Origin of the sequence: Streptomyces sp. NPDC000404 (assembly GCF_040300365.1) — a bacterium.
In the GTDB taxonomy this organism is placed as follows: domain Bacteria; phylum Actinomycetota; class Actinomycetes; order Streptomycetales; family Streptomycetaceae; genus Streptomyces; species Streptomyces ramulosus.
This window is the reverse complement of record NZ_JBEPDN010000013.1, coordinates 1-115,343: the sequence shown is the minus strand read 5'-3', so window position 1 is coordinate 115,343 and position 115,343 is coordinate 1. Positions and strand designations below refer to the sequence as shown.

At 71.6% G+C, this 115,343-nt stretch carries 96 protein-coding genes, 1 pseudogene and 1 riboswitch (1 of these 98 running past the window's edge); of the genes and pseudogenes, 64 read left to right on the top strand and 33 right to left on the bottom strand.

Annotated features, from left to right (window positions below; translation table 11 throughout):
- From carA to metK, 9 genes are all read left to right on the top strand, one after another.
- Positions 1-561, top strand: the 3' portion of a protein-coding gene (gene carA / locus ABT345_RS24745) for a glutamine-hydrolyzing carbamoyl-phosphate synthase small subunit (protein WP_345091784.1). The gene continues 579 nt to the left of window position 1, outside the view; 561 of the gene's 1,140 nt are visible here — the last part of the coding sequence; the start codon falls outside the window, past its left edge; it ends in the stop codon at positions 559-561.
- Positions 554-3,862 carry a carbamoyl-phosphate synthase large subunit gene (gene carB / locus ABT345_RS24740; RefSeq protein WP_345091781.1) on the top strand — a complete coding sequence of 1,103 codons (3,309 nt, stop codon included), beginning with the start codon at positions 554-556 and terminating at the stop codon, positions 3,860-3,862. The genes carA and carB overlap by 8 nt, the downstream gene beginning before the upstream one ends.
- Positions 3,863-3,947: 85 nt before the next feature.
- Entirely contained in the window at positions 3,948-5,054 is a 1,107-nt protein-coding gene (locus ABT345_RS24735; protein ID WP_345092216.1) for a quinone-dependent dihydroorotate dehydrogenase, read from the top strand.
- Positions 5,051-5,911: an orotidine-5'-phosphate decarboxylase gene (gene pyrF / locus ABT345_RS24730; RefSeq protein WP_345091778.1), complete on the top strand. Its 861-nt coding sequence runs from the start codon at positions 5,051-5,053 to the stop codon at positions 5,909-5,911. The genes ABT345_RS24735 and pyrF overlap by 4 nt, the downstream gene beginning before the upstream one ends.
- Positions 5,912-6,109: 198 nt before the next feature.
- The gene (gene mihF / locus ABT345_RS24725; RefSeq protein WP_345091776.1) at positions 6,110-6,433 is read left to right on the top strand and encodes an integration host factor, actinobacterial type; all 324 of its coding nucleotides are present in this window, start codon (positions 6,110-6,112) and stop codon (positions 6,431-6,433) included.
- Positions 6,434-6,471: 38 nt separating this feature from the next.
- Positions 6,472-7,089 (top strand): guanylate kinase, encoded by a 618-nt coding sequence (gene gmk / locus ABT345_RS24720; RefSeq protein ID WP_345091774.1) that lies wholly within the window; start codon positions 6,472-6,474, stop codon positions 7,087-7,089.
- A 74-nt stretch (positions 7,090-7,163) separates the two neighbouring features.
- Positions 7,164-7,436 (top strand): DNA-directed RNA polymerase subunit omega, encoded by a 273-nt coding sequence (gene rpoZ, locus ABT345_RS24715; protein ID WP_005319902.1) that lies wholly within the window; start codon positions 7,164-7,166, stop codon positions 7,434-7,436.
- A gap of 138 nt (positions 7,437-7,574) precedes the next feature.
- Positions 7,575-8,816, top strand: coding sequence for a bifunctional phosphopantothenoylcysteine decarboxylase/phosphopantothenate--cysteine ligase CoaBC (gene coaBC / locus ABT345_RS24710; protein ID WP_345091771.1), 1,242 nt, complete (start codon positions 7,575-7,577; stop codon positions 8,814-8,816).
- Positions 8,817-9,063: 247 nt separating this feature from the next.
- Entirely contained in the window at positions 9,064-10,272 is a 1,209-nt protein-coding gene (gene metK, locus ABT345_RS24705; protein ID WP_345091769.1) for a methionine adenosyltransferase, read from the top strand.
- 85 nt (positions 10,273-10,357) lie between these two features.
- On the opposite strand, the gene ABT345_RS24700 is transcribed toward metK, so the two are convergent.
- From ABT345_RS24700 to ABT345_RS24655, 10 genes are all read right to left on the bottom strand, one after another.
- Positions 10,358-11,818 (bottom strand): FAD/NAD(P)-binding protein, encoded by a 1,461-nt coding sequence (locus tag ABT345_RS24700; protein WP_345091767.1) that lies wholly within the window; start codon positions 11,816-11,818, stop codon positions 10,358-10,360.
- A 25-nt stretch (positions 11,819-11,843) separates the two neighbouring features.
- Complete coding sequence (locus ABT345_RS24695; RefSeq protein WP_345092213.1) at positions 11,844-12,293, bottom strand: PPC domain-containing DNA-binding protein; 450 nt, start codon at positions 12,291-12,293, stop codon at positions 11,844-11,846.
- Positions 12,294-12,298: 5 nt separating this feature from the next.
- A complete protein-coding gene (locus ABT345_RS24690; protein ID WP_345091764.1) occupies positions 12,299-13,249 on the bottom strand; it encodes an EamA family transporter in 951 nt (316 codons plus the stop codon).
- A gap of 54 nt (positions 13,250-13,303) precedes the next feature.
- Positions 13,304-14,056 (bottom strand): PIG-L deacetylase family protein, encoded by a 753-nt coding sequence (locus ABT345_RS24685; RefSeq protein ID WP_345091761.1) that lies wholly within the window; start codon positions 14,054-14,056, stop codon positions 13,304-13,306.
- Complete coding sequence (locus tag ABT345_RS24680; protein ID WP_345091758.1) at positions 14,053-14,904, bottom strand: SAM-dependent methyltransferase; 852 nt, start codon at positions 14,902-14,904, stop codon at positions 14,053-14,055. The genes ABT345_RS24685 and ABT345_RS24680 overlap by 4 nt, the downstream gene beginning before the upstream one ends.
- Positions 14,905-14,971: 67 nt before the next feature.
- Positions 14,972-15,433: a MaoC family dehydratase gene (locus ABT345_RS24675; RefSeq protein WP_345091755.1), complete on the bottom strand. Its 462-nt coding sequence runs from the start codon at positions 15,431-15,433 to the stop codon at positions 14,972-14,974.
- A 7-nt stretch (positions 15,434-15,440) separates the two neighbouring features.
- Complete coding sequence (locus ABT345_RS24670; protein WP_345091752.1) at positions 15,441-16,088, bottom strand: maleylpyruvate isomerase family mycothiol-dependent enzyme; 648 nt, start codon at positions 16,086-16,088, stop codon at positions 15,441-15,443.
- Positions 16,085-16,327 (bottom strand): acyl carrier protein, encoded by a 243-nt coding sequence (locus ABT345_RS24665; RefSeq protein ID WP_345091749.1) that lies wholly within the window; start codon positions 16,325-16,327, stop codon positions 16,085-16,087. Before ABT345_RS24665 ends, ABT345_RS24670 begins: the two co-directional genes overlap by 4 nt.
- Positions 16,328-16,397: 70 nt before the next feature.
- A complete protein-coding gene (locus ABT345_RS24660) occupies positions 16,398-17,213 on the bottom strand; it encodes an aminoacyl--tRNA ligase-related protein (protein WP_345091746.1) in 816 nt (271 codons plus the stop codon).
- Between the two features lie 18 nt (positions 17,214-17,231).
- Entirely contained in the window at positions 17,232-18,131 is a 900-nt protein-coding gene (locus ABT345_RS24655; RefSeq protein WP_345091743.1) for a diiron oxygenase, read from the bottom strand.
- 601 nt (positions 18,132-18,732) lie between these two features.
- Here ABT345_RS24655 and ABT345_RS24650 point away from each other — a divergent pair.
- The gene (locus tag ABT345_RS24650) at positions 18,733-20,868 is read left to right on the top strand and encodes a primosomal protein N' (protein WP_345091740.1); all 2,136 of its coding nucleotides are present in this window, start codon (positions 18,733-18,735) and stop codon (positions 20,866-20,868) included.
- 163 nt (positions 20,869-21,031) lie between these two features.
- Here ABT345_RS24650 and ABT345_RS24645 read toward each other — a convergent pair whose 3' ends face one another.
- Positions 21,032-21,574 carry a hypothetical protein gene (locus tag ABT345_RS24645; protein ID WP_345091737.1) on the bottom strand — a complete coding sequence of 181 codons (543 nt, stop codon included), beginning with the start codon at positions 21,572-21,574 and terminating at the stop codon, positions 21,032-21,034.
- A gap of 348 nt (positions 21,575-21,922) precedes the next feature.
- Here ABT345_RS24645 and fmt point away from each other — a divergent pair, with 348 nt between their 5' ends.
- Entirely contained in the window at positions 21,923-22,861 is a 939-nt protein-coding gene (gene fmt, locus ABT345_RS24640) for a methionyl-tRNA formyltransferase (protein WP_345091734.1), read from the top strand.
- A 112-nt stretch (positions 22,862-22,973) separates the two neighbouring features.
- Positions 22,974-24,407 (top strand): RsmB/NOP family class I SAM-dependent RNA methyltransferase, encoded by a 1,434-nt coding sequence (locus tag ABT345_RS24635; RefSeq protein WP_345091731.1) that lies wholly within the window; start codon positions 22,974-22,976, stop codon positions 24,405-24,407.
- A 120-nt stretch (positions 24,408-24,527) separates the two neighbouring features.
- Here ABT345_RS24635 and ABT345_RS24630 read toward each other — a convergent pair whose 3' ends face one another.
- Complete coding sequence (locus ABT345_RS24630; RefSeq protein WP_345091728.1) at positions 24,528-25,973, bottom strand: glyceraldehyde-3-phosphate dehydrogenase; 1,446 nt, start codon at positions 25,971-25,973, stop codon at positions 24,528-24,530.
- A 195-nt stretch (positions 25,974-26,168) separates the two neighbouring features.
- On the opposite strand from ABT345_RS24630, the gene rpe reads away from it, so the two are divergent.
- The 9 genes from rpe to ABT345_RS24585 all read left to right on the top strand — a co-directional run bounded on the left by rpe (position 26,169) and on the right by ABT345_RS24585 (position 35,629).
- On the top strand, positions 26,169-26,849 hold the full coding sequence (rpe, locus tag ABT345_RS24625) for a ribulose-phosphate 3-epimerase (RefSeq protein ID WP_345091725.1): 681 nt from the start codon (positions 26,169-26,171) through the stop codon (positions 26,847-26,849).
- A gap of 204 nt (positions 26,850-27,053) precedes the next feature.
- A complete protein-coding gene (locus ABT345_RS24620) occupies positions 27,054-28,043 on the top strand; it encodes a sugar-binding transcriptional regulator (RefSeq protein WP_345092210.1) in 990 nt (329 codons plus the stop codon).
- 111 nt (positions 28,044-28,154) lie between these two features.
- Positions 28,155-28,610 carry a guanyl-specific ribonuclease gene (locus ABT345_RS24615; RefSeq protein ID WP_345091722.1) on the top strand — a complete coding sequence of 152 codons (456 nt, stop codon included), beginning with the start codon at positions 28,155-28,157 and terminating at the stop codon, positions 28,608-28,610.
- Positions 28,607-29,047, top strand: coding sequence for a barstar family protein (locus ABT345_RS24610; RefSeq protein ID WP_345091720.1), 441 nt, complete (start codon positions 28,607-28,609; stop codon positions 29,045-29,047). Before ABT345_RS24615 ends, ABT345_RS24610 begins: the two co-directional genes overlap by 4 nt.
- 98 nt (positions 29,048-29,145) lie before the next feature.
- Positions 29,146-30,609, top strand: coding sequence for a GuaB1 family IMP dehydrogenase-related protein (locus ABT345_RS24605; protein WP_345091716.1), 1,464 nt, complete (start codon positions 29,146-29,148; stop codon positions 30,607-30,609).
- A gap of 344 nt (positions 30,610-30,953) precedes the next feature.
- Positions 30,954-32,420: an amino acid permease gene (locus ABT345_RS24600; protein WP_386459816.1), complete on the top strand. Its 1,467-nt coding sequence runs from the start codon at positions 30,954-30,956 to the stop codon at positions 32,418-32,420.
- Positions 32,421-32,430: 10 nt separating this feature from the next.
- On the top strand, positions 32,431-32,886 hold the full coding sequence (locus tag ABT345_RS24595; protein WP_030278633.1) for an Lrp/AsnC family transcriptional regulator: 456 nt from the start codon (positions 32,431-32,433) through the stop codon (positions 32,884-32,886).
- Positions 32,887-33,055: 169 nt separating this feature from the next.
- On the top strand, positions 33,056-33,859 hold the full coding sequence (locus tag ABT345_RS24590; protein ID WP_345091711.1) for a carbon-nitrogen hydrolase family protein: 804 nt from the start codon (positions 33,056-33,058) through the stop codon (positions 33,857-33,859).
- A 78-nt stretch (positions 33,860-33,937) separates the two neighbouring features.
- Positions 33,938-35,629 carry a flavin monoamine oxidase family protein gene (locus tag ABT345_RS24585; RefSeq protein ID WP_345091708.1) on the top strand — a complete coding sequence of 564 codons (1,692 nt, stop codon included), beginning with the start codon at positions 33,938-33,940 and terminating at the stop codon, positions 35,627-35,629.
- Positions 35,630-35,778: 149 nt separating this feature from the next.
- Here ABT345_RS24585 and ABT345_RS24580 read toward each other — a convergent pair whose 3' ends face one another.
- Positions 35,779-36,510 (bottom strand): DUF5995 family protein, encoded by a 732-nt coding sequence (locus ABT345_RS24580; protein ID WP_345091705.1) that lies wholly within the window; start codon positions 36,508-36,510, stop codon positions 35,779-35,781.
- 195 nt (positions 36,511-36,705) lie between these two features.
- Between ABT345_RS24580 and ABT345_RS24575 the strand changes: the two genes are divergently transcribed.
- The 6 genes from ABT345_RS24575 to ABT345_RS24550 all read left to right on the top strand — a co-directional run bounded on the left by ABT345_RS24575 (position 36,706) and on the right by ABT345_RS24550 (position 46,250).
- On the top strand, positions 36,706-37,161 hold the full coding sequence (locus tag ABT345_RS24575; protein WP_345091702.1) for a phospholipase: 456 nt from the start codon (positions 36,706-36,708) through the stop codon (positions 37,159-37,161).
- Between the two features lie 155 nt (positions 37,162-37,316).
- The gene (locus tag ABT345_RS24570; RefSeq protein WP_345091699.1) at positions 37,317-38,705 is read left to right on the top strand and encodes a uracil-xanthine permease family protein; all 1,389 of its coding nucleotides are present in this window, start codon (positions 37,317-37,319) and stop codon (positions 38,703-38,705) included.
- A gap of 317 nt (positions 38,706-39,022) precedes the next feature.
- A complete protein-coding gene (locus tag ABT345_RS24565) occupies positions 39,023-43,147 on the top strand; it encodes a Pls/PosA family non-ribosomal peptide synthetase (protein WP_345091697.1) in 4,125 nt (1,374 codons plus the stop codon).
- The gene (locus ABT345_RS24560) at positions 43,144-44,553 is read left to right on the top strand and encodes an aspartate aminotransferase family protein (RefSeq protein ID WP_345091696.1); all 1,410 of its coding nucleotides are present in this window, start codon (positions 43,144-43,146) and stop codon (positions 44,551-44,553) included. The genes ABT345_RS24565 and ABT345_RS24560 overlap by 4 nt, the downstream gene beginning before the upstream one ends.
- Positions 44,554-44,574: 21 nt before the next feature.
- Positions 44,575-45,501 (top strand): aspartate kinase, encoded by a 927-nt coding sequence (locus tag ABT345_RS24555; RefSeq protein WP_345091693.1) that lies wholly within the window; start codon positions 44,575-44,577, stop codon positions 45,499-45,501.
- Positions 45,498-46,250 carry a 4'-phosphopantetheinyl transferase family protein gene (locus ABT345_RS24550; protein WP_345091690.1) on the top strand — a complete coding sequence of 251 codons (753 nt, stop codon included), beginning with the start codon at positions 45,498-45,500 and terminating at the stop codon, positions 46,248-46,250. The genes ABT345_RS24555 and ABT345_RS24550 overlap by 4 nt, the downstream gene beginning before the upstream one ends.
- Here the strand turns inward: ABT345_RS24550 and ABT345_RS24545 are convergent.
- The 5 genes from ABT345_RS24545 to ABT345_RS24525 form a co-directional block, all read right to left on the bottom strand.
- Positions 46,219-47,121: a serine hydrolase gene (locus tag ABT345_RS24545; RefSeq protein ID WP_345091687.1), complete on the bottom strand. Its 903-nt coding sequence runs from the start codon at positions 47,119-47,121 to the stop codon at positions 46,219-46,221. The two genes, ABT345_RS24550 and ABT345_RS24545, sit on opposite strands and share 32 nt — an antisense overlap.
- 530 nt (positions 47,122-47,651) lie before the next feature.
- Positions 47,652-48,974 carry a HAMP domain-containing sensor histidine kinase gene (locus ABT345_RS24540; RefSeq protein ID WP_345091683.1) on the bottom strand — a complete coding sequence of 441 codons (1,323 nt, stop codon included), beginning with the start codon at positions 48,972-48,974 and terminating at the stop codon, positions 47,652-47,654.
- Between the two features lie 2 nt (positions 48,975-48,976).
- Positions 48,977-49,660 carry a response regulator transcription factor gene (locus ABT345_RS24535; protein ID WP_345091680.1) on the bottom strand — a complete coding sequence of 228 codons (684 nt, stop codon included), beginning with the start codon at positions 49,658-49,660 and terminating at the stop codon, positions 48,977-48,979.
- Positions 49,661-49,769: 109 nt separating this feature from the next.
- A complete protein-coding gene (locus tag ABT345_RS24530; RefSeq protein ID WP_345091677.1) occupies positions 49,770-50,120 on the bottom strand; it encodes a hypothetical protein in 351 nt (116 codons plus the stop codon).
- A 41-nt stretch (positions 50,121-50,161) separates the two neighbouring features.
- Positions 50,162-50,893: a hypothetical protein gene (locus ABT345_RS24525; RefSeq protein ID WP_345091674.1), complete on the bottom strand. Its 732-nt coding sequence runs from the start codon at positions 50,891-50,893 to the stop codon at positions 50,162-50,164.
- Between the two features lie 527 nt (positions 50,894-51,420).
- Between ABT345_RS24525 and ABT345_RS24520 the strand changes: the two genes are divergently transcribed.
- Positions 51,421-51,912 (top strand): acyl-CoA thioesterase, encoded by a 492-nt coding sequence (locus tag ABT345_RS24520; protein ID WP_345091672.1) that lies wholly within the window; start codon positions 51,421-51,423, stop codon positions 51,910-51,912.
- A gap of 121 nt (positions 51,913-52,033) precedes the next feature.
- On the opposite strand, the gene ABT345_RS24515 is transcribed toward ABT345_RS24520, so the two are convergent.
- Complete coding sequence (locus tag ABT345_RS24515; RefSeq protein ID WP_345091669.1) at positions 52,034-53,296, bottom strand: MFS transporter; 1,263 nt, start codon at positions 53,294-53,296, stop codon at positions 52,034-52,036.
- 306 nt (positions 53,297-53,602) lie between these two features.
- On the opposite strand from ABT345_RS24515, the gene ABT345_RS24510 reads away from it, so the two are divergent.
- On the top strand, positions 53,603-54,952 hold the full coding sequence (locus ABT345_RS24510; protein ID WP_345091666.1) for an ROK family transcriptional regulator: 1,350 nt from the start codon (positions 53,603-53,605) through the stop codon (positions 54,950-54,952).
- A gap of 86 nt (positions 54,953-55,038) precedes the next feature.
- Here ABT345_RS24510 and ABT345_RS24505 read toward each other — a convergent pair whose 3' ends face one another.
- Positions 55,039-55,812 (bottom strand): SDR family oxidoreductase, encoded by a 774-nt coding sequence (locus ABT345_RS24505; RefSeq protein ID WP_345091663.1) that lies wholly within the window; start codon positions 55,810-55,812, stop codon positions 55,039-55,041.
- Positions 55,813-56,007: 195 nt separating this feature from the next.
- Positions 56,008-56,138, top strand: a riboswitch (FMN riboswitch).
- 185 nt (positions 56,139-56,323) lie between these two features.
- On the opposite strand from ABT345_RS24505, the gene ribD reads away from it, so the two are divergent.
- From ribD to ABT345_RS24455, 10 genes are all read left to right on the top strand, one after another.
- Positions 56,324-57,418: a bifunctional diaminohydroxyphosphoribosylaminopyrimidine deaminase/5-amino-6-(5-phosphoribosylamino)uracil reductase RibD gene (gene ribD, locus ABT345_RS24500; RefSeq protein ID WP_386459901.1), complete on the top strand. Its 1,095-nt coding sequence runs from the start codon at positions 56,324-56,326 to the stop codon at positions 57,416-57,418.
- A gap of 1 nt (position 57,419) precedes the next feature.
- Positions 57,420-58,046 carry a riboflavin synthase gene (locus ABT345_RS24495; RefSeq protein WP_345091658.1) on the top strand — a complete coding sequence of 209 codons (627 nt, stop codon included), beginning with the start codon at positions 57,420-57,422 and terminating at the stop codon, positions 58,044-58,046.
- The gene (locus ABT345_RS24490; protein ID WP_345091655.1) at positions 58,043-58,696 is read left to right on the top strand and encodes a nicotinamide mononucleotide transporter family protein; all 654 of its coding nucleotides are present in this window, start codon (positions 58,043-58,045) and stop codon (positions 58,694-58,696) included. The genes ABT345_RS24495 and ABT345_RS24490 overlap by 4 nt, the downstream gene beginning before the upstream one ends.
- Complete coding sequence (locus tag ABT345_RS24485) at positions 58,693-59,979, top strand: bifunctional 3,4-dihydroxy-2-butanone-4-phosphate synthase/GTP cyclohydrolase II (protein ID WP_345091652.1); 1,287 nt, start codon at positions 58,693-58,695, stop codon at positions 59,977-59,979. Before ABT345_RS24490 ends, ABT345_RS24485 begins: the two co-directional genes overlap by 4 nt.
- 50 nt (positions 59,980-60,029) lie before the next feature.
- A complete protein-coding gene (gene ribH, locus ABT345_RS24480; RefSeq protein ID WP_345091650.1) occupies positions 60,030-60,515 on the top strand; it encodes a 6,7-dimethyl-8-ribityllumazine synthase in 486 nt (161 codons plus the stop codon).
- Positions 60,516-60,655: 140 nt separating this feature from the next.
- Positions 60,656-60,928 carry a phosphoribosyl-ATP diphosphatase gene (locus ABT345_RS24475; protein ID WP_345091646.1) on the top strand — a complete coding sequence of 91 codons (273 nt, stop codon included), beginning with the start codon at positions 60,656-60,658 and terminating at the stop codon, positions 60,926-60,928.
- A gap of 51 nt (positions 60,929-60,979) precedes the next feature.
- Positions 60,980-61,828 carry an ATP phosphoribosyltransferase gene (gene hisG, locus ABT345_RS24470; protein WP_345091643.1) on the top strand — a complete coding sequence of 283 codons (849 nt, stop codon included), beginning with the start codon at positions 60,980-60,982 and terminating at the stop codon, positions 61,826-61,828.
- A gap of 46 nt (positions 61,829-61,874) precedes the next feature.
- Positions 61,875-62,327: a PH domain-containing protein gene (locus tag ABT345_RS24465; RefSeq protein ID WP_345091640.1), complete on the top strand. Its 453-nt coding sequence runs from the start codon at positions 61,875-61,877 to the stop codon at positions 62,325-62,327.
- A 189-nt stretch (positions 62,328-62,516) separates the two neighbouring features.
- On the top strand, positions 62,517-63,872 hold the full coding sequence (locus tag ABT345_RS24460) for a hemolysin family protein (protein WP_345091637.1): 1,356 nt from the start codon (positions 62,517-62,519) through the stop codon (positions 63,870-63,872).
- A complete protein-coding gene (locus tag ABT345_RS24455) occupies positions 63,869-65,023 on the top strand; it encodes a hemolysin family protein (protein ID WP_345091635.1) in 1,155 nt (384 codons plus the stop codon). The genes ABT345_RS24460 and ABT345_RS24455 overlap by 4 nt, the downstream gene beginning before the upstream one ends.
- 49 nt (positions 65,024-65,072) lie before the next feature.
- Here ABT345_RS24455 and ABT345_RS24450 read toward each other — a convergent pair whose 3' ends face one another.
- Together ABT345_RS24450 and ABT345_RS24445 are read right to left on the bottom strand one after the other, a co-directional pair.
- Positions 65,073-66,950, bottom strand: a complete 1,878-nt coding sequence (locus ABT345_RS24450) for an AAA family ATPase (RefSeq protein WP_345091632.1) — start codon at positions 66,948-66,950, stop codon at positions 65,073-65,075.
- A 481-nt stretch (positions 66,951-67,431) separates the two neighbouring features.
- A complete protein-coding gene (locus ABT345_RS24445) occupies positions 67,432-68,016 on the bottom strand; it encodes an AAA family ATPase (RefSeq protein ID WP_345091629.1) in 585 nt (194 codons plus the stop codon).
- A 244-nt stretch (positions 68,017-68,260) separates the two neighbouring features.
- Here ABT345_RS24445 and ABT345_RS24440 point away from each other — a divergent pair, with 244 nt between their 5' ends.
- Positions 68,261-69,637: a C39 family peptidase gene (locus ABT345_RS24440; protein ID WP_345091626.1), complete on the top strand. Its 1,377-nt coding sequence runs from the start codon at positions 68,261-68,263 to the stop codon at positions 69,635-69,637.
- Between the two features lie 3 nt (positions 69,638-69,640).
- Here the strand turns inward: ABT345_RS24440 and ABT345_RS24435 are convergent, their stop codons facing one another.
- The 11 genes from ABT345_RS24435 to ABT345_RS24385 all read right to left on the bottom strand — a co-directional run bounded on the left by ABT345_RS24435 (position 69,641) and on the right by ABT345_RS24385 (position 83,620).
- The gene (locus tag ABT345_RS24435) at positions 69,641-69,946 is read right to left on the bottom strand and encodes a tyrosine-type recombinase/integrase (protein ID WP_345091623.1); all 306 of its coding nucleotides are present in this window, start codon (positions 69,944-69,946) and stop codon (positions 69,641-69,643) included.
- A 393-nt stretch (positions 69,947-70,339) separates the two neighbouring features.
- On the bottom strand, positions 70,340-70,984 hold the full coding sequence (locus tag ABT345_RS24430; protein WP_345091619.1) for a hypothetical protein: 645 nt from the start codon (positions 70,982-70,984) through the stop codon (positions 70,340-70,342).
- A gap of 13 nt (positions 70,985-70,997) precedes the next feature.
- Positions 70,998-73,520, bottom strand: coding sequence for a hypothetical protein (locus ABT345_RS24425; RefSeq protein WP_345091616.1), 2,523 nt, complete (start codon positions 73,518-73,520; stop codon positions 70,998-71,000).
- Positions 73,517-73,969, bottom strand: coding sequence for a DUF6507 family protein (locus ABT345_RS24420; RefSeq protein WP_345091614.1), 453 nt, complete (start codon positions 73,967-73,969; stop codon positions 73,517-73,519). The genes ABT345_RS24425 and ABT345_RS24420 overlap by 4 nt, the downstream gene beginning before the upstream one ends.
- Before the next feature lie 142 nt (positions 73,970-74,111).
- Positions 74,112-74,423: a pore-forming ESAT-6 family protein gene (locus ABT345_RS24415; protein WP_345091611.1), complete on the bottom strand. Its 312-nt coding sequence runs from the start codon at positions 74,421-74,423 to the stop codon at positions 74,112-74,114.
- Between the two features lie 46 nt (positions 74,424-74,469).
- Positions 74,470-74,802: a hypothetical protein gene (locus ABT345_RS24410; protein WP_345091608.1), complete on the bottom strand. Its 333-nt coding sequence runs from the start codon at positions 74,800-74,802 to the stop codon at positions 74,470-74,472.
- 197 nt (positions 74,803-74,999) lie between these two features.
- Positions 75,000-76,418 carry a DUF6177 family protein gene (locus ABT345_RS24405; RefSeq protein WP_345091605.1) on the bottom strand — a complete coding sequence of 473 codons (1,419 nt, stop codon included), beginning with the start codon at positions 76,416-76,418 and terminating at the stop codon, positions 75,000-75,002.
- 154 nt (positions 76,419-76,572) lie between these two features.
- On the bottom strand, positions 76,573-80,547 hold the full coding sequence (eccCa, locus tag ABT345_RS24400) for a type VII secretion protein EccCa (RefSeq protein ID WP_345091602.1): 3,975 nt from the start codon (positions 80,545-80,547) through the stop codon (positions 76,573-76,575).
- 57 nt (positions 80,548-80,604) lie between these two features.
- On the bottom strand, positions 80,605-81,816 hold the full coding sequence (locus ABT345_RS24395; protein ID WP_345091599.1) for a nucleotide-binding protein: 1,212 nt from the start codon (positions 81,814-81,816) through the stop codon (positions 80,605-80,607).
- A gap of 49 nt (positions 81,817-81,865) precedes the next feature.
- Positions 81,866-83,221 (bottom strand): type VII secretion integral membrane protein EccD, encoded by a 1,356-nt coding sequence (gene eccD / locus ABT345_RS24390; protein WP_345091596.1) that lies wholly within the window; start codon positions 83,219-83,221, stop codon positions 81,866-81,868.
- A 120-nt stretch (positions 83,222-83,341) separates the two neighbouring features.
- On the bottom strand, positions 83,342-83,620 hold the full coding sequence (locus ABT345_RS24385; protein WP_345092204.1) for a hypothetical protein: 279 nt from the start codon (positions 83,618-83,620) through the stop codon (positions 83,342-83,344).
- Positions 83,621-83,846: 226 nt separating this feature from the next.
- Between ABT345_RS24385 and ABT345_RS24380 the strand changes: the two are divergent.
- From ABT345_RS24380 to ABT345_RS24265, 24 genes and pseudogenes are all read left to right on the top strand, one after another.
- Positions 83,847-83,978: pseudogene (locus ABT345_RS24380) on the top strand (haloacid dehalogenase); the annotation flags it as partial.
- A gap of 186 nt (positions 83,979-84,164) precedes the next feature.
- A complete protein-coding gene (locus ABT345_RS24375) occupies positions 84,165-84,947 on the top strand; it encodes an aminotransferase class IV family protein (protein WP_345091594.1) in 783 nt (260 codons plus the stop codon).
- 520 nt (positions 84,948-85,467) lie between these two features.
- Entirely contained in the window at positions 85,468-86,547 is a 1,080-nt protein-coding gene (locus ABT345_RS24370) for a DegT/DnrJ/EryC1/StrS family aminotransferase (protein WP_345091591.1), read from the top strand.
- Positions 86,544-87,899 carry an NDP-hexose 2,3-dehydratase family protein gene (locus ABT345_RS24365; protein WP_345091588.1) on the top strand — a complete coding sequence of 452 codons (1,356 nt, stop codon included), beginning with the start codon at positions 86,544-86,546 and terminating at the stop codon, positions 87,897-87,899. The genes ABT345_RS24370 and ABT345_RS24365 overlap by 4 nt, the downstream gene beginning before the upstream one ends.
- Positions 87,896-88,864 carry a Gfo/Idh/MocA family protein gene (locus ABT345_RS24360; protein ID WP_345091585.1) on the top strand — a complete coding sequence of 323 codons (969 nt, stop codon included), beginning with the start codon at positions 87,896-87,898 and terminating at the stop codon, positions 88,862-88,864. The genes ABT345_RS24365 and ABT345_RS24360 overlap by 4 nt, the downstream gene beginning before the upstream one ends.
- Positions 88,865-88,933: 69 nt before the next feature.
- Complete coding sequence (locus tag ABT345_RS24355) at positions 88,934-89,698, top strand: sugar phosphate nucleotidyltransferase (protein WP_345091582.1); 765 nt, start codon at positions 88,934-88,936, stop codon at positions 89,696-89,698.
- A 25-nt stretch (positions 89,699-89,723) separates the two neighbouring features.
- Positions 89,724-91,136 carry a GNAT family N-acetyltransferase gene (locus ABT345_RS24350; protein ID WP_345091579.1) on the top strand — a complete coding sequence of 471 codons (1,413 nt, stop codon included), beginning with the start codon at positions 89,724-89,726 and terminating at the stop codon, positions 91,134-91,136.
- A 72-nt stretch (positions 91,137-91,208) separates the two neighbouring features.
- Positions 91,209-92,660, top strand: coding sequence for a glycosyltransferase family 4 protein (locus ABT345_RS24345; protein WP_345091576.1), 1,452 nt, complete (start codon positions 91,209-91,211; stop codon positions 92,658-92,660).
- Between the two features lie 7 nt (positions 92,661-92,667).
- Positions 92,668-93,417 carry a class I SAM-dependent methyltransferase gene (locus tag ABT345_RS24340; RefSeq protein ID WP_345091573.1) on the top strand — a complete coding sequence of 250 codons (750 nt, stop codon included), beginning with the start codon at positions 92,668-92,670 and terminating at the stop codon, positions 93,415-93,417.
- Positions 93,414-93,962: a nucleoside 2-deoxyribosyltransferase gene (locus ABT345_RS24335; protein ID WP_345091570.1), complete on the top strand. Its 549-nt coding sequence runs from the start codon at positions 93,414-93,416 to the stop codon at positions 93,960-93,962. The genes ABT345_RS24340 and ABT345_RS24335 overlap by 4 nt, the downstream gene beginning before the upstream one ends.
- Positions 93,959-95,185, top strand: coding sequence for a hypothetical protein (locus ABT345_RS24330; RefSeq protein WP_345091567.1), 1,227 nt, complete (start codon positions 93,959-93,961; stop codon positions 95,183-95,185). The genes ABT345_RS24335 and ABT345_RS24330 overlap by 4 nt, the downstream gene beginning before the upstream one ends.
- Positions 95,182-96,132 (top strand): NAD-dependent epimerase/dehydratase family protein, encoded by a 951-nt coding sequence (locus tag ABT345_RS24325; protein ID WP_345091564.1) that lies wholly within the window; start codon positions 95,182-95,184, stop codon positions 96,130-96,132. Before ABT345_RS24330 ends, ABT345_RS24325 begins: the two co-directional genes overlap by 4 nt.
- 42 nt (positions 96,133-96,174) lie before the next feature.
- Complete coding sequence (locus ABT345_RS24320; RefSeq protein WP_345091561.1) at positions 96,175-97,671, top strand: class I adenylate-forming enzyme family protein; 1,497 nt, start codon at positions 96,175-96,177, stop codon at positions 97,669-97,671.
- Positions 97,668-99,701 (top strand): aminodeoxychorismate synthase component I, encoded by a 2,034-nt coding sequence (pabB, locus tag ABT345_RS24315; RefSeq protein WP_345091558.1) that lies wholly within the window; start codon positions 97,668-97,670, stop codon positions 99,699-99,701. The genes ABT345_RS24320 and pabB overlap by 4 nt, the downstream gene beginning before the upstream one ends.
- Before the next feature lie 202 nt (positions 99,702-99,903).
- A complete protein-coding gene (locus ABT345_RS24310; protein WP_345091555.1) occupies positions 99,904-101,583 on the top strand; it encodes an ATP-binding cassette domain-containing protein in 1,680 nt (559 codons plus the stop codon).
- Between the two features lie 239 nt (positions 101,584-101,822).
- Positions 101,823-102,449 carry a TetR/AcrR family transcriptional regulator gene (locus ABT345_RS24305; protein WP_345091552.1) on the top strand — a complete coding sequence of 209 codons (627 nt, stop codon included), beginning with the start codon at positions 101,823-101,825 and terminating at the stop codon, positions 102,447-102,449.
- Positions 102,450-102,498: 49 nt separating this feature from the next.
- Positions 102,499-103,692, top strand: a complete 1,194-nt coding sequence (locus tag ABT345_RS24300; RefSeq protein ID WP_345091549.1) for an MFS transporter — start codon at positions 102,499-102,501, stop codon at positions 103,690-103,692.
- A 62-nt stretch (positions 103,693-103,754) separates the two neighbouring features.
- Complete coding sequence (locus ABT345_RS24295; protein ID WP_345091545.1) at positions 103,755-104,654, top strand: hypothetical protein; 900 nt, start codon at positions 103,755-103,757, stop codon at positions 104,652-104,654.
- Positions 104,655-104,823: 169 nt separating this feature from the next.
- Positions 104,824-106,182, top strand: a complete 1,359-nt coding sequence (gene glyA, locus ABT345_RS24290) for a serine hydroxymethyltransferase (protein ID WP_345091542.1) — start codon at positions 104,824-104,826, stop codon at positions 106,180-106,182.
- A 32-nt stretch (positions 106,183-106,214) separates the two neighbouring features.
- Positions 106,215-108,659, top strand: a complete 2,445-nt coding sequence (locus ABT345_RS24285; protein WP_345091539.1) for a non-ribosomal peptide synthetase — start codon at positions 106,215-106,217, stop codon at positions 108,657-108,659.
- 45 nt (positions 108,660-108,704) lie between these two features.
- Positions 108,705-109,799: a dTDP-glucose 4,6-dehydratase gene (locus ABT345_RS24280; RefSeq protein ID WP_345091536.1), complete on the top strand. Its 1,095-nt coding sequence runs from the start codon at positions 108,705-108,707 to the stop codon at positions 109,797-109,799.
- Between the two features lie 344 nt (positions 109,800-110,143).
- The gene (locus tag ABT345_RS24275) at positions 110,144-111,346 is read left to right on the top strand and encodes a 3-deoxy-7-phosphoheptulonate synthase (RefSeq protein ID WP_345091533.1); all 1,203 of its coding nucleotides are present in this window, start codon (positions 110,144-110,146) and stop codon (positions 111,344-111,346) included.
- Positions 111,347-111,686: 340 nt separating this feature from the next.
- Positions 111,687-113,825 (top strand): ATP-binding protein, encoded by a 2,139-nt coding sequence (locus tag ABT345_RS24270; RefSeq protein ID WP_345091530.1) that lies wholly within the window; start codon positions 111,687-111,689, stop codon positions 113,823-113,825.
- Positions 113,826-113,980: 155 nt separating this feature from the next.
- Positions 113,981-115,297, top strand: coding sequence for an SUKH-4 family immunity protein (locus ABT345_RS24265; RefSeq protein WP_345091528.1), 1,317 nt, complete (start codon positions 113,981-113,983; stop codon positions 115,295-115,297).
- Positions 115,298-115,343 lie beyond the last annotated feature (46 nt).

Below are 115,343 nucleotides of genomic sequence, written 5' to 3'. Positions count from 1 at the left end.
GGCATCAAGGGCATGACCCCGCAGCGGATGGCCGAGCGCGGCATCGAGGTGCACGTGCTGCCCGCCACCGCCACCGCCGAGGACGTGTACGCGGTGAACCCCGACGGCGTGTTCTTCTCCAACGGCCCGGGCGACCCGGCCACCGCCGACGGCCCCGTCGCCGTCATGCGGGAGGTCCTGAAGCGGAAGACGCCGCTGTTCGGCATCTGCTTCGGCAACCAGATCCTCGGCCGCGCCCTCGGCTTCGGCACCTTCAAGCTGAAGTACGGCCACCGCGGCATCAACCAGCCCGTCCAGGACCGCACGACGGGCAAGGTCGAGGTCACCGCGCACAACCACGGCTTCGCCGTCGACGCGCCGCTCGACAAGGTCTCCGACACGCCCTACGGCCGCGCCGAGGTCACCCACGTCTGCCTGAACGACAACGTCGTGGAGGGCCTGCACCTCCTCGACCAGCCGGCGTTCTCCGTCCAGTACCACCCCGAAGCCGCCGCGGGCCCGCACGACGCGGCGTACCTGTTCGACCGCTTCGTCTCGCTCATGGAGGGCCAGCGTGCCTAAGCGCACCGATATCCAGTCCGTCCTGGTCATCGGCTCCGGCCCGATCGTGATCGGTCAGGCAGCCGAGTTCGACTACTCCGGCACCCAGGCGTGCCGGGTCCTCAAGTCCGAGGGCCTGCGCGTCATCCTCGTCAACTCCAACCCCGCCACGATCATGACGGACCCGGAGATCGCCGACGCCACCTACGTCGAGCCGATCACCCCGGAGTTCGTCGAGAAGATCATCGCGAAGGAGCGCCCGGACGCGCTGCTGCCGACGCTCGGCGGGCAGACGGCCCTCAACACCGCGATCTCCCTCCACGAGGCCGGCACGCTCGACAAGTACAACGTCGAGCTGATCGGCGCCAACGTCGAGGCGATCAACAAGGGCGAGGACCGCGACCTCTTCAAGGAGGTCGTCGAGGCGGTCAACCGCAAGATCGGCCACGGCGAGTCCGCGCGCTCGTACATCTGCCACTCCATGGACGACGTCCTGGCGGGCGTCGACGAGCTGGGCGGCTACCCCGTCGTCGTCCGCCCCTCCTTCACCATGGGCGGCGCCGGCTCCGGCTTCGCCCACGACGAGGAGGAGCTGCGCCGCATCGCCGGTCAGGGCCTCACGCTCTCCCCGACCACCGAGGTGCTCCTGGAGGAGTCCATCCTCGGCTGGAAGGAGTACGAGCTGGAGCTGATGCGCGACAAGAACGACAACGTCGTGGTCGTCTGCTCCATCGAGAACTTCGACCCGATGGGCGTGCACACCGGCGACTCGATCACCGTCGCCCCGGCGATGACGCTGACCGACCGCGAATACCAGATCCTGCGCGACATCGGCATCGCCGTGATCCGCGAGGTCGGCGTGGACACCGGCGGCTGCAACATCCAGTTCGCGGTCAACCCCGAGGACGGCCGGGTCATCGTCATCGAGATGAACCCGCGCGTCTCGCGCTCCTCGGCGCTAGCCTCCAAGGCCACCGGCTTCCCGATCGCGAAGATCGCCGCGCGCCTGGCCGTCGGCTACACGCTGGACGAGATCCCCAACGACATCACCGAGGAGACCCCGGCGTCCTTCGAGCCCACGCTCGACTACGTCGTCGTCAAGGTCCCCCGCTTCGCGTTCGAGAAGTTCCCCGCCGCGGACGCCACCCTCACCACCACCATGAAGTCGGTGGGCGAGGCGATGGCGCTGGGCCGCAACTTCACCGAGGCGCTGCAGAAGGCGCTGCGCTCGCTGGAGAAGAAGGGCAGCCAGTTCGCCTTCACCGGTGAGCCGGGCGACAAGGCCGAGCTGCTGGTCAAGGCCCAGGTCCCGACCGACGGCCGGATCAACACCGTCATGCAGGCGATCCGCGCGGGCGCCACGCCCGAGGAGGTCTTCGACGCCACCAAGATCGACCCGTGGTTCGTCGACCAGCTCTTCCTGCTCAAGGAGGTGGCGGACGAGATCGCCGCCGCCGACCAGCTGGACGCCGGGACACTGACCGAGGCAAAGCGCCACGGCTTCTCCGACGCCCAGATCGCCGGCATCCGCGACCTGCGCGAGGACGTCGTCCGCGAGGTCCGCCACGCCCTCGGCATCCGCCCGGTCTACAAGACGGTCGACACCTGCGCCGCCGAGTTCGCCGCGAAGACCCCGTACTTCTACTCCTCCTACGACGAGGAGAGCGAGGTCGCCCCGCGCGAGAAGCCCGCGGTGATCATCCTGGGCTCCGGCCCCAACCGCATCGGCCAGGGCATCGAGTTCGACTACTCCTGCGTCCACGCCTCCTTCGCGCTCAGCGACGCGGGCTACGAGACCGTGATGGTCAACTGCAACCCGGAGACCGTCTCCACCGACTACGACACCTCCGACCGGCTCTACTTCGAGCCGCTGACGCTGGAGGACGTGCTGGAGATCGTCCACGCCGAGCAGCAGGCCGGACCGGTCGCCGGCGTCATCGTCCAGCTCGGCGGCCAGACCCCGCTGGGCCTGGCGCAGGCGCTCAAGGACAACGGCGTGCCGATCGTCGGCACCTCCCCGGAGGCCATCGACCTCGCGGAGGAGCGCGGCGCGTTCGGCCGGGTCCTGACCGAGGCGGGGCTGCCCGCCCCCAAGTACGGCACCGCCTTCTCCTTCGACCAGGCGAAGACCATCGCCGCGGAGATCGGCTACCCGGTCATGGTCCGCCCCTCCTACGTGCTGGGCGGCCGCGGCATGGAGATCGTCTACGACGAGCCGTCGCTCGGCGAGTACCTCACCCGCCACGCCGGTCTCATCGACCGCCACCCGGTCCTCATCGACCGGTTCCTGGACGACGCCATCGAGATCGACGTCGACGCCCTCTACGACGGCACCGAGCTGTACCTCGGCGGCGTCATGGAGCACATCGAGGAGGCCGGTATCCACTCCGGCGACTCCGCCTGCGCCCTGCCGCCCATCACCCTCGGCGGCCACGACATCAAGCGGCTGCGCGCCTCCACCGAGGCCATCGCCAAGGGCGTCGGGGTCCGCGGACTGATCAACATCCAGTTCGCGATGGCCGGCGACATCCTCTACGTCCTGGAGGCCAACCCCCGCGCCTCGCGCACCGTGCCCTTCACCTCGAAGGCCACCGCGGTGCCGCTGGCGAAGGCCGCCGCCCGGATCTCGCTCGGCGCCACCGTCGCCGAGCTGCGGGCCGAGGGCATGCTGCCCAAGACCGGCGACGGCGGCACGCTGCCGCTCGACTCGCCGATCTCCGTCAAGGAAGCCGTCATGCCCTGGTCCCGCTTCCGGGACGCCTCCGGGCGCGGCGTGGACACCGTCCTCGGCCCGGAGATGCGCTCCACCGGCGAGGTCATGGGCATCGACTCGGTCTTCGGCACCGCCTACGCCAAGTCGCAGTCCGGTGCGTACGGCGCGCTGCCCACCAAGGGCCGGGCGTTCGTCTCCGTCGCCAACCGGGACAAGCGGTCGATGATCTTCCCCGCCCGGGAGCTGGTCGCCCACGGCTTCGAGCTGCTCGCCACCTCCGGCACCGCCGAGGTGCTGCGCCGCAACGGCATCGGCGCCACCGTGGTCCGCAAGCACTCCGAGGGCGAGGGCCCGAACGGCGAGAAGACGATCGTCCAGCTGATCCACGACGGCGACGTCGACCTCATCGTCAACACCCCCTACGGGACCGGCGGCCGCCTCGACGGCTACGACATCCGCACCGCGGCGGTCTCCCGGGGCGTGCCGTGCCTGACCACCGTCCAGGCGCTCGCCGCCGCCGTCCAGGGCATCGAGGCGATGTCCCGCGGCGACGTCGGGGTCCGCTCCCTCCAGGAGCACGCGGAGCACCTGACCGCCGCCCGCGACTGACGAGGGGCCCACGAGGGGGACACCGCACACCGGTGTCCCCCTCGTCATGACCGCCGCCGCTCCGGAGCCCCACGAGGACACCACCATGTACCGCACGTTCTTCCACCTGATCTTCAAGCGCATGGATCCCGAGAAGGCCCACCACCTGGCCTTCGGCTGGATCCGGGCCGCCGCCCGCACGCCCGTCCTGCGGACCTTCGTCGCGGCGGCGCTCGCGCCCCGCCACAAGGAGCTGCGCACCGAGGCGCTCGGCCGCCGGATGCACGGGCCGTTCGGCCTCGCCGCCGGCTTCGACAAGAACGCCACCGCCATCGACGGCATGGCGATGCTCGGCTTCGACCACGTCGAGATCGGCACCGTCACCGCGCAGCCGCAGCCCGGCAACCCCAGGAAGCGCCTCTTCCGGCTCGTCCCGGACCGCGCGCTGATCAACCGCATGGGCTTCAACAACGACGGCTCGGCCGCCGTCGCGGACCGCCTCGCCGCCCGCACCCCGGTCTTCCCGACCACCCTCGGCGTCAACATCGGCAAGACCAAGGTGGTCCCCGAGGAGGAGGCGGTCGGCGACTACGTCACCTCCACCGAGCGCCTCGCCGCCCACGCCGACTACCTCGTCGTCAACGTCTCGTCCCCGAACACGCCGGGGCTGCGCAACCTCCAGGCGGTCGACCACCTCCGCCCGCTGCTGACCGCCGTCCGCGAGGCCGCCGACCGCACGGTCACCGACCGCCGCGTCCCGCTGCTGGTCAAGATCGCCCCGGACCTCGCCGACGCGGACATCGACGCCGTCGCCGACCTCGCCCTCGAACTGGGCCTGGACGGCATCATCGCCACCAACACCACCATCGCCCGCGACCCGGCCCTCAAGTCCGACCCGGCGCTGATCAACGAGGCCGGCGGCCTGTCCGGCGCGCCGGTGAAGGACCGCTCCCTGGAGGTGCTGCGCCGCCTCTACGCCCGCGTCGGCGACCGCATCACCCTCGTCGGCGTCGGCGGCATCACCACCGCCGAGGACGCCTGGCAGCGCATCCTCGCCGGCGCCACCCTGATCCAGGGCTACAGCGCCTTCATCTACGAGGGCCCCTTCTGGTGCCGCGCGCTCCACAAGGGGCTCGCCGCCCGGCTGCGCGACAGCCCCTACGCCACCCTCGCCGACGCGGTCGGCGCCGAGCACAAGCAGGTGACCGCATGACCCAGGACACCCTCCCCTTCGGCGCGCGCCTGCGCCGCGCCATGGACGAGCGCGGCCCGCTCTGCGTCGGGATCGACCCGCACGCCTCCCTCCTCGCCGACTGGGGCCTGAACGACGACGTCGCAGGTCTCGCCCGCTTCACCCGCACCGTCGTCGAGGCGCTCGGCGACCGCGTCGCGGTCCTCAAGCCGCAGTCCGCGTTCTTCGAGCGCTTCGGCTCGCGCGGCCTCGCCGTCCTGGAGACCGCCGTCACCGAGGCGCGCGAGCGCGGCGCGCTCGTCCTGATGGACGCCAAGCGCGGCGACATCGGTTCCACCATGGCCGCCTACGCCGCCACCTACCTCGACCCGGCCTCGCCGCTCTTCTCGGACGCGGTCACGGTCAGCCCGTACCTCGGCTACGGCTCGCTGCGCCCGGCCCTCGACCTCGCCGCCACCCACGGCTGCGGCGTCTTCGCCCTGGCGCTGACCTCCAACCCGGAGGGCGCGGAGTTCCAGCGGGCGGTGCGGGAGGACGGCCGGAGCGTCGCCGCCACCGTCCTGGGCCACCTCGCCGAGGAGAACGCCACGGCCGAGGGCCTGGGCTCGTACGGCGCGGTCGTCGGCGCGACCCTCGGCGATCTCTCCGCCTTCGATCTGGCGATCAACGGCCCGCTGCTGGCGCCCGGCATCGGCGCCCAGGGGGCGACCCCCGCCGACCTGCCCACCGTCTTCGGGGACGCGGTCCGCAACGTGCTGCCGAGCGTCAGCCGGGGCGTGCTGCGGCACGGTCCGGACGCCGGCGCGCTGCGGGCTGCGGCGGCCCGGTGCGCCGACGAGGTGCGGGCCGCAATCGATCAGCAGGAGGCCCGGCAGTAGGTTTAGTCCCGATTTGTCCTGGTCAGCAGAGTCTGACCAGGACTTTTCGTCTGTTCTCGCTGACTCCAGCGCTGTCGGCCGCTAGTCTCCGACGAGAGCACCGCACGTAAGAGCGTTGCTCGTTGCTCCGCCCGTGCGGGGCGACTAGGTTCCACACCGGTCCGTATCCGACAGTTCTACATCCGAGGTGACGTAGGCGTGGCTCTTCCGCCCCTTACCCCTGAACAGCGCGCAGCTGCGCTTGAGAAGGCCGCCGCGGCTCGCCGGGAGCGCGCAGAGGTCAAGAATCGGCTCAAAAACTCCGGCGTCACCCTCCACGAGGTCATCAAGCAGGGCCAGGAGAACGAGGTCATCGGCAAGATGAAGGTCTCCGCACTCCTCGAATCGCTGCCCGGCGTGGGCAAGGTCCGCGCCAAGCAGCTCATGGAGCGCCTGGGTATTTCCGAGAGCCGCCGCGTGCGCGGCCTGGGGTCCAACCAGATCGCCGCTCTGGAGCGGGAGTTCAGCCCCTCGGCTTCCTGAGTTTTCCGGCACAGCCCGGAAGCTGGAATAATCGCTGCATGGCTGCAACATCCCGGGGGACGACCCCCGTGCCCCCGGACGCTCGTCCGCGACTGACCGTGCTCTCCGGCCCCTCGGGGGTCGGCAAGAGCACGGTCGTCGCCCATCTGCGCAAGGTGCACCCCGAGGTCTGGCTCTCGGTTTCCGCGACGACCCGTAAGCCCCGGCCCGGAGAACAGCACGGCGTTCAGTACTTCTTCGTCGACGACGAGGAATTCGACAAGATGATCGCCAACGGTGAACTCCTGGAATGGGCGGAATTCGCGGGCAATCGCTACGGAACCCCGCGCCGCGCGGTGCTCGACCGGCTGGAGTCCGGTGAGCCCGTTCTGCTGGAAATCGATCTCCAGGGCGCCCGCCAGGTGCGCGAATCGATGGCGGAGGCACAGCTCGTCTTTCTCGCCCCGCCGAGCTGGGACGAGCTGGTCCGCCGCCTCACCGGCCGCGGTACCGAGGCTCCCGACGTGATCGAACGCCGGCTGGACGCCGCGCGTATCGAGCTGGCCGCGGAGAAGGAATTCGATGTGACGCTCGTCAACACCTCCGTCGAGGGCGTCAGTCGTGAGCTGCTAGCCTTGATGCTGCGGCGTAATGGGGACGGAAAGACCGCAGGCTGACACCGCGGATCTCCCCGGCCCCCGCCAGAGTTTTTGCTTCACCACCGGCTTCACACCCCTTCGGAAGGCAGAGAGTGTCCTCTTCCATCACCGCGCCCGAGGGCATCATCAACCCGCCGATTGATGAGCTCCTTGAGGCCACCGACTCGAAGTACAGCCTCGTGATCTACGCGGCGAAGCGTGCGCGCCAGATCAACGCGTACTACTCGCAGCTCGGCGAGGGCCTGCTCGAGTACGTCGGCCCGCTCGTCGACACCCACGTCCACGAGAAGCCCCTGTCGATCGCGCTCCGCGAGATCAACGCGGGCCTGCTGACCTCCGAGGCCATCGAGGGCCCCGCACAGTAAGCACCGCACCACCACGAAGGGCCCGGCAGCGCGACTGCCGGGCCCTTGGTGTGTCATAGGGGCACACCCGCCGCGGGCGGACGGCATCCGGCCGCCGCCACGGGGCGATCCGGACCTAGCTCGGGGAGCAGCGAAGCGATGGACAAGCAGGAGCGTGCGACGCCCAAGGTCGTGCTGGGGGTCAGCGGTGGCATCGCCGCGTACAAGGCCTGTGAGCTGCTGCGGCGGCTGACCGAGTCGGGCCACGACGTGCGGGTCGTGCCGACCGCCGCCAGCCTGCACTTCATCGGCGAGGCCACCTGGTCGGCGCTGTCCGGCAACCCGGCCACCACCGAGGTCTGGGAGTCCGTCCACGAGGTCCCGCACGTCCGCATCGGGCAGGGCGCCGATCTCGTGGTGGTCGCGCCCGCCACCGCCGACATGCTGGCCAAGGCGGCCCACGGCATCGCCGACGACCTGCTGACCAACACCCTGCTCACCGCGCGCTGCCCGGTGGTCTTCGCGCCCGCGATGCACACCGAGATGTGGGAGAACCCCGCGACCCAGGAGAACGTCGCCACGCTGCGGCGCCGCGGTGCGCTCGTCATCGAGCCCGCCGTCGGGCGCCTCACCGGCGTCGACACCGGCAAGGGCCGCTTCCCCGACCCGGTGGAGATCTTCGAGCTGTGCCGCCGGGTGCTGGCCCGGGGCCCGCGCGCGGCCACCGCGGATCTGGCCGGGCGGCATGTCGTCGTCACCGCGGGCGGCACCCGCGAGCCGCTGGACCCGGTCCGCTATCTGGGCAACCGCTCCTCGGGGCGGCAGGGCTACGCGCTCGCCGCGACGGCCGCCGCGCGCGGTGCGCGGGTCACGCTGGTCGCGGGCAACACCGAGCTGCCGGACCCGGCGGGGGTGGACGTCGTCCGGATCGGCACCGCCGTACAGCTCCGGGAGGCCGTGCTGGCGGCGGCACGGGACGCCGACGCGGTGGTAATGGCCGCGGCAGTGGCCGATTTCCGGCCGGCCGCGTACGCCACCGGCAAGATCAAGAAGAAGGACGGACAGGAGCCGGAACCGGTCACCCTGGTCCGCAATCCGGACATCCTCGCCGAGCTGTCCGCCGACCGGCCCAACCCCGGCCAGATCGTTGTCGGATTCGCCGCCGAGACCGACGACGTCCTCGCCAACGGCCGCGCCAAACTCGCCCGCAAGGGCTGTGACCTGCTGGTCGTCAATGAAGTGGGGGAGCACAAGACCTTCGGGTCGGCGGAGAACGAAGCCGTGATCCTCGCCACGGACGGTTCCGAGACGCCGGTGCCGCACGGACCGAAGGAAGCGCTGGCAGACACGGTGTGGGACCTCGTCGCGGGCCGGTTCCCGGCCGCCGCCGACGGCGTCTGAGACGCCCGCCGCACCGGCCCCGCGGGCCCGCGCCACCGCGCCGGGCCCTCTTGACCAGCGGGGCCGTACGGCTGATCGTCCCTCTGTGAGCCGTGGTGTGCCAGGTCACCACGGATCCACAAAACGAGACTGAGTGTCCGAACCTCGCACACGACCGATAAACTGGCCAGCGGATCGGGCCGAGCGCAGCTCTCGAGCCCCTCCGCCAAATGATCAGCCAGCAGCCGCTGCAACCCCAGGGAGCGATGTGTCCCGCCGCCTCTTCACCTCGGAGTCCGTCACCGAGGGCCACCCCGACAAGATCGCTGACCAGATCAGCGACACGATTCTCGACGCCCTCCTCAAGGAGGACCCCACCTCCCGGGTCGCCGTCGAGACGTTGATCACCACCGGCCTGGTCCATGTGGCCGGCGAGGTGACGACGAAGGCGTACGCCGACATCCCCAGCCTTGTGCGCAACAAGATCCTCGACATCGGCTACGACTCGTCGAAGAAGGGCTTCGACGGCGCCTCCTGCGGCGTCTCGGTCTCCATCGGCGCGCAGTCCCCGGACATCGCGCAGGGCGTCGACACCGCGTACGAGACCCGGGTCGAAGGCGATGAGGACGAGCTGGACAAGCAGGGCGCGGGCGACCAGGGCCTGATGTTCGGCTTCGCCTGCGACGAGACGCCGGAGCTGCTCCCGCTGCCGATCTTCCTCGCGCACCGGCTCTCCCGCCGCCTGTCCGAGGTCCGCAAGAACGGCACGATCCCCTACCTGCGCCCCGACGGAAAGACCCAGGTCACCATCGAGTACGACGGCCACAAGGCCGTCCGCCTCGACACCGTCGTGGTCTCCTCGCAGCACGCCAGCGACATCGACCTCGACTCGCTGCTCGCGCCCGACATCCGTGAGTTCGTCGTGGAGCACGTGCTCAAGGAGCTGGTCGAGGACGGCATCAAGCTGGACACCGATGGCTACCGTCTGCTGGTGAACCCGACCGGCCGTTTCGAGATCGGCGGCCCGATGGGTGACGCCGGGCTGACCGGCCGCAAGATCATCATCGACACGTACGGCGGTATGGCCCGCCACGGCGGCGGCGCCTTCTCCGGCAAGGACCCGTCGAAGGTGGACCGCTCCGCGGCGTACGCGATGCGCTGGGTGGCCAAGAACGTCGTCGCGGCGGGTCTCGCCTCCCGTTGCGAGGTTCAGGTGGCGTACGCCATCGGCAAGGCCGAGCCGGTCGGTCTCTTCGTCGAGACCTTCGGTACCGCCGCCGTCGACACCGACAAGATCGAGCAGGCCATCGGCGAGGTCTTCGACCTCCGCCCCGCCGCGATCATCCGCGACCTGGACCTGCTCCGCCCGATCTACGCGGAGACCGCGGCGTACGGCCACTTCGGCCGCGCGGACGCCGACTTCACCTGGGAGCGCACCGACCGCGTCGACGCGCTCCGCAAGGCGGCGGGTCTCTAGAACCTCCCGTCCGGTCCGCCCGGACAACCGAACGGCCCCGCACCGGATGCTCCCGGTGCGGGGCCGTTCGGCGTCCGCGGGGCGCTCAGACCGCGGCGGCGACCAGTTCGCGGGCGATCAGCTCCGCCCGGACGTTGATCATGTACATGGAGCCGGCGTAGAAGAGGTCGCCGGAGGTGAGGTCGCCCAGCGCGTACAGCCGGCCCGGGGCCTGCCCGGCGGCCGGGCGCAGCGCGTTCGTCGCCGGGTCGATCAGCAGCCCGCCGTGCGGATTGCGGACCACCAGGCCCGCCTGTGCCAGCGAGCGCAGCAGCGGCGCGGAGCGCGGGCCGGTGGTGGCGAGCCCGGTGCGGGTGGCGTCCACCACGACATCGGCGCGTCCGGCCCGTCCCTCGTGCACCACCTCGAAGCCGCCGCCCGCCCGCGTACGGACCCCGGCCGTGCCGTCGCGGACCGTCAGCTGGCCGCTGTCCATCGCGGCCAGCAGCCGCCGGGCGGTCGGCGGCGGCATCGGGTTGTAGAGCGGTTTGGCGAGCGGGTGGAAGCGGCGCAGGAACACCCGCTTCTCACGGTCGCCCCACGCCGTCCACACGCTCTCGCGGACGTCGCGCAGCGCGGTCGTGGCGATCGTCTGGTACGGATTGCCGTCCAGCCGGGCCAGCTCGGAGCGGAGCCGGTCGTGCGCCGGGCGGGGCGCGGTCTCGGCGGCCAGATCCGTGCCCGCGGCGGCCAGTTCGGCCCGGAGCAGCGCGAAGGTCTCGCGCAGCCCGAGGGAGCCGGAGCGCGCCAGCCGGCCGGATATCGCCTCCGGCGTCAGATGCGTCAGGGTGAACGGGCGGTGCCGGGCGCGGACGCCGGGCAGCAGACCGTGCCGTGAGGTCATCGTGATCCGGCCGCGGTGCCCTCGGTGCAGCAGCCCCAGCGCGACGTCCACCCCGGACAGCCCGGTGCCGAGGACCATGACGTGGGCGTCCTCGGCGATCTGCGGCAGTACCGCGGAGAGCGGGTACGGGTCGGGGTGGAAGCCGGGGGCGCCGGCCAGCCCGTAGGGGTCGGCCGGCGGGCCGCTGCCCGGGCAGAGCACCACCCGGTCGGCGTGGGTGAGGGAGGCGGCGCCGCGGATCATGATCTCCGTGGCGGACGCCTTGGCGACGGTGGCGAACTCCGGGACCACCGTCACCGTCCAGCCCCGCCGCCGGGCGCTTTGCAGACACGTCGCCCAGTGGTCCACCAGATATTCGCCGTAGATCCGCCGCGGGACGTACGCGTCGGCCGGCAACGTCGCGAACGGCGTTGCCGCGTACCGGGGTTGGCGGTGCAGCCAGCGCAGGAAGTGATCCCGCTCGGCGCACCGCACCGACATGAATCCGGCCTCGCGGTTGACCAGTGCGCAGTCCAGGTCGGGGCGGTAGGCGCGGCCGGTGGCCAGTTGCCGCGCCCCTTCGTGGACCGTGATGTCGAACGCGGCGTCTCTCCCGGCGTGGCGCAGCATGCTGTCGAGCAGGCTGACCGCCGCGGCGCCGCCGCCTATGACCGCCAGGCGCATGAGCGGGCTCCTCCCGGGGCCGGTGCTATCCGGCCGTGTCGGGTTCGATGACGGGCAGGCCCAGCGTGGTGTCGAGCCGCCGGGTGAGCGCGGTGGGGTACGCGGTGACGAACACCTCCAGCGCCGGGTGGGCGACGGCCTGTTGGAGATGGCCGCCGACCGTCGTGCCGTCGCGGCGGCCCAGCACCACATGGGCGTGGACGTGCGGCCGGCCGTCCTTGAGCGCGATGTTGCCGGTCAGGCCCAGCACCTCGGTGTGTTCGGTCACCGGGATCGGGACGTGGGCCTTGACGACCGGGTCGAAGAGGGACAGCGCGGCGGAGCCGAACGCGCCGATCGCGGTGAGGGAGCCCGCGGCCACCTGCTGTTCGGCGGCGAACTTCTCCAGCGCGGGCACCACCTCGTCGCCCGCCTCCAGAACGACGGCGAACTGGCGGGGCGCCCTGGCGTCGTCGTGCAGCAACCGGATGTGCATCGGTGTCAACTCGCTTTCGTGGCATCGGCGGGCTCGTCGCCGCCGGGGACTGCGCTCGGCACGGGCCCGGGGTGCCGCAGGGCCCACCGGGCGCGCACCTTGCCGATCACATCGAACTGGTTGAGGACCAGCCCGAGGATCACCAGTGTGATGGCCGTGGCCTTCATGGCGCCCAGGGGCTCACCGAGGAGCAGCATCGACGAGGCCATGCCGAAGATCGGCACCAGCAGCGTCAACGGCGCGACCCGGGAGGTCCGGTAGGTGCGCATGAGGTGGCCCCAGAGCGCGAAGCCGAAGAGGATCGTCGGGTAGACCATGTAGAGCAGCGAGCCGAGACCGGTCCAGCCCATGGTGGTGAAGGAGTGCTCGACGGTGCCCCAGCCGCCGAGCCCCAGCGACAGCAGGAACATCGGGATCGGCGGCACCAGGCTCGCCCAGACCGTGAACGCCAGCGCGTTCTCCGGCCTGGCCTTCTTGATGATCAGGTTGGCGACGGCCCAGGACAGCGACGCGCCGACGACCATGACCGTACCGGCCGCGGTGACCGAACCGTCGGTGACCGCGGCGACCAGCCCCATGCCGATCGCCGCCACCACGAACCCCACCAGGTAGCGGGGGCTGACGCGTTCGCCCATCAGCCCCGCCGCCAGGCCGATCGTCCAGAACGCCTGGAGCTGCATGACGACCGAGGCCAGACCCGCCGAGAAGCCCAGGTCCATCCCGGCGAAGAGCAGCCCGAACTGGCCGATGCCGAAGAACGCCCCGTACAGCAGGAGATAGCGCCACGGCACGTTCGGCCGCTTGAAGAAGAAGACCGCGGGGACGGCCGCGAGCAGGAAGCGGAGCGACGCCAGGAGGTAGGGGTCGAACGAGCGCAGCCCGATGTCGATGATGGCGAAGTTCACTCCCCAGATGACCATCACCAGGACGGCACCCAGGAATTTGGACAGTGGCAAGAACGCTCCTCTTTCAGCGGGTGAGGCGGCTTTCAGGGGGTGAGGCGGCCGTTTTCAGGGGCGTGTTCCGGGCGGGGCCGCGTCGGTGCGGATGACCTGGAACGCCTCGGCCAGCCGGCCGGCGGCGAGCCGGCCGAGGGCCGCCTGCCCGGCCAGCTTGGCGTGTACGTCCTCGCGGAGCCGGTCGCGGTGGGCGGTCTGCGAGACATGGGCGCGCAGCGCGGCGAGCTTCTGCTCGAACGTCTCCGTCACATCGATCCGGGTGTCCGGGCGCGGCCCGGTCGTCACCCAGATCTCCGGGACGCTCCAGGGGGCCAGGCCCTCCTCCAGCAGCAGTTCGGGGAAGGCCCGCGGATTGCGCGCGTCCGGGTAGAGCGCGGCCAGCGACGCCTCGCCGGCCGCGCGGTGATCCGGGTGGAGATCGGGCAGGAACGCCCAGTTGATCTCCGGGCTCTGGATCACCGCGCGGTGCGGCCGGGTCTGCCGGATCACCCGGACGATCTGCCGGCGCAGCGCGGCATCGGGTGTCAGCATCCCGTCCTGGTGGCCCAGGAACAGGACGTCCTTGACCCCGAGGACGGCGGCGGCGTCCCGCTGCTCCCGCTCCCGCCGCGCCGCGAGTTCGGCGCGGGGCACGGCCGGGTCCTCGCCGCCGCCCGAACCGTCCGTCAGGACCAGATACGTCACCTCGGCGCCCTCGCGCGTCCAGGACGCGACGGTGCCGCCGGCGGTGAAGTCCGTGTCGTCGGGGTGGGCGGCGACGGCCAGCACCCGCAGCGCCCCGTCCGGGGAATCCGTACCGCTCACGCCGTGCGCACCTCGGCGGTGAAGAGGAACGACCGGGGCACGCCGGTCATCGTGCGGGGCGGCACCGGGTGCGGCCAGCGCCCGAAGTCGGCGCCGTCCTCGCCCGGTTGCCGCAGATCCGTCACCGACCAGCCGCAGTCGGGCAGGAACTCCTCGGGGGTGTCGGTGCCGAAGAGCCAGGGATTGCCGTCCTCGGCCAGGATGCTGAGGAAGCCGCGGGCGAGCGGGTTGGTGAGCGTGGTGCGGCTCGTCATGTCGCCGAGGAGGACGGAGCCGGGCGCGGACAGCTCCCGCAGCGTGCCCAGCAGCCGCCGTACGACGTCCTCGGGGAGGAAGAAGAAGAGGCCCTCGGCCACCCATAAGGTGGGCTGCTCCGGGTCGAACCCGGCGGCGTGCAGCTCGCCTTGCCACTGCTCGGCGAGGTCCACCGCCACGGCGCGGCGGTGCGGCCCGCCGGAGGTGTCGACGCCGTGCCGGGCGAGGAGTTCGGCCTTGGCGTCGAGCAGCGCCGGGCGGTCGAGTTCGTAGAGGGTGACGCCGTCGGGCCAGGTCAGCCGGGCGGAGCGCATGTCCATCCCGGCGGCCACGGAGACCACCTGGCGCAGCCCGCGCTCGCGCAGGGCGCGGACGAGGGCGTCGTCGAGGTAGCGGGTGCGGACCAGGACGAAGGGGGCGACGGCGGAGCCGCGGTAGCGCTCCAGCAGCTCGAAGCCGGTGTCCCCGGCGACGGCGCGGGCCAACGGGTCGTCGAAGATGCGGTCCGGGCGCTCGGACTCCAGGGCGCGTGCGGCGGCCGTCCACTGTGCCGTCCGGGACACCGGCTCCATCTGCATTTCCGCACTCGTCATGAGCGGTTACTCCTCTCGGGGCGACGGCTGACCGGCGCGGGGTGCCCGCCGGTGCCGGAGGTCCGGTTCATGTGTCCTGCCCGGCGGGTCTGCGGCGGAAGATGCTGTGCAGCACCATGCTGAAGACCACCGTGCCCTCCTCGTCGAGGAGTTCGCACCGCGGGCGCAGTATTCCGGATTGCTTGCTGTGCAGTACGGGAGCCACGCCCAGCACCGTCAGGCGTGCCCGCAGCACGTCGCCGGGGCGGACCGGCCGGTGGAAGCGCAGCTCGTCCACGCCGGGCGAGCCCTCACCCGCCGAGTCGAGGAGGATCTCCTCGACGTAGCGGCGCATGAAGAGCGAGGCGGTCAGCCAGCCGCTGGCGACGAGGCCGCCGAACTGCGAATCGCGGGCGAGTTCGGGGTCGGTGTGGAACCTCTGCGGGTCGTAGGCGCGCCCGAAGGACAGCACCTCTTCCTCTGTCACCTTCACCTCGCCGAGGTCGTAGACCTCACCGACGGGGAAGTCCTCCAGGTACCGGATGCTCACGGCCGCCTCACCATTCCGCGCTGACGAGTTCTTCGGGCGTGGCGCCGGACAGCCGGTAGCGGTCCGGGTCCACCGGGCGCCCGGTGTAGAGCCGCAGGACGTCCGGGACGTCCGCGGTCAGCTGCGCCGTGGGCCGCCCGGGCACGGCGGTGCCCAGGGTGAGCCGGCGGGTGGGCAGCTGGATCTCCACCAGGGGCGTGCGCACCACGCGCTCACAGCGGCCGAGCAGCGTGAGCGCCGCCTGGTGGCCACGGCTGTGGTACGGGTCGTCCAGGCCGATCGCCTCGCGGACGTCGCCGCCGTGGATCCAGGTGCCGAGCGCCGCCAGGTCCTTGGCGCCGCCGGCCGCCAGGATCGCCGGGCCCGCGTCCGCCAGGCCCCGGTCGAACTCGTCGATGACCTGCTTGAGCGGCCAGGACCGGCGTTCCTCGACGTCCCGTTGGTTCTGCTCGTGGCTCGCGCGGTACGCGGGCCCCGCGGCGAGGCCGGTGAGCGCGGCGCCGCAGTGCGCGACGATGTCGCGGACCGTCCAGGCGGAGCAGACCGTGGGCCGCTTCAGATCGGCTTCGGGCAGGGTGCGCAGCCGCGGGACGAGGGTGTCGCGTTCGGCGCGCAGCACCACATCGGTGGGCGCGGGGTGCTGCGGGCCCGTCATCGCACCCCCGCCCCGAAGTAGCGCGCCTCGATGCGGCGCAGGGTGCGGAAGTCGTCGATGTCGATGCTCTCCATGCCGATGTCCTCACCGCTGAGGCGGGAGACCAGGACCATGAACTCGACGAACGCGAGCGAGTCGATCAGCCGGCTCTCCAGCAGGTCGAAGTCGGGCTCGATGTCGCTGACCTCGGCGTGCCGGTCGAGTATCCACTGTTTGATCTGGTCGGTGGCGGACTGCATGGCGGACTCCTTCGAAGGGTGGGGCGGGGAAGGGAGGAGCGGACGCGGCGGGCGGGGCCCGCGCGGCGGATCAGGCCACGGAGGCCTTGTCGAGGGCCGTGGCGACGGCCGCCCAGTCGCCGTGCTTCTCGTGCAGCACGGCGAGCCAGCGCTCCAGGCCGAAGGCGACACAGCTGGTGAACACCGGGCGGCCGGTGCCGGCGACGCGGATGTCGCAGCGCTCGCCGAAGAAGTTGCGGTGCTTGTTCACGGACGCGATGGCGAGGTCGCCGACGAGGAATTCGTACTTCACCGGCGACAGCATCTGGAGCTTGGCGCGCGGCCCCTCGCCGTCGAAGAACGGGTCGGACGCGGGCTCCTTGCGCATCTCCAGGCCCAGCGCCTCGGCGAAGGCGAGGATGCGCTGCGTGGAGCGCTCCAGATGGTCCTCGACGAACTCCTGGCTGCCCAGCGCGACGATCTCGCGCATGTGGAAGCCGAGCAGCCGGCGCAGCCCGGTGTAGTGCTCCTCGCGGCGGAAGCACCGTCCGACGAGGGTGATCAGGGTGTCCCGCTCCAGCGTCGTGCCCTCCAGGCCGAGGTAGACGGCGTAGCAGGTGGCGGGCGGCGGGGCGACCTCGGCGGGCAGGAGTTCGCCGGGCGGGAAGGCGGTGGCCGCCGGCTCGCCGCGGGGGCGCCGCTCCAGATCCAGGCCGCTGACGGTGAGCGCCTGGTGCGGGAAGTTCTGGTAGTAGTCGAGCTTGGCCAGACCGGCGACCGGGAGCAGGGCCGGCCCGACGACGGGCTCGGCGCCGCGGGCGGTGCCCCATTCGGCGAAGGTGCGGTCGAGGCGGTGGAGCGCGGCGGCTTCGTCGGCGCGCAGGAACAGCAGACCGTTGGGTTCCACGGAAGTCCTCCCGCCCGCTCAGATGCCGGGCAGGACGTCGTCGGCGAAGATGCCGGTCTTGCACATGAACGCCAGCGGCTTGCGCACGGCACGGCGCTCGGCATCCCGTCGCGAGGGCTCGGCGAGGAGCCGTTCCCGGAATCCGAGCGGGTCGGGAATTCCGGCGTCGCGGTAGATCTGCGGATTGTAGAAGGACCGCAGACTGAAGGCGATGTAGCGCTTGAGGTACTGCTCGATCTCCTCGCGCTGCCCGGGGGTGAGATCTCCGACGAGATCGGCGTGGAGCAGCGAGACCAGCTCCCGGCCGAAGGCGATGTGCCGGGACTCGTCCTCATGGTGCACGCGGTTGACCTGGCGGATCGTCTCGTGGAGCGAGGCGTCGCCGGCCATGCGCATGTTGTAGTGGTCGACGATCTCCTCGAAGAGGAGCACCCGGCAGAACACCAGGAGATTCTCGACGCGGGGGTCCTCGTGGGCGATGGAGTTCAGCTTCGGGCCCGAGTAGATCTTCCCGCCGTAGCGCAGACAGAATTCGGCGAAGAACCACATGTGTTCGTTCTCTTCGCCGACGAAGTGGTGGAAGAAGTCCGACGGGATCTCGAACCCGCGGGTGTGGATGCGGCGCACCACCTCCACCAGGAGTTCTCGAATGCCTTCGACGTTCAGGCTGTAGAAATTGATGCTCTCCCAGCGCGAGAGTTGCTGCCGCTGCGCCTCGGTGAGTTCGTTCACGATTTCCGTGCCGTAGGTGGAGGTGAGGTCCTCACTCATCCACATCATTTCGGACGGCAACGTCTCGGGCCAGTCGAACTCGCGATACGGGTTGTAGTACTCGTCGACCGACTTGTCGACGAGCCGCTGGAGTATCTCGACGAAACGCTGTTCCCGCTCCGGTCTGGGCGTGGTGGTCGACAGCATTCAATTCCCTTTCGGCGATCGGGGGAAAGCAGGACCGCGGCGGACAGGGAGCCGCACGGCGTGATCGGTCGGCGCAAAGGCCGTTATGGGGAAGTGGGGATGGGAATGCGTACGGAGAAGTGACGGCGGTCGGGCGATGGGGAGTCAGTGGCGTCGAATGCCCGCCGGAGACTTTAGCGCTTTGCCTTGCCAGGGGGCCAGATCCCCTGGTGAAAAGAAGGGGAAGTGCGTCTTCCGTTTGTGACGATGCTGCTGAGGGAGTTACCTCCTGACAAGCCGCCCCGAATATTGCAGCAGTATTTCGGCAGTATGAAGCGGCTGTCTGTGCGGTAAGTCTCCCCAGGGGTGCGTTGCGTCCTTTCCGGCCGACTTCGCGCAGCCGCCGCACGGCTTCGGCCTGGTGATTTCGATGTGCCGGGGGCGGCCAGCTCGTGTTTCCGGCGTCCGGGGAACGACTCGAATTCGCTCCTGTGTGTGAACCGCTGCCACGGGCGCCCGGGCGGGGGCCCGCGCGCGAGGGCCCCCGGGGCGCCGCCCGGCCCCCTCCGGGCAGCGCGCACGCACCCGCCGTTGTCGGTGCCGTCTGCTAAGACTGGATGCCGTGAGCAGGGAAGACGGGCGCCAGGGGGCAGGGGCGGATGCGGGCGAGCAGCTGGCCCTCATCCGGGCGAGCGTGCGGGAGACGAAGGCGACCCGCGCCAAGCCGCGCACCTGGCGCGGCGCCGAGCCCGCCGCCGAGCTGCCCGTCGCCCGCGTCCTCGTGGACAAGGGCCTCGTCCACCTCGACCGCTACTTCGACTACGTCGTCCCCGCCGCCATGGACGCCGAGGCGCGCCCCGGGGTGCGGGTGCGCGTCCGCTTCGGGGCGGGCGAGAAGGGCGGGCGGCGCGAGGGCGGCAAGCTGGTCAGCGGCTTCATCGTCGACCGCGTCGCAGAGAGCGACTTCCGCGGCGTCCTCGCCCCGCTCGCCCAGGTCCTCTCCCCGGAGCCGGTGCTCACCCCCGGACTGCTCGCCCTGTGCCGCGCCGTCGCCGACCGCTACGCCGGCAGCCTCGCCGACGTCGTCCAGCTCGCCGTCCCGCCCCGCCGCGCCCGCGCCGAGGCCAAGGAGTCCCCGCCCCCGCTGCCGCCCAACGCCCCGCCCGAGCCCGGGAGCTGGCAGCGGTACGCGGCCGGGCCCGGCTTCCTCACCGCGCTGGCCCGGGGGGACGCACCGCGCGCGGTGTGGACGGCGCTGCCCGGCGCCACCTGGCCCGACGAGCTGGCGCGCGCCGCCGCCGCCGCGCTCGCCGCCGGCCGCGGCGCCCTGATCGTGGTGCCCGACGGCCGCGCCGCCGCCCGGGTGGACGCCGCGCTCACCGCCCTCGTCGGCGCCGGCCGCCACGTCCAGCTCACCGCCGACGCCGGGCCCGAGGAGCGCTACCGCCGCTGGCTCGCCGTCAGCCGCGGCTCGGTGCGCGCCGTGATCGGCACCCGCGCCGCGATGTTCGCCCCCGTCGACCGCCTCGGCCTGGTCGCCCTCTGGGACGACGGCGACGCCGCGCTCAGCGACCCGCACGCCCCGCAGCCGCACGCCCGCGAGGTGCTGATCCAGCGCGCCGTGGGGGAGCGGGCCGGATTCCTGCTCGGCGGCGTGAGCTGCACGGTCGAGGCGGCGCAGCTGGTCGAGACGGGCTGGGCGCGTCCGCTGACCGCCGACCGCGAGCGGGTCCGCGCCACCGCCCCCCGCATCCGTACGGTCGGCGAGGGCGACGAGGCGCGCGACGAGGCGGCCCGCGCGGCCCGGTTGCCGACGATGGCCTGGCAGGTGGTGCGCGAGGGGCTCAGGCACGGCCCGGTCCTTGTCCAGGTCCCCCGGCGCGGCTACGCCCCCCGGCTGGCCTGCGCCCGCTGCCGCACCCCGGCCCGCTGCCGCGCCTGCGCGGGCCCGCTGGAGTCGCCCGGCGCCGACGACCTGGTGTGCGCCTGGTGCGGACGGGCGGAGGCGGACTGGCACTGCGCGGAGTGCGGCGGCGCCCGGCTGCGCGCCCAGGTGGTGGGCGCCCGGCGCACGGCCGAGGAGCTGGGCCGGGCGTTCCCCGCCGTACCCGTGCGCACCTCGGGCCGCGACCATGTGCTGGCGACGGTGCCGGACACCCCCGCGCTGGTGGTCTCCACCCCGGGCGCCGAGCCGGTCGCGGAGGGCCCCGGCTACGCCGCCGGGCTGCTGCTGGACGGCTGGGCGCTGCTCGGCCGCCCCGATCTGCGCGCCGGCGAGGAGGCGCTGCGCCGCTGGCTGACGGCCGCCTCGCTGGTGCGCGGTCAGGAGGCGGGCGGCACGGTCGCGGTGATAGCGGAGCCGACGCTGCGGCCGGTGCAGGCGCTGGTGCGCTGGGATCCGGTGGGCCACGCCGTCCGCGAGCTGGCGGAGCGGGCCGAGCTGGGCTTCCCGCCGGTCTCCCGGATGGCGGCGGTCGCCGGCCGCCCCGAGGACGTCGCCGCGCTGCTGCGGTTGGCCGAACTCCCGCCGGGGGCCGAGGTGCTGGGCCCGGTGCCGCTGCCGGTCGCCGACCCCGGGCGGCCGCGCCGTCCCGGCGATCCGCCGCCGGGCGAGAGCTGGGAGCGGGTGCTGGTCCGTGTACGGCCCGGTCAGGGCGCGGCGCTGGCGGCGGCCCTGAAGGCGGCCCGCGCGGCCCGTCTGGTCAAGCGGGAGGGGGAGGCGGTCCGGGTCCGGATCGACCCGCCCGACCTGGGGTGATCGCGGGCCGTGGGCCCGGTCGGGGCCGTCGCCTCCGGCCCGCGGACGCACGGCGCTCCGCCGTGGGCGGCAGGTCGGCCGGCGCCTCGTGCGGGCGCCCCGGCCCGCGGGCGCGGGGCACTTCGGGACGCGCCGGGCGCCCGGCGGCCGGGCAGGCGGGCCGTCAGCCGTTGCGCGGCGCGGGGAACGCGCCGGTCCGCGGCTCCTCGCGGGGGGCGGCGGCGGGCTGGCCCGGCATCTGGCGGGCCGCGGGCACCGACGGCGTCCCGGACAGGCCCGCGGCGACGGCCACCGCGCGGGAGGTGGTCGCCTCGGGGGAGCGGTGCGCGGTGTCGGCGCCCTCCGCGGAGTGCTGCGCGGCCCGGCGGCCGCCGTAACGCCGGTGCACCGCCTGCTTGGTGACGCCGAGCGCGGAGCCCACCGCGTCCCAGGAGAAGCCCAGCGAACGGTCGAAGTCGACGGCGGCCGTGACGAGCGTTTCGACGCTGTCCCGCAGCTCCTGGGCGAGGCGGACCGTGGGGGCGGGCGCGCGTCCGTAGACGACGAATCCGGCGGAGGGGCCGGTGCGGCGCGGCCGGTAGACGTTGCCGAGCTGAGCGGTCAGGGTGCGCAACGCGTCCACCTGCCGGCGTACCCGCTCGATGTCGCGTACCAGGAGATGCAGGCTGGCGCGCGCCTGGGCGTCGTGGGTTGCGTGGTCGGCCATGTGAAAGCCTCTCGAACCGGCGTGGAAAGGGAAGATGACAGGGGTGGGCCGCGCCTGCGGCCCGGGTGGGGATGGTCAATGCTGTTTGACCAACGCGGCAGCGGCGCCTGGGGTCACGGTGTGGGGGCGTAACGGCTCGTCAGGACGGCGCGGCGCACCCCGCACGCCCCCGGCCCGGCGGCTCCGGCACCGTCCCGCCGCCCCGCCGGCGCCGGGCCGACGCCGCGGCCACGGGGGCGTACGCCACCGGGCGGACGGCCGGCCCGGGCCCCGTGCACCCGGCGGGGGCGGCGCCCGGCCGTAGACTGGTGCGCCGTTCCGCAGCGTGTGAGAGGTAGTGCGCCACCCATGAGGCTCGTCTTCGCCGGTACCCCCGAGGTCGCCGTACCTGCCCTGGATGCCCTGATCGCCTCGGACCAGCATGAGGTGGTGGCCGTGGTGACCCGGCCGGACGCCCCGGCCGGCCGCGGCCGGCGGCTGGTCGCGAGCCCCGTCGCCGAGCGGGCCGAGGAGGCGGGCATCGAGGTGCTCAAGCCCGCGAAGCCCGGCGACCCCGAATTCCTGGCGCGGCTGCGGGAGATCGCCCCCGACTGCTGCCCGGTCGTCGCCTACGGCGCGCTGCTGCCGCAGTCCGCGCTGGACGTCCCGGCCAAGGGCTGGGTCAACCTCCACTTCTCGCTGCTGCCGGCCTGGCGCGGCGCCGCCCCCGTGCAGCACGCGGTGCTCGCCGGGGACGAGGTCACCGGCGCCTCCACCTTCCAGATCGAGAAGGGGCTCGACTCCGGCCCGGTCTTCGGCGTGCTCACCGAGGAGATCCGCCCCACCGACACCGCCGGTGACCTGCTGACCCGGCTCGCCTTCGCCGGCGCCGGGCTGCTCGCCGCGACGATGGACGGCATCCAGGACGGCACCCTGCACGCCGTCCCGCAGCCCGCCGAGGGTGTCTCGCTCGCCCCGAAGATCGAGGTCGAGGACGCCCGGGTGGACTGGGCGGCGCCCGCGCTGCGGGTGGAGCGGGTGGTGCGCGGCTGCGCGCCCGCGCCCGGCGCCTGGACGCTGTTCCGCGGCGAGCGCCTGAAGCTGATGGCCACGGCATCCGTCGGTCAGGACGCCGGTCTGCACCTCGCCCCCGGGGAACTGGCCGTCACCAAGAAGGCGGTGTACGTCGGCACCGGCAGCCACGCCGTCGAGCTGCTGTGGGTCCAGCCGCAGGGCAAGAAGCCGATGAAGGGCGCCGACTGGGCGCGCGGCGTCCGCATCGAGGCGGGCGAGGTGATCGGGGAGTAGCCACCGGGCGGGCTCCGGGACGGCGGCCCGCCGAAGGCCGCCGCCGCCGGGCTCCGCGGCCCGCGCGTACGCTGGTCACACATCCTTTTTCTCGTACCCGGAGCACCTTTTCGTGAGCCAGCAGCCGCGTCGCCGTCCCAGCAAGCCCTACCGCCGCCCGCAGAAGGACCCGGTCCGGATCCTCGCGTTCGAGGCGCTGCGGGCCGTCGACGAGCGGGACGCCTACGCCAACCTCGTCCTGCCGCCGCTGCTGCGCAAGGCACGCGAGAGCCCGGACTTCGACAGCCGGGACGCGGCGCTCGCCACCGAGCTGGTCTACGGCACGCTGCGCCGCCAGGGCACCTACGACGCGATCGTCGCGCAGTGCGTGGACCGCCCGCTGCGCGAGGTCGACCCGCCGGTCCTCGACGTCCTCACCCTCGGCGCCCACCAGCTGCTCGGCACCCGTATCCCCACCCACGCGGCGGTCAGCGCCAGCGTGGAACTGGCCCGGGTGGTGCTCGGCGACGGCCGCGCGAAGTTCGTCAACGCGGTGCTGCGCAAGGTCGCGGCGCACGGCATGGACGACTGGCTGGAGCGGATCGCCCCCGCGTACGACGAGGACGCCGAGGAGCACCTCGGCCTGGTCCACGCCCACCCCCGCTGGATCGTCTCCGCGCTGTGGGATGCGCTCGGCGGCGGCCGCGCGGGCATCGAGGACCTGCTGGAGGCCGACAACGAACGGCCCGAGGTCACGCTGGTCGCCCGCCCCGGCCGCTCCACCGCCGAGGAGCTGCTGACCGCCGCCGGCGAGGACCGCGCGCTGCCCGGCCGCTGGTCGCCGTACGCGGTCCGGCTGGCCGAGGGCGGTGAGCCCGGGGCGCTGGACGCGGTGCGCGAGGGCCGCGCCGGGGTGCAGGACGAGGGCAGCCAGCTGGTCGCGCTGGCGCTGGCGGGCGCGCCCGTCGAGGGCGAGGACCGGCGCTGGCTGGACGCCTGCGCCGGTCCCGGCGGCAAGGCCGCGCTGCTGGCCGCGCTGGCGGCGGAGCGCGGGGCGGCGCTGGTGGCGTCCGAGAAGCAGCCGCACCGCGCCGGTCTGGTGGCCCGCGCCCTGGCCGGCAACCCCGGCCCGTACACCGTGATCGCCGCCGACGGCACCCGCCCCGCGTGGCGGCCCGGCGCCTTCGACCGGGTGCTGGTCGACGTGCCGTGCACCGGTCTGGGCGCGCTGCGCCGCCGCCCCGAGGCCCGCTGGCGCCGCCGCCCGGAGGATCTGGACGGCTTCGCGCCGCTCCAGCGGGAACTGCTGCGCCAGGCGCTGGCCGCCGTCCGGGTCGGCGGCGTCGTCGGCTACGCGACCTGCTCCCCGCACCTCGCCGAGACCCGCGCCGTCGTCGACGACGTCCTCAAGGGCCGCGGCGGCCACCCCGTCGCCGCCGAGTGGATCGACGCCCGCCCGCTGATGCCCGGCGTCCCGGCGCTGGGCGACGGCCCCGACGTCCAGCTCTGGCCGCATCTGCACGGCACGGACGCGATGTATCTGGCGCTGCTGCGGCGCACCGCCTGAGCGGGCGGCGCCCGGAACGCCCGCGGCCGGCGGCCGCCGTGGCCGGTGCCCGACCCGTAGGGGTCAGGCGCCGGCCACGGCAGCTCGCCGGCCGCTTCGCCGTTGGCGGGTGCCGTGTGCTCAGACCGCCGGAGCCGGGTACGTCGGGTACTCGACGCCGGAGACGTACTGCACGACGCGGATGACCTGGCAGGAGTAGCCGAACTCGTTGTCGTACCAGAGGTAGAGGATGGCGTTGTCGCCCTCGACCTTGGTGGCGCCGGCGTCGACGATCGAGGCGTGGCGCGAGCCGATGAAGTCGTTCGAGACGGCGTCGGGGGCGCTGGTGAAGTCGATCTGACGCTTCAGCGGGGAGGTCAGCGAGACCTCGCGGAGGTGGTCGAGGACCTCCTCGCGGGTGGTCTCGCGGGCCAGCTGGAGGTTGAGGATCGCGATGGAGACGTCCGGCACGGGCACCCGGATCGAGCTGCCGGTGATCTTTGCCTTCAGATCGGGCAGCGCCTTGGCGACGGCGGAGGCGGCGCCCGTCTCCGTGATCACCATGTTGAGCGGCGCCGAGCGGCCGCGCCGCTCCGACTTGTGGTAGTTGTCCAGCAGGTTCTGGTCGTTGGTGAACGAGTGGACGGTCTCGACGTGGCCGCGCACGACGCCGTACTCGTCCTCCATCGCCTTCAGCGGCGGGACGATCGCGTTGGTGGTGCAGGAGGCGCAGGAGAGGATCTGCTCGTCCGGCTTGATCATGTCGTGGTTGACGCCGTGGACGATGTTCGGGACATCGCCCTTGCCCGGGGCGGTCAGGACGACCTTGTCGACACCGGGGCGCAGGTGCTTGGAGAGCCCCTCGCGGTCGCGCCACTTGCCGGTGTTGTCGATGAGGATGGCGTCGTTGATGCCGTACGCGGTGTAGTCGATCTCGGAGGGATCGTTCGCGTAGATCACCTTGATCTCGTTGCCGTTGGCGACGATGGTGCTGTTCGCCTCGTCCACGGTGATCGTGCCCTGGAACTGACCGTGGATGGAGTCGCGCCGCAGCAGCGAGGCGCGCTTGACCAGGTCGTCGGCGCCGCCGCCGCGCACGACGATGGCGCGCAGCCGCAGACCGTTGCCGGAGCCGGCCTTCTCGATGAGCAGCCGGGCCACGAGGCGGCCGATGCGGCCGAAGCCGTACAGGACGACGTCCCGGCCCCGGCGGCACTCGATCTTGTTGGCGCCGGTGGCGCCGGCGACCGCCTCGGCGGTGAACTCCTCGACGCTCAGGCCGCGCTCGTCGGCCTGGTACGTCGCGGCGAGCAGCGCGAGGTCGATCTGGGAGGGGCCGAGGTCGAGCGTGGTGAGCGCCTGGAGGAACGGCAGGGTGTCGGTGACCGACAGCTCCTCACCGGCGATCTGCCGGGCGAAGCGGTGGGTCTTGAGGATGCTGACCACCGACTTGTTCACCAAGGAGCGGCTGTGCAGCAGGACGGTCACGTCCCGCTCGCGGTGCAGCTTCCCGATGATCGGGATCATCGACTCCGCGATCTCCTCGCGGTTCTTCCAGTTGGTGAACGAGTCGTCGTTGACAGTCACAGGCTTATCTCTCGATCGAGCTAGGCGGTGCTCATATGCTAACCCGACGCAAATTCGATACTCCGGCCGGTGTCCGAGGGGGAGCGCGGCGGGCGGGGCCGGTCCGCGGGCCCGCGGCCGTCGTCCGCGGCCCGTCCCGGGCCTTCGCGGGGCCACCCCGCGAAGGCCCCGCGAGGGGCAGGCCATACTGGTCACATGGCCTTGATCAACCCCAGCATCCTGTCCGCGGACTTCTCCCGGCTCGCCGAGGAAGCGCGTGCCGTCGAGGGCGCCGACTGGCTCCATGTCGACGTGATGGACAACCACTTCGTGCCCAATCTCACGCTCGGGGTGCCGGTCGTCGAGTCGCTGAGCCGGGCGACGGACACCCCGCTCGACCTCCATCTGATGATCGAGGACCCGGACCGGTGGGCGCCGCGGTACGTCGAGGCGGGCGCGGGCTCGGTGACCTTCCACGCGGAGGCGGCGGCCGCCCCCGTCCGGCTGGCGCGGGAGATCCGGGCGCAGGGCGCCCGGGCGTCCATGGCCCTCAAGCCGGCCACCCCGATCGAGCCGTACGAGGACCTGCTGCCCGAGCTGGACATGGTGCTGATCATGACCGTGGAGCCGGGCTTCGGCGGGCAGGCGTTCCTCGACATCATGCTGCCGAAGATCCGCCGCACCCGTGAGCTGATCTCCCGGCACGGGCTCCAGATGTGGCTCCAGGTGGACGGCGGGGTGTCGGCGTCCACCATCGAGCGGTGCGCCGAGGCCGGTGCCGACGTCTTCGTCGCCGGGTCCGCCGTCTACGGTGCCGACGATCCGGCGAAGGCAGTCCGTGAGCTGCGGGAACAGGCCGTGGCCGCGACGGCGGCGGGCTGGGGCTGCGCCCACTGATCCCGGGTGGCGGGGCGAACCGCGCCCCGCCGCCGCTCCTTTCATCCCCGCCCCGCCCGCGGTTGTCCGCGCCGCCACCGGCCGTTCACGGCCCCGGGGTGGCCGTGGTCCCCGTCCGCCGCGGGTTTCTGCAAGGATGAGCAAAGACCCGATCAGATGCGCACAGGGGAGAATTTCGTGGTAGCCAGCCGCCCGCAGTCCGGTATGGGCCCCGCCGAGCTGGTGCAGGCCGCGGCCATGGCCCGCCGTTTCTATCTGGAGGGCAAGTCCAAAATCCAGATCGCCGAGGAGTTCGGCGTCAGCCGCTTCAAGGTCGCCCGGGTGCTGGAGACGGCGCTGGAGCGGGATCTCGTACGGATCGAGATCCGGGTGCCGTCCGAGCTGGACGCCGAACGCTCCGACGCGCTGCGCGCCCGCTACGGCCTGCGGCACGCCGTCGTCGTCGAGTCCCCGGCCGACGCCTCCGAGGAGGCCGCCGACCCGGAGAACCTCGGTGAGGTCGCCGCCGATCTCCTCGGCGAGCTGGTCACCGAGGGCGATGTGCTCGGCCTCGCCTGGGGCCGCTCCACCATCCACATGGCGGCGGCGCTGCACCGCCTCCCGCCGTGCACCGTCGTCCAGCTGACCGGCGTCTACGACGCGGGGACCGCCGACCGCGGCTCCGTCGAGGCCGTCCGCCGGGCCGCCGAGGTCTCCGGCGGCGAGGCGCACCCGATCTACGCGCCGATGCTGTTGCCGGATCCGGCGACCGCCGCCGCGCTGCGCGGTCAGACCGGTATCGCCCGCGCCTTCGACCACTTCGACAAGGTCACCGTCGCCTGCGTCTCCATCGGCTCCTGGGAGCCCGGCGTCTCGACCGTCTACGACATGCTGAGCGACGACGAGCGCGCGCACTACGCCTCGCTGGGCGCCGCCGCCGAGATGTCCGCGCACCTCTTCGACACCGAGGGCCGCCGCATCGGCCGGGATCTGGGCGAGCGGTGCATCACCGTCGAGGCGGACCGGCTGCGCCGGATCCCCGAGGTCGTGGCCATCGCGGGCGGCCGCCGCAAGGCCGCCGCGATCGGCGCGGTGCTCCGCTCCGGCCTGGTCACCAGCCTGGTCACGGACACCGCCGCCGCCGACCACCTGCTGCTGGAGACGGGCCCGGGCCCGCGCCCGGCGCTGGAGCGCACGGACCCGGACGGCGCCTGAGCGACGGCGCCTGAGCGACGGCGCCCGGTGGCGGGGCTCCGGGCGCCGTCGCCCCACCGCAGCGGCGGAACCGGCGCGGCGGCCCGGCCCCCGCTGTGACAGCATCGGCGCATGAAGATCCGCTTCTCCGCCCGCCCGGCCGTCACCGTCCTCGCGGCGCTGCTCGCCGGGCTGCTGCTGGCCTTGACCGGCTGCGGTCCGAGCCACGGCTCCGCCGCCTCCCCGGGCCCGTCCGCCACCCGCACCGCCGCCTCCCGTACGGCCGGTGTCCCCGGCTGGGCGCAGGGGATGGCGACGGTGCCGGAGCGGGAGCTGCCGCGGGAGGCCCGCGAGACGCTGCGGCTGATCGACGCCGGCGGCCCGTTCCCGTACCCCCGCAAGGACGGGAGCGTCTTCGGCAACTACGAGAAGCGGCTGCCGGGGCAGGCGCGCGGCTACTACCACGAGTTCACCGTGCCCACGCCGGGCTCCCGGGACCGCGGCGCGCGCCGGCTGATCACCGGTGAGCACCACGAGACCTACTACACCGCCGACCACTACCGGACCTTCGAGGCGGTGCTGCGATGACCGCGCCCGTGCCCCGGCCGCTGGCGAACGTGCTCGGCGGCACCACCCCGCCCGGCGTGCTGTCCTGGCCCGCCGGGCGCCCGGTGGGCGATGCGCTCGCCGCGGCCGCCGCCGCCGGCTGGCAGGGCGCCGGCCTCGATCTCACCGACGTCCACGACAAGGCCGCCTTCCTCGACCGCTGCGCCCGTGCGCTGCGCTTTCCCGACTGGTTCGGGCACAACTGGGACGCGCTGGCCGACTGTCTGACCGATCTGTCGTGGTGCCCGGCCGCCCGCGGGCGGCTGCTGGTGATCACCGGCTGGCAGGAGTTCGCCGCCGCCGCGCCCGAGGACTGGCACGTCGTCGAGAACGTCATCGCCGACGCGGTCGGCTACTGGCGCGACACGGACACCGGCCTCGCCGTGATCCTCGCCCGGGGCCCGGCCCGGCCCGCCTGAGCGGCCCGCCACGCGCCGTTCGTCGCTTCGCACAGCCCGCCGTGGCCCTTCGTCGGATGATCGCATCACCGCAGGTGGCGGCCCGTATCCTGGCGGGTATGCGATTCCTGAACCCGAAGAACGGCGCCCTCGAAGAGTGTTCTTCGGTGCCGTACGACCTGACGTACGACGACGTGTTCATGGTGCCCGGCCGCTCGGCCGTCGGCTCCCGGCAGGGCGTGGACCTCGCCTCGCCGGACGGCAGCGGCACCACGATCCCGCTGGTCGTCGCCAACATGACCGCCATCGCCGGGCGCCGGATGGCCGAGACCGTCGCCCGCCGCGGCGGCCTCGTCGTCATCCCGCAGGACATCCCGATCGAGATCGTCACCGACGTCGTCACCTGGATAAAGCGCCGCCACCTGGTGCTGGACACCCCGATCGTGCTGTCGCCCGTCGCGACCGTCGCCGATGCGCTGGCGCTGCTGCCCAAGCGGGCGCACGGCGCGGGCATCGTCGTCGAGGGCGGCCGGCCGCTCGGTGTGGTGACCGAGCACGACCTCGCCGGCGTCGACCGCTTCACGCAGGTCTCCGAGGTCATGTCCAAGGACCTGCTGGTCCTGGACGCCGACATCGACCCGCGCGAGGCGTTCAACCGCCTGGACGCCGCCAACCGCAAGCTGGCGCCCGCGGTCGACGAGGACGGCATGCTGGTCGGCATCCTCACCCGCAAGGGCGCGCTCCGCGCCACCCTCTACACCCCCGCCACCGACGCCGAGGGACGGCTGCGGATCGCCGCCGCCGTCGGCATCAACGGCGATGTGGCCGGCAAGGCGAAGGCGCTGCTCGACGCCGGGGTCGACACCCTCGTCGTGGACACCGCGCACGGCCACCAGGAATCCATGATCAGCGCGGTCAAGGCGGTCCGGGCGCTGGATCCGCGGGTCCCGATCGTGGCCGGCAACATCGTCGCCGCCGCGGGCGTCCGCGATCTGATCGAGGCCGGGGCGGACATCATCAAGGTCGGCGTCGGACCGGGCGCGATGTGTACCACCCGGATGATGACCGGCGTGGGCCGCCCGCAGTTCTCCGCGGTCCTGGAGTGCGCCGCCGAGGCGAAGAAGTACGGCAAGCACGTCTGGGCCGACGGCGGGGTGCGCCATCCCCGTGACGTGGCGATGGCGCTGGCCGCCGGCGCCTCCAACGTCATGATCGGCTCGTGGTTCGCCGGCACCCTGGAGTCGCCCGGCGACCTCCAGCACACCGCCGACGGCCGTCCGTACAAGGAGAGCTTCGGCATGGCCTCGGCCCGCGCGGTGCGCAACCGCACCAGCGAGGAGTCGGCCTACGACCGGGCCCGCAAGGCGCTCTTCGAGGAGGGCATCTCCACCTCGCGGATGTTCGTCGACCCGGCGCGCCCCGGCGTCGAGGACCTCATCGACTCGATCATCGCGGGCGTCCGCAGCTCCTGCACCTACGCGGGCGCCGCCTCGCTCGCCGAGTTCGCCGAGAAGGCCGTGGTCGGTGTGCAGAGCGCCGCCGGCTACGCCGAGGGCAAGCCGCTGCACGACAGCTGGAGCTGACCCTCCGACCACCCGCAGGGGCCCGCGCCGAACCGCTTCGGCGCGCGGCCCCTGCGGCGTTTTCGCAGCTCCGGCCGGTGCGCGGCGCCCGTACGATCGGGTGGTGGGCGCGCAACGAACGACCGGGGCCCGCCGCGGTGCGCAACGTTCCGCCGCGGTTGCGCAAGGAACCTGCATTACGGCAGGTCAAGGCCGGGCCGTAAGGTCAAGCGCTGTACGTGGAGTGGCGGGGACCGTCTGCTCGGCGGTCTCCTGCTGCGGGTGCGTTCCGCCTGCCCGCACGCCGACCGCCGCCGGTCACCGTCCCCCGTTCCCCGACCGGCAGCGATGAAGGAGCCACCCCAGTGTTGGAGCACGGCGCGTCCCCCGGGGGCAGCGATCCCCGGCCCCCGTTCGCGGGTGGCCTCGGTACCCGGCTGATGCGGCGCAAGCCCGTCGAACGGCTCGTCGCCGAGGGGGGCAAGGGCGAGGGCGGCTCGCTGCGCCGCTCGATGGGCATGTGGCAGCTGACGATGATCAGCATCGGCGCCACCCTGGGCACCGGCATCTTCGTCGTCCTCGGCGAGGCGGTGCCCGACGCCGGACCGGCCGTCATCCTCTCCTTCGTCATCGCGGGCATCACCGCCCTCTTCTCGGCCCTCTCCTACGCGGAGCTGGCCGGCACCATCCCGGTCTCCGGCTCGTCCTACTCCTACGCCTACGCCACCCTCGGCGAGCTGATCGCCTGGGTCTGCGGCTGGTGTCTGATCCTGGAGTACGGCGTCTCCGTCGCGGCGGTCGCGGTCGGCTGGGGGCAGTACCTCAACGAGCTGCTGTCCGGGACGATCGGCGTCACCATCCCCGACGCGCTCTCCCAGCCGCCCGGCAGCGGCGGGATCTTCAACCTTCCGGCGCTGCTGGTCGTGATGCTCGCCATGGTCTTCCTGCTGGGCGGCGCCAAGGAGAGCGCCCGCGCCAACACGATCATGGTGGCCGTCAAGATCGTCGCGCTGCTGCTCTTCTGCGGCGTCGCGCTCCAGGGCGTGAAGTCCGGCAACTACGCGAACTTCATGCCGATGGGCATGGCGGGTGTCAGCGCCGCCGGAGCCACCCTCTTCTTCTCCTACATCGGCTTCGACGCCGCCTCCACCGCGGGCGAGGAGGCCCGCAACCCGCAGCGCGACCTGCCGCGCGCGATCATGCTGTCGCTGCTCATCGTCACCACGCTCTACTGCCTGGTCGCCGCCGTCGCGGTGGGCGCGCTGCCCTGGCAGCGGTTCAAGGGGTCGGAGGCGGCGCTCGCCGGGATCCTCAAGGAGGTCACCGGCCAGGACGTCTGGGCCGTGCTGCTGGCCGCCGGCGCCGTCGTCGCCATCGCCAGCGTCGTGCTGACCGTGCTCTACGGCCAGACCCGCATCCTCTTCGCGATGTCCCGCGACGGGCTGGTGCCCCGGGTGTTCTCCAAGGTGCACCCGAAGTCCGGTGCGCCGCGCGCCAACACCGTGATCGTCTCGCTCTTCTGCGGGGTGCTCGCCGCCGCCGTACCGCTCGGCCAGCTGGCGGACGCCACCAGCATCGGCACGCTCTTCGCCTTCGCCCTGGTCAATGTCGCGGTGATCGTGCTGCGCCGGACCCGCCCCGACATGCCCCGCTCGTTCCGCACCCCGCTCTCGCCGCTCTTCCCGGCGGTCGGCTTCCTGCTGTGCGTCTACATGATGGGCAGCCTCTCGCCGGTGACCTGGGCGGTCTTCGGAATCTGGATGGTTGTCGGCCTTGTGGTCTACTTCGGGTACGGCATGCGCCGCTCCCGGCTGGCCCCGTCAGAGAAGTGATCCACCCGCAGTGCGACTGAACGACCTCGACGAACGCATCGTCCACGCCCTCGCCGAGGACGCCCGGCGCAGCTACGCCGACATCGGCCAGGAGGTCGGGCTCTCCGCCCCGGCCGTCAAACGCCGGGTGGACCGGCTGCGCGCCGAGGGAGCCATCACCGGCTTCACGGTGCGCGTCGACCCGGCGGCGCTGGGCTGGGAGACCGAGGGCTACATCGAGCTGTACTGCAGCCGCAACACCTCGCCCGAGGCGATCCACCGCGGTCTGTCGCGCTATCCGGAAGTGGCGTCCGCCTCCACCGTCACCGGTGAGGCGGACGCCCTGGTCCAGGTCTTCGCCGCCGACATGCGCCACTTCGAGCGGGTCCTGGAGCGCATCGCGGGCGAACCGTTCGTGGAACGCACCAAGTCCGTCCTCGTCCTCTCCCCGCTGCTGCGCCGCTTCAGCTCGGGCTCGCCGGGCTGAGGACGGAGGCCCCGAAAACCCCGGAATCCGCCCCCGCAACGAATCGCCGCGGCGCCCCCGATACGCGCAACAAATCGCTCATCGAGACGCAACGGAGGCGCCTTGTCGCAGGTCAGCGCGGGCCCGTACGGTCATTGCGTCCACCGCGAACCGTCCGCCGAGGGGTCCCATGTCGTCGCTGCGCACCGCCCTGTTCCAGAGTTCGGGCAGGCCCGGCGACCCGGCGCACAACCTGGCGCTCCTGGAGACGGCCGCCCGTGACGCGGCCGCCGCGGGCGCCGGACTGCTGGTCACCTCCGAGCTGTTCCTGACCGGCTACGCCATCGGCGACGACCTCCACCGCCTCGCCGAGACCGCCCACGGGCCCGCCGCCCGCCGGGTCTCCGAGATCGCCGCGGCACACCGCATCGCCATCGCCCACGGCTTCCCCGAGCGCGCCCCCGAGAGCCCCGAGGTGTACAACTCCGTGCAGCTCACCGGCCCCGACGGCACCCGGCTCGCCACCTACCGCAAGACCCACCTCTTCGGCGACTTCGAGCACCGGCACTTCACGCCGGGCAGCGAACCCGTCGTCCAGGCGGAGCTGGACGGTGTCCGGATCGGCCTGCTGATCTGCTACGACGTGGAGTTCCCGGAGAACGTCCGGGCGCATGCGCTGGCCGGCACCGATCTGCTGCTGGTGCCCACCGCGCAGATGCACCCCTTCCAGTTCGTCGCCGAATCCGTCATCCCGGTGCGCGCCTTCGAGAGCCAGCTCTACGTCGCGTACGTCAACCGCACCGGCCCCGAGGGCGCGTTCGAGTTCGTCGGGCTGAGCTGCCTGGCCGGGCCCGACGGCATCGTCCGCGCCCGCGCCGGACGCGGCGAGCAGCTGGTCACCGCCGAGGTGGACACGGTCTTCCTGCGGGCGTCGAGGGAGGGCAACCCCTACCTCGCCGACCGGCGCCCGCAGCTCTACGGCGCCCTCGGCTGACACCAGCCCCACCCGCACCGGGCGCCCGCGCCCGCCCCTTCCCCACCCCTCGTTCCGCCCTGCAAGGAGCCGTACCCGATGACGTCCACGGTGCCCACCGCCGCCCACCACGCGGACGCCCAGCCGCCGATCACCATGTTCGGCCCGGACTTCCCGTACGCGTACGACGACTTCCTCGCGCACCCGGCCGGCCTCGGCCAGGTCCCGGCGACCGAGCACGGCAAGGAGGTCGCCGTCATCGGCGGCGGTCTCTCCGGCATCGTCACCGCCTACGAACTGATGAAGATGGGCCTCAAGCCCGTCGTCTACGAGGCGGACGAGATCGGCGGGCGGCTGCGGACCGTCGGCTTCGAGGGCTGCGACCCCTCGCTGACCGCCGAGATGGGCGCGATGCGGTTCCCGCCGTCGTCCACCGCGCTCCAGCACTACATCGACCTGGTGGGCCTGGAAACCCGGCCGTTCCCCAACCCGCTGGCGCCGGACACCCCCTCGACCGTCGTCGACCTCAAGGGCGAGTCGCACTACGCCCGCACCGTCGAGGACCTGCCCGAGGTCTACCACCAGGTCATGGACGCCTGGAACGCCTGCCTGGAGGAGGGCGCGGACTTCTCCGACATGAACCGCGCGCTGCGCGAGCGGGACGTGCCGCGCATCCGGGAGATCTGGTCCCGCCTCGTCGCCAAGCTCGACAACCAGACCTTCTACGGCTTCCTCTGCGACTCCGAGGCGTTCACGTCCTTCCGCCACCGGGAGATCTTCGGCCAGGTCGGCTTCGGCACCGGCGGCTGGGACACCGACTTCCCCAACTCCATCCTGGAGATCCTCCGCGTCGTCTACACCGAGGCGGACGACCACCACCGCGGCATCGTCGGCGGCAGCCAGCAGCTCCCGCTGCGCCTGTGGGAGCGCGAGCCCGGCAAGATCCTCCACTGGGCGCCGGGCACCTCGCTCGCCTCGCTGCACGGCGGCGCGCCCCGCCCGGCCGTGACCCGGCTGCACCGCACCGCCGGCAACCGCATCACCGTCACCGACGCCACCGGCGACATCCGCACGTACGAGGCGGCGGTCTTCACCGCGCAGTCCTGGATGCTGCTGTCGAAGATCACGTGCGATGACGCGCTGCTGCCCATCGACCACTGGACGGCGGTGGAGCGCACCCACTACATGGAGTCGTCCAAGCTGTTCGTCCCGGTGGACCGGCCGTTCTGGCTGGACAAGGACGAGGACACCGGCCGGGACGTCATGTCGATGACGCTCACCGACCGGATGACCCGCGGCACCTACCTCCTCGACGACGGACCGGACCGGCCCGCCGTCATCTGCCTCTCGTACACCTGGTGCGACGACAGCCTGAAGTGGCTGCCGCTGGACGCGGGCGAGCGGATGGAGGTCATGCTGAAGTCGCTGGCCGAGATCTATCCGAAGGTCGACATCCGCAAGCACATCATCGGCAACCCGGTCACCGTCTCCTGGGAGAACGAGCCCTACTTCATGGGCGCGTTCAAGGCCAACCTGCCCGGCCACTACCGCTACCAGCGGCGCCTGTTCACCCACTTCATGCAGGACCGCCTGCCCGAGGACAAGCGCGGGCTCTTCCTCGCCGGCGACGACATCTCCTGGACCGCGGGCTGGGCCGAGGGCGCCGTGCAGACCGCGCTGAACGCGGTGTGGGGCGTCATGCACCACTTCGGCGGCGCCACCGACGCCACCAACCCCGGCCCCGGCGACCTCTACGACACGATCGCGCCGGTGGAACTCCCGGAGGACTGACCGCCCGGTCCGCGGCGCCGACGGCGCCGCGGAACGTCCAGGACCCCTCCCGATCACACCCCGGGAACCCCCTGATCCGCCCCGCCCGGACCGTCTGCCCAGCGGTCCGGGCGGTGGCGCGTCCGCCCGGCGTCGCAGGCCGCGGTGGGTCAGCGGGCGGCGGCGGACGACAGCGGTGTCAGCAGGCAGCGGCCCACCAGACCGGTGCCCGCATCGAGCCGCTCGGCGCACTCCCGCGCGAACTCCGGGGCCCGCCGCGCGGCCCACAGCGTCCGCGCCGCGGCCCAGGCGCCCTCCCGCGCCCGCTCCAGACTCCACGCCCCGGCCAGATGCGCCAGCGGATCGGTGACGTCCAGCGCCTCGGGGCCGGGCGCGAGGCTTTCGCGGAGGTGTTCCTCCAGCCCGGTGAGGGCCGCGCCCAGCCGGTCGAAGTCGCCCTCCAGCCGGGCCGGTTCGCAGCCCAGCGCCCGGCAGGCGTCGACCACCGCCAGCACCAGATCGTGCCCGACCTGCGCGTTCATCCCGGCCAGCGCGAACTGCAGCGGACGGATGCCCGGATGGCGGCGCAGCTGGAACAGCGGCCGCCAGCAGGCCGGGACCGGCAGCCCGACGGCCGCCGCGTCCACCGCCGCCGCATACCGGCGGGCCAGCCGCAGCTCCAGCTCGCCGGCGCCGGCCGCGCCCGGGAACAGCCCGCGGCCCGCCGCGCCCGCCGTCTCCGCCTGCCGCGCCGCCGTCAGACAGGCGCGGGTGAAGACGGCCACGCCGTCGCCGTCCGGCAGTGTCTCGGCCGACGCCCGCAGCCGCGCCCGGACGGCCGTCGGACCGTGGGACGCGCGCGCGGACGAGGCGGCCGGGGCGCGGTGCTGAGGGGTCGTCATCGGCTCAGCGTGGCACCGTCCGGGGGAACTATGGGCAATCCTGTGTGGCTTTGACCGGAACGGGGTAATTACCGGCGCGCCCTCTTGTGGCCGCAGTCGCTGCGGCAGGGAGGGCAACGGCCCTTGAGAACCGCACACTTCCGGCGCGCGCGGCCGCACCCCGTGCCAACGCGGCGCCGGACACCGGAGGTTGGCATGTTCCGACGGCGCACCGCCGCCCTGACCGCCCCGCTTCTGGCCCTGGCCGCGACGATGGTCGCGGCGGCCCCCGCACAGGCCGTACCGGCCGACAAACCGCAGGTCCTCACCCGCTGGACGCAGACCGCGCCGGCGAGCTACACGCAGTGGGCCGACGCCCGCGCGCACCGGACGAAGTGGTCCGCGTACGGCTTCGACTGGTCCACCGACTACTGCACCTCCTCGCCCGACAACCCCCTGGGCTTCCCGTTCCGGATGTCCTGCGCCCACCACGACTTCGGCTACCGCAACTACAAGGCCGCCGGCACCTTCGCGGCGAACAAGCCACGGCTCGACTCCATGTTCCACGCCGACCTCCGCCGGGCGTGCACGCGCTACACCGGCACCAAGAAGAAGTCCTGCGATGCGCTCGCGTGGACGTACTACCAGGCCGTGAAGCGGTTCGGGCACTGAGCGCCACGGGCGGTCCGGGAGCGCCCGGGCCGCCCGCCGTACCACCCGGTGGGCGCCCGGACACTTTCCGCGTTCAGTTTGTCCAGAAGCGATCGTTCGACTATGAATCACCTCGGCTCTGTGACGTGCAGGGCGTCGCAGAGTGGAGAGTGATCATGGCTGGTTTCGGGTGGAAGCTGCACGGAGACGGGCGTCACCTGGAGCCGGGGGAGGTGGTCAAACCCGGGGAGCGGCTGACCTGGGGGCGGACGATCGGGCTCGGCGCCCAGCACGTCGTGTCGATGATCGGCGCGTGCTTCGTCGCACCGGTGCTCATGGGCCTGGACCCGGGGCTCGCGCTCATGGCGTCCGGCGTGGCCACCATGCTCTTCATGCTCATGACGCGTGGCCGGATTCCGAGCTACCTGGGCTCCTCCCTCTCCTTCGTCGGCGTCTCCGCGGTCATCGCGGGCCAGGGCGGTGACGCGGGCACCCTCACCGGCGCGATGCTGGTGGTCGGCGCGTGCCTGGCCGGATGCGGTATCGCCATCCACATCCTGGGCGCCCGGGTCATCCACGCGGTGCTGCCGCCGCCGGTGACCGGCGCGGTCGTCATGCTCATCGGCTTCAACCTCGCGCCCGTCACCGCGCAGACCTACTGGCCGCAGGACCAGTGGACGGCGCTCGCCACGATGCTCTTCACCGGCCTCGCGCTGGTGGTGCTCCGCGGTTTCTGGTCGCGGATCGCGATCTTCCTCGGACTGCTCTTCGGCTACGTCCTCTCCTGGGTCCTGGACCGCACCGCCGGCCAGATCCACTCCGCCGACGGCTCCGGCAAGATCACCGACCACTTCCGCATCGACTTCTCCGGCGTCGCCCAGGCCGACTGGATCGGCCTGCCGACCTTCCACGCCCCGAACTTCTCCGCCTCCGCGATCCTCGTCGCGCTGCCCGTCCTGGTGGCGCTGGTCGCCGAGAACGCCGGGCACGTCAAGGCGGTCGGGGAGATGACCGGCGACCCGCTGGACGACAAGATGGGCATGGCGATCGTCGCCGACGGCACCGCCACCGTCCTGTCCACCGCGGTCGGCGGCCCGGCCACCACCACGTACGCGGAGAACATCGGCGTGATGGCCGCGACCCGCGTCTACTCGACCGCCGCGTACACGGCGGCGGCGGTGTTCGCCCTGCTCTTCGGCCTGTGCCCGAAGTTCGGCGCGGTGGTCGCGGCGATCCCCGGCGGCGTCCTCGGCGGTATCACCGTCATCCTCTACGGCATGATCGGCCTGCTCGGCGCGCAGATCTGGATCCGCAACAAGGTGGACTTCACGGTGCCGCTGAACCTCATCCCGGCAGCCGCGGGCATCGTCATCGCCATCGGCGGCGTCACCCTGAAGATCAGCGACAACTTCGAGCTGGGCGGCATCGCCCTTGGCACGCTCATCGTCCTCACCGGCTACCACAGCCTGCGCTGGCTCTCCCGCGCGGCGGGCCGGCGCGGTGCACCGCTCCTCGACGCGGGGACCACGGGGTACGACGACGGGGCCGCGGGGAAGGGCGACTGACGGAGCGGACCTCCGTGGACGGCGGGCGGGGCGGGCCCGGGCGGAAGCCCGGCGCCCGCCCCGCCCGTTTCCGTACCCCGGGGCCGCGGCCGGCCCCTCGCGGACCGCACGCCCGGCGCCCCGGCGACCCCCGCCCCGGCACCCGTCCAGACGTTTACGCCGCCCTAACCCGCACCGCACCCGCCCCTGGCCTGCCGCTCCGTAGCCTGGGCAGCGTCAAGGGATTCCGGACCGGATCCGGGGCCCGGGCCCGGTGGACGGGCCGGCGGGCCGCGGACCCGTGCCCGCCGCCGCCTCGACCGAGGAGAGGGAACCTCATGCCGGTGTCCACCGCGCACACCGCCTCCACCGCGACGGGCACACCGCACCGCACCCCGGACCGGACCGGGGGGCCCACCCCGCCGCACTCCGGCGGCCCGGAGCCCCCCGACGTCGGCGGACCGGCCGACTACTTCGCCCTCTCCTGCGACCGCGACCCCTCCCGCATCGCCGTCGAGTGCGGCGCCGACACCCTGACCTACCGCGAGCTGGACCGGCGCGCCAACCGCCTCGCCCACCTGCTGCGCAGCCGCGGCGCCGGACCCGGCCGCCGCGTCGGCATCCTGCTGGAGCGCTCCCCGGCCACCTACGTGACCCTGCTCGCCGTCCTCAAGAGCGGCGCCTCCTACGTCCCGCTCGACGTGTCGTTCCCCGCCGACCGGCTGGCCTTCATCGCCGCCGACTGCGGACTGCACGACCTGGTCACCACCGCCTCGCTCGACGACCGCACCCGCGAACTGCCCTGCCCGGTACTGGCGCTGGACCGCGCCGCGGGCGACCTCGCCCGCGCCCCGGACACCCGCCCCGAGACCCCCGCCGACCCCGGCGCCGAGTGCTACGTCATCTACACCTCCGGCACCACCGGCCGCCCCAAGGGCGTCGCCGTCTCCCGGGCCAACATCGTCGCCTTCCTGCGCGCGGCCGCCCCGCTCTACGGCGTCACCGACCGCGACCGCGTCCACCAGGGACTCTCCCTCGCCTTCGACTTCGCGCTGGAGGAGATCTGGCCCGCCTGGATGGCCGGCGCCACCCTCGTCGCCGGGCCGGAGGAGGCCCGCCGCGCCGGACCGGAACTCACCGCCTTCCTCACCGAACGCGCGATCACCGTGCTCTGCTGCGTCCCCACGCTGCTCACCACCCTCGACCCGGACCTCCCGGCGCTGCGCACCCTGCTCGTCAGCGGGGAGGCCTGCCCGCCCGGACTCGTCCGCAGCTGGTCGCGGCCCGGCCGCCGCATCCTCAACGCGTACGGCCCCACCGAGACGACCGTGACGGCCACCTGCGCCGAACTCACCCCGGACCGGCCGGTCACCATCGGCACCCCGCTGCCCGGCTACCGCGTCTACCTCCTCGACGAGGAGCTGCGGCCCGTCGCCCGCGGCGAGAGCGGGGAGATCTGCATCGGCGGGCCGGGCGTCGCCCTCGGCTACGTCCGCCGCGCCGACCTCACCGAGGACCGCTTCCGGCCCAACCCGGTGGCCCGCGACCGCGCCGCGGCACCGCGCATCTACCGCACCGGCGACCGCGGCCGCTACGCCCCCTCCGGGGAGATCGAGTACCTGGGCCGGATCGACAACCAGGTCAAGATCCGCGGCTACCGCATCGAACTCGGCGAGATCGAGGAGGTGCTGCGCGAGGACGCCGCCGTCGAGAACGCCGTCGTCGTGCCGCGCGCCCGCGACGGCACCGCCCAGGACCTGACGGGCTATGTGACCCGTAAACCGCCGGCCGCCGACGGGGACGACGACGCGCTGCGCGAGCGGCTGCACGCGCAGCTGCGCCGCAAGCTGCCCGCGTACATGATCCCGACCTTCGTCGAGGTGCTGGCCGCCTTCCCGCTGCTCGCCGCCGACAAGGTCGACCGCGCCGCCCTCCCGCCGCCGGTCTCCGCGCCGCTGGGCCGCCGCGCCCGGCCGCGGACCGCACCCCGCACGCCGCTGGAGCGCCGGTTGGCCGCACTGTGGCAGGACGTGCTGGGCGGCGGCCCGGTCTCCACCGACGACGACTTCTTCTGCGACCTGGGCGGCCACTCGATGACCGCCGCCCGGCTGATCTCCCGGCTGCGGCGCGACCCGGACCTGCGCGGCCTGGCCATGGGCGACCTCTACGCCCACCCCACCGTGCGCGACCTCGCCGCCCACGCCGCCGCCCACGCCGCCGCACCCGAGGCGGCCCCGGAGGCCGGCACCCCGCCGCCCGCCCCGCTGCGCCACTCCACCCCGCGGGTGCTGCTCTGCGGCGCCGCGCAGGCGGCCGGGCTCTACGTCTGGCTGCTGCTGCCCGCGCTCGCCGCGCTCGTCGCGCTGTACCGGCTCGGCGACATCTGGCACCTGCCGGTCCGCGCCCCCTTGCCGGGCAGCGCGCTGTCCACCGTCGCCGGGCTGCCGCTGCACACGCTGATCCCGATGGAGGCGGGCTGGCTGGTCCTGAGCCTGCTGGTGGTGCCGATGGTCCTCAGCCGGCTGCTGATGGCGGGCGTCCGGCCGGGCCGGTATCCGCTGTGGGGCGTGGTCTATCTGCGGTTCTGGCTGGCCCACAAGCTGCTCGTGGTCTCGCCGCTGGTGCTGATGACCGGCTCGCCGCTGCTGCCGCCGCTGCTGCGGCTGCTCGGCGCCCGCATCGGCCGCCACTGCCATCTGCCGACGGTCCCCGCACCGCCGTCCCTGGTGACGATCGGCGCCGGCACCACCCTCGGCTACGGCGCCCGCGTCGAGGTGCACACCGTCGAGGGCGGTTGGCTGCGGCTCGCCCCCGTCCGGATCGGCGCGCGCTGCGGCGTCGGCACCAACAGCGTGGTGCTGCCCGGCGCGGTACTCGGCGACGGCGCCACGGTGGGGGAGCAGTCCCTCGTCCCCGAGGACACCGAGATCCCGGCCGGGGAGCACTGGGCGGGCTCGCCGGCCACCCGGCAGGACGCGCCGCCGCCCCTCCTGGCGGACCTCGGCGCTCGCCCGGACGACCGCCGCTGGCCGCTCCCGGTGGTGGCCGGGTTCGCGCTCGGCGCGGTGTTCCTGCTGCTCCTGCCGCTGCTGATCATCGAGTCCGGGGCCTGGCTCGCGATCGCCACGGCCCACAGCGACGGCGTCGCCTGGGGCTGCCTCGCCGCCGTGGGCGCCGCCCCGCTGATGGTCCTCACCAGCTGCGCCGCCGTCCTCGCCGTCAAACGCGCGGTGATGCCCGTCGCCCGCCCCGGCGTCCACCCGGAGCGCACCGCCTTCGGGCTCCGCAAATGGCTGGGCGACGGCATGATGACGATGAGCCTGACCTTCACCCAGGCGCTCTACTCCACCCTCTACGTCATCCCGTTCCTGCGCGGTCTCGGCGCCCGCACCGGGCACCGGGCGGAGGTCGCCACCGTCACCTTCGTCGACCCCGACATGCTCCGGGTCGGCCCGGAGAGCTTCCTCGCCGACGTCAGCGTGGTGGGCCCGGCCGTCTTCCACCACGGCTACCTCGCGCTGGCGCCCGCGCAGGTGGGCCGCCGCAGCTTCGTCGGCAACGGCGCCCTGCTGCCCGGCTCCGGCCGGATGGGCGCGGGCAGCCTGCTCGGCGTCCACTCGGTGGCCCCCGCCGAACCGATCGCCCCCGAGACGACCTGGCTCGGCTCGCCCGCCCTCTTCCTGCCCCGCCGCGAGGCCAGCCCCGGCTTCCCCGAGCGGCTGACGTACGCCCCGACCCGGGGCCGGGTGCTCGCCCGCCTCGCCGTCGAGTACTTCCGGGTGACGCTGCCCCCGGCCCTCGGCCTGCTCTCCGTCCTCGGCGCCTACTACCTCTCCCTCGCCCTCGCCGCGGCCCTTGCGCCGGCGGCGCTCTTCCTCCTGATGCCCGTCGTGCTGATGGCCGGCGGGCTGGTCTGCGCCCTCGCCGCGGTCGCGGTGAAGTGGCTGGTCGTCGGCGGCTACCGGCCCCGCGTCGAACCGCTGTGGAGCATGTGGGTGCGCCGCACCGAACTCGTCACCGGCCTCTACGAGAACCTCGTGGTGCCGACCGTCATGAACTTCCTGCTCGGCACCCCCTGGGCGCCGCTGCTGCTGCGCCTCTTCGGCGCCCGGATGGGCCGCCGGGTGTGGCTGTCCACCACCTTCCTGACCGAATTCGACCTGGTGAACGTGGCGGACGACGCCGCCGTCGGCCAGTTCACCTCCCTGCAGACCCACCTCTTCGAGGACCGGGTGATGAAAATGTCACGCGTCACCGTCGAGCGCGGCGCGTCCGTGGGCATCCGCTCCGTCGTCCTCTACGACGCCCGCGTCGCCGAAGGCGCGTCCCTGGACGCCCTGTCCCTCGTGATGAAGGGCGAGGCGCTGCCCGCGGCGACCCGGTGGCGGGGCATCCCGGCCACCCTCCGCCCCGGCGCCCGGCCCGCCGATCCGCCCCGCACCCCCCGTGGAGCACGTCCATGACCACGCTCACCACGCCCCCCTTGATCACCTTCTCGCCGTCCGGCGCGGTGACCGGCCCGCACGTGGCCGGGGACCTGCCCGGCCCGCGCTCCGCCGAACTCCTCGCCCGCCAGGCGCGCTGGGAGTCCGCGGCCCGCGTCTACCCGCGCCATCTGCCGATCGCGCTCGCCGACGGCGACGGCCCCTACGTCCGCGACGTCGACGGCAACGTCTTCATCGACTTCCTCGACGGCGCCGGCGTGCTCCCGCTCGGCCACAACCACCCCGAACTCCTGCGCGCCGCCGCCCGCCAACTCGGCGTCCTCACCCACGGCCTGGACTTCCCCACCCCGGTCAAGGACGCCTTCACCCAGGCCCAGCTGTCCATGCTGGCGCCCGGGATGCGCCACCGCACGAAGCTGCACTTCTGCGGCCCGACCGGCGCCAACGCCGTCGAGGCGGCCGTCAAGCTCTGCAAGATCGCCACCGGCCGCTCCGACGTTGTCGCCTTCCAGGGCGCCTTCCACGGCACCACTTACGCCACGACGGCGCTCAGCGGCCCGGTGGCCCGCAAGGACGCGGAGCGCGGCGGCATGCCCGGCGTCCACTTCTTCCCGTACTGCGGAAGCGGCCGCTGCCCCGAGGGCCCCGGCCCCGACGGCTGCTCCCGGCGCTGCGCCGACCAGCTGGAGCGCGCCCTGAACGACAGCACCAGCGGTGTCCCGCGGCCCGCGGCGGTCCTGATGGAAATGGTCCAGGGCGAGGGCGGCAGCGTCCCGGCCCGCCCCGCGTTCGTCCGCCGGGTACGGGAGCTGACCCGCGCCCTGGACATCCCGCTGATCGTCGACGAGGTGCAGACCGGCTGCGGCCGCACCGGCACCTGGTTCGCGTTCGAGCAGTACGGCATCGAACCCGACGTCGTCGTGGCGTCCAAGGCCCTCAGCGGCATCGGCCTGCCGGTCGCCCTGATCCTCTACGACGCGGCGCTGGACGTCTGGGAGCCGGGCGCGCACATCGGCACCTTCCGCGGCGACCAGCCGGCGTTCGCCGCGGGCGTGGAGACGGTCCGGATCATGCGCCGCGACGACGTGCTCGGCAACGTCCGCGCCCGCGGCCGGCAGTGCGCCCAGCTGCTCGCGCCGCTCGCCGACCACCCCTGGGTCCGCGATGTCCGCGGCAGCGGCCTGATCCGCGGCGTCGAACTGGCCGACCCGGCCGACGGCCGCCCCGCGACCGAGGCCGCGGCCGCCGTCCAGTCGCTCGCGCTGCGGCACGGCCTGATCGTCGAACTCGGCGGCCGCGACGACGCCGTCGTCCGCCTGCTGCCCCCGCTCAACGTCACCGCCGAGGTCATGGACACGGCGTGTGCGATCCTCCGCGACGCCGTCACCGTCGCCTGCCGCCCCCGCGAGGGCGCGGCGTTCTGAACCGCCCTGGAAGGAGCCACCATGGCGCTCATCGTTCAGAAGTACGGCGGGACCTCGGTGGGGAGCCCGGAGCGGATCCGCCGCGTCGCCGCCCGCGTCGTCGCGGCGCACGCGGCGGGCCACGACGTCGTCGTGGTGGTCTCCGCGATGGGCGCCACCACCGAGGAGCTGCTCCAGCTGGCCGGCGAGGTGAGCCCCGATCCCGTTCCCCGCGAACTCGACCTGGTCCTGACGGCCGGCGAACAGATCGCGAACGCGCTGACCGCGATGGCCGTCACCGCGCTCGGCGTCCCGGCCCGCTCCTTCACCGGGCCGCAGGCCGGCGTCCTGACGACCACCGTCCACGGCGACGCCCGCATCGTCGCGGTCGAGCCGCGCCGGATCCGGCTGGCGCTCGACCGCGGGGAGATCCCGTTCGTCGCCGGCTTCCAGGGCCGCTGCCGCGAGACCGGCGAGGTCACCACGCTCGGCCGCGGCGGCTCCGACACCACGGCCATCGCCCTCGCCGCGGCCCTGAAGGCCGACGTCTGCGAGATCTGCACCGACGTCGACGGCGTCTACACCGCCGATCCGCGCACCGACCCGTCGGCCCGGCTGCTGCGCCATGTCACCTACGCCGCGATGCGCCGGCTGGCCGCCGACGGCGCCGAGGTGCTGGCGCTGCGCAGCGTCGACCACGCGGCCCGGTACGGCGTGACCGTGCACGTCAGGTCGTCCTTCCACGACCGCTCCGGCACGGTGATGTCCGCCTCGCCGGTCCCCGCCGCACCGAGCCCGGCCGGCCGGACAGTCGCGCGGACCGTGGTGGGCCGGTCGTACGCCGGACCGGCCGGGGGCGGTGCGGAGCCGCTGCCGGGCGCCGCGGCGGGCAACGGCGGCGGGCCGGCCCCGGCCGCCCGGCCCCTGGCACCCGCGCACACCAGCGGCGGCCGGAAGGCGCCCGGATGAGCCGGACCCCGGCGGTCCGTACCGTCGGCCGCGATCCGTTCCCGGGCGGCGCACCGCGCCCGGGCGCCCCCGAGGTGTGGCTGCTGCCGGACCCGGCCGGCTATCTGCGCGCCCGCGGCCCCGAAGCGGCCGCCGCGGTCCTCGCCGCCGGCGAACGCCGCCGCGCCGCCGCCCTCCGCCCGGCCCCGGCCAAGGCCCGCTACACCGCCGCCCACCTGCTCCTGCGCGAACTGCTCGGCGCCTACCTGGGACGCGCCCCCGCCGCGGTGACCTTCGTACGGGAGCGGTGTCCGCACTGCGGCGCCCCGCACGGCAGGCCCCTGGTGGCCGGCGCCCCGCTGCACTTCTCGCTCTCCCGGGGCGGCGGCCCCGTCCTCCTCGCCTTCGCGGACGCACCGGTGGGCGTCGACGCGGAGGAGGTGCCGTCCGCGGCCGGTGCCGAGGAGGTCGCCCGGCTGCTGCACCCCGGCGAACGCGCGGAACTGGCGGCCCTGCCCGCGGCGGAGCGCCCCACCGCGTGCGCCCGCTGCTGGACCCGTAAGGAGGCCTACCTCAAGGGCGTCGGCACCGGCTTCGTCTCCGGGCCCGCCGAGGTGAACCTGGGCGCGGGCCCGCGGCCGGCGCGCAGCGGACCGTGGCGGGTCGTGGACCTGCCGCTGCCGGCGCCGGACGGTGCCCCGGCGGCCGTCGCGGCCTGTGCGTACCGGGAGCGGACGGTCAGCCGGCGGCGTCCAGGTCGCGGTGGATGACGCGGGACGCCGCCTCGATGGTGTCGATGCCGTAGTCCATGGTGCGGTTCCCGCGGGAGAGGACGGCGAGGCCGTAGTCGTGGCCGCCACCGGTGAACGCGGCGACGCTGTGCACCCGCCAGCCCTCGGTGGTCCGCGGCAGCCAGCCGTTCTTGACCTGGGAGGTGGCGTCCGCCGGATGCCCGGCGGGCGCGCCCCACTGCTGGTCGGGGGCGACGTGCCGCATCAGCTTGAGGGCGTACGAACGGGCGCCGGGGCCCAGGACGTCGTTGCCGTGCGTCAGCAGGCGCATCAAGGTGAGCTGGTCGTCGGCGGTGATCTGGGTCAGGCCCCAGGTCGGCCCGTCGCCCGGCTCGGTGCGGGTCATCCCGGCCAGGGTGAGGAACCGCTGGATCCCGTCGGGCCCGACCTGCCGCCACAGCTTGTTGGTCGCGGCGTTGTCCGACCGGGTGATCATCGCGGTGGCCAGCTTGCCCTCGTGCGCCGTGAGCGGCCGGTGCGCCTCCTGGGCCTGCCGCAGCAGCGCGCCGAGCACGGTCACCTTCACCACGCTCGCCGAGTCGAAGGCGTCATCGGCCCGGAACCGGCAGCTGGTCTGCGTGGACGCGTCGTAGAGGGCCAGCGCCTGGGTGTCCTCGCGCCCCTGGAACGCGTCGGCGATGTCCCGGGACAGCGTGGGCGCGAGGCCCGGCGTGGCGGAGGTGCACACGACCCGCTCGCCGGCCACGGCGGCCGAGCCGTGCCGGCCGCCGCCGGACGGGTGGACCCCGGTGACGGCGAGGGCCGGGGCGGCGGCGCCGACCGCGGTGAGCAGTACGCCGGCCGCCACGGCGACGGCCCGGGAGCGACGGGAGGAACGGGTGAGGCGCATGGACGAGTCCTGTTCGCAAAGAAGCCGGGCACACCACGCACCACGCGGGGCCAGGAACCGGCGACCGCACCGGCCGCATCGGACCGGCGGACGGGGTTGCCCGGGAGCGGCGCCTGCCCGGAACACCGGGAGGCGGCGGATACCGGCGGTCCGCATGGAGGACGGAGGACGTACTTCGTACGGAGACCTGTGGAGAGCCAGGAGGATCATCCGCGGAGGTCTGCCGAGGGGGGAAGCGGCGTCCGTACCCGGCCGGTCATGCCCGACGATAGGGGCAAAAGGGGCGATCGTCGCAGTTCGGAGGGGTGATATGTGACACCTGTCCGGCGATACGGGTGTGATGTCCGCCAAACGGGGAGCCGGGGCGGGCGGCCGGCGGGAGACGCGGCCGACGGGGCTGCCGGGACGCAGGGGAGGGGCCCGGCGCACGCCCCAGGCGTGCCTGCGCTCCGGGGCCCGGCGCGAGGGCGACGGCGAGGGCGCGCTCCGCTACGAGGCGCCCCGGGCTCACCCCGAGGAACCCGTCCCGTTCACGCCCCGCCGTCCGTGCCGCCGCGGGCGATGAGCCAGGTGAAGCGGGCGTGCGGCGTCCGCCGGGTGACCATCAGGCGGCCGCCCTCGGCCTCGACCAGCGAGCGGGCGAGGGCGAGGCCGATGCCGTGGCCGGTCGCCGAGTCGTTCTCCTGGCGCCGGGCGAACACGTCCAGCCCCTCGGGCAGCCCGGGGCCCTCGTCCGCCACGTCCACCGCGACGACCCCGGAGGCGTCCCGCGCGGTGACCGTCACCGCGCCCGTGCCGTGCGCCACCGCGTTGGCCAGCAGCACATCGAGGACCTGCCGCCCGGCGCGCGCCGAACCGACCGCCTCGGGCAGGTCCTCCTCGGCCGTCACCCGCAGCGGGCGGTCCGCGGCCGTCAGCTCCTCCCGCCAGCGCCGCTCCGCGTCGGCCAGCAGCGTGCCCACGTCGAGCGGCGCCCGCTCGGGCACGTCCCGCGCCAGGTCCAGCAGCGCGCCGAGCGTCGCCTCCATGTCGCTGAGCGAGGCCAGCGCGGCGTCCGACGCCGCCCGCGCGACCGCCCGCGGCGCATCGTCCGGTACCGACTCCAGCTCCAGCCGCACCCGGGTCAGCGCGGTCCGCAGCTGGTGGGAGGCGTCGGCGCTGAACGACCGCTCCCGGCGCAGCAGCTCCGCCACCCGCTGCGCGGCGCGGTTGAGCGCCCGCGCGACGTCGTCGGCCTCGGGCAGCCCGGTCACGGCGGCGCGCGCGGTCAGATCCCCCTCCTCCAGCCGCGCGGCCGTCGTCGCCAGCTCCTCCAGCGGCCGGGCCAGGCTGCGGCTGGAGCGGAACGACAGCGCGACGGCGACGCCGACCGCCACCGCCGCGAGCGCCAGCATCCCGGCCCAGGTCACGGCCGCCCGGCGCAGCGGCCCGTCGGCCGGGGAACTGACCCGCACCACGGCCCGCACCTGCTCCGAGGTGCCCACGGGGACCGCGGCGACCAGCCTGCTCCCGACCCGGTGTGAGGAGACCGAGCCCTCCAGCGCCTCCTGCACCGGCAGATCACCGGTGGGCGGCCCGGCGCCGCGCAGCGGACCGGACGCCCGGACGAGACGGCCGTCCGAGTCGTAGACCCCGACGTGCGTACCGGGCCGCAGCGGCGGCAGCTCCAGCGGATCCCAGGGGCCCCGCACATCGGCCGGGACGTTCACCGCCACCCGCGCGGCCACCTGCTGGAGGTGCTGCACCTCGTCCTGCTGGTAGAGGCGCAGGATCGCCACCCCCAGCGGCACCGAGAACAGCAGGACCGCGCAGACCACCGCGATGACGCTCGCCTGGAGGATGCGCCGGCGCACGGTCAGCCCGTCGGCGGTTCGAGGCGGTAGCCGTAGTGGCGCAGCGTGGTGATTCTGATCATCCCGCCGAGCTTGCGCCGGAGCGCGGCGACATGGACGTCGAGCGTCTTGGTGGGCCCGAACCAGTTCTCGTCCCACACGTCGCTCATCAGCTCCTCCCGGCTCACCGCCTGCCCGCTGGACGTGACGAGGCGGACCAGCAGATCGAACTCCTTGGGCCGCAGCTCCGTCTCGCCCTCCGGGGTCAGACACCGCCGCGCCGCGCGGTCGATCTCCAGCTTCCCGTGGCGCAGCGGCCGGGCCGCCCCGGCCGAACCGTCGGGTGCGGCGCGCCGCAGATGCGCGCCGAGCCGCGCCTGCAACTCGGCGAGGCGGAACGGTTTGGTGAGGTAGTCGTCCGCGCCCGACTCCAGCGCCTGGATGACGTCCATCTCGCCGGTACGGGCGCTCAGCACCACGAGGACCGCGTCCGGCAGGCGTTCGCGCAGCTCCCGGCAGAGTTCGAACCCGTCGACGTCGGGCAGCCCCAGGTCCAGCAGCACCAGATCGGCCGGCCCGAGCGCCGCCCGGGCCCGCGCCGAGGCCCCGTCGGGGCACCAGGTGCTGTCGTGCCCCAGACCCCGCAGGGTCCTGGCAAGCCGGTCCCCGATGGTCTCGTCGTCCTCCACAAGCACGATGCGTGCCACAAATTCATGGTACGTACGCGCCTTGGGGACGCATCCGCGGACGGGGCGCCGGAGTGGCCGGGTTTCCTTCAGAAGGCGCTCTCGAACCCCGAGCCACCCCCGGACGTGCTCACTCCCCCTGGGACCACGCTGCGACAGGCAGCGAAAGATAGACGCCGACATCCTCCAGCCCCGTCGCTGCGGCGACCCCCTCGTACAACCGGTCCACCCGCTCCTGGCGGTTGGCGGCCCGGCTCTCGAACCACTTCGACCGCACCTCGATCACGAGGTCCAGACCACTGCGGTCGTACGGTCCGAGCGGCCGGAACCGCAGCTCGATGTCGCCGGGCTGCAGATCCCCGTCGTAGGGCTCCTCGGGGCACTCCACCGCCTGCGACACCAAGTGCGGCAGGGCCGAAGCGAGTTGGTGCAGTGTCGCCTCGGCGACCCGGGGTGCGTAGGTGATCTCGACGAGAGGCATGGGGCCACCCTAGTGACGGTCCGCGGGAGCCGCGGCGCGCCTCAGAAGATCTTCTGGTCGGGCCCGATGCGGAATGCCTCCAGCTCCGGGCAGGCCACGATCTCCGCGATGCACTCCTCGCTGCCGCCGAGGTAACTGCTCCACAGATCGACGTCCGCGCCGAGGCACCACGCACGGTCCTGGGGCCACCAGTGGTCGAACTGTACGCGCAGCGGCGGTTCGTCGTCGCGGAGCGCGGCGAGCGGCCCCTGGAACAGGAGCTTGTCACGCCCGGGCAGAATGGCCCGGGGCGCACCCTGCGGTATCAGATCCCGCATGACCCCGTACCCGTCCCACAGCGCGAACCAGCACTGCCGCGGGGTCCGCGTGTGCCGGGCCAGGATGTCGGTCAGCGGCGCGCAGATCTCCGACGGCGGCCCGGCGTTGGACGGGCCGTACTCCCACAAGCCGGGCTGGGAGATCAGGGTCTCGCCGCCGACCCGCACGATCTCCTCGAAGCGGATCTCCGGGTGCAGCCGGTACCCGTTCGCCTCGGCGATGCGGCCCCAGGTGACCGGCCGCAGCTCGTCGTCGTCGCCGGAGCCGTCGGGGTCGTGCCACGTGGGGTGCAGGATGCGCGCATACGCCTCGTAATCCTGGGTGCACATCGAGGCGACCGTGGCCCACCGGGTCCCGGTCAACCGTTCCCCCAGCCAGTCGGCCGGGCGCGTGTCGGCACATGGCCGCAGCTCCCCGGGGCCGTCGTGGGCGGTGGGGACGTCGGGTGGGTGCATCGTTGACCTCTTCTGCCGGTGGGCGGGTGGTTCCGCCGGGTTCCGCCGGGTGCGGGACCGCCGTGGACCGCCGCCCCCTCCGGACTTCCGGCACGGGCCACGGGGCCGTATGTGGAGGGACGCGTTCCCCCTGACTCCGGTTCTCCTCTAGGTGTCGTGTTCGTACGGCCTCCCGGTGGCTTGGCTGCGTACGGGGCAAGGCCGGTGTTCGGCGCGTTCGGCGTGAGGCCCGGTGTGGAGACGGCGGGCGGCATTCGCGGGCGCCTCGCTCGCGGGGAGCGCCCCCGAGAGAGGTCGGATCTCGCCACAGCCCCTGGGGGCAGATCCGTACGGGAACGCCCGTCCGGGCCGATGGCCGGCCCGAGGCTTTGGGCCGGCAAGGCGCCCCGGCCCGGTGTTCCCGGGCACCGCGGCGCGTGAGGTGCCTGCCCCCGAGCCGTCGAGGTCCCCGCGGGACCGGGCACCGTAAGCAGCCACTTACGATGGTTTCCTGCCATTTTGCACAGCACCATCCAGGAGCATCACCCGTGAGCGTCGAACCCCTCCAGTCCGCCCGCCCTGTCCCGTTCGGGCAACTGGTCCCCGTCACCGTCCACTTCGACGACCTCGACGCCCTGGGCATGCTGCACAACTCCCGCTATCCGGTCCTGGCCGAACGCGCCTGGGCCGACCACTGGCACCGCCACGGCTTCACCTTCGAGGGCGACTGGGCGGCCGCGAGTGACATGTGCAATGTGATCAAGGAGATGAAGGTCTCCTACGAGCGCCCGATCACCCGCCCCGGTGGCTACGCCGCCCACCTCTGGATCGAGCGCCTCGGCCGGACCGGCATGACCTACGGCTTCCGGATCTGCTCCGCCGACGGCACCGAGACCTACGCCCAGGGCCACCGGGTGATCGTCCGCGTCGACCCGCAGGCCCTCCGCCCCACCCCGTGGTCGGACCACGCCCGCACCCTCGCCGCGGAACTGCTCCGCCCCGCGTCGGACGAGGCCCGGCCGGAGGACGAGGCGGCCTGACCCGGCCGGCGCGCCGGCGCCGAGGGGCGCCCCGAAGCGGGCTTCCCCTCGGGGCCGGCGGCCTCCTGCGGCCCCGGCGCCCTCGGCCCGGACGCGGACGGATCGGCGGCCCCGGGGCCCGTCACGGCTGGGGCGGGGACTTCGGTGTGGCCGAGGTCTCCGCTGTGGCCGGGGGCTCCGTTGCCGCGTGGGGCTCCGCCGTCGCGGGAAGGGGCGGGAGGCGCAGCACCCGGGCGCCCGCGATCAGGCCCGCGGCCAGGAGCGTCACCAGAGCGAACGAAATCGTCAGGGAGGTTGCCTGAGCGATGCCGCCGATGGTGGACGGCGCGATCAGGCCCGACGCGTACGTGATCGTCGCGACGCCGGCGATGGCCTGGCTGGGGGCGGGTCCGCTGCGGCCCGCGGCCGCGAACGCCAGCGGTACCACCACCGCGATCCCCAGCCCGACCAGCGCGAACCCCGCCATCGCCACCACCGGGTGGGGGGCGGCCACCACGAGCAGACCGCCCGCCGTGGCGAGGACGCCACCGCACCGCACGGTCCGCACCGGGCCGAAGCGGGCCACCACCCGGTCGCCCGCCAGCCGCGCCGCGGCCATCGTGCAGGCGAACGCCGTGGTGGAGGCGGCCGCCGGGCCCGCGCCCGTCCCCAGGACGTCCCGCAGATAGACCGCGGACCAGTCCAGACTGGCGCCCTCGGCGAACACCGCACAGAATCCGACCGCTCCGATGACCAGCGCCGACTTCGGCGGCAGCGCGAAGCGCGGCGGCGCGGGCGCATCCGCGGCACCCCGCAGGTCCAGCACCCCGCCGCACGCCGGCGCCCCCACGGCGGTCAGGACGAGGGCCGTGCCGCCCAGGTGCAGCCGGGCGTCCGTACCGGCGTGCGCGGCCACCGTGCCCGCCGCCGAGCCGAGCAGCGCGCCGACGCTCCACATGCCGTGCAGCCCCGACATGATCGGCCGCCCCAGCCGGTCCTCGGTCTCCACGCCCAGCGCGTTCATCGCCACGTCCGACATGCCCGCGCTCGCGCCGTACAGCAGCAGCGCCGGGCAGAGCGCGTACAGACCGGGGGCCAGGGGCGGGAGGATCAGCGACAGGGTCCACAGGGCGAGCAGGCCGCGCAGCGCCGTGCGGGCGCCGAAGCGGTGGCTGATCCGCCCGGCGAGCGGCATCGCCAGCGAGGCGCCGATCGCGGGGAAGGCCAGCGCGAGGCCGAGCTGCCCCGCGCCGATGCCGGTGTGCTCCTGGATCCAGGGCACCCGGGTGGCGAAGCTGCCGGTCACCGAGCCGTGGACGAGGAAGACCAGCGAGATGGCCCACCGGGCGCGGCGCAGTGCCGCGGCCGGGGGAGGGACGTCGTGACGGGCACCGTTGCCGACCATGGCGCGCAAACTATCAGGAACCCTGCCTGTTAATAAGAGCGCCGCGAGCACCGCCTGTTGGGCACCTGCGCGGCCACCGGCGAACCTCGTCCGCAGACCGTTTCCGAACGCCGGCCACCTCGTCCGCAGACCCCCGCAGCCCTCTTCCGCACACCGGCGACATCACCCGCGGGCCGCCTCCGGAACCCCCGCTCCGGACATTCCGCACGCCTGCCCGCACGGCGGACGGGAGGCGCGATCGGCAAGCAACGGGGAGTTGTCCACAGGCCGTTCGGCGAGTTGCCGGCTTCTGGAAGGATCCCCGCCATGTACGCACCGCGCAGCGAGGCCGTCGGCCGTACCGCCTCTCCCGCCACCGCACGGCGGATCAACGACCGGCTGGCCCTGCAACTCCTCCAGGACGAGGGGCCGTTGACGGCGAGCCGGCTCAGGGAGCTGACCGGGCTGTCCCGCCCGACGGTCGCCGACCTCGTCGCACGGCTCCGCACGGCCGGTCTGATCGCCGTCGTCGGGGAGAGCGGCGTCCGGCGGCGCGGCCCCAACGCCCGGCTGTACGGCATCGTCGCCGATCGCGCCCATCTCGTCGCCCTCGATCTGCGCGAACACGGCGTCGGCATCGCCGTGGCCGACCTGCTCGGAGAGATCCGCGCCGAACGCACCGTGCCCCTCCCGGCGAACGCCCGGCCCGGGCAGGCCGTCCGGGCCACCCGCCGCGCGGTGGACGAGGCGCTGGCCGCCGCGGGCGCCACCGCGCCGCACACCGTCGCCATCGGCGCCCCCGGCCTGATCGACCCGGAGAGCGGCCGGATCGGCGGGACGGACTGGATCCCCGGCTGGCACCGCGCGGTGGTGGGTGCGTTCGAGGAGTCCGGGGCGCCGGTCCTGCTGGAGAACGAGGTCAACCTCGCCGCGGTGGCCGAGGCCCGCGACGGCGCGGCCCGCGGGCGGGACACCTTCGTACTGCTGTGGCTGGGGCAGGGCACCGGCGCCGCCGTGGTCCTCGACGGCCGGCTCCGCCGCGGCGCCTCCGGAGGCACCGGCGAGATCGGCTTCCTGCCCGTCCCCGGCACCGGCGCACTGCCCTCGGCGCACGGCTGCAACGGCGGCTTCCACTCGCTCGCCGGGTCGGGCGCGGTGGTCCAGCTGGCCGCGGACCACGGGATCGACCTGCCGGACGCGGACGCGGGCCCGGATCCGGACGCGGACGAGGACGAGGGCCCGGGCCTGGACCCGGGCTCGGGTCTGGACTTGGACCCGGGCCCGGCCGGTGCGCCGGAAGCCGGAGCGTCGGCCCCCGGCTCCGAGGGGCCCGACTCCTACGTCACCGCCGCCGAGGCCCTGATGCGGGTCGCCGTCGAACGGCCCGGCGGCGCCGCGTTCCTCGACGACCTCGCCGCCCGGGTCGCCCTCGGGGTGGCCGCGGTGAGCGCCGTCCTGGACCCCGGCTGTGTGGTGCTGGGCGGCGAGGTCGGCCGCGCCGGGGGACCGGAATTCGCCCGCCGGGTCGCCGAGCAGCTCACCCGGATCTCCCCGCTCGCCACCGAGATACGGGCCGGGACGGTGGGCGGCCGCGGCGTGCTGCGCGGCGCCGTCCTCACCGCGCGGGACGCGGCCCAGAACGCCCTGTTCCCGGGCCCGGCCGACCCACCCCACTGACCGCTCGGACCATCAGCGCAGATCCCGATCCCGTCCGCCCCGCAACCGCCGGCCGGAAGGAAGCGGCGCCCCGGATCGCGCACCCCTCACACCCGCCACCCCGCCCGCTCCTTCAGGAACTGTTCGTACGTCCGCACCCCGACCGCCTGCCCCGGGGCGAGGTTCTCGCCCGCGCGGAAGCCGGCCATCGTGCGGCCGGGGAGCCACAGCGGGACCGGCAGGCGCCGTCGGCCGCCGTACCGCAGGGTGAGACGGACCAGGTCCCGGGCGTCGAGGATCTGCGGGCCGCCCATGTCCGTGACCCGTCCGGCGGGGGCGCCGAGCGCCAACTCGGCCAGCCGCGCCGCCACTTCGCGTACCTCGATCGGCTGGACGCGTACCCCCGCCGGGTACGGCAGCAGCGGGGAGCGGGCGCCCGCCTTCACCAGCCGGAGCACCAGGTCGTGGAATTGCGTCGTCCGCAGGATCGTCCAGCCGGTGCCGGACCGCTCGACCATCCGCTCCACCGCCCGCTTGGTGCGGTAGTAGCCGAGCGGGATGCCGCCCACCCCGACGATCGAGATGTAGACCAGATGCCCCACCCCGGCGGCCTCCGCCGCGGCCAGCAGATGGTCCGCCGCCTCCTCGTCCCCGCCCGCCGGGGTCGACGCGCAGTGCACCACCGTGTCCACGCCCGCCACCGCCTCCGCGAGCCCGACGCCGTCGCGCAGGTCCACCGCGTACGGATGCAGCCCCGGGGCGGCCGGCCCGGCGGGGAGCCGCCGGCTCAGCGAGCGGACGTCGTGGCCGGCGTCGAGCAGCCGGCCGACGACGGCCCGGCCGAGCGTGCCCGTACCGCCGGTCACCAAAAGAGTCGCCATCGCGGATCATTCCTTGAGGTCGTGAGGGTGAGGAGCGCCGTGCCCACGGCGGGTCCGTCGTGGGTGTGACATCCATTCCAGACCCGGCACGCCCGGGAAACCGGTGACCGGCGAAGCTTGTGAGGCACCCCACAGGGTTCGCCCGCATGGCCGACGATCAGCCGTGGCACACTGGCCGTGTACTGAAACAAGCAGCAGCGCACTCCGGGGTCGGTGTAATTCCGAACCGGCGGTAACAGTCCGCGACCCGTCCGCAGCCAGCGGCCGGTTGAGCAGGTGAAATTCCTGCACCGACGGTGAAAGTCCGGATGGGAGGCAGTGCGCGGCGGGCGAGCTTCGGTGACCGCCGCTGGTGGTGCGTCCGGTGCATTTTTCCCGGGCGGGCTTTCCTTTTCCGCGGCGTGTCCGCCGTCGTTCGTTTCCGCTTCTGCCATCCAGGCAGCCCCGGAGTCCGTGCCCGAAGAGGCAGGAGGACCCGGTGGCCACCCAAGCCCCCGTCGAGACCGCGGCGATGCGCCGCGCCATCGCACTCGCCGCCCACGGGCTCGGGCACACCAGCCCCAACCCCGTCGTCGGCTGCGTCATCCTCGACGCCGAAGGCCGCACCGCAGGCGAAGGCTGGCACCGGCGCGCCGGCGGCCCGCACGCCGAGATCCACGCCCTGGCGGAAGCGGGCGAGCGGGCCCGCGGCGGCACCGCACTCGTCACGCTGGAGCCCTGCAACCACTCCGGTCGCACCGGCCCCTGTGCCCAGGCCCTCATCGACGCCGGGGTGGCCCGCGTCGTCTACGCCGTCCCCGACCCCAACCCCACCGCGACCGGCGGCGCCGCCACCCTCGCGGCCGCCGGCATCGACGTCGAGAGCGGACTGCTCGCCGACGAGGCCGCCGCCGGCAACGAGGCCTGGCTCACCTCCGTCCGGCTCCGCCGCCCCTTCGTCCTGTGGAAGTACGCCGCCACCCTCGACGGCCGGATCGCCGCCGCCGACGGCACCAGCCGCTGGATCTCCTCGGCCGAGTCCCGCGCCGACGTCCACCGGCTGCGCGCCCAGGCCGACGCCGTCGTCGTCGGCTCCGGCACCGCCCGCGCCGACGACCCGCAGCTCGGCGCCCGCGTCACCGGCCTCACCGACGACGAGGTCACCCAGCCGCTGCGGGTCGTCGTCGACTCCGGCGCCTCGGCCGTCAAGCCCGGCGCCCGGGTCCTGGACGGCACCGCACCCACCCTGATCGCCGTCGCCGAGGACGCCGACGCCGCCCACCTCGAAGGCCTCGCGCCCCTGGTACGGCTGCCACGCGCCGCCACCGGCCGCGGCCTGCGCATCACCGCCCTGCTCCACGAGCTGTACGCCCGCGACGTCCGCTCCGTCCTGCTGGAGGGCGGCCCGACGCTCGCCGGGGCGTTCCTCGCCGCGGGCGCCGTCGACAAGGTCGTCGCCTACCTCGCACCGGTCCTGCTCGGCGCCGGGCCCGCCGCCGTCGGCGACGCCGGAATCACCACCCTCACCGACGCGTTGCGACTCGATGTCACCGAGATCGTGCCCTTCGGCCCCGATCTGCGGATCACCGCCACCCCCGTCCGCCACACCCCGCACGAGGAGATCTGACGTGTTCACCGGAATCGTCGAAGAACTGGGTGAGGTCACCGCCGTCGAGAACCTCGGCGACTCCTCCCGCTTCCGCCTGCGCGGCCCCGTCGTCACCGACGGCGCCCGGCACGGCGACTCGATCGCCGTCAACGGCGTCTGTCTGACGGTGGTGGACACCGCGGACGGCGAGTTCACCGCGGATGTGATGGCCGAGACGCTGAACCGCTCCAGCCTCGGCGCGCTGACCACCGGCTCCCGGGTCAACCTGGAGCGCCCGATGGCGCTCGGCGGACGCCTCGGCGGCCACCTCGTCCAGGGCCATGTCGACGGCACCGGCACGATCACCGAGCGCGTCCCCGGCGAGCACTGGGAGATCGTGAAGATCACGCTGGAGCCGCAGCTGGCGCGCTATGTCGTCGAGAAGGGCTCGATCACCGTCGACGGCGTCAGCCTCACCGTCGTCGACGCCGCCGACGACCACTTCACCATCAGCCTGATCCCGACCACCCTCGCCCTGACCACCCTCGGCATCAAGCAGGCCGGCGACCCGGTCAACCTGGAGGTCGACGTCCTCGCCAAGTACGTCGAGCGGCTGCTCGGCCCGGGCCGCGCCACCGGCACCACACCCGAAGGAGCCGTCCGGTGACCGCTACGACCTGGCTCAACGGCGAGGCGTTCACCCTCTTCGGACAGCACGTCATCTGGTCCGACATGATCGGCAACACCATCGGCCTCGCCGCCCTCGCCCTCGGCTGGCGCCGCTCCATCTGGACCTGGCCCGCGCAGTTCCTCTCCGGCGTCATCCTCGTCGCCGCCTACGCCTCCGCCCACCTCAGCGGCGGCGTCGGCAAGCAGCTGCTGGTCATCGTCGTCGCCCTGTGGGGCTGGCGGTCCTGGCGCCGCGGCCGCCGGCAGGCGCAGGACGGCTCCATCGCCGTCCGCTTCGCGAGCTGGCGCGAGCGCGGCCTGCTGCTGGCCGGCACCGCCGCCGGGACCGCCGCCGTCGGCGGCCTCTTCACCCTCGTCCCGCAGCTGTCCTGGAACCCCTGGCCGGACGCGTACATCTTCGTCGGCACGCTCGCCGCGATGGTCGCCCAGGCCCGCGGGCTCGTCGAGTTCTGGTTCGCCTGGCTCCTCGTCGACCTGGTGGGCGTCCCGCTCGCCTTCGGCAGCGGCCTCGCCTTCTCCGGCCTCGTCTACGTCGTCTACTTCGCGCTGGTCATGTGGGGCCTGCGCGACTGGTGGCTGCGCTCGCGCACCGGCGCCGCCACCGCCCTGGAAGGAGCCGCGGCATGACCGCACTGCAGAGCTGGTACGAGCCCGGCGCCGCCGACGACGCCGCGGACCTGACCCTCGACCCCGTCGAGCGGGCGATCGCCGACATCGCCGCCGGCCGCCCCGTCGTGGTCGTCGACGACGAGGACCGCGAGAACGAGGGCGATCTCGTCCTCGCCGCCGAGAAGGCCACCCCCGAGATCGTCGCGTTCATGATGAGCGAGTGCCGCGGTCTGATCTGCGCGCCCATGGAGGGCGCCGAACTCGACCGCCTCGCGCTGCCGCAGATGGTCGAGCACAACACCGAGTCGATGCGGACCGCCTTCACCGTCTCCGTCGACGCCACCGGCGCACACGGCGTGACCACCGGCATCTCCGCCGCCGACCGCGCCACCACCCTGCGGCTGCTCGCCTCCGGCGAATCGGCGCCCGGCGACTTCGTCCGCCCCGGCCACATCTTCCCGCTGCGCGCCCGCCCCGGCGGCGTCCTCGTCCGCAGCGGCCACACCGAGGCCGGCGTCGACCTCGCCCGCCTCGCCGGACTCCGCCCGGCCGCCGCGATCGTGGAGATCGCCGGGGAGGACGGCACCATGCTGCGCCTGCCCGAGCTGGTGCCGTTCGCCCGCAAGCACGGCCTCGCGATCATCTCCATCGAGGACCTGATCGCCTACCGCCGCCGCTCCACCCCCACCGTCCGCCGCGAGGCCACCACCCGGCTGCCGACCGCGCACGGCGAGTTCACCGCGTACGGCTACCGCTCCACCGTCGACGGCGTCGAACACATCGCGCTGGTCGCCGGCGAGCTGGGCGACGGCGAGGACGTCCTGGTCCGCGTCCACTCCGAGTGCCTGACCGGCGACGTCTTCCACTCGCTGCGCTGCGACTGCGGCCCGCAGCTCCAGGCGGCGCTGGGACGGATCAGCGCGGCCGGGCGCGGCGTGGTCATCTACCTCCGCGGCCACGAGGGACGCGGCATCGGCCTGCTCTCCAAGCTGCGGGCGTACGAACTCCAGGAGCGCGGCCGCGACACCCTCGACGCCAACCTCGAACTGGGCCTGCCCGCCGACTCCCGCGACTACGCCGCCGGCGCCCAGATGCTCCAGGACCTCGGCGTCCGCTCGGTCCGCCTGCTGACCAACAACCCCGACAAGATCACCGCCCTGGCCCGCCACGGCCTCACCGTCTCCGGACGCGAGCCGATGCCCGTCCAGGCCGGGGAGCACAACCTCCGCTATCTGCGCACCAAGCGCGACCGCATGGGCCACGACCTGCCCTGGCTCGACTCCCCGAGCGAGCAGCGGTAACGCACCTTCCGACCGTCCCCGACGACACCACCACCCATGCGAGGAGAACCGTGAGCGGCAAGGGCGCACCCGAACTGACCGTGAAGAACTGCCGGGACCTGCGGGTCGCCGTGATCGCCGCGCAGTGGCATGCGCAGGTGATGGACGGCCTGGTCAGCGGCGCCCTGCGCGCCCTGACCGACCTCGGCATCGACGAACCGACCCTGCTGCGGGTCCCCGGCACCTTCGAACTGCCCGTCGTCGCGAAGGTCCTCGCCGGACGCGGCTACGACGCGGTCGTCGCGCTCGGCGTCGTCATCCGCGGCGGCACCCCGCACTTCGACTACGTCTGCCAGGGCGTCACCCAGGGCCTGACCCAGGTCGCCGTCGACACCGGCGTCCCCATCGGCTTCGGCGTGCTGACCTGCGACACCGAACAACAGGCCCTGGACCGCGCCGGCCTCGCGGGCTCCACCGAGGACAAGGGCCACGAGGCGGTCACCGCGGCCGTCGCCACCGCCGCCACCCTGCGGACGGTCTCGGAACCCTGGCGCTGACGGAACGGGCCCCGCACGGGGCCCGTCGCCCGCCACCACCCTTCACCCGAGGCGCTGCGCCCCCGCCCGTCGCCCACCCCCACCCTTCACCCGAGGCGCTGCGCGCCGCAGCGACATTGCCCGCTAGGGTATGGAGCACCATGTCCAAGAAGACGTTCGAGGAGCTCTTCGCCGAGCTCCAGCAGAAGGCCGCCAACGGCGACCCCGCCACCTCCCGGACCGCCGAACTGGTGCAGTCCGGGGTCCATACGATCGGCAAGAAGGTCGTCGAAGAGGCCGCCGAGGTGTGGATGGCCGCGGAGTACGAATCCGACGACGCCGCCGCCGAGGAGATCTCCCAGCTCCTCTACCACCTCCAGGTCATGATGATCGCCAAGGGCATCTCCCTCGACGACGTCTACGCCCACCTCTGAGCCCCCGCTCGCCCCGCCCCACCTCACCCACCGAAGGAAGAAGAGCACCTCATGCTGCGCATCGCTGTCCCCAACAAGGGTTCACTGTCCGAGCCTGCGTCGGCGATGCTCCATGAGGCCGGCTACCGCCAGCGCAAGGACCGCAGGGAACTGGTCCTCGTCGACGCGCAGAACGAGGTCGAGTTCTTCTTCCTGCGCCCCCGCGACATCGCCGTCTACGTCGGCTCCGGCAAGCTCGACATCGGCATCACCGGCCGCGACCTGCTGCTGGACTCCGGCTCGCAGGCCGAGGAGATCCTCCAGCTCGGCTTCGCCGGCTCCACCTTCCGGTACGCGACCCGCCCGGGCACCGCCACCGACGTCAAGGAGTTCGGCGGCATGACCGTCGCCACCTCCTTCTCCGGCCTGGTCAAGAAGCACCTCGCGGACAACGGCGTCGACGCCGACGTCGTCCACCTCGACGGCGCCGTCGAGACCGCCATCCAGCTCGGTGTCGCCCAGATCATCGCGGACGTCGTCGAGACCGGCACCACGCTGCGCAACGCCGGACTGGAGATCATCGGCGAGCCGATCCTCACCTCCGAGGCGGTCGTCATCCGCCGCACCGGCGCCCCCGCCGACGACCCGAAGGTCCGTCAGTTCCTCCGCCGGATGCAGGGCGTCCTCGTCGCCCGCCGCTACGTGATGATGGACTACGACATCCGCGTCGAGCAGGTCGAGAAGGCCGTCGCGCTCACCCCGGGCCTGGAGTCGCCGACCGTCTCCCCGCTGCACCACGAGGGCTGGGTCGCGGTCCGTTCGATGGTCCCGTCCAAGGACGCCCAGCGCATCATGGACGAGCTGTACGACCTCGGCGCCCGCGCCATCCTCACCACCGGCATCCACGCCTGCCGCCTCTGACGGCCCCGCAGCCCAGCCCGACCACCTCCGACGGAAGACCCACGACGTGTCCGCGCCTCTCCCCGCCCTGCCGGTGACCTTCCGGCCGACCCGCACCCGGGTCGTCCTGTACCTCGTCGGCCTCGCCCAGCTCGCGGCCCTCATCGCGATCGGAGTGGCGCTGCCCAAGCTGTCCGGCGGGGAGCGGATCAGCTTCGTCTTCACCGGTCTGCTGGTCCTCGCCGTCCTCCTGCTGCTCGCCCGCCCCAAGGTGGTCGCCCGGCAGGAGGGCGTCACCGTCGTCAACCTCACCACCCGCCGCGAGCTGGCCTGGGCCCAGGTGCTGCGCGTCAACCTCCGGCAGGGCGACGCCTGGGTCCACCTCGACCTCGCCGACGGCACCAGCCTGCCCGCGATGGGCATCCAGCCCGGCATCGCCCGCCAGCAGGCCATCCGCGACGCCCGCGCCCTGCGCGACCTCGCCGAACTCCACGGCACCGGCGGCCCCGCCACGGCCTGACCCGCCGTCCGGTGGCCCTGCCGTAACCGGCACCCCCTGTTTACCCTGTTCCCCACGGCGCCCTCCGCGCCCGCCCCCTTGCCCGGGGCCACTGCGACCTGAGGAGTGACTCCCTCCGGCAATGGACGGATCGTCCTGTAGTACCTCCGCCGCCCCCTGCGACCCCCCGGATACGACGGAGGCGGCGGCATGACCGGCCCCCTCCTGCTGCTCCTCGCAGCGCTCGTCCTCATCCTGGCCAACGGCTTCTTCGTGGCCGCCGAGTTCGGGCTCGTCACCGTCGAGAAGGCCGACGCCGAGCGGGCCGCCGACGACGGCGACCGCCGCGCCGCCACCGTCGTCGCCGCCCTGCGCGAGCTGTCCTTCCAGCTCTCCGGCACCCAACTGGGCATCACCATCACCTCCCTCGTCGTCGGCATGCTCGCCGAACCGGCGCTCGCCGCCGTCCTCGACGGGCCGCTGACCGCGACCGGGCTGCCCCGCGGCGCCGTGTCCGGCATCTCGGTGGTGACCGGCATGCTCCTCGCCTCCGCCGTCCAGATGGTCGTCGGCGAACTGGTGCCGAAGAACTGGGCGGTCTCCAAGCCGCTCCAGGTGGCCCGCTTCGTCGCCGGCCCGCAGAACGCCTTCTCGCGCTTCTTCCGCCCGGTGATCACCCTGCTGAACACCGTCGCCAACCGCCTGGTCCGCGCCCTCGGCGTGGAGCCCACCGACGAGCTGGCCTCCGCCCGCACCCCCGGCGAACTGGTCTCCCTCGCCCGGCACTCCGCGCAGGCCGGCGCCATCGAGCAGGACACCGCCGACCTCTTCGTCCGCACCCTCGCGCTCGGCGAGCTGACGGCGGAGAACGTCATGACGCCCCGGGTGCGGGTCAGCGCCCTCCAGGCGTCCGCGACCGCCGAGGACGTCGTCAACCTCACCCGCGCCACGGGCCTGTCCCGCTTCCCGGTCTACCGCGCCCGCCTCGACGAGGTCATCGGCATGGTGCACCTCAAGGACGCGCTGGCCGTCCCGGCGCCCGACCGGCTGCGCACGCCCGCCGCCCGGATCGCCGTGCCGCCGCTCCAGGTGCCGGCGACGCTGCCCGTCGCCCCGCTGCTGGAGCGGCTGCGCAGCGAGGCGCCGATAGCCGTCGTCGTCGACGAGTACGGCGGCACCGCAGGCGTCGTCACCCTGGAGGACATCATCGAGGAACTGGTCGGCGAGGTCCGCGACGAACACGACCGGGTGGACCTGCCCGAGCTGGCCCAGGCACCCGCCGAGGACGGCCGTCCCGCCTGGGACGCCGACGGCGGCTGCCGCGTCGACACCCTGCGGCGGATCGGCCTGGCGGCCCCCGACGGCCCGTACGAGACCGTCGCCGGGCTGGTCGCCCACATACTCGGCCGGATCCCGGCCCCCGGTGACACCGCGGAACTCGACGGCTGGCGGCTGCGGGTGCGGCTGGTCGCGCACCACCGCGCCGAGCGGATAAGGCTGGTCAGGACGGTCCCCGCGGGCGTCGCCCGGGAGACCGCCGGCGCGGGGGCGGAGGCCGCCCGGTGACCTTCGCGCAACTCCTCCTCGCCGTCCTCCTCGTCCTCGCCAACGGCTTCTTCGTCGGCGCCGAGTTCGCCCTCGTCTCCGTCCGCCGCAGCCAGATCGAGCCGCTGGCCACCGAGGGCTCCAAGCGGGCCCGTCAGGTGCTGCACGGGCTGGAGAACCTGCCGCAGATGATGGCCGCCGCGCAGTTCGGCATCACCGTCTGCTCGCTGACCCTGGGCGCCGTCGCCGAGCCGACCGTCGCCCGGCTGCTGGAACCGCTCTTCGCCGCGGTCCACCTGCCCGCCCCGCTGATCCATCCGCTCGGCTACGCCATCGCGCTGGCCGTGGTGGTCTTCCTCCACCTCGTCATCGGCGAGATGGTGCCGAAGAACCTCGCGATGGCGGCGCCCGAGAAGACCGCGCTGTGGTTCAGCCCGGGGCTGGTGGCCTTCGCCCGGCTCTGCCGCCCGGTCACCGCGCTGCTCGGCGCCTGCGCCAGGGGAGTGCTGCGGCTCTTCCGGGTCGAGCCCAAGGACGAGGTCGAGGCGGTCTTCACCAGCGAACAGCTCACCCACCTCGTCGAGGACGCCGGACAGGCCGGTCTGCTCGCCCCGGCCGAACAGGAGCGGCTGGCCGACGCCCTGGAGCTGGGCAGCCGCCCGGTCACCGACGTCCTCCTCGACCGCGCCCGGCTGGTCACCGTCGATGCGACGGTCACCCCGCGCCAGGTGGAGGAGCTGACCGTCGCCACCGGCTACTCCCGCTTCCCGGTCTGCGCGCCGGGCGGGGCGTACATGGGCTATCTGCACGTCAAGGACGTCCTCGACCTGGAGGAGCGGGACCGCGCGGTGCCGCAGCGGATCTGGCACCCGATGACCACGCTCCGCGCCGAACTCCCCCTGGACGACGCGCTGACCGCGATGCGCCGGGCAGCCTCCCACCTCGCCGCGGTCGCCGGGCCCACCGGCCGGGTGCTCGGTCTCGTCGCGCTGGAGGACGTCCTGGAGAAGCTGGTCGGGGAGGTCCACGACCCGGCGCACCGCACGGAGCCGCCCTCGCACGGCGCCCGCGACGCGGCCGCGCCCGTCCCGGCTCCGGCACCGGACGCCACCGGCGCCGAGGCACCCGGGGCCGCCGGACGCCCCGACGGGGACCGCGCGCTGACCGGCTGATCCGGCCGATGGGTCAAGGGGCCCGTCCCGCCGCCGCGCACCGCGCGGGTCAGAGCGGGGCGGGCCCCGCCGCGTCCGGCCCGCGCCCCGAACGCACCTCGCCGTACGCCTGGATCAGATCGGGCAGCCGGAGCGTGGCGAGGTCGTCGCGGCCCGGGGTGCCGCGCCAGGTGGAGAGCCGCAGATCGCGGTAGGCGCAGCTCTTCTCGTAGAGGGTGCGCAGAAAGCGTCCGTTGCCCAGTTCGTCGATCCAGCCCTGGTCGACGACGTGGCTGCTGATGCTGCGCAGCTCGTCGCGGGCCTCGTCGTCCCAGCGGTCGCCGTTCTCCTCGGCCAGCACCTCGCCGATCGCGGTCAGCTCGCCCGGCCGGTAGCTGGGGAAGTCGACCCGGCTGGTGAACCGCGACGACAGCCCCGGGTTGGCGGCCAGCAGCCGGTCCATGCCCTCCGGGTAGCCCGCCAGGATGACGACGAGCCGGTCGCGGTTGTCCTCCGCCCGCTTGAGCAGCACCTGGAGCGCCTCGTCGCCGTAGGCGTCGCCCTTGCTGTAGCCGGTGTTGGAGAGGCTGTACGCCTCGTCGACGAAGAGGACGCCGCCGAGCGCCGAGTCGATCAGTTCATTGGCCTTCACGGCGGTCTGGCCGAGGAACTCGCCGACCAGATCGGCGCGCTGGGCCTCCACCAGATGGTCGCCGCCCAGCAGGCCCAGCGCGTAGAAGACCCGGCCGAGGATGCGGGCCACCGTCGTCTTGCCGGTGCCGGACGGGCCGGAGAAGACGAAGTGCCGCTTGGGCGGCTGCACCGGCAGCCCCTGCCCGGCCCGCAGCCCGGCCATCCGCAGCTGCGCGGAGAGCGCCCGCACCTGCCGCTTCACCGGCTCCATGCCGACCATCCGCTCCAGCTCCGCCAGCGCCTGCTCCAGCAGCACGGGATCGGCGGGCCCGGCCGTCCGCCCGGCGGCCCGCTGCCCGGGCACCGCCGCCTTGCGCCGCGCGGCGGACGCCGCATCGGGCACCGCGCCCGCCGCCTCCGGGAAGCCGGCCTCACCGGCCACCGCCTCCCAGCCGTCGACGGCGTCGAGCGGAGCGAGCGGATCGGGATCGCGCCCGGCCTCCTGACCCGCGGCGGGCACGGTCGCGAGGTCGCCGCCCTCCTCCAGACCGTCGGCCTGGGCGATGGTGGCCAGCCGCGCCGCGGTGTCCATGAACGTCCGGTCGACGCGGTGCACCGCCCGGTACAGGGGGAGCGCGGCGGCGCTGCGGCCGGTGCCCTCGTGGGCGCGGGCGAGCCAGTACCGCAGCTCCTTGCGCTGCGGCTGCTCGCTGCGGCACCGCATCAGCGCGGCCGACAGCAGCGGCGCCGCCTGCCCGTACATCTCCAGCCGCACCCGCGCCATCCCGCCGAACAGCCCGGCCTCGATGCCCAGCACCGGATCGTCCAGCAGCGGTTCGGTGTGGCGTACGAGCGCTTCCCAGTCCTTGACGAGGTAGGCGCGGCAGGCGTGCAGAAAGCGGACCTGCGGGTCGGCGTCGACCGGCGGGCAGCCGGCCAGCGCCTGGTCCAGCTCCGCGACATGACGGCCGTCCAGCCAGTGCGAGGCGTGCGCGAGCAGCAGATCCCGGCGGCTCTCCAGCACCGGCTGCACCCACCAGCCCAGCCAGTACCAGGAGTTGAGGGGGCGTCGGTGGCGGGTGCGCTGTTCGCCGAAGCGGTCGCGGTGGCGGTGCATCCGCAGCAGCGCGGTCGAGGTGTCGGCGCGCAGCGCGTGCAGGCCGAGCCAGGCGTCGGCCATCGTCGGATCCATCCCTACCGCGGCCCGGAACTCCTCCTCGGCCTGCGGATACGCGCCGACGGTATAGGCGTCGACCGCGCGCAGCCAGGCGAGTTCGGCCGGGGCGGGCGGCGCGCCCGGTGTACCCAAGTCCATCGCATCCCCCACAGAACGTGCCCCGGTGTCCCGCCGACCGGCCGCCACGCCACCGCCGAAGCGCCGTACGCCGTACGGGAGTTGCCGCCGCCCCGCAGCCGTCACCGGCCCCTCGCACGCCCCTGCCGTGGCACCGACTCGCATGGTACCCGGGGTGTCGCCGCAGGCCGTAGGGGGCGAGCGGGGATGTGCGGAAGGGGGCAGAAGGGGGCGCGCACGGCGCGAACGGGACGGTGACCCACGGTGAGGGGGAGAGGGCGCCGAGAGCGGCGAAAAGGGAGGTGTGGGCAGAACGAAGCCCCCGATCACGGGGGAACAACCGGGGGCTTCGCGTCTGCGGGCGACTCCGTGAGCCGCACAATGAGAACGTAAGTCCTGTACGCCCCCCAGGTCAAGCCGAGTTGGGCAGTCGGCGGGTCCTCACCACCCGATACCCGACCTTCTCCCAAGTCCGGTGACACAGCGTAAAGGTGACGTTCCTTCAGGTCGCCGAACCGGGCCCCTCGATCACCTCGTACCCCACCGTTCCCTGCCGCACCAGAAGGTCGGCGTACGGACGCGAGGGATCCGCCGTGAAGTGCGTCCGCTCCGCCGGAATCCAGCCATCCCAGAACTCCGTGAGCGCCGCCCCGTCCCGGAGCCGCCCCCGCTCCCAGGACGGCTCGTCCGCCAGCTCCATCCACAGCAGACAGGCCAGCTGCGGCCGCAGCGCCCGGCGCCCGACACCCACGCCCTCCACCACAACCACCGGCTCCGGCGCCACCTCGCGCACCTCGCCGTACTCCCGGCGCACCCAGTCGTACACCTCGTACCGCGCCCGCTCGCCCCGGGAGAGCGGCGCCAGCACCTGCTCCCGGAACCGCTCCGCCCAGTCGAAGAGCCGGGCGTGGCAGGCCAGGTCGTCGGTGCGGACGACCGGCGCGCCGCCGAGCGCCGCGGCCAGCCGCCGGGCGAAGGTGCTCTTCCCCGACCCCGCGTGCCCGTCCACCCCGATCACCCGCACCGGGCCGCAGGACGGCGGGAGCGCGGCGAGGCGGGCGGCGAGCGGGGCCAGGGCGTCGTTCATCGCGCCAGCGTACGTACCCGGTGTCCGCCGCTCACATCGGCCCGGCGACGCGCGTCCGACCGCTGGCCGAAATGCAGGGGTACCGGAGATAGTTGACCCCTGCCCGCACGGGCGCCGCGCCAGGCGACCCGCCCCTTTGCGGCACCCGGTGCGCGTACGCCTTCCGGGGGCCGCCCGACCGTGTTCCGTCCGCCGTCCGCACCGCCCGCGTTTCCGTACGCCGCACCCGACTGGGGGAATCCCGATGACACGTTCCGCGTCCCGCCGCACCGTCCTCGCCGCCGCACTCGCCGCGGCCGCGGCCACCGCGGCCCCCGCCGCGGCCGCCGCACCGCACCCCACGGGCGCCGGGCCCGCGCCGCGGACGGCCCGCCCGAGGAGAACCGTGGACCACCACTCCTGGACCACCGCCGCCGACTGGGCGCGCGGCACCCACGACGGAACCGGCCCCGCGCCGTCCGCCTGCCCCGGGATCCGTCTGCTGGCCCCCGCCGGCACCGCCGAGTACCACGACCCGCACACCGGCACCACCGCCACCTGGGAGTACGCCACCTGGACCGGCCCCGGCCACACCCTCGCCGTCCCGGCCACCGAACTCATCGCCTCCTGGAACGCCCACACCCCGCCCGGCACCTGGATCACCGTCGAGGTCCGCGCCGCCTACTCCGACGGCGGCCACACGCCCTGGTACGTCATGGGCCGCTGGACCTCCGGCGACGGCGACGCGGACATCCGCCGCACCTCCGTCGACGACCAGAAGGACGGCCGCAGCAGCGTCTCCACCGACACCCTCGCGATCGACGACGCCGCGAGCGGCACCCGCTTCACCGCCTACGCCCTGCGCGTCACCCTGCACCGCACCCCGGGCACCACCGCCACCCCCACCGTGCACCGGCTCGGCGCGATGGGCTCGGACATCCCCGCCCGCTTCGAGGTCCCGGCCTCCGCCCCCGGCCCCGCCACCGGCCGGGAACTCGCCGTACCGCGCTACTCCCAGGAGATCCACAAGGGCCAGTACCCCGAGTACGACAACGGCGGCGAGGCGTGGTGCAGCCCCACCTCCTCCCAGATGATCATCGAGTTCTGGGGCCACCACCCCGCCCCCGAGGACCTCGCCTGGGTCGATCCCTCCTACGCCGACCCCCAGGTCTGCCACGCCGCCCGCCGCACCTACGACAACCAGTACCAGGGCTGCGGCAACTGGCCCTTCAACGCCGCCTACGCCGCCACCTACCCCGGCCTCCGGTCCGCGGTGACCCGCCTGACCTCCCTCACCGACGCCGAACACCTCATCGCCGCCGGCATCCCCGTCATCACCTCCCAGTCCTTCCTCGCCCCCGAACTCACCGGCGCGGGCTACGGCACCGCCGGCCACCTCATGACCGTCATCGGCTTCACCCCCGACGGCGACGTCATCGCCAACGACCCCGCATCCCCCAACGACCCGGCCGTACGCCGCGTCTACCGCCGCCGCGAGTTCGAGAACATCTGGCTGCGAACGAAGCGGTACGACGCAAAAGGCCAGGTCAAGAGCGGTAGCGGGGGAGTGTGTTACGTGTACTTCCCCGTGAACCCGGCACCAGCTCAGCACCGCGTTCTGCGGGATCTCGGGATCGTGTAGCGGTCATGCCGCCAGGTGGATCGCCGGTTCCTGGTGGACCGCCGGCTCCTGCGGGAGGCGGTCCCGGAAGGTCGTCGTCACCACCTGGCGGCAGCGCTCGCGTCCGTCCTGGGTGAGGTGCCCGTACTGGTCGACCGTGACCTTGATGGAACGGTGCCCGAGCCAGCGGGACACTTCGTGAATGGCGACTCCGTTCGTCAAAGTCAGGGTTGCCCATTTGTGACGGAGGTCGTGTGGTGTGTACGCGCGGAGTCCCAGACGCTTGATGGTTCGGTCCCAGGAAACACGGACAAGTCCGGGGTAGGTCATTCCGCCCTGTTGATTGACGGTGGGGAAGTGATCGGAGTACGGCCGGTTCCAGACGCGGCCCGATGCCGTGGGCTATAGCTTGTATTTCTTCCACGACGTGGTCCGCCACGCCATGCTGTGCCTGCAACGTCAGCAGCCCCCGAACGGTGGGGGGAGCGCCACACCCACCTGGCCGATACCTTCCGGCAGCGACATGAGGAGAGCGATGCAGGCCCGAATGCCATTCGCCAGCAATGCGATGTGGCGCACTTTGTCAGGTGGTCGCACGAGAATGCTGCGCAGGTTCGTGTGGGCTGGATGAACGGGGATCGGGCCGGAGCTGTTAATGGCTAGGACGCCGCTCCGCTGCCCGCCCTTGAGCTGCTCAAAAAATCCCTGAAACCGAAGGGCGAGTCAGAGCAGGTCGGTCAGGTCAGGGCCGAGCCCGTCGATGATGTCAGGGGTCTTGATCCCGTAGCCCTCGGCAACCCCAAAATAGGTCGGCTCGCCGGGCTCGGCTGCAACTCTCAGCAATGCGTCCAAGCTGCGCAGTGCTGCTGCTAGGCGTGGGGCATTTTGTGCGTGCACAGCGGGATGTGGCCTCCCGCTGAAATCGCATGAGCTCCATACGTCATGGAAAACTGAGAGTTCCGCCGAGGGGCCGATGAGGTCGGGGGATACGCTGATTTCGACCAGGCCAGGCTCGCGATGGCATTTTCCTTCAGCGTCGAGCCAGACACCGGAACCCACCACCTTAATCTCTGACATTTCCGCTGAAGGGTAGCGTGCTGGTTGGCATGCTCGCACCTGTTCGGCGATTCCGACGTCATCCAAGGAGCGCCCGAAGACGTCGAGGCGACTGTGAATGCCGAGCCCTCCCTTGCCGACTTCGAACCAGCTCCATTCCAAGGAGATAGGCTCCAGTAGCTTGTTTTCCCGCAGGAGGGCAGACATGCGCGCGGCCGTCTCAAGAGCTGATTCCAGCCCTGGCGCGGTGACGTCCTCAAGATCCCAGAACCATGAGCCGCATTCCCTCGGTGCGCGCATCAGAGTTGACATGAAGTTTGTTTCCTTATGGTGTAGTTGCATTGGTTGGGAATACGGTGAGAGAGCCGTCTTGGAATCTTAGCTCGAAGGAGGCGTTGGTTCGATCTGCGGCCCTCTGGACAGCGTTCAGTGCTCGCTCTGTCAATGCACTCTTGGTGTCAGAAATGTCGAGAACTGCAACCTTTACCTTCACGCCGGGCCCTGCCAGTTGCATCTTTGCAATCTTCGTTACTGCCGACTTGATTCCCTTGACGCTCTCCAGATCTTTGAGTTGAGCGCCGTACTCGATGCCGTTCTCAGACCTGACCAGAACGTCCAGATCAAGGTTTTGTTCTGGTAGTTTCAGCTCAAATTCTATGTTCCCCACGTTCTTGGCCTGCAGTTCAGCTGCATGTTCCAGCGCCTGATGGACAGCTGGCATCATGTCTTTCTGCTTCACTTGGAAGATCAGGTCCTTATAGCCGGGGAGGTGAGAGAACCTTCCGTTGGCGATGTAATCGGCAATGGCTGCACCGTATCCTGACTTTCGGAGCTGGGTCAGCATCCGCTCCTGGTCCACCGGAGGCACCTTCGAATCAACCAGGGACGCCGTGACCGCTTCCTCCTGCTCGGGGGCCATCTTGCCCAGTGGCTGTTGTGCAACGCTGTCGCCTTGCAGATGCACGGAGGGTTGCTCATCCGGGGTGCTTGGGCCGGCCGCCCCGCGGACATCATCGCCCGACCCACCGCCACTCGTTGAGTCGACGTCGGACGAAACCGCCTCGTCATGGTCGCTGTGTGTTCCGTTCCTGTGACTCTCCTGGTGCGGGACACCTTGTGCATCTCCGGTGCCGTGATCTTCTCCCGCTGGCGTGGTGTCCGAGGGGCGGCTGCCGCCACTCGGAGGGTTGGTGTCCAGGCTGTTGGTAGGTATGTGGTTCCCGGCGTCGCCACCGGGGGCGCCGTGGCCGTCGGTGTGGTCCGTGGGGGTGTAGTCGCCTGGTCCGGTCCTGCCGTGGCCTGCATTGTTGCCCGTGTGTACCGGTTCGGACGTATCTGAACCGACGCGTATGACGTCGTCGCCTCGTCCGCCGACCCCGGCCGGCACCCGTTGTTCCTGGTGGACCGGTGTCTCGATCCGTGGGCTGTCCGCGCCCGAGGCAGACGCGCCCTTGGGGGCGTGCTCGGCGTCCTGGAGGAGGTTGCCGTCCTTGCTGTAGAGGTTGCCGGTGGCGTCCGTGTAGTTCCCGGTGAAGGGGTCCTTCACCGTGTGCGGCGGGAGGACAGTCGTGCCTTCGGGCAGTTTGATGTTGCCGTCGGGGAGTTTGGTGGCGCCTTCCGGGACGGTGGCTTCCTTGGGGAGTTGGATCGTGCCGTCGGCCATCTGGACGGAGCCCTCGGGCAGGCTGAAGGCGCCTTCGGAGATCTGGGGGATCTTGAAGTGGCCGGCGTCCTTGAGGTGGGCCATGACGGCGCTGATCTTTGATATTCCCGTGCCTGCGCCCTTGAAGACGTAGGTCATCGGGTCGATGGCTTTGCCCGCCTTGCCGGCGAAGGACACGACCTTGGCGGCGGCGCCGGCCTTGCCTGCGCCCGATGCGGCGGCGCCGGCGCCTTCGGTGAAGACGGCGGTCAGGACGTTGAAGGTGACGGCGCCGGCGGCTCGGGGGGCGTTGGATTCCCATTGGTCCCAGGCCACGAGGGCCTTGCCGGTCTCCTTCATGGCGGTGCGGGAGTCCCTTAGCCAGGAGGGGAGTTTGTCGCCCGGGATCGCGAGGAATGCGGTGCCCAGGATGGGCAGGGTGGTGATCGTGATGCCGGTGGAGAGCTTGGCCAGGCCGGTCCAGGCCTGGCCGGCGGCGTCCCAGCCGTCGAAGCAGAGCAGGGTGCCCAGGCCTCTGATGGTTCCCCATACGCCGTCGACGATGACGCCCTTGCCGAAGTCGTAGGCGTGTCGCCACACCTTCCACCACGGCACGGATTCCTCGACCGCGTCGCCCCAGGGCAGGTGCTCGGACTGCTTGAGATCGTCGGCGTGGTAGCCGTAGCCCGTCTTGTGGGAGCCGCCGATGGCGTGCAGTTTCTTGCCGCCGACCAGGGCGACGATCTTGGCGTGGCAGTCGCGTTCGGCTGCCTGGAAAGCGGTCCAGACCTCGGCGATCTTGTTGCGGCGGTTGAGGTTTTCGTCGGTCAGGTCGCCGTCCTCGCGCCAGTCGTCGTCCCCCGCGACCTTGTGGCGGAAAGCGGCGGCGTCCCGCTTGAGCTGATCGAGCTGCTTGACCAGCGGAGTGATCTCGTGGGCGTAGGTGCCCAGGGCCTTGGCGATGACGCGCACGTCCGAGCTGACGTCGTGTGCTTTGTCCGCCACGGGCTTGGTGACGGCGAACAGTTGCTCCGCCTCGGGTGCCTTGTAGAAGGCGGACAGGCCGCCGAAGGACTTGTGGACGTCCGAGCCGGCGGTCTGGACCTTGGGGGCGCTGTGGGACAGCGCCTTCACCTTGGATTCGAGAAGGTCCAGATCGCCGGTGAAGACCGGTACCTCGGCCGGATCGACCGGAGCGTTACTCACTTCTTCCCCCCGAAGCCCTTCAAAGCGTCCACCCGCACAGCTCGGGCGGCGTTCTGGGCGTTCCTGGCCGCCTCCAGGTCGCCTTCGACGTACTCATTGGTGGCCTTCGCCGCGCCCAGGACGGCGGCCTGGCAACGGTCGGCCATCGCCTTGAAGTCCGACTGGCGTTCCTTCGCGTACTCGGCCAGCGCCACGGCGACCGGCCCCGTCGCGCCGTGCGGCACGAGACCGGGCGCCACCGGCCCCACCGGCTTGTACCCCGCCGCCACCGGCTGCCCGCTCGGCAGCACCTGGGCCTGGGAGCCCGGCACGGCCGTACCCGCCGCCTGCGCCGCCTCCTGCATGTCCGCCAGCAGCGCGCGCAGGACGTCCCCGAGGTCCTCGGCATGCTTGCCGACCACCTTCAACTGGCCCTGCACACCCTGCGGCTGAATGTCCCACGACGCCATGAACGCCCCCGCCTCCTGCATACCTCTCTGCCGCACCGCGCAGCCACCAACCGCAGCGGCGGGCCCCCGTCCCCCTCATAGCTGACAACCCGACGGCGCACCGTGAAAACTGCTTCTGCTTCCGGTGTGCCGGGCCGGTTGTTCAGCCGATGTTGTCGACCGCGGCCTTCGCGCGTTGGAGCGTGTGGTGCGCGGTCGCGTCGTTCTTCTCCAGCGTCGTCTTGAGCAGGCGGATGATGCTCTGGACCTCCTGCGAGGCACGGTTCCAGCGCACCTCCTTGCCGTGGTACTCGTCGGCGACGCCGTCGGCCGTGAAATCCGCCATGGCCTGCTTCACCTGCCCGTCGCGCGCCGCGATCACCTGCTCCAGACGCGCGATCACCGCCTGGATGTTGCCCTGTGCCTCCGACGATGCGCCCGAGTCGTACGAGCGGCGGTCCTTGCCTGCGGTCATCACATTCCTCCCCGTTGAGATCTGAGTACGCGCCCTGGCCGGGCTGTCAGCGGCCCGAGAAGCGGGCCGCGTCGAAGTTCGCCGCCGACATCTGCGTCCGGGCGTTGTCGGCCTGCTCCTGGACACCGGAGCTGAACGCCGTCTCCATGCCCGACTGGCCGCCCACGATCCCGGCCAGCGCACTGTTCAACTCCGCGGTGATCTCGTCCGCGTGCGACTTGAACGCGTCGAAGGCCGCCTTGCCGGAGCCGTTGAACTTGCCCTCCAGCGGCTCGGCCGCCTGCACGAGCTGGCGGATCAACGTCCCCAACTCCGTGCTGGACCCCTGCGAGCGCGACTTCAGCGTCGAGAGCGTCTGCGCTCCCATGTCGAACTTCATCCGGCTCCCCCTGCTGAACGTGACGATCGTTTGTACGGTTATGCCTATCAAGCGCCGGTCCACTGCTGCAATCTGCTCTCCCGATGCTACGACCGGGGTGTGACAACGGCTCAGAGCTGCCGGTGTCCGGTTGCCCGCCCGCCGCAGCGAGGCCGGCCGGGAGGCCCGAAGCGTCGGCCCACCCGTTCCAGGCCCGCTCACTCGCCCTTCAGATGCCGCACCAGGCGCTCGAAGTCCTGCCAGCCCGACAGATCCGACGGGTCTCCCGGCAGCCGGTAGTACATCGCCGGGTGCGTCTTCGGGCCGAGGGGGACGGGCGGTTCCGACAGCGGGGTGTGCCGGGCGCGGTCGTCGGGCATCTGGCGGACCTCGTCCGCGCCTAGGACGAAGGCGAGGGGGACTCCTGGGCCTTCGAAGCGGGGTGGTACCGCCAGGTCGCGGCGGGCCTTGCGGAGCTGTACGAGCATCGACTGGAGGCGGTGGCGGGTGGCCAGCAGCTCCGCCGCGCGGGGCAAGGCGTCCACCGGGGGCTCTTCGCCGGGGCCGTAGCCGAACATCAGCGTGACGTCTTCCTCGACGCCCGACGTCGTCCGGCTGATACGCACCGTGGCGAGGCCCGGCCGGTCCGGGCTGCCGACCACCACGCACCACGTCGGCTCGGGTGCCCGCTCGCGGGCGAGGTCGGTGATCTGACGCTGCGACCAGGGGAGATTGGCTGGTTCGGCCGTTCCCCACCCGGCTGGCGGCGCGCCGGTCAGTTCGCGCCATATCGCCTCCAGGGCGCCGCCGAGGACCAGGCGGTCGTCCGCCGGGTGGACGGTGCGGAAGGTCACGGCCAGTTGACGCTCGCCGCTGTCCACCACCTCCTGGTAGGTGGCGGCCACCGGGGTGCGCGGGTCGTCGGCGGTCGCGTCGGCAGAGGCCACGGGGGCGAACATGCCGTCCTGCCAGCGCAGTACGGCTCCGGTCAGTCCGTCGTAGTAGCCGTCGCGTTCGTCGCGTACGACCCAGCGGGAGGGCCAGGTGCTGAGGCTGTCGCGTACGGCTGGGGAGAGGGTGGTTCCCGGTGGGGTGACGACCTGGAGGCCCAGCTCTGCGGTGGCGGCGGCGCGGTAGGCGTCGGAGAGCCAGGCGGTCATGGCGACCACCGGGCGGTCCTGGATGACGACGGCGACCTTGTCGGTGAGGACGTCGACGGTGGGTTGCTCCGCGGCGGGTGCGGGCGTCGCGCGCACGCCCTCGGTGTTCACCACGGCCAGGGAGTGTGCGGCCTCCGGTGGCCAGGCGGAGCCGTCGGCCAGTGCGGCGAGCCGGGCCGCGAAGGTGCCCGCGAGGCGCTCGGCGTGTGCGACGCCGGTGGTGGCGCGGGCCTCGGTCCACCAGTACGGAACGGGCGGCGGTGCGGCGCCGAGCAGCCGCTCGGCCTCGCCCGCGACCTGGACGAGGAGCGGGGCCTCGATGGCGACGAGAGGTCGGCCCTCGTCGTCGCAGAGCCGCACGACGGCGCCTTCGCCGGTGGTGTCCACGAGCGTGTCGGGGCCCCCGGAGAGCAGGCCGGTGAGCACGGCGCCCGGGGTGGGCATGCGCCGGGTGAGGGCGATGACGTCCTTGGTCATGGGGTAGTCGTCCGGTCCTTCGTCGTTCGTGGCAGGGATGCCGATGCCGATGCCGTGCGTCGTGTCACCCGCGGGCGTGCGGGGGTGCCCGGGAGGCCGGAAGCCCCCATCCGTCTCGTGGCCCGCGGGCGTGCGCGGGCAGGTCTCCGGTGTTTCACGCGGGGGAGTGGACGGTCTGGATGAGGCGGTTGGGGTGGCCCCTGCGGAGGAGGACGCCGCGTCCGGCCGGCTGCGGGGAGGCGTGGACGCCGGGGAACAGCTGGCCCTCGCCGCGGTCGCCGGACATGACGAGGGCCGCGGAGCCCGACTCGCGCAGGCCCTGGACCACGGGTTCGTAGAGGCCGCGGGAGGCGCCTGCGACGCGACGGGTGAGGACGAAGTGCAGGCCGATGTCCATCGCGGAGGGGAGGTAGGGGAGGAAGGGCGCCAGTGGTTCCTGGCCGGCGGTGGTGAGGACGTCGTAGTCGTCGACGAGGACCACGATCCGCGGACCGCCGCCCCAGCTGCCGGGTTCCAGGTTCTGCGGGTGCGTGCTGTCGTCGGGCAGCCGCTTGTCCAGCACACCGGCGATGCCGTGGGCGAGGCCCGCGCACAGCCGGGCGTTGTACGCGTAGCCGCCGTTGAACTCCTCGGGGATCGCGCCGCGCAGGGAGCGCCTGGGGTCCATGACGGCGAAGACCAACTCGTCCTCGCCGTACCGCTCGATCAGGCCGTCGGCGATGACCTTCAGCAGGTTCGTCTTGCCGCATTCGCTGTCGCCGAGGATCAGCAGATGCTGGTCGTGCTGGAAGAGGTCGAGCAGTACGGGCTGGAGCGCCGTTTGGTCGAGGCCGATCGGTACGCGTCGGGGTTCGGCGACCGGGCTCGGCAGGAGGTCGGGCTGAAGGAGGTGCGGCAGCATCCGTACCGGTGGGGCGACCTCGCCGCTCCAGGTGGCGCGGATCGTCCGGGCCGTGCGCTCCAGGACGGTGCCCACGTCGCCGGTGTCGGTGAGTGAGTCGGTGCGGGGGAGCGCGACCTGTGCGAAGAGTTTGCCGTCGGTGAGGGCGCGGCCGGGCTCGTCCGGCGAGAGGGTCTGGGCGAGCTTGTGGTCGACGCTGGACTCGCCGGGGTCGTTGAGGCGCAGCTCGATGCGGGTGCCGAAGTTCGACTGGACGGCGATGCGCGCGTCGTTCCAGCGGAGCATGCCCGCGACGACGTGGACGCCGTAGCCGCCGCCGCGTTTGAGGAGGTCGGCGACGTCGTCGTCCAGCTCCTCGAAGTCGTCGCGTAGTGCGCCGAAGCCGTCGATGACGAGGACGATCTCGGCGGAGGGCAGCTGGGGCAGCCGGCCCGCCGCGTGCAGGTCGCGCAGTTGGGAGACGGAGTCGATGCCGTGGTCGCGGAAGATGTCCTCCCGGGCGGCGAGCATGGCCTGCACTTCTTCGACGGTGCGGGCGGCGCGTTCGCGGTCGGCGCGGCCCGCGATACCGCCCACGTGGGGGAGGCCGGCCAGGGCCGCGAGGCCGCCGCCGACCAGGTCGAGGCCGTAGACGCTGACCTCCTGCGGGGTGTGGGTCAGCGCGAGCGAGAGGACGAAGGTGCGCAGGAGCGTGGTCTTGCCGGACTGCGGGCCGCCGATGACGGCGGCGTGGCCGCCCGCCACCGTCAGGTCCAGGTACCACTGCCCCTGCCACTGCTTGGCCGGGTCGTCGAGGACACCGAGCGGCACCTGAAGCGGACCACGGCGCCGGGAGAGCTGCATCCCGCGCGCTCCGGCATCCAGCGGCCCGGAGACGGTGTCCAGGGCGATGGCGTCGGGCAGCGGCGGCAGCCAGATACGGCGCACCGGGCCCGCGGCGTTCTCCAACTGCTCGACCATGACGCCCAGCTCGGTCGGCCCCGTTTCGCGACGCCGCACCGTCGGCTCCTGGGCGTCGGTGGCTTCTTCGCCGGAGAGGGTGTTGTACGTGTCGTAGGGGAGGGCGAGAGGGCCGGCCTCCTCTTCCGTCTCGTGCCGTACGGGGCCGCGGTAGGCGCCCGAGACGTAGCCGGCCTTGAAGCGGTCGTAGTGGCTGGTGTCGACCTTGAGGTAGCCGAAGCCGGGCAGCGGCGGCAGGTGGAAGGCGTCGGCGGTGTCCAGGACCGTACGGGACTCGTCGGCGGAGAAGGTGCGCAGGCCGAGCCGGTAGGAGAGATAGGTGTCCAGGCCCTTCAGCTGGCCGCCCTCGATGCGCTGGCTGGACAGCAGCAGATGCACGCCGATCGAGCGGCCGATGCGGCCGATGGACAGGAACAGGTCGATGAAGTCCGGCTTGGCGGTGAGGAGTTCGCCGAACTCGTCGATGACGACGAAGAGGTGCGGCAGCGGCTCCAGATCGGGCCGCCCGTCGGCGCGCAGCGCGGCGTAGTGGCCGATGTCGGCGATGTTGCCCGCGTCCTTGAGGACCTGCTGGCGGCGTTTGACCTCCCCGGCGAGCGAGGCGTGGACGCGCTCGACCAGACCGGCCTGGTTCTCCAGGTTGGTGATGACGCCCGCGACGTGCGGCAGGTCCGCGAACGGCGCGAAGGTCGCACCGCCCTTGTAATCGACCAGGACCAGGGCCAGATCCTCCGGCGGGTGGGTGGCCACCAGGGCGAGGACGAGGGTGCGCAGCAGCTCGGACTTGCCCGAGCCGGTGGCGCCGACGCACAGGCCGTGCGGGCCCATGCCGAGTTCGGAAGATTCCTTCAGGTCCAGCAGCACCGGCTCGTGGGAGTCGTTGACGCCGATCGGTACGCGGAGGAAGGCGCGTTCGCCGCGCGGTGCCCACAGCCGCGACAGATCGAGGTGCGCCATGTCGTCGATGCCGAGCAGACCGGCGAAGTCCACCGGCCCGGTCAACGGGGCGTCCACGCGGGACTCGGCGGACAGGCGCAGCGGCGCCAGCATCCGGGCCAGCCCCTCGGCGAAGGAGACGCCGACCTCGTCGACGATGCCGTGCGCGAGGACCGGCTCCGGCCCGCGCAGATCCTCGATGACCACCTGACCGCCGTCGACGGTGATCCGGACGCTGACCTGCCCCGGCTCCTGGACCCGCTGCGCGAGCAGATGCAGCACGGTGACGCCCATCTCGCGCAGGCCGACCGCCTCGTCGGGCCGCGGTAGCTCGACGGCGTCCTCACCGTGCCCGTCGGCGACGACGAGCAGCCGGGACGTCATGGCCAACGCGTCGTTGCCGGACAGGCCGCGGCGCACCTCGGCCGCGTAGGAGGCACGACGCCGCAGTTCGGGGCCGAGCTGCCGGGCGAGCTGCGGCGCGGACGGGGCGATGCGGCGTGCGGCCACGGGACCGTCGAACTGCTCGTCGTCGAGCAGCTGCGGCAGCCACTTCGCCCACTCCCAGTCGGCGAGCCGGTCGCCCGGCACGGCCAGGGCCATCGCCACATCGTCGGGGGAGTGCAGCGCCGAGGCCTGGACGAGCAGCGCGCGCACCACGCGCAGGCAGTCCTCGCGGGGGCCGACGACGCTGATGTTGCCGACCCGGTCGAGGGGGACGGTGAGGGGGAGTTCGGTGCCGGTGCGGAAGCGGGATATCAGCGCCGACGCCTCGTTGAGCATGAAACGGTCGGGCGGGGTGAGCACCGACGAGTCCTGCTGGGCGATCCGCACGTCCCGTACCGGCATCTCGCCGGTGCCGACGCGTACGGACAGGAAGTCGGGGTCGGCGCGACGGCGTTCCCACAGGCGCGCCGGATCGCGCACGACGTCGTAGAGGGCGGTCGGCGGCGGATTGAGGACATCGGCGCGCTCGCCCCGCTGCCGCTCCTCGACGGAGAGCTCCTCGCGCAGTTCCTCCAGGTAGGCGAGGTACGCCTCGCGCTGGGTACGACGGGTGCGTTGCGCCTTGCCGCGCTGCGAGAAGACGAGCGCGAGGGAGCCGATGACGGTGACGACGAGGATGAGCGCGCCGAGCGCGGCGAACTGGCTGTTGCGGACGACCGTCATCATCACCACGGACGACATGACGCCCGCGATGGGCAGCAACGACATCGCGATATTGCCCGCCTTCCCCTCCGGGAGGTTCGGCGGAGCTTCGATGACGCGGGGCTCAGGGACGGCCGGGGGCCTGATGGTCCGGGCCGGGCGGTGGATCAGTCGGGTACTCATCGGCGTCCGTCATTCACGGTTCGTCGGCCGTTGTTCACGGTCGGGCTCGGCATCTGGTCAGTGACGCTGCTGGGAGAGGTGGAAGACGTCCGCGGCGATGCGCGCGGCGGCCTGCCGGGTCGAGTGGGCGAGCAGCGCGGTCCGCACCGGCCCGCCCGCCGCCAGGTGCCGGTCGAACGGCAGGACCTGGACGCTCACCCCGGTGGCCTTGAGCTTCCCGGCGGCCTCGTCGAGGTCGATCCGCGAGCGCGGCATCAACTCGGTGAGTACGACGACGGTGCCCGCGATGACGTGCGGGGGCAGCCCTTGCAGCCACTGGAGCACCGCGTATGTGCTGGTGATGCCCTCCGGCGTGGCCGGTGCGGTCAGCACCCGGCTGTGAGCTGCGGCGAGCGCGACCCGGGCCACCTCGGCGGGCAGCGTCTCGCAGTCGACGACCGTCACACCGAAGTAGCGCCGCAGCGCCACCACGGCCCGCTCGTACGCCCGGCTGTCCAGCATCGCACCGATCTGCCCCTGGCTCGCCGGCAGCAGCCAGGCATTGTCGGGCAGCTGGACGAGATAGCCGGTGACGTCGAGCAGCGTCATGTCCGGCGTGACGAGGTCCGCGATCTCGCCGGTGGTCCAGCGCCGCGACCGGGCACCGAGCCGCAACGGCAGCGTGCCCAGCGCCGGATCCGCCTCCAGGACGAGGACCGGATCCTGCCGGTAATGCGCGAACGCGGTGCCGAGCAGCGCCGAGACGGTCGACTTGCCCGAACCGCCCCGAATGGACGTCACGGCGATCTGCCGACCGGTCGTCACCGGCTGCTGAAGCACCCCGGCGGTCCGCGTGACGTCGGCGACCTCACGCGCCGCCGATGAGGACACCGTGCGCCGCAGGGCCCGTATGGCTCGCGCGGCGAAGGACTCGCCGCGCTGCGGCTTGTGGCGTACGGCGTCGGCCAGCGCCTCGTCCACGACGGGGCGGGAGCCGGACGCACCGGAGGGCTGGGGAACCGACGGGTATGCCGAGGGGGCGTGCTGCTTCTGCTCCCGGCGGTCGGCTTGCTGCGGCCGGACGCCCTGGTGTCCCGCCTGCTGCTCCTGCCCCGGGTACGGGTGGGCGGCCTGCCCGTACTGCTCCTGGACCTGGGCGCGTGGCGTGGACGGGCCCGGACCGGACGAGGACCCCTGATGCGCCCCTCCGCCGGGGCCCTGCGCACCCTGCTGGACGCCGTCCCTCAGGTCGCGCAGCACCTCACCCTGCCAGCCGTCTCCGCTCGGCATGCCTGACCTTCACCCCACCCTGCCGCGCCCGGAGCGCCTGCACATCGACTCAGAACTGGTTGAGCAGCTGCCCGTAGACCCCGAACACGCCGAAGGCGAGCGGGAAGAGCGCCACCATGCCCACGGACTCGATCAGATCGGCCACGCGCCGCAGCCGCACCTGCACATGCTCGGGCACCTGCACCGCCAACGCCACCAGCGGCACCACCGCAGCCGCACCCAGCACGGCCAACGGCCCGGCACCCCCCGCGTGCTCCATCCACACCATCACCAGGCGCACGACGAGACACGACGCGGCGACCAGGAGCGCCACGACCTCGGCGACCAGCGGAAAAGCCCGCGCACGCGACACCAGCACCACGACGACGAGCGATGCCAGCACAGCGGACCACACGGTCGGCGTCTCGGCCAAGGTGAGCAACCACCCGGCGGAAACCGCCGAAACCGCGGTGACGACCGTCGACAGCGCAAGACCCCGGTGCGTCGCCGCAAGAGCGGTCCCCACCTGATGCCGACTGACGGAGACCCCACCCGAGCGCCGATCGTCGAGCGCGGTGAGCCCCGACGCCATCAACGCAAGCCGCGGCAGCACGCCCAACAGCACCAGCGAGAAGACGGCCATGACGGCGCCGAGCCGGGCCGGATCGCCCTGGACGGCGGCAACCGCCTCCCACACCACGGCAAGCACGGCCGTCGTCACGGCGCCGACAAGCCCACCCCTGCCCAGCGGCGAGAAGTAGCCGAGACACCCGAGCATCAGCACCAGCACCCCCGCAACCCCGGCGAGCCGTCCCGCACCGGACCAGGCATACGCGTCGGCGGCCATCCACGCGGTGAGGACACCGAGCCCGCCCGAGGCGAGGAGCAGCGAGGTGGTCAGGCCCCGGTTCCCTTGCCCGACCCTGGTGACGAGCAGCCCGGCCACCAAGAGCACGAGGGCGAGAGCCGAGCACGGCCCGACGAGCGCGTCCAGCGCGAACTCCCGCCGGGCCAGCAACGCGGCCACCACCGTGAAGGAGACCGTGGCCACCCCCGCGCTCGCCCGGCGTGCAGCGGGACGCCACCGCCAGGCCCGCAGATCGAGATCGTCCGCCACCTGGTCCGTGACGTCGTGCACCACCGGGGCGGGCGGCGCGGAGTGTGTCCTGACGAGCCGGAGCACCGCACCGTCGACGATCCCCGCCGACGCCAGCGTGCTGTCGTGCGGCAGAGCGGAACCATCAGACGTGACCAGCTGCCGCGACATCGGCCCCGAAGCGGGGCGGTCACCCAGCAACTGCAAGACATCGGGGAGCAACTGCCCGATAGGCGTATCGGAAAGCAGGACGATGTCGGCTCGGCGACGCTCGCCGACCAAGGTCACTCGGCTCAGCTGCGCCCGGGAAGTCGTTGCTCTGCTCACCACTTACGGGAACCTATCATCGCAATGTTGACGATCTCTCGGGCAAAAAGGACATGTCTGTCCGGTATGCCTCCGCCGTCACTTCTGCCCGGTGTCGAAAGAAGATCCTGAATCTGGAGGCTTCTACGGATTCGCCGGCTTCGTCGGCTGCTCGTACTGCTGCACCTGACGCTGCTGCTTTTCCTGCTCGGCCTTCTGGTTCGCCAGGGTGTGCTGGAGGAAGGACCACCCGACGCACCCCGCGCACAGGACGGCGGTGATGGCGATCCCCGCGAACACCTTCCCGAGCCGCTCGTCCGCCGCACGACGCCCGCGCTGCGCGCCGAACAACAGGGCATCACGCATCCTGCGCCGGCGTACCGCCACCGACTCCAGCAACTGACTGTCGTAATCCCGCGCCATGTCCTCGCTCGCCGCTTCAATCGCCCGCCGCATGGGCCGGGGCTGATGAACTCCCAGCCTTTGGCGGCCATACTCGTGCCGCCGATCCGGGTCCCCGCATCATGGTGCACTGTGGCTTCTGTCGCCTCACCACCCGGGCTCTCACCGGCCGCATCCCGTGGCCCAGCTGCCCACGCCAGGTAGTCGCACTCTGCTCCGTAGGTGTGCCGCACGGTGCAGTGGCCGCGTGATTGGCGCGGTGGTCTTCGATGTCGGTGAGTGCCTGGTCGACGAGACACGGGAGTACAGGACCTGGGCTGATTGGTTGGGCGTTCCTCGGCACACCTTCGCGGCGATGTTCGGTGCGGTCATTGCTCAGATCGTGTAGTGGTCATGCCGTCAGGTAGGCCACCGACTCCTGGTGGACCGACGGCTTCTGCGGGAGGTGGTCCTGGAAGGTCGTCGTCACCGCCTGGCGGCAACGCGCTGAACTCGCATGACGTGGTTCCGTCAGTGCCCCGGTGAACCTGACGCGGGCGAGGGCCTTCCTGACATGCTGGGCGGCATGATGACGCTCGATGGAAAGCCCGTCTCCGCCGACGACCTGCTCCCTCTGGCTCTGACCAACCTGGGGCACTTCACCTCGATGCGCGTCGACGCCGACGGCACCATCCGCGGACTGTCACTCCACATGGAACGCCTTGCACGGGACTGCGAGGCCGTCTTCGGCGCCGATGTGGACACCGGGCGCGTCCGCGAATTCGTCCGCCGGAGCCTGGACGGGCAGGGCCTGCCGTGCGTCGTCCGCGTCACGGTTTACGACCCGAGCATGACCCTGGCACATCTGGCGGACGCCGGCGATCCGCACATCCTGGTGACGGTACGCCCGGCCGGCACGATGCCCCCCGCGCCGCTGCGTGCCATGAGCGTCAGCTATGAACGCGATCTTCCCCACGTCAAGCACGTCGGGCTCCTCGGCGCCCTGCACGCCCGCCGCACGGCGCAGCTCGCCGGATACGGTGACGCGCTGTTCGTCGGCCGCGACGGGTGCGTGACCGAGGGGAGCACCTGGAACGTGGGCTTCGTCGACGGGGACGGCGCTGTGGTGTGGCCGCGGGCCGACGTGCTGCCCGGCGTCACCATGGCGCTGCTCCGCGAGCGCGCCGAGCACCACGTCGCCACCGTCACCGTGGAACAGGCCAAGGGCATGGCGGCCGCGTTCGCGACGAACACGAGCATCGGCGTCCGCCCCCTGGCGGCGATCGACGAGGCCGGACTCGCCACCGAGCACCCGGTGTTGGCGCGTCTCAGCGACACGTACCTGTCGATTCCCGGCGAGACGCTGTAAGGCACGCCCCTGGGGCGGCCGCGTCTTCAGGGGCAGGCGGGTCGCGCCCTTCTCGGCGGCAAGCCGACCTCGAAGTTCGGTAGGAGCAGGCGTCGTCGGGCACGGCACCTGCCTCAGCTCGGACTGCCGGGCTTCACTTCTGCAACAGCGCCCTTGGCGGCCGACGGCCGGCAGCCCCGGAGCCGTCGGCCCGCGCTGCCCCCGATCCCGTGCACCGGGCCGGCGTGCGTACGGGGGCGCGTGGCGAGCCGCGTCCGGGCTCCACGGGTTCGATAGGCGCAGGTCACACAGGTGGCGACCGGTGTTCCATGCCAAAGCTTTACCTTTTATCACAGGCGATATAGAGTGTGATCAAGTCGCCGATCCAAGACGGCTTGAGGGGGATTTCTTGGTGGGCGTCTAGGTGTGCGCGCATGTACTTTAGTTTTTGACTGGAGTGTCGCCACGGAAGTGGTGAAGGGGGCGTGTAATGATGCAGCCTGTCCCGCCGAAAAGCGGAATCAGAATGTACCGACCACAAGTGGATCCGTCCTCACTGGAGCGTCTCCGGGAGGTTCTGGAATCTGGCTGGATCGGACTTGGTCCGGTAACGAAAGAGTTTGAACGGGAGTTAGCGCGCCCGGATTTGGTGGGCAAGCATCCGGTTGCCGTGAATTCTGGCACCGCAGCCCTCCATCTTGCGCTGGTGGTGGCGGACGTGCCCAAGGGCAGCGCCGTGATCGTGCCCGCCAATACGTTTGTCTCGACTGCGGCAGTGGCACTCCAGCATCAGTGCCGTGTGATTCTCGCCGACATCGAACGCGCGACGGGCAACATCGACCTGGATTCGGTGCGGGAAATCCTGGATACGGAGCCGGATGTCCGCGCCGTCATAGGCGTCCACTACTCGGGGATCCCCTGCGACATAGCAGGCCTGAACGACATGGCCAACAAGTATGGAGTGACGGTCATCGAGGACTGCGCCCACGCCATCGGTTCCAGGTGGCAGGGGCGGCCGATGAGCGAGTCACCGCATATTCAAGCCTATTCTTTCCATGCCACGAAAGCCCTCGCCATCGGCGAAGGCGGATGCGTCACCTTCCCTGATGCGGCCTCCGCCGAACGGGCCAAGCGGCTGCGCAGACTCGGGATCGACATGGGCGCTCGATCCTGGTCGAACCCCTACGACATCCCCGAGCTCGGCTTCAAGTACAACATGGGCGACATCGCGGCAGCGGTCGGCCTCGCCCAGTTGGAGAACCTGCCGGAAAAACTGCAGAAGCGCAGGTCAATCGTGCATCGCTACCGGGAACGGCTGGCCGGCTCGCCGGTGGAACTCGTGCGCGAACCCCACGACTCCGATCGCTCCGGGGGTTTCGCCGTACCGATCCTGGTCAAGGACCGGGAACGTGTGCGGAAGGAACTCGACGCGGCTGGAATCGAGTCCGAGATTTATTTCAGACCACTTGGCGAATTTCCGCTCGATGCACTCGGCACGACGCGGCCTACGCCAGTGGCGGAACGTTTCGCCCGCGAAATCATCTGCCTTCCCATCCATCCGCTCATCAGTCTCGACGAAATCGACTACGTCTGCGACCGGTTAAGCGAATGCGTGGCATGAACGCGCATGCGACGGGGGGTACGCATGGCATCAATAAATCCAGCACGCAGGTGATGGGCACCATCCGGGAGCTGCGATCGGAGTGCCTGCGCCGGCGTCGTTCGCTCATCGCACGCGTTCTCCCTGTGCCGCTGGCCGACTTGCGCTCCTGGTCCATGACCGAGGACGGGGCGTTGGCGCACGAGACGGGACGCTTCTTCCGGGTCATCGGCGCAAGAGATCTTTCGGATCCGAATCAACCTCTGGAACAGCCGCTCATCGAGCAGCGTGAAGTCGGAATGCTGTGCCTTTTCGTCGCGCAGTTCGACGGTGAGTTCCATGGCCTGATCACTTTCAAATTCGAACCGGGCACTCCTGACGGCATCGAAGTCGCGCCGACCGTGCAGGCCACTCGCAGCAACTACGAGGCCGCGCACGGCGGAAAGCGGGTGCCTGCCGCCGAGATCGCGCTGTCGGAGGAGGTGTGCACGCTTGCCGATGGTGTGCAGCGCGAGCAGGAGTCATGGTTTCTCGGAAAGGTCAACCGTAACCGCATCATTCTGCTCGACGTAAAGGAAGCCGTCGATATCGCGCGGACCGTTCCGGGAAGCCGTTGGGTACCGATACCGGTTCTGCTGGCGGCGGCGTTGGAAAGCCGTCTGCTCAATATGGATCTGCGGTCGGTTCTGTCGATGTGGCCGCTGGAGGCCATCGCGTCCCCGAACGCCCTCGGCTCGGCAAGGAGCGGACCGCGCCAGGACGGACGACAACCGGGACCGACGGGCTCGAAGCCTGAACGCGTGCCTCTGGACCAGCTGTCGCACTGGCAAATGGCGGAAAGTATCGAGCACCGACAGCGTCGGTTCTTCTCCGTCGTGGGCTGCCGCGTCGAAGGGCAGGGCCGTGAGGTCGCGTCCTGGGACCAACCGCTGCTGGCACCGGCCGGCATGGGCCAGTGCACGCTGCTGATCCGGCCGGGCCTCGACGGACCGGAGTTGCTTGTCGCGGAACGGCTGCGGATCGGATCCGTCCGCGGACCCAGTCTTGAGGCGCGGTTCCAGCGGGGAGACATCGCCGACCACGCGACGGAGTCCCGGCGCCGATCGATGATCGCGGAGTCGTCGGGGCTCCTCCGCTGCCGTGAGGTCCACTCCGCGGTGCACACCGAGGAAGGCGGCCGGTTCCGAGGAGCCATCGCCACCTACCAGTTGGGACTGCTCACCGATGCCGACGGGGAACAGCCGGGCGGCCGGTGGATGGCGCTGAAGGAGGTGGAGGCGCTCGATCAACGCGGTGACCGGCTCAGCGTCGAACTGCGCACCTGTCTGACGATGATCAAGGGGCTCATCATGATCGGATCGCTGGAACCGTGATCGCGGCGATGGGACATTCCGAGTACTTGAGCCGGCGGACCGCGCCACTGCTCCGGGAATTGAACCGCACCGATGAGCCCCTCCTCGTGGGCACCGACCATCCCGGCGGGACGCGCATCGCCGTACCATCCGAAGAGATCGAGGTCACCGATCGCGACACGGTGCTGGCGGACCGGAACGTCGACATCGTCTACATCTCCAGTGCGACCGGCCGTCACTTCGCCGACTGCCGGGCAGCACTGGCCGCCGGGAAGCACGTACTGGCGGAGAAGCCGGTCTGTCTGACGGCTGCGGAGGCCGGCGAGCTGGACACGATGGCTCGTGCCTGCGACCGCACGGTCTTCGAGTGTCTCTCCTACCCGTACCATCCCGCCTGGACCGGCTTCCTCGAACGGATACGTGGGGACGACTGGACGGGGCCCGTGTCGGTCTCCGCGGTCTTCCGCATACCGGGGCGAGAACCGACGGACTTCCGCCGGCATCCCCGCCACGGAGGCGCCGCCGCGGACCTGGGGACCTATTGCGTCGACGCGCTGATCAGGCTCGGTGCCGTTGCCGAAGACCTCGGCATCGGCGCGGTGTTGACCGGTGGCTCGGAGACGGACGGCGGCGTGGCGCTCACGAGCCGCCTGATCGGCGGGGGCACCTTCACCTACACCGGATCGTGGTCCATCGGCGACTCCTACGCCAACAGCGTCGTCGTCGCGGACTCCCGTCGGCGTCTGGAATTGCTCCGCGCGTTCTCACCGCCGGTGGACGCTCCGGTCAGGATCGTCGGAAGAAGTCCGGGCGAACCCGAGCCGGCCGTCGTCGCGACCTCCGGGCCGGCCAACGCGACCCGCGCGTGCCTGACCGCAGGAACAAGGCACTTGCGGGGTGCGAAGACGGCGGGCCTGGTCGACTGCCAGGCCATTCTGCGCCGCATCGCCGTGCTGGAAAAAGCAACGGCACCCCTTCCCGCGTAACCCATACCTCTCGACCGTAGATCGACCACGGCCCCGCTGTGGGCCAGAAGGCGGTAGGCAATGAGGGCAATGAACCCTGCCGAAAAGCGCGTCGCCGGAATCGTCCTGGTAGGAGGCACCGGTTCACGGCTGTTTCCGGCTACCCGCGTTGTCAACAAACATCTGCTTCCGGTTTATGACAAGCCGGCGATTGCGTTCTCCATGGATGTGATGCAAGAATGCGGCGTCGATACTCTGGTCCTCGTCTGCAATGCGGCGGACAGGGAGATATACCAGAGTATCCCGGTCTGGCTCGGATACTCCGACATCGAAATCCGGACCGTTGTCCAGGAAGAACCCAACGGCATCGCCGGCGCCATCGCCTGTGCCCGGGAGTATCTGGAACCCGAGGGATACGAGCGCATCGTCGTCGCGCTCGGGGACACGCTTTACGTGTACAGCTCGACCTGGGCCGGAGACATCCTCAAGAAGGCCGAGGACACCGGGTGCAGCGCCGCGGTCGCGGTTATCGAACACCCCGATCCGAAGGACTTCGGAGTCGTCGAGAGCACCGCGAACGGAACGGTCTCCCGCGTCCGGGAAAAGGTCGACACGCGCCGCAGTGGTCAGGTGTGCACGGGCCTCTACTCTTTCGACGGCTCGATGTGGAAGAGGCTGGAGTCCATTGCTCCGTCCGGTCGGGGTGAATTGGAAATCACGTCTCTGCTCGAGTCATACATCGATGACGGAGGCCTTGCCGCAGTGGCCGTGCCCGAGGAAGCCGGGTGGTTCGACGTGGGTACGCCCGACCGCCTGGTCGACGCCGCAGTCGCCCGCCGAGACCTTCTCGTCTAATTCATGCTCTACAGGGGAGTCGAAAATGACTGTTCCGCAGGACAGCAGCGAAATATCGGCCGACACGGCCGATGAGATCGTCATCAGGGATGCCACGGAAGCCGACCGCACCGTCATCCAGGGGCTTTTGCACGGTTCCCTCAGGAGGAACTACGACGGTGACCACGTCGCCCAGGCCGACCGCATCATCGATGCACACCTCGGCGGCGGCAAGGATCCCGTGGGCCACTTCTCGAAGACACAGCATGTGTACGTCGCCGAGGCCGGCGGTGAGGTGGTCGGCGTCATGAACATCGCCGAGAAGCGCCAGGGCACGATGAAGATCAGCCCGCTCATCGTCAACCCTGACTTCCGAGGCTCCAAGGGCGCCGGATCCGCGCTGCTCGCGAAGTCCGTCGAGGTGGCGAAGGCCCGCGGCGTCCGGCAGCTGTACGGCACCGTCGCCGAGCCGAGTTCCTGGATCGAGACGTTCTACCTGAACCGCGGCTGGACATGCGGGTCGCAGTCGAACAGCCAGTACCGCCCCGACGTCGTGGAGCACGCGATCTACTACGACATCGACAGCGACGGGTCCGAGCCCGTACGGGAGCCGCTGAAGTTCGAGGAGTACTCCCCGTCGAAGTACGAGGAGCTCGAACGGTTCCTGATGTCCCGCATGGATGTCTTCGTCGACGGTATAGACGAGGAATTCGTCCGCGCCCTGGTGGCGGGGCACGAGCGGCGCAGCTCGCGCGAGGTGGAGGCCAAGTACAAGGAGATCTACCTCGGTTACGAAGCCGACGTCCTCAGTTCGGTGATTGCGTTCGGGCCGAAAAAGGGTGGCGCGGTCAAGCTGATGCCGTTGAGTGCGACATCGCGGCACGCACTTCAGGAAACCCTCGGGTTCGCTCAGTCCTGGGCGGAAGGACGTACACACAAGCTGTACACGCACCAGCACGTGGACCCGGCGGTGGTGACAGCCTTCCAGAGCGAGATGTGGACGCTCGAAGGCCTGCTCCCGCAGGCGTATTCCGTGGGAAAGGTAGCCGCCCAGTGGGGCTGGATGCCCGGCGAAACCACTCACCTGGGGCGCAACTCCGACCGTTTGAAGGCCTACACCGAGCGCTTCCTCAGGTTCGTTCAGGAACGCGGCTGGGATCAGTTCGAGGAGGCGCGCAGCCTCGCCATGGCGGTCGGCGGAGAGGCCGGCGAACTGCTGGCGGAACTCCAGTGGCTCAGTGAGTCCGAGATCGTCGAACTTCTCCGGAACGACGGGAAGTTCAAGAACAGTCTTTCGTTCGAGGCGGCGGACATCCTCAACTACCTGATCCGGCTCGCGCGCTACTGCGACTTCGACCTGATCGAAGCGGCGGACAAGAAGTTGGCCGTCAACATCGATCGGTTCCCGGTGGAGGAAGTGCACGGCTTGAAGGGAAAGCGGTACAAGGCCAACCGCTGATTCCGGCAAGGCCGACCGGGCGAGGAGCGGAATCCAGTGAGAATTCTATTCGTATGCAGTGTGTATTACCCGGTGACCGGTGGTGCGCAGGATCCCATCGACCAACTCGGGGCCGAGCTGGTCGCACGCGGGCACACCGTGGACGTCCTCACGAGGCATGTCCCCGACACCACACCGAAGGAGGAGGTGCGCAATGGAGTGCACATACACCGGATCCCCAACGCGGTGTTGCCCTCCGACTTCAGGGCGCTGACGGCCGAACTGCAGGAATTCATCCGGAGCGTCCGGAGGCCGGACGTCATCCATGTCGTAGGCCTGCGCCGACCGCTTCCGATGATCGCGGAGCTGCTGGCCTGTCTGTGGCACGTGCCGGTCATCCAGACCGTCGGCGGCTACGACATCCCTGATGTGGTCGACCCCGATCCGCGGCTCGTCTGGCTGACCGGACGGGACTTCGTCCTCCCGGCCATGCGGCGGGCGGACCTGCTGAACGCGGCGTCGGACGATCTCGCCCGGCAGACCGAGTTGCTGGTCGGGGAGAAGGCCCCGGTGCCCACCCTCTACGTGGGGATCGACCACGATCTGTTCAGCACCGCGAAGCCCCACGAGGAGGCGGCCCTGCGGGGACCGTATGTGCTGTCGCTGCGGCGGCTTGAGCCCGCCAAGTCCGTGGACAAGACGATCGAGGCGATAAGTCTCCTGACGGACGAGGTCCCGGAGCTCCAGCTGGTCGTGGCCGGGGACGGCAGCGAGCGGGCCGCCCTTGAGGAGTACGCCGATCGGCTCGGCGTGACCTCCCGCGTCCACTTCATCGGGGAGGTGCCGATCGAGGAGGCCGCTTCCCTGCTGAAGGGCGCCTTCGCCACCGTCGTGGCCTCGAAGTCGGAGGGCGGCGGACTGGTGAACGTCGAGGCCCAGGCGGCCGGTTGTCCGGTGATCGCGACGCGGGCCGGGGGCATCGGCGAATACCTGGGAGGTGAGTCGGGCGCGCTGTACGTGGACGCACCCGACGGCGGACTGATCGCGCACGCGCTGCGCACCCTGTGGTTCGACCCGGAGGCCAGGGAACGGCTCGTCGAGGCCGCACGTCCCCTGTCCGAGCGTCTGTCGACACGCTCGCTGGCCGCGGAGTACACGGCGGTCTACGCGGAGCTGGCAGAAGCCCACCAGGCACGGGAGTTCATCCCCTGGGACACGATCACCGCAGCGCTGTGGGAGGACCTCTCCGTGCCCGCGGGACGCAATCCCACCCTGGACGACCCGTGGCGGGCTCCGCGGGCGGTCGAGGACCTGGTGCTGTCCACGGCGGATGAGGAGTTCCGAGCCCTCGGGCGCGGTGCGGATGCCTTCTACTACCTGGCCTGGTCCAGTGGCATGCCGCTCGACCAGCTGCGAAAGGTGTGCGCGTTCGTGGTGCGGGCCACCAGGGAGCTGCCGAAGGACACCGTCGCCGCCGGCCTGGAGCACGCCGCCGACTGGGGGCGCTTCGACACCAAGAGCTGCCTCGGATACATCCGGAATTAGGAGACGTATGTCGAAGGGATCCACACCGCAGGCCACCTCGGTGACGTCGAAGCGGTTCTACGACGCCTATTCACAGGGCTACGCCACGTATCTGGAGCGCCATACCCGGTATTTCCGCGCCGTGGAGGCGGAGATAGCCGCGGCTGCCGGAAACCGGAAGGGCCTCGCGTTGCTGGACGTGGGCACCGGTACCGGCGAACGTCTGCAACGCGTGGTCTCGGAGATTCACCCCGATCACGTCGCCGCCATCGACGAGAGCCCCGAAATGGCGGCCCTCGCCCAGCGCAACTGCCCCAGCGCCCAGGTGCTGGCGATGCCGCTTGCGGCGCCGGGCCTGCCGGCCGCTCTCGCGGACGGGTTCGACCTGGTGACCTGTTTGTCGAACGTCCTGGGCCACATCCCGCGGACGCAACTGGTGCCGGGACTACGGCAGGTCAGAAGCCTGATGAGGCCCGGCGGCGCGTTCGTGTTCGACGTCAACAACCGCTACAACGCCGTTGCGTACGGTCCGCTCAGCGTGATCCGCAATGTGGCGCGGGACTGTGTCTTTCCCGGTGGCGGTGATTTCACGGCTTCCTACCGGAGTGGCGACAAGGTTTTGCACACGCCGGTTCATCTGTTCAGTCCGTCCGAAGTGGTCCGGCTGCTCCGGGAGTCCGGGTTCAAGGTGGCGAGCCTCGGCTTCCGGGACTATGTCACGGGGCAAGAACGCGGACGATTCGGCGGAAGTATCGTGGTGAAGGCGGTCAGCGCATGAGCGGTTCCCTCGTCCGTGGCCCGAAGGTCTTCCTTGCGGCGCCTTTCGGAAATTATGTACGCGATGATGTTTTCCTGCCGGAGAAGAAGGCTGAAATCCTCAGCTATCACACACGGCTCTCCGCGCTGGGTGCCTCGGTCTTCAGCTCCCACATGAACGAGGAGTGGGGCGCCGCGGGGCTTCCGCCGGAGGACTGCATGCGGGACGACCTGCGTGCCCTGCACGCGTCGGACAGCCTGTGCGCACTCGTCGGTGACGAGCCCTCGGCCGGAGTCGCCTTCGAGCTCGGCTACGCGGCCTCGGTCCGCCGGCCCACGGTCCTCGTCACCTCGTCGTTCCGTTCGCTCTCCTCCATGATCCGGGGCATGGGGACCTTGCTCGAACTCGTGGTGATCGAGGGGGACATGGGCAGCCGGGAGGTCGTCGAGAAGGCCTGCTCCGCGGCCGTCGACCTCGGCTCGAAGTATCGGCGGTCGGATCGTTTCTGGGAGAGCCCGGATGTCGAACGCGCACTGAAGTTCCGCTCGCCGGGAGGAACGGAGTGAACGCACCGGCCACGGCTCCCGGCGGGGTCCGGATCGGCATCCTGGGCGTGAACTTCGGCTGGGGGCCGCACGCCGCGCTGGAGACCGTCATCAGCGAGATCCGGCAGACCGTGCCGGAAGGCTGCCAAGTCGTCGCCTTCGGGAGCGAGTACGGACGGTCCCTCATGGCGGACGTCGTCGACGAGTGGTGCGAGTTCGACGGTTCGGACCACGCCGCGCTGACGCGGGCCGCTGCCGCGAAGAACCTCGACGTGGCGCTCGTGACACTGGAGGGATTCGCCGCCCGCGCCTTCGAGGCGGCCGGCGTGCGCACCGTCTTCGTCGACCTCATGCCCTTCCTGTGGCGCGGCGCGGACCTCGCCGTGCCGCCGCTGGAGGTGAGCCACTACCTCGCCCTGAGGCTTCCCGGCCTGTCCCGGGAGACCCTCGGCTGGATGCGGGACATCCGCAACCTGCGGTGGATCGGGGCGGTGGTCCCGTGGCAGCCGCTGGAGGCGACGCGACACACGTACGGACACGCCGACGGCAACCGGCGAGCGATCGTCACGCTCGGCGGGATGCTCGGCCTGACCACCCGGGACACCACGACCTACCCGTCCCTGGTGCTCCCGGGGGCCATCGAGGCCCTGATCGAGACCGGATTCGACAGCATCCTCATCGCCGGCAACACCCGGCAGGCCGATCTGGACGCCATCGTCGCGCCGTACCGAGAGCGTGCGGAGTTCCGCTTCGGTCCGCTGACCCGGGCCGAATACCGCACACGCGTCGCGGAGAGCGCGCTGTGCCTCAGCCAGCCGGGACTCATGAGCCTCCTGGAGGCGAGCTCCTGCGGGACGCCGCTGATCCGCCTGCCCCCGCAGAACGTCTCCGGTTTCCAGCAGGCGGAGATCCACCGGATCGCGACCGGGGCCCACACCGAGGTGAAGTGGCCCACTGACGTCGTCGACGAAGCGGCGGCCCTGCGGAAGGCCGCGGAGACCGAGGCGGCCGGGAACGACTATCTCTACGCCGCGATCGCGGACGGCCTCCGCCGGCGCCGCGATGCGACACGCCGGTCCGTCCGGGAGCAGCTCAAGCGGTTGATCCCGGAGTGCCTGGCGCTTCCTGACGACACCTGGACCGGTTTGGTGGAGAAGGTCGGGACGGACGGCGCGAAGGTGGCTGCCGAGGTCGTGCTCGACACCGCCCGTGCGGTTGCGGGGAAGCGAGGGGGCGCCGGATGAAGGGGACCGCGGTCGTATTCGGCGCCAAGGGGTTCATCGGAAGGCGCGTCACCGCAGCGCTCACCGCGGACGGGTGGCGCTGTACGGGGGTGGACCGGTACGGGCGGGCAACGGGCGGCGCCGGGGAGGTCGCCGGCCCCTACTACTCGGGGAACGACTGGTCCTCCGTCGCGCTGTCCCGCTTCCTGCGGGCCCGCGGTCCCGCCGTGATCGTCAACGCCGTGGGTGCGCCCTGGTCCACCGATGCCGCGGTGGTGCGCAGGGACAACGTCGTGTGGCCGTGCCGCCTTGCGGAGGCGTGCGAACTGTCGGGGACGGTGGAGGCGGTCCTGCACCTCGGGTCGTCGCACGAATACGGAGACACCGCCCGGGGCGCCCCGGTGAGCGAATCGAGCGTTCTGGCGCCCGTGACGGAGTACGGGAAGTCCAAGGCCATGGGCGCCTCCTACCTGGTGCGCGCGGCCTACCGGATGGACAGGCCGCTGACGCTGATCCGCGCCTTCAACGTGATCGGACCGGGCCACGGCACGCAGGGGATCTGGGCCGCCGCGGTCAGGCTGTACCGGACCGCGGTGGAGGCGGGCTCGGATCAGGTGGTGGCCAATGTTCCGCTGCCGGAGACGGCGCGGGATCTGATCGATGTCCGGGACGTGGCGGGCCTGGTGAGCCTGGCCGCCCGCCGTCCGGGGCCGGCGGTGGCCTCCTACAACGCGGCGTCGGGGACCGCGACGAGCATCAGGCAGCTCTTCGACGTCTTCGCCGAACGGACCGGAATTCCCTATCGGTTCGCACGGAATTTTGACGGTCTGCGCATCGGATCGACGTGGCAGTGCGCCGACACCACCCGTGCGGCATCACGCCTCGGCTGGATGCGGCAGTTCACCCTGACCGACTCCGTAGCAGCGGCCCTCGCTCTCGACGCGGGGACGCCGGCCGCGCTCGGCTGATCAGGCCCGTATCCGGGCATATGCATGGAACTGGGGAGATCCATGAACGGTAATACATCCATTCTGGCCGCGCGCCTCGCGGACAGGGGCGGCTGGATGGACACGGCCGCCGTCACAGACGAACAGACGGGGGAAACCCATAGCCACAGGGACGTGCACGCCCGTGCCCGGAGTCTCGCCGGCGAATTTCTCGACCGTGGGATCGGCGCGGGTGATCATGTGGGGTTCCTGGTGGGCGACCGGCCCGAATGGATGCCCGCCTTCCTCGCCCTGCACGCCATCGGCGCCGTGCCACTGGTCGTGAATCCGGACCTGGACGAGCGCAGGCAGTCGAGGATGCTGGGAATTCTGCCCACCAAGTTCGTGATCTCCTGTCAAGAGGACCGGCTGCGCATCGAGCGCCGCAGCCCGCGAATCCCGGCCGGTCACCATGACGACGGGGACGGTTCGGCGGCTTCGCGGTACTACCTGTACAGCTCGGGTACGACCGGGATCCCGAAGGCCGTGGCGCATACCAGTGCCGACCTGCCCTTCTTTCACGATGCGATCGGCGGCGCGAACGGCTTGGACATCAGGGCGACCGACACCATCGTCTCGCTCTCGCAATACTATTTCACCTACGGATTCAACAATCAGTTCGTCTATCCACTGTTCAGCGGCGCCTCGGTCGTGTTGAGCCGGCAGCGTAGGAACGAGGAGAAATTCTTCGACGCCTTGCATCGGCACGGCGCCACGCTGGCGTTCTCCGTTCCGTCGGCACTCGCCAAACTCGCCGACCACATCGAGAGCGCGGCCGTCGACCGCCCGGCGGGCCTGCGGGCGATCGTCTCGGCGGGTGAACCTCTTCCCGACGCGGTCGCCGCTCGCCTGGAGGACCGCTTGCAGGTCCCGGTACTCAATCAGATCGGCTCCACGGAGGTGGGCAACGCCTTCTGCGCGAACGGGGTGACGCGCCGGGCCGCGGGCACCGCCGGTTTCGTCTGCCCTGGCTACGACGTGGAACTGCGCAGCGCCCCCGATCTCCCGCCTCCGGCGGGCGCATCGGCACACAAGGTCGGCGCGGTGTGGGTGTCGGGGCCGACCATCCCGCCCCGTGCGGTGACCGTGAACGGGACGAAGGAGCTGCTGGTCGACGGCTGGCTGGAGACGAAGGACTACGGGTACTGGGCCGACAACGGCGGACTCGTGGTCGTCGGCCGCACCGATGACTTCCTGCATGTGGGAGGGATCTCCATGTCGGCGGTGGAGATCGAAGCGGCCCTCAGCAGCTGTGCGGGCGTCGAGGACTGCGCGGTACTCGCCCCCTTGGTCGACGGCGTTTCCACGCTCACCGCGCTGGTGGTCCTTGCTCCGTGGGCCGGGGAGCCGGAGGAATCCTTCGCCGCGCTCCGGACGGATCTCCGCCGGCAGCTGGAGCCATTTCGGGTACCGAAGCGATGGACGCCGGTGGCCGAGATCCCCCGAACCGGCAGCGGCAAGATCATGAGGCACGAGCTGAGTTCTGTGCTCGACGGCGAAAAACCTGGAATGGTCCGATGACTCGTATCCTTCTCGTCGATAATTATGATTCCTTCACCTACAACATCTGGATGTATCTGAGCGAGCTCCCGGATGTCGAATGCGTAGTCGTCAAGAACGACGACCCGCTGTCGTCGATACCCTTGGACGAGTTCGACGGCATAGTGATCTCGCCGGGTCCGGGCAGCCCCGATGTGCCCGCCGATGTGGGAATTTCCCGCACGCTCGTGACGTCGGTGGACCTGCCGATTCTCGGTGTCTGCCTCGGACATCAGCTCATCGGCAGTGTCCACGGGGCGAAGGTGGGGCCGGCACCGAAGATCATGCACGGCAGGGCGTCCCGGATCCGCCACGGCGGTGACCGCCTGTTCCACGGTGTGGCCGAGGAGTTCACCGCGGTCCGGTACCACTCCCTGGCCCTGTCGGGCATCGAGGAGCCGCTGCAGGTTCTCGCCGAGGACGAGGACGGTGTCGCCATGGCGATCCGTCACCGCGACAGGCCGCTCTGGGGCGTTCAGTTCCATCCGGAGTCGGTCCTCAGCGACGGCGGAAGGGTTCTGCTGCGCAACTTCGCCGAGATCGTGGCGGAGAGCAGGAGCACATCGCGCGATCACGCCGTCCGGCACGGCGCGATCGACTGCACATGGGTGTGCCTGGACGGAGAGACCGACGGCCGGGCGCTGTTCGAAGCGTTCTGCGGCGCGTCGACGGAGAGCTTCTGGCTCGACAGTTCCGACACCGGCCAGGCGCGCTTCTCCCTCATCGGCGGGCTGCCGGAAGCCCGGTCGACGACGGTGAGCTACCACGTGGCCGACGGCCGCACCACGGTGACGGAGCCCGACGGTTCGGTGCGGCACGTCGACGCCGACATCTTCACCTTCCTCAAGCAGCAGCAGCGCATCGTCAGCGTGGAGCGGGAAGAGCTGCTGCCCTTCGATTTCCGCCCCGGCTTTGTGGGCTACTTCGGATACGAGCTGCGCGCGGACACCGAGAAGATGACCGTTTCCCGGCATTCGCGGCTGCCCGATGCCCGCTTCCTTCTCACCGACCGCTACGTGGTCATCGACCACCACGAGAACAAGGTCTATCTACTGTTCGCATCCGGCCCAGGACTTGGGGAACGCACCGAGGCGCAGGCATGGTTCGAGACCGGGGCACGCACGGTGGCATGTGCGATGACAGCGCCTCCTCGCACCGGGGAACCTGCGTCTCGTGCGAAGCCGGGCGAATTTGTCTTCCGGGACGGTAAAGAGGCGTACCTGGCGAAGATTCTGAAGTGCCAGGACCATCTGAGCACCGGCGATTCCTACGAACTCTGCCTGACCAACACCGCGACGATATCGGGCGAGTTCGACGCCTTCGAGACCTACACCCGCCTGCGCACCGCCAGCCCGGTTCCCTACGGCGCGTTCCTGCGGACGCCTGACTTCTCCGTGCTCTCCGCCTCGCCCGAGAGGTTCATGACCATCGACGGTGACCGGTTGGTGCGGGTGAGCCCCATCAAGGGGACCCGCCGGCGCGGTGCCACCGAGAGCGAGGACGCGGCGCTGAAGCAGGAGCTCGCGGGCGATGAGAAGGAGATCGCCGAGAATCTCATGATCGTCGATCTGATGCGCAACGATCTCAGCCGCGTCTCCGAGATCGGATCCGTGCGCCCCGTCGAGTTGTTCGGGGTTCACACCTTCGCGTCGGTTCACCAGATGGTGAGCACCATCGAGTCGAAACTCCGGCAGGAGGTCGCGGCGGTCGACTGTATCCGCAGGGCATTTCCGCCCGGGTCGATGACCGGCGCGCCGAAGTTGCGGAGTATGGAGATCCTGGCCGCGCTGGAAGAGGAGCCGAGAGGAATTTACTCCGGCGTGCTCGGATGGGTTTCCCTTGACGGGCGCGCCGACTTGAGCGTGGTGATCAGGACCCTCGTCATCGAGAAGGACTCCGCGTCATTCGGAGTCGGGGGCGCCATCACGCTCTTGTCGGACCCGGAGGCGGAATACGCGGAAACATTGGTGAAGGCGGCCGCCCCGAAGTCCGCCTTCCGGGCCCCGGAATGATCGGGTACATCCGCGCATTACGCGGGGTTGCGGAAGGTGTGTCCATTGTCGAGCGCACCCTCCGGGCGGGCCCTGTCCCGGTCTGCGCGGCGAGAAGACCGATTACGTGGCTGAGCGCATAACCGAGTTCGTGAGGGGAGCAGCGGCGAAGCGACGCGAAGCGGAAGCATCCTCCTATCACACCTGTGATAGTGTCGCGTTCGTGGGATACATCGACGTCAACTCTGTTTCTTACGGACTGCCGGACGGCCGGGTGTTGCTGGATGAGATCTCGTTCCGGGTCGGCGAGGGCACGAAAGCCGCGCTGATCGGCGCCAACGGATCCGGCAAGACCACGCTGCTGAAGATGATCGCCGGAGACCTGACGCCCCATGGCGGAGCGGTGAACCGGAGCGGAAGCCTCGGCGTCATGCGGCAGTTCGTCGCCCGCAAGGGTGACCAAGTGCGCGATCTGCTCTTATCGGTGGCGGACCCGCGCATCCGCCGCGCCGCGACGACCGTGGACAAGGCGGAAGCCGCCATGCAGGCGAGCGGGGGCACCGCGGCGCAGATGGCGTACGCGAACGCATTGGCCGAATGGGGCGATGCCGGCGGCTACGACGCCGAGGTGCTGTGGGACGTGTGCACCACGGAGGCCCTCGGCATGCCCTTCGACCGGTGCCAACGGCGCGCCGTGGACACGCTGTCGGGCGGCGAGCAGAAGCGGCTCGTGCTCGAAGCGTTGCTGCGCGGCCCCGATCAGGTGCTCCTGCTCGACGAGCCGGACAACTTCCTCGACGTTCCCGGAAAGCGATGGCTCGAAAGCCGCCTGCTCGAAACGCCGAAGACCGTTCTGTACATCAGTCACGACCGCGAGCTGCTCGCCCGCACGGCGAAGAGCATCGTCACGATCGAGCTCGGTGCGGCGGGCAACACCGCCTGGGTGCACCCCGGCGGCTTCGACACCTACCACCAGGCCCGGGTCGAGCGGTTCGAGCGCTTCGACGAGCTGCGCAACCGCTGGGACGAAGAGCGCGCCAAGCTGAAGGCCCTGGTGCAGATGTACAAGCAGAAGGCCTCCTACAACTCGGACATGGCCTCGCGGTACCGCGCCGCCCAGACCCGGCTCGACCGGTTCGAGAAGGCCGGTCCGCCACCCGCGCAGCCACGCGAACAGCATCTGTCGATGCGGCTGCGCGGCGGGCGTACCGGCAAGCGGGCCGTGGTCTGCGAAGGGCTCGAACTCACCGGCCTGATGAAGCCGTTCGGCCTTGAGGTCTGGTTCGACGACCGGGTCGCCGTGCTCGGTTCCAACGGCTCGGGCAAGTCGCACTTCCTGCGACTGCTCGCCGCCGGCGGCAGCGCCCCCGAACCCGAACACGAGCCGGTGGGTGACCTCCCGGTCGAGCCCGTGTCGCACACCGGGGTGGCACGCCTGGGCGCGAGGGTGCGCCCGGGATGGTTCGCGCAGGTGCACGGACGGCCCGACCTCGCCGGCCGCACGCTCGTGTCGATCCTGCACCGCGGCGACGAGCGCCGGGAGGGGCTGCCGCGCGAGGAGGCGTCGCGGGTGCTGGCCCGATACGAGTTGGCGGGTGCGGCGGAGCAGACCTTCGACTCCCTGTCCGGGGGGCAGCAGGCCCGATTCCAGATCCTTCTGCTCGAACTCGGCGGCACCACGCTGCTGTTGCTGGATGAACCCACCGACAACCTCGACCTCGTCTCCGCCGAGGCGCTGCAACATGCCCTCCGTGGCTTCGAGGGGACCGTGCTCGCGGTCACCCACGACCGGTGGTTCGCCCGGGACTTCGACCGGTTCCTGGTCTTCGGCTCCGACGGTGCCGTCTACGAGTCGCCCGAGCCGGTGTGGGACGAGAAGCGCGTGGCCCGGCGCCGGGGGTGAGTTCGCACGGGGGCGGCGTCCACCTGCCGGCCTGGTGAGGAAAGCGGGAACGGCAGGTGGCGACCTCTGTACAGCACTCGGTCGCCCGCTCGCCCGGATTTCGGTCCGTCGCCGGCCGTGCGTCGCTCCCCCCGCCCCCAAGGGCTCGGCGAACTGCGGATAAAGCCGTACGCAGCCTGACATAATTGGCGGCGCACATCCGCTCCCGCTGTTGTCACACCTGTGATAGCATTTGGCAAATGATAGCTCGGATTGACCTCGATCAGCGCCGCAAAGATGTTATCGAGGCAGCTTTTCGCCTTTTGGTCGCCGAAGGCCTCAGTGGTTTGTCGCTGAGGAAGGTGTCCGCCGAATCGGGATTGAACATCGGCTCGGTGCGCCACTACTTCGATGATCATCGTAATCTTCTCGTCGCGGCGGTGACCGAGGTCGGCAGGCGCATGGGGAAAAGGCTCACCCGGTATCCGGCCGACGTGTTGGCCGGACTCACGGGTGAACCCGCCGTGGAAGCCCTGCAGGTGTGGCTGGAGGAACTGCTGCCGATCGACGAGGAACGCCGCGTCGAGTCGATCGTGCTTACGGAGTTCATCGTCGCCGCCCGGGTGAATCCGATTTTCCGTCCGGTGACCGAGCAAATGGCTGCCGATATGCGTCAGGTCATCACGGATGCCCTGCGCGTTCTCGAAGTGCACGACCCGGCTGAGGAAGCCGAACGGATCGTCGCGGTCCTGGGCGGCCTGGTCCTGGATTCGGTGACGCCGCACGGGTCGCTCGGCGTCGAGCGCATTCGCGCGACGCTGCGGGCGCACCTGCGCTCGGTCCTGGTGGCCACCCCCGGTGCCGACGCACCACCCATCGACGACTGACCTGGTATCCGCGTATCAGGCACGGTCGAATTCCCTAGGGAGATCAGTTGTGCCCGCGTGGCTGTTTGCGCTGCTCGCTGCGGCTTTTGTTCTGTACACCGATGATTACGTGATCGCCGGGGTTCTGCCGGAGATCGCGCGAGATCTGGACGTCAGTGAGGCGCACGCAGGCCAACTGATGACCGTCTTCTCCCTCACCGTCGCCATAGCCGCTCCGGTCGCCGGAGTCGCTTTGGCGCGGGTGCCCCGCCGGCGCCTGTTCACCGTGGTGTTCGTGACGTTCATCGCGGCGAACCTGGCGGCGGCCACGACGACCAGCTTCGGGCTCCTGGTGGCCCTGCGGATCGTGGCGGCGCTCGCGGCAGCGGCCTCGACCCCGGCGGTGTTCGCCTTCGCCGCCGAGCGCGCCCCGGAAAGCCACATCGGACGGTACGTCGCCGTCGTGGCCCTCGGCGTCACGGGCTCGATCGCGGCCGGAGTTCCGATCGGCACCTGGATCGGCGGCCACTACGGCTGGCGAGCAACCTTCGTCTCCGTGGCGGTGGGAGGAGCCGCGGCCCTGGCCTTCCTGCTCGCGACTCTGCCCCGCAAGGGCGACAAGGCCGGCGAAGCGCTGGGTGTCCGGGAGCAATTGCGTGCCCTTGCCAGTGCGCCGGTATCGCTCGGGCTCCTGGCGAACTGCGCGCTCATGACCGGTTCGATGATGATGCTCACGTACATGGCGCCCTATCTCGCCGCGGTGAGCGAGGCCAGCGTGGATCAGCGTGCGCTCGCCTTCAGCCTGTCAGGGGTCGCCGGCATCGTCTGCATCTGGGCCGGTGGGAAGGCCACCGACCGATGGGGTCCGGACCGCGCCCTGGTCACCGGAATCGGCACCTTCATCGGAATCATGGCGATCCTCGTGCTGCTCTGGTTCGCCCGCCCCGTGCCCTTCTCCGTCCTCGTCGTGGTGGGCACGATCTGGGGTGGCATGGCCTTCTGGAATTCCCCGGCCATTCAGGCACGCCTGTATCTGCTCGCCGGACCGGCCGCCGCTCAGGCCTTGGCGCTCAACACGTCGAGCACCTATCTCGGGGTCTCGCTGGGTGGGGCCATCGGCGGCCTGACCCTCGGCAGTCTGGGCGCCGGGCTGCTGCCGGCCGTCGCGGCCGTACTCGGACTCGGCGCGTTGGCGTCGCTGGCACTCGCCATCGGCGCCTCGAAGAAGACGCCGAGCGGAGCGGAAGCAGTGGCGGAGCACTGAATTTCCGCAAGGCCGAAGATTTCCACACGAGAGATTTCCGCACGAGCGAAGGAGGAAGTTCCATGACGACGTTCATCTTGTTCGGACCCGCCGACGCCGCAGTAGATTTTCGTGGATACGAACCGATGCTACGGAGCTCGGCGGCCGCGCAGTCGGTCTATCGCGAGTTCGCCGAAGCGGTCGACGTTCCGGTGGACCACCTCGTCGACGGCGAGGTGCCGCACGTCCATCCGGTGCTGCTGCGCTGGATCCGGCAGTTGGCCGCCATGCTGAGCATGGGGCGGATCCTGGAACAGCAGCACGGTGCGGCCTCCGTGTACGGAGGCATCTCGTTGGGTGAGCTCGCCGCCCTGCGTTCTTCCGGAGCGGCCTCGACCGAAACGGTGGTCAGCTTCCTTCAGGAGCGGCACCTCCGGGACACCGATCGGGACGAGGCCATCGGCTTCGCGTTCGTGCCCGCGTCGGTTGACTGGCGCTGTTACGAGCAGCCGGGGCGGATGGCCATCTCCTGCGACTTCGGTTCGGTCCTCGGCGGCGCCGGCCGCATGATCATGGTGTCCGGCCTGCGTTCCGCGCTCGAATCGGCGCGTGCCGAGGGCCCTGCGGACCTGCAGGTCGTGGAGCGGTCCCTGGCCCATCAGGCGTATCACTCGTCGTTCCGTGAGCCCAGCCGGCAGCGACTCGAATCGCTGCTGAGGGAGAACGCGCTCAACCGGCCGGAAGCTCCGGTGGTCACCGCGGTTCCGGGCTTGTACACGCTGTCCTCCGCCGCGGAGGCCGCGAAGGCCCTCGTCGCGAGTGAAACCCAATGCCTCGATGTTCCGGGCCTGGTGGCGGCGCTACGGCAGTTCGCACCCGACAAGGTATATGTGATCAGTTCCTTCTTGCGCCAGTTGGAGATTGATTTCCATGCGGCGACCGAATATGTTGATGATTCCTGGCTGAAGCAGAATTTCGGCTAGTTCGCCGGCGTGCACAGCCGCACACCGCACTGCGGCAATCGCCGTCAAAGCCCGTAACGGGCTTCGCTCGGACCCCCTGTCCTCCTTGTGTCCGAGATTATCCCAGTAATGGATTCCAGGCCTTATTCAGCGTGACCTGCACCGCACGATCGCACTCAAGGAATATCCTGTGCTTGAATCTGGGCAAATAACAAACCCTACGACCAGGTCCGTCGCCGAGCTGGGCTGGGATGTGCTGACGAGAAAAGATCCGGATCTCGGAGCACTCCTCGATGCCGAGGTGAATTACCAGGCCGCGAGCCTGTCGATGGTCGCCTCGGCCAGTATGGCTCCGCCCTCCGTACTCTGCGCGAATGGCACGGTCCTGTCGAACGTCACCGCCGAGGGCTACCCGGGGGCGCGCTACCACCCGGGCGCCGTGCACTTCGACGGGATCGAGACCCTGGCCGTCGAACGCGCCAAGCACGTCTTCGGCGCCACGTACGCGAACGTCCAGCCGCACTCCTGCTCATCGGCCAACCTGGCGGTCATGGGGGCGCTGCTGCCCCGTGGCGGCCGCATTCTCGCGCTGGATCTCGAATCCGGCGGACATCTGACGCACGGCGCCCGCGCGTCGGTCAGCGGCAAGTACTACGACGTGGCCCACTACGGCGTCGATGCCGACGGGAACCTCGATTACGGCGCCATCCTCGACCGCGCGCTCGAACACCGCCCGGACGTCATCATCGCGGGAGCGAGCGCCTACCCCCGATGGATGGATTTCCCCCGGTTCAGAGCTGTCGCGGACCGTGTCGGCGCCTTTCTGCTCGCTGACATCTCCCACATCGCCGGACTGGTCGCCGCGGGACTGCATCCGAGCCCGATCGACTACGCCCACGCCACGACGACCAGCACCTACAAGCAACTTGCCGGCCCCAGAGGCGGCCTGATCCTGCTCGGCAAGGATCACCGCCGGACCGGGCCGGACGGACGCACCGAGCTGTGGAAGCTGATGCAGCGCGCCGTGTTCCCCGGCTTCCAGGGAACGCCGGACCCGTCCTCGATCGCGGCCAAGGCGCGCGCCCTGGCCATCGCTTCAAGCGGCGCCTTCCAGGCCACGATGAAACGCGTCGTGGACAACGCGAAGGCGCTGTCGGAAGAACTCGTGACCCTCGGATACGACGTCCTGACCGGCGGTACGGACAACCACATGGTCCTGGTCGACGTCCGGACGGCCGGGCTCACCGGCATCGTGGCGGAACGGGCGCTGGAGGAATGCGGAATCCTGGTCAACAGAAACAAGATCCCAGGAGATCCCCTTCCGCCCACGGTGGGCGGGGGCCTGCGCTTCGGCACCAATATCCTTGCCCAGCGCGGAATGGGGCCCTTCGAGGTCCGTGCCTGCGCAGGAATCGTCCATGACGTGCTCTCCGGAACCAAAGTCCGGGACGTCAGTCATTACGAACTGGACGAGGAAATCCGTGATTCGGCACGCGAACGGGTGAACGCTCTCTGTGTGCGCTTCCCGCTGCAGTTCGATGACGAGTAGACGGCCGGCCCGATCGGAAGGTTGCTCAGGGCATGACTTTCGCCGACTCCATGACCCCTTCGGCTTCCCGCTCCTTTCCTTCGGGGCCGGGATTCCGTTCGACACAGAACCGGGGGCGGCCGGGTGAGCGCCTGGAAAGGTCCCTTGACGTCGTGTTACCGCTGGAGGGCGGGGAGATATCCCGCACCTCGCTCCTGACGGTGGCGATGGCCGTTCTTGTCCATCGGTACACAGCCCTCGACCGGATATCCATCGACGTACTCGACGGCCGGGAAACTCTCTCCGTTTCCCTCACCGACGAGTCGAGCACCATCGATCTCGTGGCAGGGCTGAGCAACGCACCGCGACCGGACGGCGAACCCGGCCCCTTCGCCCTCTCGTTCGCCGGTGGCTCCGGCGATACGCACGCCTGGGCCGTACGCGCCCCAGGCTCCTCGAACGGACGCGAGTTGGTTCTCCTCGCCGATCCGGAGACATCGAGGGTGACACTGAGTTTCGATGCGGCCGCATTCGACGACGCCTACGCCGACCGGATCGCCTCTCACTACCGGGTCCTGCTGGACCACATGGCGCGTACCCCGGACGCTCCGGTCGCACGGCTGAACATCCTGACGACCCGGGAAGCCGACACCATGCTCCGTGCGTGGAACGACACGGACGCGCGCCTCACCGAGGACATCTGCCTCCACCAGGCGTTCGAGGCCCGGGCCGCGGAGGCTCCCGATGCGGTGGCCGCCGTCTTCGGAGCCGCATCGTGGTCGTTCGGCACGGTGAACCGACGGGCCAATGAGCTGGCCCACCGCCTGATCGGACTCGGAGTCGGACCGGACGTCAGAGTGGGGATCCATCTTGAGAAGACCCCTGATCTCCTGATAGCGATCCTGGGCGTACTGAAGGCCGGCGGGGCATACGTCCCCCTGGATCCGGCGTACCCGCGGGACCGCCTGGAGATGATGATCCTCGGCACCGGCTGCGAAGTGATGATCAGCAGCCGGGGACTCGACCGGCCCCTTTCCCCGCAGGTGCGCCACCAGCTGTCGGTCGACGAGCCCGGAAGCCGGCCCGGCGCGCGCGGGGAGAATCCCACCACCGGGGTGGGCCCGGACAGCCTCTGCTACGTCATCCACACCTCGGGGTCCACCGGATCGCCCAAGCCGATCGCCTTGTGCCACCGCGGTGTGCTCAACAACCTCGCAGACCTCAACGCGCGGTACGGGGTGGGACCCGACGACGCGGTTCTCGCCCTGTCCTCGCCGAGCTTCGACATGTCGGTGTACGAGTTCCTCGGCATCACCCTCGCCGGCGGCACGGTCGTCATCCCGGACGCGGAGGCCGGATACCACCCGGCTTCGTGGCGGGAGCTCGTCGACCGGCACCACATCACGGTGTGGAACACGGCGCCGCCGTTGATCGAGCTGTTCCTGGACTTCGTCGAGATCGCCGGCGACGCCCGTCCGCTTCCGCTGCGACTCTGCATGACCGGCGGCGACTGGGTGCCGGCGACGATGCCGGAACGTTTCCGGAAGGTCGCGCCACGCCTCAGGTTCGTGGCGCTGGGCGGCGCGACGGAAGCCTCCATCCATTCGACCGCCTACGAGTGGCACCCGTCCGAGGAGTGGAGCGGCGGCCACCTCCCGTACGGCCGGCCCCTGGCCAACCAGCGGGCCTTCATCCTCGACGAGCGGATGATGCCGGTACCGGTCGGTGTCCCCGGAGAACTCCATCTCGCCGGGACCGGCCTGGCGCGCGGTTACCTCGACCGCCCGCAGGAGACGAGTGAACGGTTCGTCCAGTGGTCCTGTGGCGACCATCTCGTGGAACGCCTGTACCGCACGGGTGACATGGCGAGGTTCTGGCCCGACGGACTGATCGAGATCCTCGGGCGGAAGGACTTCCAGGTCAAGGTCAACGGGATCAGGGTGGAACTGGGGGAGATCGAATCCGCTCTGGCCGCGCACCCCGGGGTCAGGCGTGCGGTGGTCGTCTCCCGGACGGCTCCGGACGGGCATACGAGGCTGGTCGCGTATGTGACCGCCGGGCGCGGCGGAACGCTGGACAGCATGTCACTGTTCGACGCGCTGCACGCGCGGCTCCCGAGGCACATGATCCCCTCGTCGATCGAGATCGTGGACTCGCTGCCTCTGAACAAGAACGGCAAGGTGGATCGGCGCGCGCTGAGTTCACCGGCGTACGAGAGCGCCACCGCCTCACCTGCGGCGCCCGCGCCGCAGCGGGCCGCGGAGCGGGCGGGGGACTGGTACCGCGTGGTGCTCGATGCGTGGCAGGACGTCCTGGACGTCGACCATCTGGAAGGCCACGACAATTTCTTCGAGAACGGCGGCGATTCCATGAAGGCGATCAGAAGCATGGTGCGCATCGACCGGAGACTGCGCGTTTCCGACATCTACCGGCATCCGACCGTGACCGCCCTGGCACATCACCTGACCGAACATTACGGCGAGCAGCCAGGCGCCTGAGGGCCGTCCCGTCATCCCAGAGCTGTCCGAACCTCCGGAGCAACCATGACCGTCTATCTCGTGACCGGCGCCGCGGGCTTCATCGGCGCGAACTATGTGCAGCACCTGCTGATGTGGGAGTCATCAGATGTCGAAGTGATCGCGGTGGATTATCTGGGATTCGCGGGAAATCAGGCGAACCTGGAATCCGTGTCCGACCGCGTGGTGTTCGAGAAGGCCGACATCGCCGACCTCGACGCCATGGAGGAGATCTACCGCCGGTACCGGCCGGACTACGTGGTGAACTTCGCGGCGGAGTCGCACAACGACCGCGCGATCCTGGGGCCGAGCGCGTTCATGCGATCCAACGCGCTCGGGGCACAGGTGATGGCCGAGTGCAGCCGGCTGGTGCCCGTCCGCTCCCACGTCCATGTGTCGACGATCGAGGTGTACGGCGAACTGCCTCCCGGCGACAAGTGGTTCACCGAGGGCTCCCCGCTGAACGCGAAGACGCCGTACAGCGCGGCCAAGGCCGCCGGGGACCAGATCGTGCGCGCCTACATGCAGACCTACTCGGAGCTGAACATCCGGATGACGCACTGCGCCAACAACTACGGCCCGTACCAGTTGCCGGAGAAGCTGATTCCGCTGGCGGTGACGAACCTCCTGCGCGGCCGGAAGGTGCCGGTCTACGGCGACGGGCTGCAAAGCCGCGACTGGCTGCACGTGGCCGATCACTGTGCCGCGGTGCACCGGGTGCTGCACGCCGATCTGGGACCGATCCCGCCGCGGGCGGCCACGGAACCGGAACTGCTGCCGATCTTCGACATATCCGCCCGCTGCGAGGTGACCAACCTGGACATCGTCCGCCGGGTCGTCACGGCACTCGGCCTGGACCCGGCGGAGTGGATCGAGCACATCCCGGACCGGCCCAACCACGACCGGCGGTACCTGATCCGCCCGGAAAAGATCGAAACGCAGCTGGGCTGGCGGCCGGTGCATGATTTCGACGCCGGCATGGCAGGGACGATCGACTGGTATGTGGAACACCGGGCCTGGTGGGAGCGGATCCTGGAGGAGAAGGGGGAACTCGGCTTCGACTGGGGTGCGGTGGGTCCCGAGGCCCACCGCACCCCCGGTGACGGAGCCGCCGCGGGGTGAGCCGGAAAGGCCGGGCCACCTGCGCCTTCCTTTCCCTCACGGCCGTCACGTCTTCGTCTCTTGCCACGAGAAGCAGCGCCTGCCACGCGGGTGCGGTGGGCGCCACGCGGCCGGCCTGGCGAAGCCGGCGGCGTGACGGCCGGGCCCGGTGCTGCGGGCCGCTGTTCCGGCCGTCGCCGTCGTAGGCCTGGGCGCGCTGCGCGTCGCGGTACGTGGCTGGGCCGCCGGCGACCGGTGCGGTGACGGTTGGCCGTGCCGGACGCGCCGAGACGGCCGTCGGGCGCGATGCCCTCGCCGACAGCCGAAGAGAACGTAGCGACCGCGACGTGACAAGGAGCAAGCTTGTGATCACTGACCCGACCGGGAGCCCGCAGTCGTCCCAGCAGCCCCACTGGCCGGACTTGGCGACCCTCAACGCTGTCACCGGCCGGCTGCGCACCCGCCCCGCGCTGGTGCCCTTCTCCGAGACCGGCCGACTGCGCGAAAGGCTGGCCACCGCGGCGGCCGGCAAGGCCTTCCTGCTCCAGGGAGGGCACTGCGCCGAGATGTTCGGACCCGACGCGCTGCGCCAGGTCGACGGCAATGTCACGGTCCTGCGGCAGATGGCCAGGATCATCTCGTACGGCAGCTCGCTGCCCGCGATCACTGTGGGGAGGATGGCCGGACAATATGCCAAGCCACGTTCCCGCCCCACGGAGAAGCGCGACGGGGTGGAGCTTCCCGCTTACCGAGGTGACGCCGTGAACGGCCTCGGCTTCACCGCACCGGAACGGACGCCGGATCCACGGCGCATGGAGACCGCGTACGACGAGTCGGCCGCCGTCCTGGACCGCATTCGGGCACTCACCGCCCGCCGCGGCCCGTCGAGCGGCGAGGGTGATGGGGAGTTCTACGTCAGCCACGAGGCGTTGCTGCTCGACTACGAAGGTGCGCTGGTGCGCACCGACTCCGACACCGGCCGGCGCTATGCCGGTTCCGGGCACATGGTGTGGATCGGCGAGCGAACGCGTCAACTCAACGGTGCGCACGTCGGCTTCGCGGCGGAAGTCGCCAATCCCGTAGCGGTGAAGATAGGCCCGGAGGCATCGGCTGACGAACTGGTGGCGCTCATCGGCCTTCTCGACCCGAACCAGGAACCCGGGCGGCTGACCTTCATCACGCGGATGGGGGCCGACCGCATCCACGACGCGCTGCCCACCCTCGTGGAAAAGGCTGCCGCCACCGGCTCCCCCGTTCTGTGGGTGTGTGACCCCATGCACGGCAACACCAGGATCGGCGACAACGGCGCGAAGACCCGCCGGCTCTCCGACATCGAGGCGGAGGTCCGGTCGTTCGTGGAGATTCACCGGGCACTCGGCACCCACCCCGGGGGCGTTCACCTGGAGTTGACCGGCCACTACGTCACCGAGTGCGTAGGCGGGTCCGAGCCCGTGGCGGTCGAGGACCTCGGCCGACGCTATGAGAGTGCCTGTGATCCACGACTGAACAGAAGCCAGGCCCTCGACCTGGCCTATTCGGTGGCGGACCTGTGGGGTAGGGGGAGCTGACCGTATGCGGGCGGGGTGAGTGGCACCGGCACGCGGCGGGCCCGCAATCCCCGGGTCACTCCGGCCCATGAGGTCCTCGGGTGAATCGGGGCAGGCCAGGGGCGTTGTCAGTGGGGTGCGGCATGATGCGGGTACGAAGGATTCACGGGGTGGGCGCAGGCACCCGGTGAGGCCGCCCGCGCGCCTCGCCACCGCACCTGCCGCACGGCACGCCGACGCCACTTCACCGGGGCGGCGAGCGGTGGCCGGGGCGGGGTGCACGCCGTGCGACGCGCCTAGGATGAACGGCGTACGTCAACACGCATTGACGGTGCCGGACGGACAGGACAACGGGGGAACGATGACCAGCCCGACCCAGGCCCCAGAGCAGGCCCAGGCCCATGAGCCCCACCCCTACATCGGGGGGCGCGAAGCAGCGCTGCGTGCGCTCGCCGCGTGGCGGGCGGAGCGACCGGGGGCGCCCCGGGTCGTCATCCTGACCGGAAGCCCGGGCACCGGGTGTTCGCGGCTGCTCACGGGGTTCCTGATGCTCTGCGACCCGGAATACCGCACAGGGCTCGAGCTGGACGCGTTCGATCCGGCGACCGTGCCGCCGGATCTGCCCGCACCCGCGGTGCCCAGCACCGCCGGGCTGACGGCGGCGCAGACCCTGTGGCTGCTCGCCGACCACTACGGGCTGTCCGCGACCCGCACCGCCGACATCTTCCCCGAGCTGGGCCAACTCCCGTCGGCCGGGCGGCCGGTGACGATCGTCGTGCCGGATGTGGACCGGGCCGGTCCGGTGCGGGGGGCGGGGGAGCCCGCGCGCGTGGTGCGGGACGTGCTCAAGCCCCTCGCCGCCCTCGCGTCCGTACGCCTTCTCGCCGACGTGCCCCGGGAGTTCGCCGGCGAGCTGGCCGAGGACCTGCCGCCCGGCGTGGCCCAGATCATCGACCTCGACGCACCCGAATGGGCCGACCCCGCAGGCCTGGTGCGGCAGGCCGAGGTGCTGCTCAGCCCCCGGTTCGGCGCCCCGGAGCTGCCGTTCACGACCGATCCCGACGCCCGGCGCGCGCTCGCCGAGGCGCTTGCCCGGCGTGCAGGCGCCGGCGCGGGCAGCCGGCTGACCGTGCATCTCGCCGTGCGGTCGATCCTGATGCATCCGGAGGGGTTCGACCCGGAGGACGCGGACCGCCTGCCCGGCAGCGTCGGCGAAGCGCTCGATCTGCACGCCGGGCGACTCGGCACCCCGCCCCGCGTCCTGCGGCTGATGCTCGCGCCCCTCGCCCTTGCCGAGGACGACGGCCTGCCCGTGCATCTGCTGGCCCCGCTCGCCTCCGCCGTCGCCCAGCGGGACATGAGCCAGGCCATGGTGTGGGGCATGCGATTCGTCGCCCCCTTCATCCGCCGCGTCGAGAGGGACGGCGAAGACGTCCCCGAGGACGAGCGGACGCTCGTGGGGTTGCAGCACCCGGGCATCGGCGAGGCCGTGCGGGCGGGCATGGGGGATGTGCCGGGTGCTCAGGCGCGTATCGCCATGAAGCTGCTGGAGGCCGTCCCCGACCAGGACTGGACGAAGGCGGGGGCGTACGTACGCGATCACCTCGCGGGACACACCCTGGAGGCCGGTTTGCTCCCCCGGCTCCTCACCGACCCCAACCTGTTCGCCCACGCCGACCCGGTGCGGTTGCGCGCCGCCGTGGAGGCCCTGCCTCCGGAGCAGGTGGACGCGCCGGCGCGTACGTATCTGCGCACGGCCCCGCTGCTCACCCGCACCCAGGCGCCCGCTCTTCTGCGGGCGGCGCTCCTGGAGACCGCGTTCGTCGAGGACGGACTGCCGGAGTACGCGGCGGTGTTGCGCCGTACGGAACCCGAGCTTCCCTGGCACACCCTGTGGAGCGTGCCGGTCACCGGGGCCGACGCCGTGACCGTCGGCACGCTGCCCGCGGCCGCACCGGACCGCGCCGGGCAGGCCCCTGCGGAGCCGGAGCCCGTGGAGCCGGCCTCGCTCGCGGTCGCCGTGTGCGTGGTGCCGCCGGGCACCCCGGGCTCACGCGCGTTGCGGGCCGACGATCCCGAGGCCCCGGCCGTGCTGGTGCTGGACCTCGCCACCGGCTCCCTCATCGACGCCGACCCGACCCGGATCCAGCGCCTTTCGGACGCCGAGCGCACCGCGGCGCCGCTCGGGTTCAGCCGCGGCGCCGACTACGTGCGCGTCTGGCGCCGCAGCGCGCGGAAGGACGACGCGGAGATCATCACGGCCCTGATCTCCGCCACGCCCTTCACCGGAATCGACCTCTCCGCCGCGGGCGTCCTCCTCGTCGCCACGGAGAGCGGTGTGAAGGCGCTGCAGATCCGTCCGGCGCGGCCCGATACGACGACCGCGCCGCGCTCCGTCCCCGACCCCCGGGCAGCCGAGCCGGAGCCCGCACCGGCGCCCGGGCCGGAAGCCGCACAGGTTCCCCGAGCCGCCGGGCCCGATGCCCACCCGACCGCCTGACACCCGGCGCGGACCGTTAGCCTCAAAGACCCGAAGCCTCTCGAAGGCGCCCGCACCGGACCGCCTGCCCCCAGGCCCACTCGGACGAGGGCCGTGGAGCGCGCCCACCGGCACCGCCCCGGCACCGTCCGCCCGAAGACTCGAAGGGAGTTCCCGTGATCAGCCAGGAGCAGGCGCTCGCGACCGCCGAGGGGTGGCTCAACCCCGAGGGACAGCAGCGCCGTGAGGTGCGGATCCAGGAGTTCGACCTGGGCTGGGTGGTGTGGGCCGCGGCCCCGCCGGCCGAGCGCGACCCGGTCACGGGAAAGCGCCGGCCGCCGGCCACGATCGGCCACTCCTGCGGCGTGGTCGACCGCCGCACCGGCGAGCTGAGCACCTGGCCGTCCGTGCCGGTCGAGGAGGTCGTGCGGATGTATCAGCAGAAGCACGGCGGCGGCCGGGAGGCCGAGCCGCCCGCGCAGCCGCCGGTCACCGGCCCCGGCAACACCACGGTCTTCACCTACCTCGACCCGCACACCGGCGAGGAGGTGAGCCTCGTCAAGAACTCCGCCCCCGGTGAGCCGCACTCCGAGTACCAGGCCGTGCTGGAGCTGGAGGACCTCGGTGTCCCCCCGGAGAACGTGGTCGCGATCCACACCGACCTCAGTCCCAGCCCGCTCCCCGGTGGGTACCCGGGCCTGCTGCTCGGCCGTCGCTTCACCCGTGCCACGTTCACCTGCACACAGGAGTACGGCCTGCGGGGCGAGGGGCGCGCGGAGGCGATCGCCGGGCTGGTCGAGCACGTCGAGCAGATGCACCGGATCGCGGGGCAGCAGCCGCCGCCCCGGCCGCACCGGGCGCCGGTGCCGACCGACGTCGAGCCGGCCGAACCGCTCCGCGATGTCGCCCTGGGCCGCGAACTGACGGAGGCCTTCGGCGCGGAAGAAGTACGCCGCTACGACGCCGACGATGTGGCGGGCACCCCGCTGCCCGCGGCCGCCAAGGCCACGCTGACCTGGGCCGGACTTCCCGACATCCCGTTCTTCTTCACGGCGGACAACCCGGAGGTGCGGCTTCCGGGCGGGCTGTTCGGCAAGGCCACCGCGCATCTGCGCGCGGTCGGCTCCCAGGCGGGCGCCGAAACCCTCGCGTTCCTGGAGGGACACGTCAGGATCGGCACCGACGGGGTCGCCCTGATCACCGTCCAGTGCACCGGCTCCGATCTGGAGGGTGAGCCGGTCGGCCAGGTCTGGGCCGTCACCCCGGAAAGCGGCGCGGGCCGCCGTGTCAACGCCTCGGTGTCCGCCTTCGTCCGCTCCCTCGTGCTCCTGGGCACCACGCGCGAGGAGATGACCGGGCTCGACCCGGTCATGGCGGGCCGCGCCGTCGCCGACCTCCAGGAGCAGCTCGTCGCCATCGACGCGACGGCCCTGGACGACCCGAGGAACTGGTGGTCGGTGATCGTCGAGCAGATGTGGCACGGGTTGTTCTGATCGGCCGCGATCGCCCCGGAGGCGCGGTGCGGTGCCGGCACCGCAC

What these genes read in the sequence shown, in the direction of transcription:
- ABT345_RS24735 (WP_345092216.1), top strand. Translation starts at nt 3,948, where the DNA reads ATGTACCGCACGTTCTTCCACCTGATCTTCAAGCGCATGGATCCCGAG.
- pyrF (WP_345091778.1), top strand. Translation starts at nt 5,051, where the DNA reads ATGACCCAGGACACCCTCCCCTTCGGCGCGCGCCTGCGCCGCGCCATG.
- gmk (WP_345091774.1), top strand. Translation starts at nt 6,472, where the DNA reads ATGGCTGCAACATCCCGGGGGACGACCCCCGTGCCCCCGGACGCTCGT.
- coaBC (WP_345091771.1), top strand. Translation starts at nt 7,575, where the DNA reads ATGGACAAGCAGGAGCGTGCGACGCCCAAGGTCGTGCTGGGGGTCAGC.
- ABT345_RS24700 (WP_345091767.1), bottom strand. Translation starts at nt 11,818, where the DNA reads ATGCGCCTGGCGGTCATAGGCGGCGGCGCCGCGGCGGTCAGCCTGCTC.
- ABT345_RS24695 (WP_345092213.1), bottom strand. Translation starts at nt 12,293, where the DNA reads ATGCACATCCGGTTGCTGCACGACGACGCCAGGGCGCCCCGCCAGTTC.
- ABT345_RS24680 (WP_345091758.1), bottom strand. Translation starts at nt 14,904, where the DNA reads ATGACGAGTGCGGAAATGCAGATGGAGCCGGTGTCCCGGACGGCACAG.
- ABT345_RS24670 (WP_345091752.1), bottom strand. Translation starts at nt 16,088, where the DNA reads ATGACGGGCCCGCAGCACCCCGCGCCCACCGATGTGGTGCTGCGCGCC.
- ABT345_RS24665 (WP_345091749.1), bottom strand. Translation starts at nt 16,327, where the DNA reads ATGCAGTCCGCCACCGACCAGATCAAACAGTGGATACTCGACCGGCAC.
- ABT345_RS24655 (WP_345091743.1), bottom strand. Translation starts at nt 18,131, where the DNA reads ATGCTGTCGACCACCACGCCCAGACCGGAGCGGGAACAGCGTTTCGTC.
- ABT345_RS24645 (WP_345091737.1), bottom strand. Translation starts at nt 21,574, where the DNA reads ATGGCCGACCACGCAACCCACGACGCCCAGGCGCGCGCCAGCCTGCAT.
- fmt (WP_345091734.1), top strand. Translation starts at nt 21,923, where the DNA reads ATGAGGCTCGTCTTCGCCGGTACCCCCGAGGTCGCCGTACCTGCCCTG.
- rpe (WP_345091725.1), top strand. Translation starts at nt 26,169, where the DNA reads ATGGCCTTGATCAACCCCAGCATCCTGTCCGCGGACTTCTCCCGGCTC.
- ABT345_RS24620 (WP_345092210.1), top strand. Translation starts at nt 27,054, where the DNA reads ATGGGCCCCGCCGAGCTGGTGCAGGCCGCGGCCATGGCCCGCCGTTTC.
- ABT345_RS24615 (WP_345091722.1), top strand. Translation starts at nt 28,155, where the DNA reads ATGAAGATCCGCTTCTCCGCCCGCCCGGCCGTCACCGTCCTCGCGGCG.
- ABT345_RS24610 (WP_345091720.1), top strand. Translation starts at nt 28,607, where the DNA reads ATGACCGCGCCCGTGCCCCGGCCGCTGGCGAACGTGCTCGGCGGCACC.
- ABT345_RS24605 (WP_345091716.1), top strand. Translation starts at nt 29,146, where the DNA reads ATGCGATTCCTGAACCCGAAGAACGGCGCCCTCGAAGAGTGTTCTTCG.
- ABT345_RS24590 (WP_345091711.1), top strand. Translation starts at nt 33,056, where the DNA reads ATGTCGTCGCTGCGCACCGCCCTGTTCCAGAGTTCGGGCAGGCCCGGC.
- ABT345_RS24585 (WP_345091708.1), top strand. Translation starts at nt 33,938, where the DNA reads ATGACGTCCACGGTGCCCACCGCCGCCCACCACGCGGACGCCCAGCCG.
- ABT345_RS24580 (WP_345091705.1), bottom strand. Translation starts at nt 36,510, where the DNA reads ATGACGACCCCTCAGCACCGCGCCCCGGCCGCCTCGTCCGCGCGCGCG.
- ABT345_RS24575 (WP_345091702.1), top strand. Translation starts at nt 36,706, where the DNA reads ATGTTCCGACGGCGCACCGCCGCCCTGACCGCCCCGCTTCTGGCCCTG.
- ABT345_RS24570 (WP_345091699.1), top strand. Translation starts at nt 37,317, where the DNA reads ATGGCTGGTTTCGGGTGGAAGCTGCACGGAGACGGGCGTCACCTGGAG.
- ABT345_RS24565 (WP_345091697.1), top strand. Translation starts at nt 39,023, where the DNA reads ATGCCGGTGTCCACCGCGCACACCGCCTCCACCGCGACGGGCACACCG.
- ABT345_RS24560 (WP_345091696.1), top strand. Translation starts at nt 43,144, where the DNA reads ATGACCACGCTCACCACGCCCCCCTTGATCACCTTCTCGCCGTCCGGC.
- ABT345_RS24555 (WP_345091693.1), top strand. Translation starts at nt 44,575, where the DNA reads ATGGCGCTCATCGTTCAGAAGTACGGCGGGACCTCGGTGGGGAGCCCG.
- ABT345_RS24550 (WP_345091690.1), top strand. Translation starts at nt 45,498, where the DNA reads ATGAGCCGGACCCCGGCGGTCCGTACCGTCGGCCGCGATCCGTTCCCG.
- ABT345_RS24545 (WP_345091687.1), bottom strand. Translation starts at nt 47,121, where the DNA reads ATGCGCCTCACCCGTTCCTCCCGTCGCTCCCGGGCCGTCGCCGTGGCG.
- ABT345_RS24530 (WP_345091677.1), bottom strand. Translation starts at nt 50,120, where the DNA reads ATGCCTCTCGTCGAGATCACCTACGCACCCCGGGTCGCCGAGGCGACA.
- ABT345_RS24525 (WP_345091674.1), bottom strand. Translation starts at nt 50,893, where the DNA reads ATGCACCCACCCGACGTCCCCACCGCCCACGACGGCCCCGGGGAGCTG.
- ABT345_RS24515 (WP_345091669.1), bottom strand. Translation starts at nt 53,296, where the DNA reads ATGGTCGGCAACGGTGCCCGTCACGACGTCCCTCCCCCGGCCGCGGCA.
- ABT345_RS24510 (WP_345091666.1), top strand. Translation starts at nt 53,603, where the DNA reads ATGTACGCACCGCGCAGCGAGGCCGTCGGCCGTACCGCCTCTCCCGCC.
- ABT345_RS24505 (WP_345091663.1), bottom strand. Translation starts at nt 55,812, where the DNA reads ATGGCGACTCTTTTGGTGACCGGCGGTACGGGCACGCTCGGCCGGGCC.
- ribD (WP_386459901.1), top strand. Translation starts at nt 56,324, where the DNA reads ATGCGCCGCGCCATCGCACTCGCCGCCCACGGGCTCGGGCACACCAGC.
- ABT345_RS24485 (WP_345091652.1), top strand. Translation starts at nt 58,693, where the DNA reads ATGACCGCACTGCAGAGCTGGTACGAGCCCGGCGCCGCCGACGACGCC.
- ABT345_RS24475 (WP_345091646.1), top strand. Translation starts at nt 60,656, where the DNA reads ATGTCCAAGAAGACGTTCGAGGAGCTCTTCGCCGAGCTCCAGCAGAAG.
- hisG (WP_345091643.1), top strand. Translation starts at nt 60,980, where the DNA reads ATGCTGCGCATCGCTGTCCCCAACAAGGGTTCACTGTCCGAGCCTGCG.
- ABT345_RS24460 (WP_345091637.1), top strand. Translation starts at nt 62,517, where the DNA reads ATGACCGGCCCCCTCCTGCTGCTCCTCGCAGCGCTCGTCCTCATCCTG.
- ABT345_RS24450 (WP_345091632.1), bottom strand. Translation starts at nt 66,950, where the DNA reads ATGGACTTGGGTACACCGGGCGCGCCGCCCGCCCCGGCCGAACTCGCC.
- ABT345_RS24445 (WP_345091629.1), bottom strand. Translation starts at nt 68,016, where the DNA reads ATGAACGACGCCCTGGCCCCGCTCGCCGCCCGCCTCGCCGCGCTCCCG.
- ABT345_RS24440 (WP_345091626.1), top strand. Translation starts at nt 68,261, where the DNA reads ATGACACGTTCCGCGTCCCGCCGCACCGTCCTCGCCGCCGCACTCGCC.
- ABT345_RS24435 (WP_345091623.1), bottom strand. Translation starts at nt 69,946, where the DNA reads ATGACCTACCCCGGACTTGTCCGTGTTTCCTGGGACCGAACCATCAAG.
- ABT345_RS24430 (WP_345091619.1), bottom strand. Translation starts at nt 70,984, where the DNA reads ATGTCAACTCTGATGCGCGCACCGAGGGAATGCGGCTCATGGTTCTGG.
- ABT345_RS24420 (WP_345091614.1), bottom strand. Translation starts at nt 73,969, where the DNA reads ATGGCGTCGTGGGACATTCAGCCGCAGGGTGTGCAGGGCCAGTTGAAG.
- ABT345_RS24415 (WP_345091611.1), bottom strand. Translation starts at nt 74,423, where the DNA reads ATGACCGCAGGCAAGGACCGCCGCTCGTACGACTCGGGCGCATCGTCG.
- ABT345_RS24410 (WP_345091608.1), bottom strand. Translation starts at nt 74,802, where the DNA reads ATGAAGTTCGACATGGGAGCGCAGACGCTCTCGACGCTGAAGTCGCGC.
- ABT345_RS24405 (WP_345091605.1), bottom strand. Translation starts at nt 76,418, where the DNA reads ATGACCAAGGACGTCATCGCCCTCACCCGGCGCATGCCCACCCCGGGC.
- eccCa (WP_345091602.1), bottom strand. Translation starts at nt 80,547, where the DNA reads ATGAGTACCCGACTGATCCACCGCCCGGCCCGGACCATCAGGCCCCCG.
- ABT345_RS24395 (WP_345091599.1), bottom strand. Translation starts at nt 81,816, where the DNA reads ATGCCGAGCGGAGACGGCTGGCAGGGTGAGGTGCTGCGCGACCTGAGG.
- ABT345_RS24385 (WP_345092204.1), bottom strand. Translation starts at nt 83,620, where the DNA reads ATGGCGCGGGATTACGACAGTCAGTTGCTGGAGTCGGTGGCGGTACGC.
- ABT345_RS24375 (WP_345091594.1), top strand. Translation starts at nt 84,165, where the DNA reads ATGATGACGCTCGATGGAAAGCCCGTCTCCGCCGACGACCTGCTCCCT.
- ABT345_RS24365 (WP_345091588.1), top strand. Translation starts at nt 86,544, where the DNA reads ATGAACGCGCATGCGACGGGGGGTACGCATGGCATCAATAAATCCAGC.
- ABT345_RS24355 (WP_345091582.1), top strand. Translation starts at nt 88,934, where the DNA reads ATGAACCCTGCCGAAAAGCGCGTCGCCGGAATCGTCCTGGTAGGAGGC.
- ABT345_RS24350 (WP_345091579.1), top strand. Translation starts at nt 89,724, where the DNA reads ATGACTGTTCCGCAGGACAGCAGCGAAATATCGGCCGACACGGCCGAT.
- ABT345_RS24340 (WP_345091573.1), top strand. Translation starts at nt 92,668, where the DNA reads ATGTCGAAGGGATCCACACCGCAGGCCACCTCGGTGACGTCGAAGCGG.
- ABT345_RS24335 (WP_345091570.1), top strand. Translation starts at nt 93,414, where the DNA reads ATGAGCGGTTCCCTCGTCCGTGGCCCGAAGGTCTTCCTTGCGGCGCCT.
- ABT345_RS24325 (WP_345091564.1), top strand. Translation starts at nt 95,182, where the DNA reads ATGAAGGGGACCGCGGTCGTATTCGGCGCCAAGGGGTTCATCGGAAGG.
- ABT345_RS24320 (WP_345091561.1), top strand. Translation starts at nt 96,175, where the DNA reads ATGAACGGTAATACATCCATTCTGGCCGCGCGCCTCGCGGACAGGGGC.
- pabB (WP_345091558.1), top strand. Translation starts at nt 97,668, where the DNA reads ATGACTCGTATCCTTCTCGTCGATAATTATGATTCCTTCACCTACAAC.
- ABT345_RS24305 (WP_345091552.1), top strand. Translation starts at nt 101,823, where the DNA reads ATGATAGCTCGGATTGACCTCGATCAGCGCCGCAAAGATGTTATCGAG.
- ABT345_RS24295 (WP_345091545.1), top strand. Translation starts at nt 103,755, where the DNA reads ATGACGACGTTCATCTTGTTCGGACCCGCCGACGCCGCAGTAGATTTT.
- ABT345_RS24285 (WP_345091539.1), top strand. Translation starts at nt 106,215, where the DNA reads ATGACTTTCGCCGACTCCATGACCCCTTCGGCTTCCCGCTCCTTTCCT.
- ABT345_RS24280 (WP_345091536.1), top strand. Translation starts at nt 108,705, where the DNA reads ATGACCGTCTATCTCGTGACCGGCGCCGCGGGCTTCATCGGCGCGAAC.
- ABT345_RS24270 (WP_345091530.1), top strand. Translation starts at nt 111,687, where the DNA reads ATGACCAGCCCGACCCAGGCCCCAGAGCAGGCCCAGGCCCATGAGCCC.